The sequence below is a fragment of the Mesorhizobium sp. CNPSo 4661 genome (assembly GCF_057784215.1).
In genome coordinates, this window is sequence record NZ_JBWGIO010000012.1 from 106,249 (window position 1) to 216,765 (window position 110,517).

The 110,517-nt window shown below is 64.2% G+C and carries 112 protein-coding genes and 1 pseudogene (1 of these 113 only partly in view); 55 read left to right on the forward strand and 58 right to left on the reverse strand.

The annotated features are described in order from the left end of the window. Positions 1–16: 16 nt before the first annotated feature. Positions 17–1,900: a glycosyltransferase family 2 protein gene (locus AC0YKC_RS19335; protein WP_434721932.1), complete on the reverse strand. Its 1,884-nt coding sequence runs from the start codon at positions 1,898–1,900 to the stop codon at positions 17–19. 569 nt (positions 1,901–2,469) lie between these two features. Here AC0YKC_RS19335 and AC0YKC_RS19340 point away from each other — a divergent pair. The 3 genes from AC0YKC_RS19340 (at position 2,470) to AC0YKC_RS19350 (ending at position 5,280) form a co-directional block, all read left to right on the forward strand. Then, positions 2,470–3,381, forward strand: coding sequence for a glycoside hydrolase family 26 protein (locus AC0YKC_RS19340; protein ID WP_488512181.1), 912 nt, complete (start codon positions 2,470–2,472; stop codon positions 3,379–3,381). A gap of 129 nt (positions 3,382–3,510) precedes the next feature. After that, a complete protein-coding gene (locus tag AC0YKC_RS19345; protein WP_320296328.1) occupies positions 3,511–4,011 on the forward strand; it encodes a DUF995 domain-containing protein in 501 nt (166 codons plus the stop codon). 108 nt (positions 4,012–4,119) lie between these two features. Then, positions 4,120–5,280, forward strand: coding sequence for an ATP-grasp domain-containing protein (locus tag AC0YKC_RS19350; RefSeq protein ID WP_488512182.1), 1,161 nt, complete (start codon positions 4,120–4,122; stop codon positions 5,278–5,280). Between the two features lie 197 nt (positions 5,281–5,477). On the opposite strand, the gene AC0YKC_RS19355 is transcribed toward AC0YKC_RS19350, so the two are convergent. From AC0YKC_RS19355 to AC0YKC_RS19390, 8 genes are all read right to left on the reverse strand, one after another. Then, positions 5,478–5,759 (reverse strand): addiction module antidote protein, encoded by a 282-nt coding sequence (locus tag AC0YKC_RS19355; protein ID WP_320296330.1) that lies wholly within the window; start codon positions 5,757–5,759, stop codon positions 5,478–5,480. 36 nt (positions 5,760–5,795) lie between these two features. Beyond that, positions 5,796–6,791: a Rieske 2Fe-2S domain-containing protein gene (locus AC0YKC_RS19360; RefSeq protein ID WP_320296331.1), complete on the reverse strand. Its 996-nt coding sequence runs from the start codon at positions 6,789–6,791 to the stop codon at positions 5,796–5,798. Continuing rightward, the gene (locus AC0YKC_RS19365; protein WP_488512183.1) at positions 6,788–7,933 is read right to left on the reverse strand and encodes a GNAT family N-acetyltransferase; all 1,146 of its coding nucleotides are present in this window, start codon (positions 7,931–7,933) and stop codon (positions 6,788–6,790) included. Before AC0YKC_RS19365 ends, AC0YKC_RS19360 begins: the two co-directional genes overlap by 4 nt. Next, positions 7,930–9,186, reverse strand: a complete 1,257-nt coding sequence (locus AC0YKC_RS19370; protein ID WP_488512184.1) for a F390 synthetase-related protein — start codon at positions 9,184–9,186, stop codon at positions 7,930–7,932. Before AC0YKC_RS19370 ends, AC0YKC_RS19365 begins: the two co-directional genes overlap by 4 nt. After that, the gene (locus AC0YKC_RS19375) at positions 9,183–10,007 is read right to left on the reverse strand and encodes an MBL fold metallo-hydrolase (RefSeq protein WP_488512185.1); all 825 of its coding nucleotides are present in this window, start codon (positions 10,005–10,007) and stop codon (positions 9,183–9,185) included. The genes AC0YKC_RS19370 and AC0YKC_RS19375 overlap by 4 nt, the downstream gene beginning before the upstream one ends. Next, on the reverse strand, positions 10,004–10,987 hold the full coding sequence (locus AC0YKC_RS19380) for an NAD-dependent epimerase/dehydratase family protein (protein WP_488512186.1): 984 nt from the start codon (positions 10,985–10,987) through the stop codon (positions 10,004–10,006). The genes AC0YKC_RS19375 and AC0YKC_RS19380 overlap by 4 nt, the downstream gene beginning before the upstream one ends. A gap of 4 nt (positions 10,988–10,991) precedes the next feature. Then, on the reverse strand, positions 10,992–11,981 hold the full coding sequence (locus AC0YKC_RS19385; RefSeq protein ID WP_320296336.1) for a 3-oxoacyl-[acyl-carrier-protein] synthase III C-terminal domain-containing protein: 990 nt from the start codon (positions 11,979–11,981) through the stop codon (positions 10,992–10,994). An 86-nt stretch (positions 11,982–12,067) separates the two neighbouring features. Continuing rightward, positions 12,068–12,865 carry an alpha/beta fold hydrolase gene (locus AC0YKC_RS19390; protein ID WP_434721923.1) on the reverse strand — a complete coding sequence of 266 codons (798 nt, stop codon included), beginning with the start codon at positions 12,863–12,865 and terminating at the stop codon, positions 12,068–12,070. Between the two features lie 117 nt (positions 12,866–12,982). Between AC0YKC_RS19390 and AC0YKC_RS19395 the strand changes: the two genes are divergently transcribed. Next, the gene (locus AC0YKC_RS19395) at positions 12,983–13,861 is read left to right on the forward strand and encodes a LysR family transcriptional regulator (protein ID WP_488512187.1); all 879 of its coding nucleotides are present in this window, start codon (positions 12,983–12,985) and stop codon (positions 13,859–13,861) included. A 118-nt stretch (positions 13,862–13,979) separates the two neighbouring features. Here AC0YKC_RS19395 and AC0YKC_RS19400 read toward each other — a convergent pair whose 3' ends face one another. Together AC0YKC_RS19400 and AC0YKC_RS19405 are read right to left on the reverse strand one after the other, a co-directional pair. Beyond that, entirely contained in the window at positions 13,980–14,429 is a 450-nt protein-coding gene (locus AC0YKC_RS19400; RefSeq protein WP_095816062.1) for a DNA polymerase III subunit chi, read from the reverse strand. 3 nt (positions 14,430–14,432) lie between these two features. After that, positions 14,433–15,935 carry a leucyl aminopeptidase gene (locus AC0YKC_RS19405; RefSeq protein WP_488512188.1) on the reverse strand — a complete coding sequence of 501 codons (1,503 nt, stop codon included), beginning with the start codon at positions 15,933–15,935 and terminating at the stop codon, positions 14,433–14,435. Between the two features lie 378 nt (positions 15,936–16,313). On the opposite strand from AC0YKC_RS19405, the gene lptF reads away from it, so the two are divergent. The 7 genes from lptF (at position 16,314) to AC0YKC_RS19440 (ending at position 24,442) form a co-directional block, all read left to right on the forward strand. Then, complete coding sequence (gene lptF, locus AC0YKC_RS19410) at positions 16,314–17,510, forward strand: LPS export ABC transporter permease LptF (protein ID WP_488512189.1); 1,197 nt, start codon at positions 16,314–16,316, stop codon at positions 17,508–17,510. A gap of 2 nt (positions 17,511–17,512) precedes the next feature. Further along, positions 17,513–18,595 (forward strand): LPS export ABC transporter permease LptG, encoded by a 1,083-nt coding sequence (gene lptG / locus AC0YKC_RS19415; protein ID WP_320296342.1) that lies wholly within the window; start codon positions 17,513–17,515, stop codon positions 18,593–18,595. Next, positions 18,595–21,006: an LPS-assembly protein LptD gene (locus tag AC0YKC_RS19420; protein WP_488512190.1), complete on the forward strand. Its 2,412-nt coding sequence runs from the start codon at positions 18,595–18,597 to the stop codon at positions 21,004–21,006. Before lptG ends, AC0YKC_RS19420 begins: the two co-directional genes overlap by 1 nt. Positions 21,007–21,227: 221 nt before the next feature. Then, on the forward strand, positions 21,228–22,151 hold the full coding sequence (locus AC0YKC_RS19425) for a peptidylprolyl isomerase (protein ID WP_320296344.1): 924 nt from the start codon (positions 21,228–21,230) through the stop codon (positions 22,149–22,151). A 57-nt stretch (positions 22,152–22,208) separates the two neighbouring features. Further along, positions 22,209–23,243, forward strand: coding sequence for a 4-hydroxythreonine-4-phosphate dehydrogenase PdxA (pdxA, locus tag AC0YKC_RS19430; protein WP_488512191.1), 1,035 nt, complete (start codon positions 22,209–22,211; stop codon positions 23,241–23,243). A 7-nt stretch (positions 23,244–23,250) separates the two neighbouring features. Further along, the gene (gene rsmA, locus AC0YKC_RS19435; RefSeq protein ID WP_320296346.1) at positions 23,251–24,096 is read left to right on the forward strand and encodes a 16S rRNA (adenine(1518)-N(6)/adenine(1519)-N(6))-dimethyltransferase RsmA; all 846 of its coding nucleotides are present in this window, start codon (positions 23,251–23,253) and stop codon (positions 24,094–24,096) included. 52 nt (positions 24,097–24,148) lie between these two features. Next, complete coding sequence (locus tag AC0YKC_RS19440; RefSeq protein WP_488512192.1) at positions 24,149–24,442, forward strand: DUF1330 domain-containing protein; 294 nt, start codon at positions 24,149–24,151, stop codon at positions 24,440–24,442. Positions 24,443–24,502: 60 nt separating this feature from the next. On the opposite strand, the gene gmk is transcribed toward AC0YKC_RS19440, so the two are convergent. The 9 genes from gmk to fabD all read right to left on the reverse strand — a co-directional run bounded on the left by gmk (position 24,503) and on the right by fabD (position 31,677). Next, entirely contained in the window at positions 24,503–25,177 is a 675-nt protein-coding gene (gene gmk, locus AC0YKC_RS19445) for a guanylate kinase (RefSeq protein WP_434721914.1), read from the reverse strand. Positions 25,178–25,181: 4 nt separating this feature from the next. Next, a complete protein-coding gene (locus AC0YKC_RS19450; protein ID WP_488512193.1) occupies positions 25,182–26,072 on the reverse strand; it encodes a YicC/YloC family endoribonuclease in 891 nt (296 codons plus the stop codon). A gap of 167 nt (positions 26,073–26,239) precedes the next feature. Continuing rightward, the gene (mltG, locus tag AC0YKC_RS19455; RefSeq protein WP_320296351.1) at positions 26,240–27,514 is read right to left on the reverse strand and encodes an endolytic transglycosylase MltG; all 1,275 of its coding nucleotides are present in this window, start codon (positions 27,512–27,514) and stop codon (positions 26,240–26,242) included. 154 nt (positions 27,515–27,668) lie between these two features. Beyond that, a complete protein-coding gene (fabF, locus tag AC0YKC_RS19460) occupies positions 27,669–28,931 on the reverse strand; it encodes a beta-ketoacyl-ACP synthase II (protein WP_488512194.1) in 1,263 nt (420 codons plus the stop codon). Between the two features lie 34 nt (positions 28,932–28,965). Continuing rightward, positions 28,966–29,202, reverse strand: a complete 237-nt coding sequence (locus AC0YKC_RS19465) for an acyl carrier protein (protein ID WP_006203723.1) — start codon at positions 29,200–29,202, stop codon at positions 28,966–28,968. 220 nt (positions 29,203–29,422) lie between these two features. Next, complete coding sequence (gene fabG, locus AC0YKC_RS19470) at positions 29,423–30,160, reverse strand: 3-oxoacyl-[acyl-carrier-protein] reductase (RefSeq protein ID WP_112101164.1); 738 nt, start codon at positions 30,158–30,160, stop codon at positions 29,423–29,425. Positions 30,161–30,197: 37 nt separating this feature from the next. Then, positions 30,198–30,464 carry a type II toxin-antitoxin system RelE family toxin gene (locus AC0YKC_RS19475; protein WP_434721913.1) on the reverse strand — a complete coding sequence of 89 codons (267 nt, stop codon included), beginning with the start codon at positions 30,462–30,464 and terminating at the stop codon, positions 30,198–30,200. After that, complete coding sequence (relB, locus tag AC0YKC_RS19480) at positions 30,448–30,669, reverse strand: type II toxin-antitoxin system RelB family antitoxin (RefSeq protein ID WP_320296354.1); 222 nt, start codon at positions 30,667–30,669, stop codon at positions 30,448–30,450. Before relB ends, AC0YKC_RS19475 begins: the two co-directional genes overlap by 17 nt. 66 nt (positions 30,670–30,735) lie before the next feature. Beyond that, positions 30,736–31,677: an ACP S-malonyltransferase gene (gene fabD, locus AC0YKC_RS19485; protein WP_488512195.1), complete on the reverse strand. Its 942-nt coding sequence runs from the start codon at positions 31,675–31,677 to the stop codon at positions 30,736–30,738. A gap of 386 nt (positions 31,678–32,063) precedes the next feature. Here fabD and AC0YKC_RS19490 point away from each other — a divergent pair, with 386 nt between their 5' ends. The 3 genes from AC0YKC_RS19490 (at position 32,064) to AC0YKC_RS19500 (ending at position 35,577) form a co-directional block, all read left to right on the forward strand. Next, positions 32,064–32,489: a hypothetical protein gene (locus tag AC0YKC_RS19490; RefSeq protein ID WP_488512196.1), complete on the forward strand. Its 426-nt coding sequence runs from the start codon at positions 32,064–32,066 to the stop codon at positions 32,487–32,489. A gap of 13 nt (positions 32,490–32,502) precedes the next feature. Beyond that, entirely contained in the window at positions 32,503–33,459 is a 957-nt protein-coding gene (locus AC0YKC_RS19495; RefSeq protein ID WP_488512197.1) for an SEL1-like repeat protein, read from the forward strand. Between the two features lie 192 nt (positions 33,460–33,651). Beyond that, on the forward strand, positions 33,652–35,577 hold the full coding sequence (locus AC0YKC_RS19500) for an LTA synthase family protein (RefSeq protein ID WP_488512198.1): 1,926 nt from the start codon (positions 33,652–33,654) through the stop codon (positions 35,575–35,577). 109 nt (positions 35,578–35,686) lie between these two features. On the opposite strand, the gene AC0YKC_RS19505 is transcribed toward AC0YKC_RS19500, so the two are convergent. Continuing rightward, positions 35,687–37,315, reverse strand: a complete 1,629-nt coding sequence (locus AC0YKC_RS19505; RefSeq protein ID WP_488512199.1) for a pilus assembly protein — start codon at positions 37,313–37,315, stop codon at positions 35,687–35,689. Between the two features lie 465 nt (positions 37,316–37,780). Between AC0YKC_RS19505 and rpsF the strand changes: the two genes are divergently transcribed. The 13 genes from rpsF to AC0YKC_RS19570 all read left to right on the forward strand — a co-directional run bounded on the left by rpsF (position 37,781) and on the right by AC0YKC_RS19570 (position 50,301). Beyond that, positions 37,781–38,281: a 30S ribosomal protein S6 gene (gene rpsF / locus AC0YKC_RS19510; protein WP_320296358.1), complete on the forward strand. Its 501-nt coding sequence runs from the start codon at positions 37,781–37,783 to the stop codon at positions 38,279–38,281. Beyond that, positions 38,281–38,529: a 30S ribosomal protein S18 gene (rpsR, locus tag AC0YKC_RS19515; protein ID WP_006203718.1), complete on the forward strand. Its 249-nt coding sequence runs from the start codon at positions 38,281–38,283 to the stop codon at positions 38,527–38,529. Before rpsF ends, rpsR begins: the two co-directional genes overlap by 1 nt. A 220-nt stretch (positions 38,530–38,749) precedes the next feature. Further along, positions 38,750–39,334: a 50S ribosomal protein L9 gene (gene rplI / locus AC0YKC_RS19520; protein WP_217576822.1), complete on the forward strand. Its 585-nt coding sequence runs from the start codon at positions 38,750–38,752 to the stop codon at positions 39,332–39,334. A gap of 244 nt (positions 39,335–39,578) precedes the next feature. Next, positions 39,579–40,865: a cyclopropane fatty acid synthase gene (locus tag AC0YKC_RS19525; RefSeq protein WP_488512200.1), complete on the forward strand. Its 1,287-nt coding sequence runs from the start codon at positions 39,579–39,581 to the stop codon at positions 40,863–40,865. A 71-nt stretch (positions 40,866–40,936) separates the two neighbouring features. Continuing rightward, entirely contained in the window at positions 40,937–41,257 is a 321-nt protein-coding gene (locus AC0YKC_RS19530; protein WP_434721908.1) for a YnfA family protein, read from the forward strand. A gap of 69 nt (positions 41,258–41,326) precedes the next feature. Beyond that, the gene (locus tag AC0YKC_RS19535) at positions 41,327–42,292 is read left to right on the forward strand and encodes a small ribosomal subunit Rsm22 family protein (RefSeq protein WP_488512201.1); all 966 of its coding nucleotides are present in this window, start codon (positions 41,327–41,329) and stop codon (positions 42,290–42,292) included. Between the two features lie 583 nt (positions 42,293–42,875). After that, complete coding sequence (locus tag AC0YKC_RS19540) at positions 42,876–44,366, forward strand: replicative DNA helicase (RefSeq protein ID WP_320296363.1); 1,491 nt, start codon at positions 42,876–42,878, stop codon at positions 44,364–44,366. Positions 44,367–44,593: 227 nt separating this feature from the next. Continuing rightward, the gene (gene radA / locus AC0YKC_RS19545) at positions 44,594–46,012 is read left to right on the forward strand and encodes a DNA repair protein RadA (RefSeq protein ID WP_320296364.1); all 1,419 of its coding nucleotides are present in this window, start codon (positions 44,594–44,596) and stop codon (positions 46,010–46,012) included. 42 nt (positions 46,013–46,054) lie between these two features. After that, a complete protein-coding gene (locus AC0YKC_RS19550; protein WP_320296365.1) occupies positions 46,055–46,729 on the forward strand; it encodes a CvpA family protein in 675 nt (224 codons plus the stop codon). Positions 46,730–46,839: 110 nt separating this feature from the next. Next, positions 46,840–48,321: an amidophosphoribosyltransferase gene (gene purF / locus AC0YKC_RS19555; protein ID WP_488512202.1), complete on the forward strand. Its 1,482-nt coding sequence runs from the start codon at positions 46,840–46,842 to the stop codon at positions 48,319–48,321. Positions 48,322–48,466: 145 nt separating this feature from the next. Next, positions 48,467–49,210: an SDR family NAD(P)-dependent oxidoreductase gene (locus AC0YKC_RS19560; protein WP_488512203.1), complete on the forward strand. Its 744-nt coding sequence runs from the start codon at positions 48,467–48,469 to the stop codon at positions 49,208–49,210. An 87-nt stretch (positions 49,211–49,297) separates the two neighbouring features. After that, positions 49,298–49,939 carry a hypothetical protein gene (locus AC0YKC_RS19565; protein ID WP_488512204.1) on the forward strand — a complete coding sequence of 214 codons (642 nt, stop codon included), beginning with the start codon at positions 49,298–49,300 and terminating at the stop codon, positions 49,937–49,939. 137 nt (positions 49,940–50,076) lie between these two features. Next, entirely contained in the window at positions 50,077–50,301 is a 225-nt protein-coding gene (locus tag AC0YKC_RS19570) for a hypothetical protein (protein WP_027165524.1), read from the forward strand. Positions 50,302–50,583: 282 nt separating this feature from the next. On the opposite strand, the gene AC0YKC_RS19575 is transcribed toward AC0YKC_RS19570, so the two are convergent. Then, positions 50,584–51,090 (reverse strand): OsmC family protein, encoded by a 507-nt coding sequence (locus tag AC0YKC_RS19575; RefSeq protein WP_488512206.1) that lies wholly within the window; start codon positions 51,088–51,090, stop codon positions 50,584–50,586. A gap of 301 nt (positions 51,091–51,391) precedes the next feature. On the opposite strand from AC0YKC_RS19575, the gene aguA reads away from it, so the two are divergent. Beyond that, positions 51,392–52,498, forward strand: a complete 1,107-nt coding sequence (gene aguA / locus AC0YKC_RS19580; RefSeq protein WP_488512207.1) for an agmatine deiminase — start codon at positions 51,392–51,394, stop codon at positions 52,496–52,498. Positions 52,499–52,591: 93 nt separating this feature from the next. After that, positions 52,592–53,692: a polyamine ABC transporter substrate-binding protein gene (locus tag AC0YKC_RS19585; protein WP_320296371.1), complete on the forward strand. Its 1,101-nt coding sequence runs from the start codon at positions 52,592–52,594 to the stop codon at positions 53,690–53,692. 15 nt (positions 53,693–53,707) lie between these two features. On the opposite strand, the gene AC0YKC_RS19590 is transcribed toward AC0YKC_RS19585, so the two are convergent. Further along, positions 53,708–54,463, reverse strand: a complete 756-nt coding sequence (locus AC0YKC_RS19590; protein ID WP_320296372.1) for a helix-turn-helix transcriptional regulator — start codon at positions 54,461–54,463, stop codon at positions 53,708–53,710. Positions 54,464–54,686: 223 nt separating this feature from the next. Between AC0YKC_RS19590 and AC0YKC_RS19595 the strand changes: the two genes are divergently transcribed. The 3 genes from AC0YKC_RS19595 (at position 54,687) to AC0YKC_RS19605 (ending at position 58,179) form a co-directional block, all read left to right on the forward strand. Next, entirely contained in the window at positions 54,687–56,189 is a 1,503-nt protein-coding gene (locus AC0YKC_RS19595; protein ID WP_488512208.1) for a S10 family peptidase, read from the forward strand. A 141-nt stretch (positions 56,190–56,330) separates the two neighbouring features. Next, on the forward strand, positions 56,331–57,224 hold the full coding sequence (locus tag AC0YKC_RS19600; protein WP_488512209.1) for a DMT family transporter: 894 nt from the start codon (positions 56,331–56,333) through the stop codon (positions 57,222–57,224). Between the two features lie 40 nt (positions 57,225–57,264). After that, on the forward strand, positions 57,265–58,179 hold the full coding sequence (locus AC0YKC_RS19605; RefSeq protein WP_488512210.1) for a DMT family transporter: 915 nt from the start codon (positions 57,265–57,267) through the stop codon (positions 58,177–58,179). Between the two features lie 183 nt (positions 58,180–58,362). Here the strand turns inward: AC0YKC_RS19605 and AC0YKC_RS19610 are convergent, their stop codons facing one another. Then, positions 58,363–59,217 (reverse strand): LysR substrate-binding domain-containing protein, encoded by an 855-nt coding sequence (locus AC0YKC_RS19610; RefSeq protein WP_488512211.1) that lies wholly within the window; start codon positions 59,215–59,217, stop codon positions 58,363–58,365. A gap of 90 nt (positions 59,218–59,307) precedes the next feature. On the opposite strand from AC0YKC_RS19610, the gene AC0YKC_RS19615 reads away from it, so the two are divergent. Together AC0YKC_RS19615 and AC0YKC_RS19620 are read left to right on the forward strand one after the other, a co-directional pair. Next, positions 59,308–59,715: a tautomerase family protein gene (locus tag AC0YKC_RS19615; RefSeq protein ID WP_320296377.1), complete on the forward strand. Its 408-nt coding sequence runs from the start codon at positions 59,308–59,310 to the stop codon at positions 59,713–59,715. A gap of 108 nt (positions 59,716–59,823) precedes the next feature. Then, positions 59,824–62,046, forward strand: coding sequence for an AMP-binding protein (locus tag AC0YKC_RS19620; RefSeq protein ID WP_488512212.1), 2,223 nt, complete (start codon positions 59,824–59,826; stop codon positions 62,044–62,046). Positions 62,047–62,060: 14 nt separating this feature from the next. Here the strand turns inward: AC0YKC_RS19620 and AC0YKC_RS19625 are convergent, their stop codons facing one another. Beyond that, entirely contained in the window at positions 62,061–62,876 is an 816-nt protein-coding gene (locus AC0YKC_RS19625) for a CDP-alcohol phosphatidyltransferase family protein (protein WP_434721896.1), read from the reverse strand. A gap of 3 nt (positions 62,877–62,879) precedes the next feature. Continuing rightward, positions 62,880–63,617 (reverse strand): phosphatidylserine decarboxylase, encoded by a 738-nt coding sequence (locus AC0YKC_RS19630; protein WP_488512274.1) that lies wholly within the window; start codon positions 63,615–63,617, stop codon positions 62,880–62,882. 149 nt (positions 63,618–63,766) lie between these two features. On the opposite strand from AC0YKC_RS19630, the gene AC0YKC_RS19635 reads away from it, so the two are divergent. After that, a complete protein-coding gene (locus tag AC0YKC_RS19635; RefSeq protein WP_488512213.1) occupies positions 63,767–64,660 on the forward strand; it encodes an SMP-30/gluconolactonase/LRE family protein in 894 nt (297 codons plus the stop codon). Here the strand turns inward: AC0YKC_RS19635 and AC0YKC_RS19640 are convergent. From AC0YKC_RS19640 to AC0YKC_RS19650, 3 genes are all read right to left on the reverse strand, one after another. Next, on the reverse strand, positions 64,636–64,977 hold the full coding sequence (locus AC0YKC_RS19640; protein ID WP_488512214.1) for an antibiotic biosynthesis monooxygenase: 342 nt from the start codon (positions 64,975–64,977) through the stop codon (positions 64,636–64,638). The two genes, AC0YKC_RS19635 and AC0YKC_RS19640, sit on opposite strands and share 25 nt — an antisense overlap. A 260-nt stretch (positions 64,978–65,237) precedes the next feature. Then, complete coding sequence (locus tag AC0YKC_RS19645) at positions 65,238–67,121, reverse strand: ABCB family ABC transporter ATP-binding protein/permease (RefSeq protein WP_320296385.1); 1,884 nt, start codon at positions 67,119–67,121, stop codon at positions 65,238–65,240. Positions 67,122–67,196: 75 nt separating this feature from the next. After that, positions 67,197–67,532: an ArsR/SmtB family transcription factor gene (locus AC0YKC_RS19650; RefSeq protein WP_320296386.1), complete on the reverse strand. Its 336-nt coding sequence runs from the start codon at positions 67,530–67,532 to the stop codon at positions 67,197–67,199. Positions 67,533–67,901: 369 nt separating this feature from the next. Between AC0YKC_RS19650 and AC0YKC_RS19655 the strand changes: the two genes are divergently transcribed. Next, a complete protein-coding gene (locus tag AC0YKC_RS19655; protein ID WP_488512215.1) occupies positions 67,902–68,924 on the forward strand; it encodes an IS110 family RNA-guided transposase in 1,023 nt (340 codons plus the stop codon). A gap of 265 nt (positions 68,925–69,189) precedes the next feature. On the opposite strand, the gene AC0YKC_RS19660 is transcribed toward AC0YKC_RS19655, so the two are convergent. Then, complete coding sequence (locus tag AC0YKC_RS19660; RefSeq protein WP_488512216.1) at positions 69,190–70,524, reverse strand: LysM peptidoglycan-binding domain-containing protein; 1,335 nt, start codon at positions 70,522–70,524, stop codon at positions 69,190–69,192. Between AC0YKC_RS19660 and AC0YKC_RS19665 the strand changes: the two genes are divergently transcribed. Beyond that, complete coding sequence (locus AC0YKC_RS19665) at positions 70,511–70,735, forward strand: hypothetical protein (protein WP_488512217.1); 225 nt, start codon at positions 70,511–70,513, stop codon at positions 70,733–70,735. The genes AC0YKC_RS19660 and AC0YKC_RS19665 overlap by 14 nt on opposite strands. A gap of 212 nt (positions 70,736–70,947) precedes the next feature. Beyond that, the gene (locus AC0YKC_RS19670; protein WP_434721889.1) at positions 70,948–71,559 is read left to right on the forward strand and encodes an LOG family protein; all 612 of its coding nucleotides are present in this window, start codon (positions 70,948–70,950) and stop codon (positions 71,557–71,559) included. Positions 71,560–71,667: 108 nt separating this feature from the next. Here AC0YKC_RS19670 and AC0YKC_RS19675 read toward each other — a convergent pair whose 3' ends face one another. After that, positions 71,668–72,555, reverse strand: coding sequence for a LysR family transcriptional regulator (locus tag AC0YKC_RS19675; RefSeq protein ID WP_488512218.1), 888 nt, complete (start codon positions 72,553–72,555; stop codon positions 71,668–71,670). Between the two features lie 117 nt (positions 72,556–72,672). Between AC0YKC_RS19675 and AC0YKC_RS19680 the strand changes: the two genes are divergently transcribed. Further along, entirely contained in the window at positions 72,673–72,963 is a 291-nt protein-coding gene (locus AC0YKC_RS19680) for a muconolactone Delta-isomerase family protein (RefSeq protein WP_320295010.1), read from the forward strand. Positions 72,964–73,002: 39 nt separating this feature from the next. Here AC0YKC_RS19680 and AC0YKC_RS19685 read toward each other — a convergent pair whose 3' ends face one another. Beyond that, positions 73,003–73,377, reverse strand: a complete 375-nt coding sequence (locus AC0YKC_RS19685) for a hypothetical protein (RefSeq protein WP_488512219.1) — start codon at positions 73,375–73,377, stop codon at positions 73,003–73,005. A gap of 183 nt (positions 73,378–73,560) precedes the next feature. Here AC0YKC_RS19685 and AC0YKC_RS19690 point away from each other — a divergent pair, with 183 nt between their 5' ends. Further along, a complete protein-coding gene (locus tag AC0YKC_RS19690; protein WP_488512220.1) occupies positions 73,561–74,331 on the forward strand; it encodes a pyrroline-5-carboxylate reductase in 771 nt (256 codons plus the stop codon). A 312-nt stretch (positions 74,332–74,643) separates the two neighbouring features. Here AC0YKC_RS19690 and AC0YKC_RS19695 read toward each other — a convergent pair whose 3' ends face one another. Continuing rightward, a complete protein-coding gene (locus AC0YKC_RS19695; RefSeq protein ID WP_434721885.1) occupies positions 74,644–75,360 on the reverse strand; it encodes a FadR/GntR family transcriptional regulator in 717 nt (238 codons plus the stop codon). Between the two features lie 250 nt (positions 75,361–75,610). On the opposite strand from AC0YKC_RS19695, the pseudogene AC0YKC_RS19700 reads away from it, so the two are divergent. Beyond that, positions 75,611–75,784: pseudogene (locus tag AC0YKC_RS19700) on the forward strand (L-idonate 5-dehydrogenase); the annotation flags it as partial. Between the two features lie 128 nt (positions 75,785–75,912). Beyond that, positions 75,913–76,695 carry a glucose 1-dehydrogenase gene (locus tag AC0YKC_RS19705; RefSeq protein WP_488512221.1) on the forward strand — a complete coding sequence of 261 codons (783 nt, stop codon included), beginning with the start codon at positions 75,913–75,915 and terminating at the stop codon, positions 76,693–76,695. An 18-nt stretch (positions 76,696–76,713) separates the two neighbouring features. Here AC0YKC_RS19705 and AC0YKC_RS19710 read toward each other — a convergent pair whose 3' ends face one another. From AC0YKC_RS19710 to AC0YKC_RS19725, 4 genes are all read right to left on the reverse strand, one after another. Further along, positions 76,714–77,196: a DoxX family protein gene (locus tag AC0YKC_RS19710; protein WP_434721883.1), complete on the reverse strand. Its 483-nt coding sequence runs from the start codon at positions 77,194–77,196 to the stop codon at positions 76,714–76,716. Between the two features lie 251 nt (positions 77,197–77,447). Then, positions 77,448–77,909 carry a tetratricopeptide repeat protein gene (locus AC0YKC_RS19715; protein ID WP_434721882.1) on the reverse strand — a complete coding sequence of 154 codons (462 nt, stop codon included), beginning with the start codon at positions 77,907–77,909 and terminating at the stop codon, positions 77,448–77,450. Positions 77,910–77,945: 36 nt separating this feature from the next. Beyond that, positions 77,946–78,917, reverse strand: a complete 972-nt coding sequence (locus AC0YKC_RS19720; RefSeq protein ID WP_488512222.1) for an MBL fold metallo-hydrolase — start codon at positions 78,915–78,917, stop codon at positions 77,946–77,948. Between the two features lie 225 nt (positions 78,918–79,142). After that, positions 79,143–79,364 (reverse strand): DUF680 domain-containing protein, encoded by a 222-nt coding sequence (locus AC0YKC_RS19725; RefSeq protein ID WP_488512223.1) that lies wholly within the window; start codon positions 79,362–79,364, stop codon positions 79,143–79,145. Positions 79,365–79,724: 360 nt separating this feature from the next. On the opposite strand from AC0YKC_RS19725, the gene AC0YKC_RS19730 reads away from it, so the two are divergent. Next, on the forward strand, positions 79,725–80,720 hold the full coding sequence (locus AC0YKC_RS19730) for a transporter (RefSeq protein ID WP_488512224.1): 996 nt from the start codon (positions 79,725–79,727) through the stop codon (positions 80,718–80,720). A gap of 10 nt (positions 80,721–80,730) precedes the next feature. Here AC0YKC_RS19730 and rarD read toward each other — a convergent pair whose 3' ends face one another. The 9 genes from rarD to cysS all read right to left on the reverse strand — a co-directional run bounded on the left by rarD (position 80,731) and on the right by cysS (position 88,475). Continuing rightward, positions 80,731–81,660 carry an EamA family transporter RarD gene (gene rarD / locus AC0YKC_RS19735; RefSeq protein WP_320295001.1) on the reverse strand — a complete coding sequence of 310 codons (930 nt, stop codon included), beginning with the start codon at positions 81,658–81,660 and terminating at the stop codon, positions 80,731–80,733. A 311-nt stretch (positions 81,661–81,971) separates the two neighbouring features. Further along, positions 81,972–83,585, reverse strand: a complete 1,614-nt coding sequence (gene cimA, locus AC0YKC_RS19740) for a citramalate synthase (RefSeq protein WP_488512225.1) — start codon at positions 83,583–83,585, stop codon at positions 81,972–81,974. Continuing rightward, positions 83,582–84,058, reverse strand: a complete 477-nt coding sequence (locus AC0YKC_RS19745; RefSeq protein WP_320294999.1) for a GFA family protein — start codon at positions 84,056–84,058, stop codon at positions 83,582–83,584. The genes cimA and AC0YKC_RS19745 overlap by 4 nt, the downstream gene beginning before the upstream one ends. Before the next feature lie 21 nt (positions 84,059–84,079). Beyond that, positions 84,080–85,054 (reverse strand): prolyl aminopeptidase, encoded by a 975-nt coding sequence (gene pip, locus AC0YKC_RS19750; protein WP_488512226.1) that lies wholly within the window; start codon positions 85,052–85,054, stop codon positions 84,080–84,082. Continuing rightward, complete coding sequence (locus AC0YKC_RS19755; RefSeq protein WP_320294997.1) at positions 85,051–85,527, reverse strand: GFA family protein; 477 nt, start codon at positions 85,525–85,527, stop codon at positions 85,051–85,053. The genes pip and AC0YKC_RS19755 overlap by 4 nt, the downstream gene beginning before the upstream one ends. Further along, the gene (locus tag AC0YKC_RS19760) at positions 85,524–86,015 is read right to left on the reverse strand and encodes a GFA family protein (protein ID WP_320294996.1); all 492 of its coding nucleotides are present in this window, start codon (positions 86,013–86,015) and stop codon (positions 85,524–85,526) included. The genes AC0YKC_RS19755 and AC0YKC_RS19760 overlap by 4 nt, the downstream gene beginning before the upstream one ends. Before the next feature lie 33 nt (positions 86,016–86,048). Continuing rightward, positions 86,049–86,435 carry a VOC family protein gene (locus AC0YKC_RS19765; protein ID WP_320294995.1) on the reverse strand — a complete coding sequence of 129 codons (387 nt, stop codon included), beginning with the start codon at positions 86,433–86,435 and terminating at the stop codon, positions 86,049–86,051. Then, a complete protein-coding gene (locus AC0YKC_RS19770; protein WP_320294994.1) occupies positions 86,432–86,830 on the reverse strand; it encodes an endonuclease domain-containing protein in 399 nt (132 codons plus the stop codon). Before AC0YKC_RS19770 ends, AC0YKC_RS19765 begins: the two co-directional genes overlap by 4 nt. Positions 86,831–87,032: 202 nt before the next feature. After that, positions 87,033–88,475, reverse strand: a complete 1,443-nt coding sequence (gene cysS / locus AC0YKC_RS19775; RefSeq protein ID WP_488512227.1) for a cysteine--tRNA ligase — start codon at positions 88,473–88,475, stop codon at positions 87,033–87,035. 391 nt (positions 88,476–88,866) lie between these two features. On the opposite strand from cysS, the gene AC0YKC_RS19780 reads away from it, so the two are divergent. Then, positions 88,867–89,022, forward strand: coding sequence for a hypothetical protein (locus tag AC0YKC_RS19780; protein WP_488512229.1), 156 nt, complete (start codon positions 88,867–88,869; stop codon positions 89,020–89,022). Between the two features lie 113 nt (positions 89,023–89,135). On the opposite strand, the gene AC0YKC_RS19785 is transcribed toward AC0YKC_RS19780, so the two are convergent. Continuing rightward, on the reverse strand, positions 89,136–89,897 hold the full coding sequence (locus AC0YKC_RS19785; protein WP_488512230.1) for an SOS response-associated peptidase: 762 nt from the start codon (positions 89,895–89,897) through the stop codon (positions 89,136–89,138). A 117-nt stretch (positions 89,898–90,014) separates the two neighbouring features. On the opposite strand from AC0YKC_RS19785, the gene AC0YKC_RS19790 reads away from it, so the two are divergent. From AC0YKC_RS19790 to AC0YKC_RS19805, 4 genes are all read left to right on the forward strand, one after another. Continuing rightward, a complete protein-coding gene (locus tag AC0YKC_RS19790) occupies positions 90,015–90,437 on the forward strand; it encodes an NUDIX hydrolase (protein ID WP_488512231.1) in 423 nt (140 codons plus the stop codon). 74 nt (positions 90,438–90,511) lie between these two features. Beyond that, positions 90,512–90,889 carry a TIGR02301 family protein gene (locus tag AC0YKC_RS19795; protein WP_488512233.1) on the forward strand — a complete coding sequence of 126 codons (378 nt, stop codon included), beginning with the start codon at positions 90,512–90,514 and terminating at the stop codon, positions 90,887–90,889. A 355-nt stretch (positions 90,890–91,244) separates the two neighbouring features. Then, the gene (locus tag AC0YKC_RS19800) at positions 91,245–91,502 is read left to right on the forward strand and encodes a hypothetical protein (protein ID WP_040984202.1); all 258 of its coding nucleotides are present in this window, start codon (positions 91,245–91,247) and stop codon (positions 91,500–91,502) included. 131 nt (positions 91,503–91,633) lie between these two features. Beyond that, a complete protein-coding gene (locus AC0YKC_RS19805) occupies positions 91,634–92,419 on the forward strand; it encodes a hypothetical protein (RefSeq protein WP_320294989.1) in 786 nt (261 codons plus the stop codon). 9 nt (positions 92,420–92,428) lie between these two features. On the opposite strand, the gene AC0YKC_RS19810 is transcribed toward AC0YKC_RS19805, so the two are convergent. The 3 genes from AC0YKC_RS19810 to AC0YKC_RS19820 form a co-directional block, all read right to left on the reverse strand. Next, positions 92,429–93,142: a nucleotidyl transferase AbiEii/AbiGii toxin family protein gene (locus tag AC0YKC_RS19810; RefSeq protein ID WP_320294988.1), complete on the reverse strand. Its 714-nt coding sequence runs from the start codon at positions 93,140–93,142 to the stop codon at positions 92,429–92,431. A gap of 65 nt (positions 93,143–93,207) precedes the next feature. Next, entirely contained in the window at positions 93,208–93,432 is a 225-nt protein-coding gene (locus AC0YKC_RS19815) for a hypothetical protein (RefSeq protein WP_320294987.1), read from the reverse strand. A gap of 49 nt (positions 93,433–93,481) precedes the next feature. Further along, on the reverse strand, positions 93,482–94,813 hold the full coding sequence (locus AC0YKC_RS19820; protein ID WP_488512234.1) for a dihydroorotase: 1,332 nt from the start codon (positions 94,811–94,813) through the stop codon (positions 93,482–93,484). Positions 94,814–94,897: 84 nt separating this feature from the next. Here AC0YKC_RS19820 and ygfZ point away from each other — a divergent pair, with 84 nt between their 5' ends. From ygfZ to AC0YKC_RS19835, 3 genes are all read left to right on the forward strand, one after another. Next, positions 94,898–95,761 (forward strand): CAF17-like 4Fe-4S cluster assembly/insertion protein YgfZ, encoded by an 864-nt coding sequence (gene ygfZ, locus AC0YKC_RS19825; RefSeq protein WP_488512235.1) that lies wholly within the window; start codon positions 94,898–94,900, stop codon positions 95,759–95,761. Further along, complete coding sequence (locus AC0YKC_RS19830) at positions 95,761–96,399, forward strand: HD family hydrolase (RefSeq protein ID WP_320294984.1); 639 nt, start codon at positions 95,761–95,763, stop codon at positions 96,397–96,399. Before ygfZ ends, AC0YKC_RS19830 begins: the two co-directional genes overlap by 1 nt. Before the next feature lie 65 nt (positions 96,400–96,464). After that, complete coding sequence (locus tag AC0YKC_RS19835; protein ID WP_488512236.1) at positions 96,465–98,600, forward strand: putative bifunctional diguanylate cyclase/phosphodiesterase; 2,136 nt, start codon at positions 96,465–96,467, stop codon at positions 98,598–98,600. A 27-nt stretch (positions 98,601–98,627) separates the two neighbouring features. On the opposite strand, the gene AC0YKC_RS19840 is transcribed toward AC0YKC_RS19835, so the two are convergent. After that, complete coding sequence (locus AC0YKC_RS19840) at positions 98,628–99,518, reverse strand: fatty acid desaturase family protein (protein WP_434725686.1); 891 nt, start codon at positions 99,516–99,518, stop codon at positions 98,628–98,630. 111 nt (positions 99,519–99,629) lie between these two features. Here AC0YKC_RS19840 and AC0YKC_RS19845 point away from each other — a divergent pair, with 111 nt between their 5' ends. Continuing rightward, a complete protein-coding gene (locus tag AC0YKC_RS19845; protein WP_434721864.1) occupies positions 99,630–100,577 on the forward strand; it encodes a LysR substrate-binding domain-containing protein in 948 nt (315 codons plus the stop codon). Between the two features lie 17 nt (positions 100,578–100,594). Here the strand turns inward: AC0YKC_RS19845 and AC0YKC_RS19850 are convergent, their stop codons facing one another. Then, complete coding sequence (locus tag AC0YKC_RS19850) at positions 100,595–101,527, reverse strand: DMT family transporter (RefSeq protein ID WP_488512237.1); 933 nt, start codon at positions 101,525–101,527, stop codon at positions 100,595–100,597. Between the two features lie 103 nt (positions 101,528–101,630). Here AC0YKC_RS19850 and AC0YKC_RS19855 point away from each other — a divergent pair, with 103 nt between their 5' ends. After that, positions 101,631–102,542: a LysR family transcriptional regulator gene (locus AC0YKC_RS19855; RefSeq protein WP_488512238.1), complete on the forward strand. Its 912-nt coding sequence runs from the start codon at positions 101,631–101,633 to the stop codon at positions 102,540–102,542. 127 nt (positions 102,543–102,669) lie between these two features. Here the strand turns inward: AC0YKC_RS19855 and AC0YKC_RS19860 are convergent, their stop codons facing one another. From AC0YKC_RS19860 to AC0YKC_RS19880, 5 genes are all read right to left on the reverse strand, one after another. Beyond that, entirely contained in the window at positions 102,670–102,942 is a 273-nt protein-coding gene (locus AC0YKC_RS19860; protein ID WP_434721861.1) for a DUF3303 domain-containing protein, read from the reverse strand. Between the two features lie 150 nt (positions 102,943–103,092). Beyond that, positions 103,093–104,556 carry a RimK family ATP-grasp domain-containing protein gene (locus tag AC0YKC_RS19865; RefSeq protein WP_320294979.1) on the reverse strand — a complete coding sequence of 488 codons (1,464 nt, stop codon included), beginning with the start codon at positions 104,554–104,556 and terminating at the stop codon, positions 103,093–103,095. Positions 104,557–104,560: 4 nt separating this feature from the next. Then, positions 104,561–105,658 (reverse strand): peptidase C39 family protein, encoded by a 1,098-nt coding sequence (locus AC0YKC_RS19870; RefSeq protein WP_434721860.1) that lies wholly within the window; start codon positions 105,656–105,658, stop codon positions 104,561–104,563. A gap of 205 nt (positions 105,659–105,863) precedes the next feature. Continuing rightward, positions 105,864–106,658 (reverse strand): anti-sigma factor family protein, encoded by a 795-nt coding sequence (locus tag AC0YKC_RS19875; RefSeq protein ID WP_434721859.1) that lies wholly within the window; start codon positions 106,656–106,658, stop codon positions 105,864–105,866. Beyond that, positions 106,655–107,173 carry an RNA polymerase sigma factor gene (locus tag AC0YKC_RS19880; protein WP_320294976.1) on the reverse strand — a complete coding sequence of 173 codons (519 nt, stop codon included), beginning with the start codon at positions 107,171–107,173 and terminating at the stop codon, positions 106,655–106,657. The genes AC0YKC_RS19875 and AC0YKC_RS19880 overlap by 4 nt, the downstream gene beginning before the upstream one ends. 225 nt (positions 107,174–107,398) lie before the next feature. Here AC0YKC_RS19880 and AC0YKC_RS19885 point away from each other — a divergent pair, with 225 nt between their 5' ends. Together AC0YKC_RS19885 and AC0YKC_RS19890 are read left to right on the forward strand one after the other, a co-directional pair. Beyond that, the gene (locus AC0YKC_RS19885) at positions 107,399–107,647 is read left to right on the forward strand and encodes a type II toxin-antitoxin system prevent-host-death family antitoxin (protein WP_488512239.1); all 249 of its coding nucleotides are present in this window, start codon (positions 107,399–107,401) and stop codon (positions 107,645–107,647) included. Further along, complete coding sequence (locus AC0YKC_RS19890; RefSeq protein WP_488512240.1) at positions 107,640–108,035, forward strand: hypothetical protein; 396 nt, start codon at positions 107,640–107,642, stop codon at positions 108,033–108,035. The genes AC0YKC_RS19885 and AC0YKC_RS19890 overlap by 8 nt, the downstream gene beginning before the upstream one ends. Before the next feature lie 28 nt (positions 108,036–108,063). On the opposite strand, the gene AC0YKC_RS19895 is transcribed toward AC0YKC_RS19890, so the two are convergent. After that, a protein-coding gene (locus AC0YKC_RS19895; protein WP_488512241.1) for a DUF2339 domain-containing protein crosses the window boundary here: on the reverse strand, positions 108,064–110,517 show its 3' portion. 318 nt of this gene lie beyond the right edge of the window; only the last 2,454 of its 2,772 coding nucleotides appear in the window; its start codon lies off the right edge, out of view; the stop codon is at positions 108,064–108,066.

Here is a 110,517-nt window from a genome sequence, read left to right on the forward strand (position 1 = left end):
CCCTCGTGCCAACGAGCTACCTGGAGTTGTTGTCCCAGCCGGGGTCGAAATAGAAATTGCGCGAGCCGATGTCGCCCATGCCGGCGCCGGATATCACATAGGCGATCCTGACGATGCGAAAACCGCCGGCCCCCTGCTGCAACCCATAGATACCCTCAAGCCCGCGATCGTAGAAACCCGCGATCGGGACGCCGAGCGCGATCAGCGCGAGACAAGCATGCAGGGCGAGTTTCGCGGCGTTGGCGCGCAGCGAAATCCCGTTCTCACGAACATGCCTGGCAATGATCACCGTGACGAGCAGGCCATAGAGGAAGGCATTGAAGGCGGCGAACCAGTAGAAGCCGGTGGCATCGAAAGGATGTTTGACCAGCAGCACCGGCAGGGCCGCGCCAATCGCCAGCACGACATAGGGCGCGAAAGCGCGCGCGGGCAGCAGCTGCTTCGGGCCGCTGCCCTTCGGCGTGACGCGGAAATCGACGAAGGATCTGGTGATATAGTCGCGCACAGCCGACAGCGTGCCCCAGAGCACCCACGGCCAGCGGGCGAAGAACAGGAACAGCGTGCCTTCCCAACTCAGCGTCTTTGCCGTCGTCGGCCGCGACAGGCCGAAGGCCTTGAGCATGATCACCAGCCCGACCAGCGCCACCGAATTCGGCGCATAGTGGAAGACGAATTCGGCATACATGACGTTGGCGAAATTGCGCCCCGTGAACAGCGCATAGATCGGCATCACATACATCATCAGCGCAAAGACCGCGAACAGCGGATACCAGAGCTGGCAGAACAGGAACTGGAACTTCAGCCGCGGCGTCAGCTTGGCGAAGTATTTCGGCGTGTATTCGAGCAGGATCGTCACCAGGCTGCGCGACCACTGGAATTCCTGGGTGACGAGATCGGCGAAGGTCTGCGGGCCATCGCCGTTGGCGATGGCGTCGATGGCATGCACGCCGCGCCACCCGGCGGCGTTGATCAGCATCGAGGTGGAATGATCCTCGGCCAGTTCCGGGCCAAGGCCGCCCGCCTCGCGCAACGCCCGCGTCCTGACGGCGTAGTGCGAACCGATGCAGAGTGGCGCGCCGCCGCCTGTGTGGCCGGACTGCAAGGGGCCGTGGAACATGCCTTCCGGGAACAGTCGGCCACGGGCCGCCCAGCTTTCGTCGGCATTGTTGTCGCAGATGCTGGGCGCCGAGACATAGCCGACGCCGGGGTCGGCGAATGGATAGAGGATTTCCCTCAGATAGGTCGGCGTGGGCACGTGGTCGGCGTCCATCTGGGCGACGAAGTCGTAGCGCTCGTAACCGTAGTGATCATAGAAGAAAGCCAGATTGCCTTCCTTGCAGCGGGTCCGCCGCGGCCAGGTCTTGCGGTGGTAGTCCTCGCGGCCGCGGCGCGTCGAAATCAGCACGCCATGCGCGTCGCACCAGGCAATCGTTTCCTCGCCGGGATCCTCGTCGGCAAGCCAGGTGTCATGCGGATAGTCCTGCGCCAGCATCGCCTCCAGCGTACGCTGGACCACCGCAAAGGGCTCGGACGGCGCCTTGGTGACCACCATGGCGACGCGCGAACGCTTCGGGATCGCGTGCAGCTTCGACGACTTCCGCGAGGCATGAACGTTGAGCAGGAAATACATCGGCATCAGGGTGAGCCAGGCCAACACTATGGTGGCGAAGGCAAAGGGCCCGACATGGTCGATATGCGCGGGTCGCAGCCACCAGGACCAGAAGATGATCAGCGTGACGAACCAGAAACCGAGGCCCAGCCGCAAGAACAGTTCCTGGCGGGGGGTAAGAACAGGCACAAGGTAAGGACCCTTGGGGCCAAGTCCGGTCGAAACCTCGGCAGCCCGGTCCAATGACCTCGTTTTGCCGCCGACAACAACGGCATCCGCAGATACGCCCATACTACCCGCCGCCCTGCTCGCCCGACCAAGCCGGCCGAACGCATTTACCCCGCCATAGAATCAGTGAGCGCTAATGCAGAGTCAACAAAATTAGTCTTTCGTTAACCAAGCTTATTGTGAACTGGTTAACCTAACCCCTTGCCTCCACACCCTTTTGCCCTACCGGGCGATGCCGTGGCGGCCAACCTTTGCCGGCTTTGAACAAGCACCATCCCCACGCCGGGCGGCAGACTATCTCCGTTATTAACCATGCCGGCGGCGATAAGGTTAAGTAACGGTTAATTGCGCTTGACTCTGATCGAGCATAGGCTCTTATATGAGGAAGGGTTAATATCGTAACGTTGACGCGAATTTGTGAGTATCGCGGCGACATCGTCTCAAAGTCCAGGTATAGGGCTTGGGAGACCGCAATAGTGGACGGCACAGCGTGAAACGCGCCAGTCCCAGTCGCTCAGAAAACCCGCATTTCACGTCGGCAGACCGATATTTGGGTTTGCGTGCCGGTTTGGGTCGGCACGTCGTGGCAAGCTTCAAGGTCCGGCGGGATGTTGAAGCCATGGGAGGCGGATATGAAACTCTCCACAGCAACCGCGCTTGTGTCGGCGCTCATTCTCGGCGTGGCCTTACCGGCATCGGCCGGATCGCCGCCCGGGACGGACCCGATCAAGACGAGCTCGGCCGCGTCGGCGTTCGGCTCCTACGATCCTTACGGCGATTTCAGCAATGACAAGTCGGCCAGCATCGAGGAATTGTTCCTGCCTTGGGAAGACGTCGATTTGTCGACGCTGCCGCTGGCGGACGCCTATGCGCAGCAACGCGGCCGCTCGCTGCTGATCACCATCGAGCCGTGGACCTGGTCGAAGGACTGGCGCATCACACCGCCTGAATTGCGCAACGGCATATTGGGCGGCAAATACGACGCCAACATGCAGGCGATCTGCAACCTGGTCGGGCAGATGAAGAGCCCGGTCACCATCCGCTGGGCCCAGGAAATGGAAGACACCAATGGCCGCTTTACCTGGGCCAACTGGGCGCCGAAGGACTGGATCGCCGCCTACAAGCGCGAGGTTGATCTCTGCCGCAAGGCCGCGCCCGCAGCAAAATACATGTGGTCGCCCAAGGGTATCGAGGGCCTTGAAAAATACTATCCCGGCGACGACTACGTCGACGTCATCGGCCTGTCGGTGTTCGGCTTGCAGAAGAAGGACAATGACGAAGTCGGCCGCGACCGGACCTTCGAGGAAACGTTGAAGCCGGGCTACGACCGCGTGGCCAAGTTCAACAAGCCTGTGGTCGTGGCCGAGCTCGGCTATGTCGGCAAGCAGGACTATGTTTCGAAATGGGCGGATGATTCCCGCAAGTCCTACGCGGAGTTCCCGGCCCTGACCTCGGTCGTCTACTTCAACCAGAAAGAAGTGTGGCCGTGGCTGGGTGGCTATGGGCTGCCCGACTGGCGGGTGACGCAGCACGTCCTGCCATAGGGCATGGCAAGCATGCCCGTCCCGGTCAGGTGGGGACGGGCTCCAGCTAAAGGTGTTAAAGTGGGTTGCCGCCGAGCTGGCTCGGTGGTGGGTGAACAGTGTTGCGTAATCAGTCCGCGGAGTAAAATCGTGAAAAGTGCAGTGGGGAAGTTTGTCGGAGCGGCGCTCGCCTGCTCCGTTTTTGTTGTCGGCCTGCAGGGTGCGGCAATGGCCAAGGCCGCGAACAGGATCGACGACAAGGCGGCGAAGGCCGCCGCCGTTTCTGACGAAGGCGTCTATCAGCTCTACAAGAACCGTTCCTGGCGCTGGGGCAATCACGGCGCGGCATATTTTGCAGTGCAGAAACGGCAGTTCACGGCCTGGTCCACTCAAGGTGGCAAGAGCTACGGCGAGGGTATCTGGTTCATCCCCGGTAGCGGCAAGCTGTGTTTCCGGGCAACTTGGCACGGCTCATGGGGCGCCAAGACGTCCTTGAGCTGCTTCGAGCATCGCCAGGCCGGCAAGGTGATCTACCAGCGCAAATCTGCCAACGGAGATTGGTATGAGTTCAGGGACCGACACGGCAAATCAGACCTGCGCAATGGCGACTACGCCAGCAGGAAGGTGAAACGCTTCAAGGCGAAGTTCTAATCTCTCCCCACACGGAAACACGCATCTCTGTCGGCGCGAAATAGCGCAATTGCCGAGCACGGCGATTTCGCGCAACGGTCGTCGCGGCTGAAATGACCGTATGAGCTGATGCCGGGGGCTAACGAGACAGTGCTGATTACCGGGGCACGCGCGCCGGTGGCGCTGCATCTGGCGCGCCTTCTCCACGGCGCGGGTCATAGGGTTATCCTGGCCGACACGCCGGCACGGCCCATCGCGGCGGCGAGCAAGGCCTGCGCGCGCTATCATCGATTGCCGCCGCCGCGCTTCGAGCCGCGGAGCTATGCCGACGCGGTGGAGGCGCTGATACGGGCTGAGGGCATCGGCCTCGTCATCCCGACCTGCGAGGAAGTCTTTCACCTTGCGCTCGCCTGGCGCGGCAGGACCATGCCGACAAGAGTGTTCGCCCCCGATCTCGGGTTGCTGGCGCAGGTTCACAACAAGCACGGCTTCATCCGGTTGGCTGAACAGCTTGGCCTGGCGGTGCCGGAGACCACGCTTCTCAATTCCCGCGACGATCTGGAGGCGGTGCGTGGCCGCTCGCGCGACCTGGTGTTCAAGCCGGTCTGGTCGCGCTTCGCCAGCCACGTTCTGCTGCGTCCGACGCCGGATTTCCTCGATGCGATCGCGCCCTCGCCCGCCATGCCCTGGGTGGCGCAGCGTTTCGTCGAGGGCGAGGAGATCAGCGCCTATGCGGTGGCGCGCGACGGTCAGCTCAAGGCGCTGGCGCTCTACCGCTCACTCTATCGCGCCGGCAAGGGTGCCGGCATCTTCTTCGAGCGGGTCGAGGACGCGGCCGCGCGCGAGCTTGTCGAGCGCGTCGTCGCGGGCACCGCGTGGACCGGGCAGATCTCCTTCGACCTGATGCGCGAGGCGGATGGCCGCGTGCTGCCGCTCGAATGCAACCCGCGCGCCGTGAGCGGCCTGCATTTCTTCCGCGATCCGGCACGCTTCGTGGATGCCGCGCTCGGCGAGGGTCCGGAAGTCACGCCCGACGTCACCGCGCCGCAAACAGTGCAACTCGCGATGTGGATTTATGGATTGCCGGCGGCGCTGCGTTCAGGCGGCCTCGCCCACTTTCGCAAGGCGATGCGCGAGGGCGAGGAGTTGCTCGATTGGCCTGGCGATTCAGCGTCGGTCAGGGCGCAATGGGCGGCGCTAGCGGAGATCGCGGGCGTGGCGTTGCGCCAAGGGATCAGCCTGCAGTCGGCGTCGACGCGGGATATCGAGTGGAACGGGACGAATCGGTGACGTCGGCGGGACAGCACCCCCCTCTGGCCTGCCGGCCATCTCCCCCGCAAGGGGGGAGATCAGCAGCTCCGCCGACGGCGCCTTTCCTGCAACGTCGATGATTGGCGAAAGCGGTCGCGACATCCAATCTCCCCCCTTGCGGGGGAGATGTCCGGCAGGACAGAGGGGGTGTGAAGGAATGCAACGTTGCCGTCGTATCAACCCTGCTTCACATAAAGCTGTAGGCCTAACGCCTTGAGCACCGCCAGCAATGTACTGAGCGGTGGGTCGCTGTCGCTCAAAGCCTCGTCAAGCGCCTCCGGTGTCATTCCAGCTTTTCTTGCAACGGCATTCATGCCGATAGAGCGTGCCACACTGCTTAGGGTATGGGCGACACCGACGGACTCGCCATCCTCAAATGCCGTCTCGATAAAAGCCAGGCGGTCTTCGGGGGTCTTGAGATAATCAAGAATATCGAAGCGTGTCGTCTCAAGGGGCATCGCACTATCTCCAGCTCCTCGCACCTTAGCTTATATCTAAAGCTCGATCTCATACACCCTCGACTCGCTCGCCGCCCCCGGCATCTTCCCCTCCATGATCGCGGCGATATCGCGGCGCAGGAAATCGAGCGGGCCGATCACTGGCAAGGCCTGCGGCGGCAGCCGAGCGTTGTCGCTGGCCGATTTCAACACACGGCGGTCCTGATGCAGGGCGATGGTGAAGAGCGGCTTGAAGGCAAGCGCCTTCAGCTCGCCGAGCAGGCCCTGGCGCCGGCCGATCAGCCAGCCGATGCCCTCGACGGTGCGCTCGTCTGCCTGGCGAAGATGGAAGGTGGTGGCCAAAACCAGCCCGTCCTTGCCCCAATATTCGAGCTCGGCGATGCCGGGATGACGGAAGCGGCCGATGGTCTTCGCACGCTCGCCTTCCAGCAGCCGGCTGATCAGACCCTGCTGGCGGTCCTCGCCGGAATAGCTGGCCTCGACCCAGCCCTCGCCGCCGGTCACCTCGACCCGCACAAGGTGGCGCTTGGAGGTGAGGCCGCGCAGCAGGCCCTTATGGGTGAAGTGGGTGTGGGTGGCATCGAGGATGTTTTCCGCCGCGTCGATCACCGTCGACTGGGTCGATGAGCGCACCCGCCGCACGATGATGTCCCTGCCCTGCATGCAGTGCAGGTAAGGTTCGCCTTCGGGCGCGCCGGACGAGATGAAGACCACGCCGTCGCGCTCGATCGCCGCGTAGCGGCGGACGCGGTAATGCGGCATGGCGCCGACATGGCCTGGGATCGCGGTGCAACGGCCTTCGCCGTCATAACGCCAGCCATGGTAGGGGCATTCGATCTCGCCACCGACGATCTTGCCGGTCGACAGCTCGACCAGCCGGTGAGGACAGCGGTCGAACAACGCGGCGATGCCATGCGCCGAGCGGAACAGCACCACGGGCTGACCGTCGAACAGGATGCGCCTCGGCCGCCTGCCGATGTCGGCGGACAACGCCACCGCCTGCCAATGATCCTCCCCGCGGCGCTCGCTCACAGTTCGAACCTCCTGAGCAGGGGAATGCCGACCAGCGCCAGCACCGTCTCCATGACGCGGACCGCTATCCGCCGACGGCGTGGAAGATGTCCGGCATAGACGGCGTTGTACTCGATCGCGGCGACCGCGCCGCGCCGCCGTTTGAAACCAGCGGCACCGGCGCTCATATTGAAGAACAGGCCGCGTGCCGTGGCGTGGTCCTGCGCCACAGCCATCATCATGCGATAAAGCCCGTCGGCCACCGGCAGGCCCGTGTCGTAGCCGACGATGGGCTGGGTCAGCGTGCCGCCGTTTTCGAACAGGCCGGTAACGGCGACCAGCTCGCTGCCCGGCCTGCGCAACCCCGCCATGCTGATGATGCCGCGCCGGTGCATCTCGGCGATGTAGCGGGCGGTGTAGTGCGGATTGAGCGGCGTGTATTTGTCGAGGTAGAGCATATCGTAGAGCTGCTCGGCGCGGGCATAGTCGGCCTCGGCAAAATCGCCATTGCCAACCCACTCGAACGGTGTCGCGCGCAGGCGGGCGCGATCGCGCTTCATGTCGCGCGTCATCGCCGGCGCCGCGCTGCGGTCGGCGAAGATGTAGATCTGACGCGCCGCCAGCATGCGGAACCCCTCGGCCTTCAAGGCGGCAATGGTCGCCGGATCGGCGATATCGTTCAGCGAGCGGATGACGATAGCGCGATCGGGGAAACGCGCGGCCAGGGCCGCGCGCAGCGCCGCGACCGCCGGCCGGTCGAGCAGCGGAACCGGATTGGTCGAATAGAGCCAGTTGTTGAGCTGCGCCTGACGGTCGAGGCCGCTTGCTCTGATCAGCGGCGCGCAAGCGCCGATCAGCGCGTTGAGCGCGCGCCGCAGCAACGGATGGGCGGCGAAGTTGCGCGTCTCGTCCATCGCATAGTCGATATAGGCGCTGGTCGGGCAGCAGATGTAGCAGGTGGGCGCCTCACTTTCGTCGTTCAGCGTCAGCGGAAATGTGCGGCCGGCGACTTCGAGCGTCTCGACCTTCGTCTCCAGGTTGGCGACGAGATCGCGCACGGGTATCTCATTGAAAAGCCTCACAAAAGCCTCGACCGTCGCCGGCTTGTTCTCGACCCGGTCGGCCTGCTGGGTGGGCCTGTTCATCGTCGCCGTGGCGGTCATCGCGCCTGCTCCAGGCGGCATTCGACACGGCGCAGCTTACGGCCTGTCTCCAGCGGCAGCGGCGCGCGGACGAGCGTGACGGTGACGACCGCCTTTCGTGTGTCCAGTAATGTCTGCACCGCTTGACGAGCGGCAGCCGCCGCATCGTCCGCGAGCGTCGGCGGAAGCCCGAGCTCGACCCTGTCAGGCCCGATCTGGACGAGGCGAAAATCATCTATGCGGCGATCGGCCTTGAGCACGGCGTTGCGCAGCACATCCGGCGTGAGGAGGATCGGCCCGTCCGCCGAACCAAGCCGGAAGACATCGTCCATGCGGCCGACGATTTCGTCGACGCAACGCAGCGGCGAGCCACAACGGCAAGGCTGATCCGAGAGGCGCAGCAGGTCGTTCATCCGGTAGCGCGCCATGATCTGGGTTTGGCGTCGGAAGGCAGTGACCAAAGGCGTCACCAGCCCCTCGCCCGCCGGCTCGAATTCGAAGAAGACGGAGTCTTCGGCAAGATGCAGTCCACCCTGCCGGCAGGTCACGGCGAAAAGGCCCTCGGTCGCCATGTAGATCTGGTCGAGCGGCAGCTGGAAGAAATCCTCGATGACGGGGCGATCGACCGGGTCGAGCGTCTCGGCGGCGGAGAAGACGCGCTTCGGCCGAAGCCGAAAGTTCTCGGCCGCGAAATGCCGCAGGATCTTTGGCGGCGCGATGATGATCGTGGGGTCGAACATTTCGAGCGCGCCGCGCCAGCTTTCCGGTCCCAGCGTCAGATCGAAGAAGGCGAGCTTGATCAGCCGCGATTTGCGGGCGCTGTCGTAAAGCCCGGTGTTCTGCGGCAGGATGACGGCGACGCGGATGCCGCGCCACAGAAGATCGGGCGTCGCCTTGGCGAGGATCGCGCCCAGCCAGCGATATCTCTCGGCTTCCGAAATCACGAACAGGCCGCGATTGCCCGACGTGCCGGTGCTTGCGCCGACCGTGAGCGCGCCAGCCCGGCCATCGCGCGCCAGGGCTGCCCAGGCTAGCGAGGCGGTGAGGCCGTGGACGTTGAAATCCTCGAAGCGCGCCATCAGCAGCGCCTTGTCGATGACTGGCAGATCGGTGAGGCGCGCCGGCGCCTTGCCGTAGAAGGGCGCGCGCGGCAGGTCGCGGTCGAGGAAGCACCGCAAGGCGGCCGCCTGCCAGCGTTCGAAGCCGGGCCGGGTCTTGCGCGAGACCCAGCGTGTCAGGGCGAAGGAGCCCGCCGCTTCCGCCAGCCCGTTCATGCCACCTCCGGCGCGAGATCATAAGATGTCGGCGCGGGATCGTGGCAAAGCATCACCTCGCCACCGGTGGCGAGGAAGCGGCACAGCATAGCGCTGGTCGGCTCGATCGCCGCGACATCCTCGGCGATCAGAGTGGCCGGGAAGCCTGGCGTGCGGTTCTCGGTCAGGGCCGTGAGCAGCCATTGCGCGTCGACGGCGTAGAGTAGTGGGCGATCGAGCCCGGCAAACAGCAGGCCGAACTGGCCGTCGGCATGTCCAGGAAGATCGACCGCGATCACGCTGCCGTCGCCGAAGAGATCGGCGCCGCCGGGTACATCCTCGCGCGCCTCGACCCACTGCTTCGAGGACAGGCCCTCCAGCCGCGCCTCAAAATCCGCCGGGAACAGTTCGGTGAAGACGCCATGGCGCAGATTCTGCCTCGGGCCGCGCGCCTTGACCCGCGCCCAGGCGGCATCGCTGGCGATGAAGCGCGCGTTGCGGAACAGCGACAGGCCTGAAATGTGGTCGGCGTGAAAATGGGTGACGATGATTGTGCGGATGTCATCGGGCGACAGGCCGAAGCGCCGCAGCACCGGCAGGACCTGCTCCTCGGCGTTGAGCTGCGGTTTGAGCAACGCGCCGTAGAGCCGCAGCATCCGACCGCGCCGATCGTCGCTCAGCGCTTCCGGTGTGTAACCGGTGTCGATGAGCACCGGCCCGGCAGCCGGGTGAAAGATCAGTCCGTAGCGGACGCGCAGCCTGACACTTTGCCAGCCGCCGCCGCGCAGGATCAATCGCTCGGCGGCGCTCACCCAAGCGCTGTTGGCGAAGACGATCTTCATGACCCGGCCTCATCGGCGAACGTGCGGTCAAGCCCTTGTTCGAACGAGATTTTCGGTGCCCAGTCGAGCATCCGCTTCGCCTTGGAAAGATCGAGGCTTTGCGCATAGGCGAAGAGGCCAAGCCCATAGCGGGTGACCGGCGGCTCGGGCCGGCCGGGCAGCCGAAGCGCCACCGCTTCCATCACGCCCGCCGCCAGCATCGCCGGCATCAGCGGCGTCGGCCGCCAGCGCGCCTTGAGACCGGCGCGGCTGCAGGCCTCGTCGGCGATGCGGCGGACCGGCAGCATCTCGCCACCGGAAATGTTGAATATCTGGCACTCCGCCTCCCTGGGCGCCGCGAGCGCCGCCACCACCGCGTCGACGACATCGTCGACATGGGTGAGGTCGATGGCCGCCCGGCCTTCGCGAAACAGCGGCAAAGGCCGGCTCCTCGCGGCCTTGATCAGCCGCGGCAGCAGCGCCCGATCGCCCGCGCCGTAAATGCCGCGCGGCCGCAGCACCACCGGATGGATGGCGGGCTGGCCGAGCACGATTTTCTCCGCCTCGCGCTTGGTGCGGGCATAGTGATTGACGGGCTCCGGTAAAGCCGCGTCCTCGCTGAGCCCAAGCTGGTCGCGGAAGGCGAAGCAGACGGACGGGCTGGAGATGTGGACGAAGCGGCTGACGCCCTGCCGCCTGGCGAAATCGACGAGGTTTCGCGTCGCCGTCACATTCGCCGTCTCGAAATCCGCGAGGCGACCGAAGGGCGAAGAGAGCGCCGCGCAATGGATGATCCGCTCGACCCTGCTGAGCCTTGGATCGAGCGTGCCGTCGAGCGGCTCGGTCAGGTCGTGGCGGATGATGCGATGGCCGGCGGGCTCGAGCGCGGCGCAGCGTGCTTCATCGCGGCCGAGCCCGAGCGCCAGCGTGCCGGACGCGGCCAGCCGCTCGAGCACATGCGAGCCCAAGAAACCGCTGGCGCCGGTGACGAGCACGGCCATTGCCTCAGACCTCCAGCGCCATGCCGCCGAAGGAGACGCCGGCCGACGTGCCGAGGAAGAGCAGCTTCGTGCCCGGCGCGACACGGCCCTCGCGGCGCGCGACGTCCAGCGCGAAAGGTATGGAGGCCGCGATCTGGTTGCCGAAGCGGGCGGAGATGTCGACCAGTCTTTCCGCCGCAAAGCCTGTCTGGCGCGCCATGTGGGCAAGCGCGAAGGGGCTCGCCTGGTGCGGCACGACGAGGTCGACATCGTCATGCCGCCAGCCGGCGCGATCGAGCAGAGCATCGACGAAGCCGTTGAAGTGGCGCGCGGTGAGCCGGAACAATTCCTTGCCGTCCATGTGGAACAGGCTGTGCGCGGCGAACGCTTCCTGCTCCTTGCGGAAATCGAAGCGCGTGCCGCCTGAACCGATGCCGCAAGCCTCCCAGCCTGAAGGATAAGTGCGCATCAGGCTCGCCGCCACCTTGCCCTCACCTGGCTTGGCCTTGCGCAGCACGGCCGCCGCCGCGCCGTCGCCGAAGAGCGCGGCGATTTCCGGCGCGTCGCCCCACGGCAAGGCGCGCGAGGCGACTTCGGACGAAAAGACCAGCGCCGTCTCGCATTGCCCGGCCTCGATCATGCGGCCGGCGGTCTCGAAAGCGGTAAGGAAGCCAAGGCAGGTGCTGTTGACGTCGAAAGCCGCGGCCGAGCCGTCCGCCAGGCCGAGGCGCTGCATGACCAGGGGCGCGGTCGCCGGCAGCGGCTGGTAGGGCACGCCGCAGCCGCCGATGATCAGGTCGACGGCGCCGGACTCGATGCCGGCATCGGCAAGCGCAAATGTGGCCGCGGCGCAGGCGAGATCGATTTGCGATTCGGCATTGCAGACATACCGCTCGACGACGCCGGTGACGGTTTCCAGCACGCCCTCGCCGAGGCTCAGCTTCGCCTCCAGGGCGCGCGTGGTGAGGCGCTCAGCCGGTACCGCCCTGCCGGTTCCGACGATCCTGATCCGCATTCTCCCCCCGCCGCATGAGCTCGGCCCTATCTAGCGCAAAAAGCGATTTGAGGCGACGTTTCCCAAACTCATACCGCACTGCCGGATCATCGGCTCCGGAGGAATCCCACCACCGCCTCCATGAACTCTGCCGGACGCTCGACATTGAGCAGGTGGACGCCGGGCAGAAGCAGAAGCTCGGCGCCGGGGATCGTCGCCGCGATCGCCTCGCTGTGGCTTGCCAGCGTCACCTTGTCGTCCTCGCCGCCGATCACCAGCGTCGGCGCGGTGATCAAGGAAATCGGACGGCGCAGATCGGCGTCGCGGACCGCGGCGAAGCATCCCGCTAGCCCTTGTGGCGACATGGCCAGGATCGCGGCGTGGAACGGCTCGACCGTCCTGTTTTGAGCGGCCAGCATCGAAGCCGGGAACCAGTTGCGCATGAACATGTCCGCCGTGGCCGACAGGTCGCTTGCCGCAAGCACATTGCCTATCTGCTCGTCGAAATAGGACGCCGGACCGAGATGCGGCGAGGTGTTGGAGAGGATCAGGCGATCGATGCGTTCCGGCGCATGGATGCCCAGCCACTGGCCGACGAAACCGCCAAGCGACAGGCCGAGGAAATGCACGCGAGCAATGCCGAGAAAGTCGAGCAGTTCCAGCACGTCGCGGCCCAGGCGGTCGAGCGAATAGGCGCCGGCCGGCGCGTCGGAGCCGCCATGGCCGCGAAAATCATAGCGCAGCACGCGGAAGGATCTAGCGAGTTCCGGAACCTGGCCATCCCACATATGCAACGTCGTGGCGATGGAATTGGAGAGCATCAGCACCGGCCGATCCTCCGGACCGTCCAACCTGTAGGCGATGCGGGCGCCATCGCCCGCCGTGAAGTGAAGTGTGTCGGTCATTTGATCCTCATCGTGGTTGGCGGGTAGCTCCCGCAGCTTTCGATGGGGCAAAGCTAAGACTGGCGATTATCGAAAAAAATTACTATGATTTGACAATCTCTGTAGGACTTTTCGACTATGGACGGTTTGAAGCTTCACGATCTCAGATGTTTCGATGCCGTCGCGACAGGCGGCAGCTTCCAGGCCGCGGCCCAGACGCTGCACCGGACGCATCCCTCTATCTTCGCCGCGGCCGCGCGGCTGGAGGAGCAGCTTGGCCTGACCCTGCTCGACCGCGGCGGATACCGGGTGAACCTCACCGAAGAAGGCCGCCTGTTCCACCGCCGCGCGCAACTGGCGCTGCGCGAAGTCGAGCATCTGAAGGACTATGCCGGCCAGCTCGCGAGCGGCGAGGAAACCATTTTGCGCGTCGTCATCGGCGACGTCTGCCCGAGACCCGCAATACTCGGCCTGCTCAGCCGCTTCTTCGCCGGGCGGCCGCGCACGCGCCTGCATCTCGACTATGAAGCGATCAGCGGGCCGGTCGAGCGATTGATGGACGGCGAGGCCGATCTCGTCTTCCATCGCGCCAACCCGTCCGACCCGCACCTCGAGCGGATCGATCTGTGTGAAGTCGCCTTCATGCCGGTGGTGGCGCCCGGGTTCCTGCCGCTCGAAATCGGGCATGACGTCACGCCGGAAGCGATGCGGCCCTTTACCCAATGCGTGATCCGCGACACCGCGCGGCGTCCCTCATCGGAAAACTTCTTCGTCCTCGACGGGGCGCATTCCTGCTCCGTGCCCGATCATGCGATGAAGAAAGAACTGATCCTGCACGGGCTCGCCTGGGGTCATCTGCCGGGATGGCTGATCGAGGATGAGCTGCGCGACGGACGACTGCTCTCGATCGCCGGCCGGCATATCCCCGGCCGCACCGAGACAGTCGCCGCTGTCCGGCGGCGCTACAAACCGCACGGACCGGCGGCCGAGGCATTGTGGCAGCATCTGCAGGCATAGCGAACCGCCTCCGAGCTAAAGCGCGTCGCGCTGGAACGGATTCAGGCGACGCGCTTTAGGTCTTTTGTTTGATGCATGTCGTTGCCGCAAAACCGAGGTCACTTTTGCGCGACATGCATTAAGCCTTGCGCTCCCAGCGACGGTCGGGCGTCTGCTGCCAGTATGTCACGGCGTGGCCGGCTTCCTTCATCGTCTTCCAATGGCCACGCGCGGCTTCTAGCTGCGCGGCGTCATGGCCGTCGAACAGGAAGACGGCGCGTTCGTAGCCGGAAAGCTCGGGCGGACTGGCGCCGTCGACAAGGAAACGGATCTGGGCGGCGTTCTGGTTGCCCTCGCCCGTGGTCAGCAGGACCGGCTGTTCGGCAGGATAGGCCTCGCGGTCGGTGGCATGCGCCAGGAAGGAATCGTCGCGGAAGATCCACAGATGCTGGTCGAGCGCGTCGCGGCGCTCTTCCGTGCCCGTCTGCACCACCGCGCGCCAGCCGCGCTCGACGCTGCGCTCGAGCAGGCCCGGCAGCGCCTCCTCGAGCGTCGATTCAGTCAAGTGGTAGAACAGGATGTCGGCCACGCCCTACCCTTCGTAATGGTCGCGCACCAGCCGATCGAGCAGGCGCACGCCAAAACCTGAGCCCCAGGACTGGTTGATCTCGCTCGACGGCGCGCCCATCGCGGTGCCGGCAATGTCGAGATGCGCCCAGGGCGTGTCCTTGACGAAGCGTTGCAGGAACTGCGCGGCGATGATGGCGCCACCATAACGGCCGCCGATGTTCTTCATGTCGGCGTTCTTGGAATCGATCAGCTTGTCGTATTCGGGCCCGAGCGGCATGCGCCACAGCCGCTCCTGGCTGGCCTGGCCGGCGCCGAACAGCCTGCCGGCGAGCTCGTCATTGTTCGAGAACAAGCCTGCATAATGCTGGCCGAGCGCCACCATGATGGCGCCGGTGAGCGTCGCCAGGTTGATCATGAATTTCGGCTTGAAACGATCGTTGGCGTACCAGAGCGCGTCGGCGAGCACGAGGCGGCCTTCCGCGTCGGTGTTCAAGACTTCGATCGTCTGGCCCGACATCGACGTGACGATGTCGCCGGGGCGCTGGGCATGGCCGTCGACGGCGTTCTCGACCAGGCCGATGATGCCGACCACATTGGCCTTGGCCTTGCGCGCGGCCAGCGCATGCATCAGGCCGGTGACGGCGGCCGCGCCGCCCATGTCGCCCTTCATGTCCTCCATGCCGGAAGCCGGCTTCATCGAATTGCCGCCGGTGTCGAAGGTAACGCCCTTGCCGATGAAGGCGAGCGGTGCGTCCTTGGCCTTGCCGCCGTTCCAGCGCATCACCGCCACGCGGGCGCCGCGCGGCGAACCTTGCGCGACGCCGAGCAGCGAGCCCATGCCGAGCTTCTTCATCTCTTTTTCAGTGAGTATCTCGACCTCGACGCCGAGTTGCCCCAGCGCCTTGACGCGTTCGGCGAATTCGACAGGCCCAAGCGCATTGGCCGGCTCGTTGACGAGATCGCGCGCAAGCAGCACGCCGTCGACCACGGCCTCCTCGCCCGCAAACGCCTTCTTCGCGGCCGCGGGGTCGACGCAATGGATGGTTATCCTGGCTGGCTTGCCCGCCTTTGTGTCGGATTGCCCGTCTTCCTTGTCTTTCCTGGTCTTGTACTTGTCGAAGGAATAACTGCGCAGCAGGATGCCGGCGGCGAGGCTTGCCGCCTGACGGCCGTCGGGCTGCAGTTCCGGCAGATCGAGGATGACGGCCACCTCGGTCGCCTTGCGCAGCGAGGCGGCAACGGCGCCGCCGAGCTTCAGCCAGGCATTGTCGTCGAGGCTCGCGACCTTGCCGGCACCGATCGCCACCAGCCGGTCGACGGACGTTCCTTCCGGCGCCAGCACCTCGGCCGAGCTTGCGAACTTGCCGGAAAAATCGGCGACCGGAAAGGCGCGTGCCAGTGCGCCGGCCGGATCGCAGACCTTCGCCGCTTCGCCGAGCCCCCCGCCATCGGCCACGAAAACGAAGACACTGCCTTTTTTCGGCGCGGCAAACTTGGCGAAAGAAACGGAAGGTCTCGACGTCATCAGGTCCTGCTTTCGGGGATGGCCGGAAGGTGCCGGCAAAAGGTGTTATTGAGCGAGCGAGGGGTTTGGCAAGCGTGCGCGACATTTGGTCGTTTTCAGCCATTTGGCAAGACTTTGGCCGGAATCGCTGTCTATATCAGCGCCACCATAGACAAAGGATTCGCCTCGGCACGACCTTAGCTTGCTGCCGTAATGTGCTGTTAACCATCGATGTTTTGCATTTCTTATCCATTGGCGCGGAGACTCCGCCGCGCCAGGGCACGCGACGTGGGGCGAAGAACCGGAGCGAGCCACCTATGAGCCAGTTGTACGGGCGCCGCCGGATGACTACCTTGTCGGCGGGCATGATGCCGTTCGGCAAAATCGAGAAAAGCCTTCATGAAGGTCGTTGAACGCTACATCATGCGCCGCGCGCTGACGATGTTCCTCGCATCGCTGGTGTGGACGCTGGCAATCGTGTGGACGACGCAGGTTCTGGCCAAGATCGACCTCGTCACCGACAACGGCCAGTCGGCGCTGACCTTCTTCGAGGTCGCCGCGCTCATCATCCCCTCGATCATCCCGATCGTGGTGCCGTTCGCGCTGGTGGTGGCGGTGGCGCAGACACTGAGCGCGATGAACACCGATTCGGAGCTGGCGGTGCTCAGCGCCGCGGGCGCCTCGCGCTGGACGATCGCGCGGCCGATCCTGCTGCTGGCGGCTCTTGCGTGCGCCTTTTCCTTCATCGTCGACAACGCCATAGACCCCTATGCCAGGCAGAAGAACCGCCAACTGGTGGCGGCTTCGCGCGCCGACCTCGTGTCGCTGATCATCCAGGAAGGCACGTTCCGCAAGATCGACGAGGGCCTTTACCTGCAGGTCGGCGAACGGCTTCCCGGCAACCGGCTCGGCGGCATCTTCGTTGCCGATTCGCGCGAGGAAGGCGCAAGCCTGACCTATTACGCCAAGAGCGGCAGCATCGTCGAAAAGGGCGACGAGAAGGTGCTGATGATGAATGACGGCGTCATCAACCGTAAGTCGGTGACCGGCGACCTGTCCGTCATCCGCTTCACCTCCTACGCCTTCGACATGTCGGCCTTCATGTCGGCCGCGAACGACATCACGCTTTTGCCCAAGGACCGGACGACGGCGTATCTGCTCAACCCGGATCCCAACGACAAGATGTTCCAACGCGAACCGGGGAGCTATCGGGCGGAACTGAACCAGCGTTTCGCCGAATGGTCCTATTCGCTTGTGTTCGCGCTGATCGCGCTTGCGGTCGCGGGCGATGCGCGCTCGCACCGGGAGGCGCGCGTCAATCCGCTGATCACGGCGATCGCGATCGCGCTTTTCGTGCGATGGCTGGGCTTCTTCGCCGCGGGCAAGGCCGACAAGGTCGGGTACTATGTCTACCTGCTTTACGGCATACCAATCGTCGCCTCCGCGGTTTCGATCTGGTTCATCGTTTCGTCGCGCAGCATGGAATTGCCTGTCAGTTGGGCCGACTGGCTGACGGGCCTTGCCAAGCGCAGCAGCGACAATTGGACGGCATTCAAGCTCTGGCTCGCCCGGCGCACCTCCGGCCAGGGAGCCTGACCATGGGCTGGACGCTGGGCCGCTATTTCTTCTTCCGCTACGTCTCGATCACCTTCTGGTTCTTCCTGGGCCTGCTGGCGCTGGTGTTCCTGATCGATTTCACCGAGCTTTCCGGCCGCACGACCGGCCTGCCCGGCTTCACCTACGGCACAGCCTTCGCCATTTCGGCGCTCAGGATGCCGATGATCATGCTGCAGACGGTGCCGTTCGTCGGGCTGTTCTCGGCGATGGCGACGCTGGTGTCGCTCAACCGCCGCTATGAGCTCGTCATCGCCCGCTCGGCCGGCGTCTCGGCCTGGCAATTCCTGTTCCCCTGCTGCGTCGGCGCGCTGATGTTCGGCGTGCTGTCGGTCGCCATCATCAACCCGATCGCCGCGCATGGCTTTTCCTGGTCCGAGCAGATGGAGAACGACCTGCGGGCCGGCAAGTCGAATGCCGTCACCACCAATGTCACGCCGTGGCTCAGGCAAAAGACCGAATCAGGCGACACCATCATCGGCGCCCGCGCCATCCTCAATCAGGGGCTGGAGATGGCGGACGCGGTGTTTTTCGTCCTCGATCAGCATGGCAATATCGCCGAGCGCAAGGATGCCGCCAAGGCTTTCCTGCGCGACGGCTACTGGGAATTGCAGGACGTCAAGGTCTTCAAGGGCGGCAATATCCAGGCACTTGCGACCGACAAGGTGCCGACCAATCTCAAACCGGAATTCGTGCAGGAACGCCTGGCGCGCCCGGAAACCATCCCGTTCTACGAATTGCCACGCAAGATCGAGGTCGCCCGTTCCTTCGGACTGAAGGCAAACGCCTTCGCCATGCAATTTGATTCGCTGGTGGCGTTGCCGTTCCTGCTCGTGGCCATGACGCTGATTGCTGCAACGGTTTCAATGCGATTTGCGCGAATGGGGCAATCGGCAACGATGATTCTGGGTGGCGTCGTGGCCGGCTTTCTGCTTTATGTCGTCTCGGTACTGGTCAAGGCATTCGGTGTCGCCGGATTCGTGCCTACTGTGGTGGCTGCATGGGTTCCGGTTGTCGTGGCTATGTTCTTTGGGGTGACGTTTCTGCTATACAAGGAAGACGGCTAGTGAGGGAGGCGGTTTTGCGCAGCCATAGGCAGGCCGGTTTGGCACGCCTCTATGGGGCGACCGCCTTGGCATGTCTGTTCGCTTGCGCGGTGCCGATGGCACCCGCGCAGGCGCAGCAGGTTGTCGCCAAGCCCGTCCCGCCCGGCACGCAGATGCTGCTGGCTGCCGATACCCTCGTCTATGACAACGACAAGCATACGGTGACGGCCGTGGGCGGCGTGCAGATCGACTATGGCGGCAACAAGCTGGTCGCCCAGCGTGTGGTCTACAACCGCGACACCAAGCGCCTCGTCGCCAGCGGCGCCGTCGAGCTGATCAACAGCGACGGCACCAAGGTCAATTCCGACCATATCGACATCACCGACGACTTCGCCGACGGCTTTCTCAACGCGCTGCGCGTCGAGACGATCGACAAGGCTTATTTCGCCGCCGAAAGCGCCGAGCGCATGGGCGGCGTGCTCACCACCTTCCACAACGGCGTCTACACGGCCTGCGAACCTTGCGAGGACAAGCCGGACAAAGCGCCGACCTGGCGCGTCAAGGCGCGCAAGATCATCTGGAACGGCGAGAAGAAGACGGTCCGCTTCGAGAACTCGAATTTCGAGTTCTTCGGCTTCCCGCTCGCCTACCTGCCCGCCTTCGAGATTGCCGACCCGACGGTGAAGCGCAAGAGCGGCTTCCTGATCCCCGGCGTCACCTACAACAGCCATCTCGGCGTCGGCGTCAAAGTCCCCTATTACTTCGCGCTGTCTCCAACCTACGACCTGACCGTCACCGGCAGCGGCTATACCAAGCAGGGCTTCCTCGGTGAGGCCGAGTGGCGCCAGCGCTTCAACAACGGCCAGTACACGCTGAAGATCGCCGGCATCAACCAGCAGGATCCCGACGCGTTTATCGATTCCGCCGGCCATAATGTGAATTCGGGGTCTGCCGACGATCCGAACAAGTTCCGCGGCATGATGGGCACCAAGGGTCAGTTCGCCATCAACGAGCGCTGGAATTTCGGCTGGGACGTGCTGCTCCAGACCGACAAGGAATTCTCGCGCACTTACAACATCGAGGGCTACAACGACCTCGTCCACCAGTCGTCGATCTATCTGACCGGCCTGAGCGACCGCAACTATTTCGATGTCCGCGCCATGCGCTTCGAGGTGCAGGAAGATACGCTCTCCAGCGATCCGACGGCGCGCGCTGCCAAGCAGCCCTGGGTGCTGCCGTCCCTCGACTACGCCTATATTCCCGACACGTCGGTGGCCGGCGGCCAGTTGTCGTTCAACGTCAACGCACGCGTGATCAGCCGCAACCGGTTGGACGCCGTGCTCGCCGATGCCAGCGATGCGACTTCGATCAACAATGTGCGCGGCATCGAAGGCGAGTCGAGCCGGCTGACGGCGGAAGCCGAGTGGAAGCGCACCTTCACCACCGATGGCGGCCTGCAACTGACGCCGTTGCTCGCCTTCCGCGGCGATGCCGGCTATGTCAACGCCAATTCGGCCTCGCTCGATGCCGTCAACCAGATGGGATCGAATCTCGGCCAGGACGTCGACATGCGCTCGTCGCTTGCCCGCTACATGGCCACCCTCGGCCTCGAGGCGCGCTGGCCGCTCCTGTTCTCGATGACCAGCTCCAGCCACATCCTGGAGCCGACCGCGCAGGTCTTCGTGCGCCCGAGCGAACAATATGTCGGCGGACTGGCCATTCCCAACGAGGACGCGCAGAGCTTCGTCTTCGACGCCACCACGCTGTTCGAGCGCGATAAATTCTCCGGCTATGACCGCATAGAAGGCGGCACGCGCGCCAATGTCGGCTTCCGCTATTCAGGCGCCTATGACAATGGCTGGGCCACGAACGCTATCTTCGGCCAGTCGTATCAGCTCGCGGGCGTAAACTCTTTTGCCGCGCCCGATCTCGTCAATGTCGGAGCCGAATCCGGCCTGGACAAGCGGACCTCGGACTATGTCGGCCTGGTCGGGTTCAACAGCCCGAGCGGTTTCTCCGGCTCACTGAGCGGGCGTTTCGATGAACAGACCTTCGAGGTCAGGCGCGCCGAAGTGAAGGCGGCTTATTCCGGCCTGCCGATATCGCTCAGCGCCAAATATGCCTTCATCGAAGCGCAGCCGCTCTATGGTTTCACCACCGACCGCCACGAGCTCACGCTCGGGGCCTCGACGCATCTGGCGCAGAACTGGCGGCTGTTCGGCACCGGCACCTACGACATCGAGACGAATGTGCTGGTCAAGGACGGTGTCGGCTTCGCCTATAACGATTCCTGCTTCACCTACATCATGACGTATTCGCAGACGCGTGACACCGTCACCAAGGAAGTGTCGCAGAACATCGGTTTCAACCTGTCGTTCCGCACGCTCGGCGATTTCGGTTCGTCAACAAGCGCGGTCGATACCATCCAGTGACCAGGCGGCAGGCGCGCGGCCTCCGAGCCGTGCGTCGGCTGGGGGTGCGATGGGGTTTGGTCTTGATTTGAAGCGTGTTTCTTCGAAAATGGACCTGATTATCAAGGCCATGCGCCGGCGACATCGTTTCGCCGCATAGGACGAGCATGGGGTCGACTGCATCGCGCAGGCGTTTGGAGGACGCGCGGCGCCGTCGTAGTGGGGAAAATTGGGAAGGTAAGATGAGGAAATACCTGTTTTCAGCGGGATTGGCGCTTCTGGTGGCGGCGACCTCGGTTTCGGTCACGGCCCTCGTGCAGCCTGCTTTCGCCGCGGAGATCAAGTATGTCGTCAACGGCATCCCGATCACCTCCGGTGACATCGCCCATCGTGCCGCCTTCTTCAAGCTGCAGCACAAGAAGGGAGATGCCAAGGAGGAGATGATCGATCAGACGCTGCGGCTGGCCGAAGCCAAGCGGCTCGGCATCCGCATCAGCGACCAGCAAGTCGACGCCGCCTACCAGCGCTTCGCTTCAGGCAACAAAATGCCGCTGGCGAAACTCGACGCGATCATGACGCAGTCGGGCGTCACCAAGGAGCACTTCAAGGAATTCATCCGCGCCCAGATGGCCTGGAACCAGGCGCTCAGCGCGCGCTACCGCTCCGGCGAAGGCGGCTCGGTAACCGAGCAGGACGCCGTGCGGCGCATGCTCGACAAGGGCGGCGCCAAGCCGACCGCGACGGAATACATGCTGCAGCAGGTGATCTTCGTGGTGCCGGCCTCGGAGCGCGCCGCCACGCTCGCCAAACGCAAGCGCGAGGCCGACGCCATGCGCGCCCGCTTCAGCGGCTGCAACACCACGCGCGACTTCGCCAAGGGCCTGCTCGACGTCACCGTGCGCGATCTCGGCCGCGTTCTGGCGCCGCAATTGCCGTCCGACTGGGCCGAGCAGATCAAAGCGACCAAGGCCGGCGGCGCGACGCCGACCCGCGAGACCGAGCGCGGCGTCGAATTCATCGGCGTCTGCTCCTCGCGCGAGGTCTCCGACGACAAGGCCGCGCAGATGGTGTTCCAGGCCGAGGGCAGCAACGACAAGGATGCCGACGAGCTCAGCAAGAAATATGTCGCCGAGCTGCGTCAGAAGGCCAAGATCGTCGAGCGCTAGAGCGACAAGCGTGCCTCGACACAGCAACGAGTTCGCCCAACCGATGAGCGAGCTGGCATGAGCGCGCAGAGGACCGATGCGCCGCTGGCGCTCAGCGTCGGCGATCCCTCGGGCATCGGGCCCGAGATCGCCATCGCCGCCTGGCAGGCTGGCGACAGCGCCGGCGTGCCGCCTTTCTACCTGCTTGCAGACCCCGCTTTGATCGAAGCCCGCGCCCGCCTCGTCGGCGCAAATATCACGATTGCCGAGACGCTGCCGGGAGAGGCAGCGCATCATTTTTCCCGCGCGCTGCCCGTCGTGCCGCTCGATGCGCGCCATGTCGACAGCCCGGGAGAGCCGGACCCGGCCAATGCCGCCGGCACGATCGAAGCCATCGACCGCGCCGTCGCCGACTGTTTCGCCGGCCGCGCCGCGGCGATAGTCACCTGCCCGATCGCCAAGAAGCCGCTCTATGACGCCGGATTTGGCTTTCCCGGCCATACCGAATATCTGGCGCATCTGGCCTCGCGCCACACCGGCAGGGATGTGACGCCAGTGATGCTGCTGGCCGGACCGGACCTGCGCACCGTTCCGGTGACCATCCACATCGCCTTGGCTCAAGTGCCGAAGGTGCTCACGACGGAGCTGATCGTCGCCACCGCGCGCATCACCGCCGCCGATCTCGAAAGCCGCTTCGGCATAGCGCGGCCGAGGCTCGCGATAGCCGGGCTCAACCCGCATGCCGGTGAAGGCGGCGCGATGGGCCTGGAGGATGCCGCAATCGTCGCTCCCGCCGTCGGGATGTTGCTGGCGGAAGGCATCGACGCGATCGGACCGCTGCCGGCCGATACGATGTTTCATCCGCGCGCACGCGCTTCCTATGACGCGGCGCTCTGCATGTATCACGACCAGGCGCTGATCCCCGCCAAGACTTTAGCCTTCGACGAGGCGGTCAACGTTACGCTCGGCCTGCCCTTCATCCGCACTTCGCCCGACCACGGCACCGCCTTCGACATCGCCGGCAAGGGCATCGCACGCGCCGACAGCCTGATCGCCGCTCTGAGGCTGGCGCGCCGGCTGGCCGACAGCGGACGGCAGGCCGCCGCCGCGTGAGGATCCATTGAGCGGGCGCACCACAATCGACGGACTGCCGCCGCTGCGCGATGTGATCGAGCGGCACGGCCTGCAAGCCAAGAAGGCGCTCGGGCAGAATTTTCTGCTCGACCTCAACCTGACAGGCAAGATCGCGCGCGCCGCCGGCGATCTCGGCGAAGCGACGGTGATCGAGGTCGGCCCCGGTCCAGGCGGACTGACGCGGGCGCTGCTTTTCAACGGCGCGCGGCGCGTGATCGCCATCGAGCGCGACGAGCGCTGCCTCGAAGCGCTGGCCGAGGTTTCCAGTCATTATCCCGGCCGGCTCGAGGTCATTCCCGGCGATGCTCTGAAGACGGATTTTGCCGTACTCGCCGGGGCGGCGAACGGCGGGCCGGTCAAGATCGTCGCCAACCTGCCCTACAATATCGGCACGGAGCTTCTGATCCGCTGGCTGACGGTGGCGGACTGGCCGCCCTTCTACCAGTCGATGACGCTGATGTTCCAGCGTGAGGTGGCGGAGCGCATCACCGCGGCTCCGGACAGCGACGCCTATGGCCGGCTCGGCGTCCTGGCCGGCTGGCGCACCGAGGCGAGGATCGCTTTCGACGTGCCGCCGCAGGCGTTCACGCCGCCGCCGAAGGTGACCTCCTCCGTGGTGCATCTGGTGCCACGCGCATCCCCCCTGCCCGTCGATGCGAAAAAACTCGGCCGCGTCACCGAGGCCGCCTTCGGCCAGCGCCGCAAGATGCTCAGGCAAAGCGTGAAGAGCCTTGGCGGCGAAGCGCTGCTGGCGCGGGCCGGCATCGACCCGACCCGACGGGCGGAGACGCTGAGCGTCGAGGAATTCGTGCGGCTGACCAACGCGGTTTGATCGCGAGCGCCGGCGCCATAGATAGGCAAGGCGAAACCAGCCGGAGCGAGCAATGCCAGCCTATGTCATTTCCGACGTTACGATCCGCGACAGAGTGGCGTTCGAAACCTACCGAACCCGCGCCGCGGCCTCTATCGGGGCCTATGGTGGGCGCTACCTCGTCCGCGGCGGCGAAGTGGAAGCGCTGGAGGGGAGTTGGAAGCCCGGGCCGCTGATCGTCGTCGAATTCCCCGACATCGAGACCGCGCGACGCTGGTATCGCTCCGACGAATATGCGGCCGCGCTTGAGGTCCGTGATGCCGCGCTTGGCCGGAATCTAATCTTGGTGGATGGGGTCAAGCCATAAGGCCAATCGTCGGCGACAGCGCGCCGTCGTGACTGTGAAATCCTGCCAAACCTAGCCTGCCTACACCGTCTTCTCGTCCAGCAAGCCGGAAATGAAGTCGAACAGGCCCGGCCGCCTGTCGCGCCGAAGACGCTCCGCCGTGACGATGGCGCGGACCTCGGCGAAGGCGCGGTCGAGATCGTCGTTGACGATGACGAAGTCGTATTCCTTCCAATGCTCGATCTCGAGGCGAGCATTTTTCAGCCTGGTCTCGATGACGGATTCCTGGTCCTCGGCGCGGCGCTTCAGGCGCGCTTTCAACTCCTTCATCGACGGCGGCAGGATGAAGATCGAGACGATGTCGGCGCGCATCTTCTCCTTGAGCTGCTGGGCGCCCTGCCAGTCGATGTCGAACAGCATGTCGCGGCCCTCGGCCAGCGCGATCTCCGCCGGCTCGCGCGGCGTCGCATAGCAATTGCCGTGAACCTCCGCCCATTCGAGCAGCGCGTCGGAATCGCGCAGCCGCTCGAACTCGCGCATGGTGCGGAAATGATAATGGACGCCTTCGATCTCGGAGCCGCGGCGCGGCCTCGTCGTGACGGAGACCGACAGCTCGAGGCTTCCATCGCTTTCCAGCAGATTGCGCGCGATCGTCGACTTGCCGGCGCCCGACGGCGACGACAGCACCAGCATCAATCCGCGGCGGCGGATGCGGGACCCCAGATCCCTGGCGGCCGTCGGCTCCTTGGCAACCATCCCGTCACTCCAGATTCTGGACCTGTTCGCGAAACTGGTCGACCACCGCCTTGAGCTCCAGCCCGATCGCGGTAACCGCGGCAGCGTTCGACTTCGAGCACAACGTATTCGATTCGCGGTTAAATTCCTGTGCCAGAAAATCGAGCTTGCGGCCGACGGCGCCGCCGCTTTTGAGCAGCGCACGACTGGATGCCACATGCGTCTTCAGGCGGTCGATCTCCTCGCGTATGTCGGCCTTGGTGGCAAGGAAGGCCGCTTCCTGATGTAGCCTGGCGGGATCGAGATTGGCCGAGGCGTCCATCAACAGACGCACCTGCTCGGCGATACGCTCGCGGATCGCCGAGGGCTCGCGCGAGGGGTCGGCTTCTGCCTTCAGCGTCAGCGCCTCGATGGCATCGATGTGGCCGGCAAGCAGCGCGCCAAGTGCTGCGCCCTCACCGAGGCGCGCCTGTTCGAGGCCGGCGAGCGCTGCCTCGAGCGTCGACAGGATCGCGGCATCGAGGGCGGCGCGCTCCTCCTCCGTCTCGACGGCTTCGGGAATGTCGAGCACACCGCGCAGGGAGAGCAGGCCGTCGGCGGTGGCGGGCTCGGTGCCGAACTGCTCCTGCAAACGCTTGGCCAGCCCTGCCAGGTCCTTGAGGAACGCTTCGTTGACCACTGGCTGGATTTGCCTTGCGGCGGCGCGGCCGACCGTCAACGTCGCCTGGAAATTGCCGCGCGCGAAGCGTTTTTGAACGGTCTGGCGGACGGCGGTCTCAAGCCGGTCGAAACCCTGCGGCAGCCGCAGCCTGACCTCGACGCTCTTGCCGTTGACCGACTTCACCTCCCAGGCGATCGAGGTGCCATCGCTTTCGGCGACGGACCGTGCGAAACCGGTCATGCTTTGCAGGCTCATTGTGCATCCCCTGTCGCGGGCCCTGGCTTATCTTGCCCGGCGCCGCGCACCCCAAAAATCGCCGGCCCGATGGCGCGGCGGCGGATATCCCCTCAAAACATGAATAGCGGCTCGCGTCAAAGGACGCGAGCGGAAGGCTCAAGGCGGATTGGATTCAAGCGATGCGCTTATTGCGCGGCGTCGCCGCCGGCGTCGCCGTTCTCGCCGCTGCCGCCATTGGCTCCGGCATCGCCGCTGTCGGCGCCGCCATCGGGAGCGGCCGGCGCCGTCGTCTGGCCAGGAGCCTTGGCGGCTGCATCCGCCTGCTTCTTCTGCAGCGCCCGGTAGCGGGCGACGTTCTGGTTGTGCTCTTCCAGCGTGGTCGCGAAGACATGGCCGCCATTACCGTCGGCGACGAAATAGAGGTCGTCGGTCTTCGACGGATTGGCGACCGCTTCGAGCGCCGCGCGACCCGGATTGGCGATCGGCGTCGGCGGCAGGCCCTTGATCATGTAGGTGTTGTAGGGCGTCTGCTTGTCGAGATCCGACTGGTAGATCGGCCGGTCCGCCGGCTTCCCCTTGCCGCCGAACAGGCCATAGATGATGGTCGGGTCGGACTGCAGCCGCATGCCTTTGGCCAGGCGGTTGAGGAAGACGGCGGCGACGCGCGAGCGCTCGTCGCTCCTGCCCGTTTCCTTCTCGACGATCGAGGCGAGCGTGACGAAGTCGTCGATGTTGGCGATCGGCAGGTCGGGCGCGCGGTGCGACCAGACGTCTTCGACCAGCTTCTTCTGGTCAGCGATAAGCTTGTCGACCATCTGCTGCCTTGTGGCGCCGCGGGTGAAGCGCAGCGTGTCGGTGGCAATGCTGCCCTCCGGCGGCAGGGCCGGCGGCATATCGCCGGTCAGCGCTTCCTGATCGGCGACGCGCTGCAGCGCCTGCTCGACCGTCAGCCCTTCGGGAATGGTGAGCGAGTACATCACCGACTTGCCGCTCTTGAAGAGCTCCATGATGTCACGCATCGAGGCGCGCGGCTTGATGGCGTATTCGCCAGCCTTCAACGCCGATTCATTGCCCGTGGCGCGCACGCCGAGCCGGAAGATGCGGGCATCGCCGATCAGATTGCGGCGTTCCAGCTGGTCGGCGATCTCCTGCACGCCGGTGTTCGGCTTGATCAGGAAGGTGTCGCCATTGGCGGACGGGCCGGGCTCGACGAAAGCCTGCATGCCGAAATAGAGCGCGGCACCCGAGGCGAGCACGGCAAGGATGACCACGGAAAGGAAGAAATTCAGGAACACGACGACTTGGCTGCGCGAGGCGCGCGAGCGCTTCGACGGCGGCGGCGTGCCGGCTTCCGGGCGCAGCGCCTCGGCCGCGGTCTTCGGCACGATCGGCCCCTTTGTGCCTTGGCGTCCGAATTCCCCGTCGCCGCCCGGATTTGTGCTCCCAGGATTTGTGCTCATGGCGCGCCCTACCGTCTGATCTGCAACGAATCCCCCGGCCAAAAGCTAGGGGAGAATTTGGCAAAAATGACGGCAGGTGGCGGGACTGCCGGTTGGTTGTCTATCTCTGGGCAATCCCGGTCGGAAACGGCTATGCACGCTTCCCTGGGATCTTTTAGCCGTTGTAACGCTGGAACACGAGCGAGGCGTTGGTGCCGCCGAAGCCGAAGGAATTCGACAGCGCGACATCGATCTGGCGCTGGCGCGGCTTTTTCGGCACGAGATCGATCGCCGACTCGCGTTCCGGATTGTCGAGATTGATCGTCGCCGGCGCGATGTTGTCGCGGATGGCGAGGATCGAGAAGATCGCTTCCGCGGCGCCCGCGGCGCCGAGCAGATGGCCGATCGACGACTTGGTCGACGACATCGAAATCTTCGAGGCGGCATTGCCGACAAGGCGCTCAACCGCGCCGAGCTCGATCGTGTCGGCCATGGTCGAGGTGCCGTGCGCGTTGATGTAGTCGATGTCGGCCGGCGAGAGCTTCGCCCGGTTCAGCGCCGCCGTCATGCAGCGGAAGGCGCCATCCCCGTCTTCTGCCGGCGCGGTGATGTGATGGGCGTCGCCCGTCAGGCCATAGCCGGTAACCTCGGCATAGATCTTGGCGCCGCGCGCCTTGGCGTGCTCGAGCTCTTCCAGGACGACGACGCCGGCGCCCTCGCCCATGACGAAACCGTCGCGGTCACGGTCATAGGGACGCGAAGCCGTTTCCGGCGTATCGTTGCGGTCGGTGGAGAGCGCGCGGCAGGCGGCGAAGCCGGCAATCGACAGCCGGGTGATCGGCGCCTCGGCGCCGCCGGCCAGCATCACATCGGCATCGCCCCACATGATCAGCCGGGCCGCGTCGCCAATGGCGTGCGCGCCGGTCGAGCAGGCGGTGACCACCGCATGGTTCGGGCCTTTCAGGCCGTGGCGGATCGAAACCTGACCCGAGACCAGGTTGATGATCTGTCCTGGGATGAAGAAGGGGCTGATGCGGCGCGGCCCGCGCTCCTTCAGGATCATCGCGTTTTCGGCGATGCCGTCGATGCCGCCGATGCCGGAGCCGATCAGCACGCCCGTGGCGCACTGCTCCTCATGCGTCTGCGGCTTCCAGCCGGAATCGGCCAGCGCCTCGTCGGCGGCCGCGATGCCATAGAGGATGAACTCGCCGATCTTGCGCAGTTCCTTCGGCTCAAGCACGGCCTCTGGATTGAAGGTGCCGTTGGAGCCGTCGCCGCGCGGGATGATGTGGGCGATCTTGCAGGCAAGATCGTCCACCTCGAATTCGGTGACGCGGCGGCAAGCGCTGCGGCCGGAGAGCAATTCCCGCCAGCTGTGCTCGACGCCCATGCCAAACGGCGAAAGCAGACCAAGGCCCGTGACGACGACACGCCTCATCGCAGGTCCTCCCCGATAATGCCTGCGAAAGAATTCAGGCCGAGGCCTTGTCGATATACTTCACGGCATCGCCGACGGTCAGGATGGTCTCCGCGGCATCGTCCGGAATCTCGACGCCGAACTCTTCTTCGAACGCCATGACGAGTTCGACCGTGTCGAGGCTGTCCGCGCCCAGATCGTCGATGAAGCTCGCCTGCTCCGTCACCTTATCGGCATCGACGCCGAGATGCTCGATGACGATCTTCTTGACGCGCTCTGCGGTGTCACTCATTTGGGGCAATCCTCGTCTTATGTTGTCTATCTTCGTTAGCGGGCGGAATGCCGCTAATCAAGCTGAAAGATGGTCTTGCGGGCAACGCAACGCCACAGGACCGGTTTTTGCCCGAACCGCCGGGTTGCGGGCCGCATTACACGAAAAATAGCGGCCGTCCAAGCCGAAATGGCTGTTTTCACAGGCGCGGCCGACCTCGGTCGGTCAGCCCATCGCCCCGTCAGATCATCGCCATGCCGCCGTTGACGTGAATGGTCTGGCCGGTGACATAGGCCGCCTCGTTCGAGGCGAGATAAGCAACAGCGGACGCCACCTCGGCGCTGGTGCCCATGCGCCTTGTCGGGATCGCCGCCATGATCGTCTCTTTCTGCTTGTCGTTGAGCTTGTCGGTCATGGCCGATTCGATGAAGCCCGGGGCGACGCAGTTGACGGTAATGTTGCGGGTGGCGATCTCCTGCGCCAGCGACTTGGAGAAGCCGATCATGCCGGCCTTTGAGGCGCAGTAATTGGTCTGGCCGGGATTGCCGGTGACGCCGACCACCGAGGTGATGTTGATGATGCGGCCATGACGCCGGCGCATCATCGGATGGGTCAGCTCGCGGGTGAGCCGGAACACGGCGGTGAGGTTCACCTCGATCACGGAATCCCAGTCGGCGTCCGACATGCGCACGAACAGTCCGTCTTTGGTGATGCCGGCATTGTTGACCAGGATGTCGACGCCCTCGAGGTCGGCTTCAGCCTTCTGGCCGAGCGCCTTGACTGCGTCGCGGTTCGTCAGATCCGCTGGAAACAGTTTTACGCGGTCGCCCAACTCGCCCGCCAAGGCCTCCAGCTTCTCCACACGAGTACCGTGCAGGCCGACGATCGCGCCCTGGCTGTGCAGCACCCTGGCGATCGCCTCGCCGATGCCTCCCGATGCGCCGGTGACGAGCGCCTTGCGGCCGGTCAGTTCGAACATTTTACTTCCTTTCAAATCGGACAGGTCAGCTGCCGGGCTATCTGTAGACGTCGCCGCGATGGTCGATCGTCACGACAAGAATCACCAGCCGCGTGTCTTGCACATCGCAGACAATCCGGTAGTCCCCAACTCGGTACCTCCAGAATGTCGCCAACGGGCCTTTAAGTGGTTTGCCTAGCTCACGCGGATTGTCGAGATAGGCAAGTCGATTTTCGATGAATTCGCGGATACGGTTTCGTGTATGCGGATCTAGTGTTTCGACAAACTTGCGAGCCGAACGAGCATACTCAAGCGTCCAGGCCACGCCAGAAATCCTCGCTCTTTACGACATCCTCCTCACCTCGCCTGATGCGCTCAAGCACCTCGGCAGCGAGATAATAGTCTTCCAGGTCTTCGAGCCCACGTTCAATGAGTTCACGTAGATAATAGGCTTTACTGCGGCCGGTCTTGGCGGCCAGAAAGTCCAATCGTTCTTCAATCTCAGGCGCCAGACGGATGGATGTCGGCATGAGGGACCCCCGATGAATACATGTATTCATATATGGCATTGGGGTTGAAAATTCAAGCTTTGATGGTCATCCCAACGCCGCCAGCGCCGCCTCGACTTCCGCCGCCGTGCCGATGGCGCCGGTGGCGATGTCGCGATTGATGCGGCGCGCCAGGCCGGACAGCACCTTGCCTGCACCGACCTCGTAAAGCGTCGCGACGCCATTGGCGCCGAACCATTCCACCGTCTCGCGCCAGCGCACGCGGCCGGTCACCTGCTGGACCAGGCGGCGGGCGATCTCGCCCGGGTCGCTGGTCGGCGTCACCGTCACGTTCGAGACGACCGGCACTACCGGCGCGGATTTCGCGACATCCGCCAGCGCGTCCCGCATGATATCGGCGGCCGGCGCCATCAGCGCCGAGTGGAAAGGAGCGGAAACCTGCAGCATCAGCGCCCGCTTGGCGCCCTTTTCGGTGCACAGCTTCGCCGCCAGCTCGACCGCCGCCTTGGCGCCGGAAATCACCAGCTGGCCGCCGCCATTGTCGTTGGCGACCTGGCAAACGGAGCCTTTGGCCGCTTGCGCGCATGCCGCTTCGACATCGGCCTGTTCCAGTCCGATGATTGCGGCCATGGCGCCCTCGCCGGCCGGCACCGCCGCCTGCATGGCGTTGCCGCGGGTCCGAAGCAGCCGTGCCGCGTCGCCGACCGAAACGAAACCGGCCGCGGCAAGCGCCGAATATTCGCCCAGCGAATGACCGGCCACATAGGCCACCTTGTCTTTCAGCGAGAAGCCGCGCGCTTCGAGCGCCCGCATCGCCGCCAGCGACACCGCCATCAGTGCCGGCTGGGCATTGGCGGTCAGCGTCAAGGTCTCTTCCGGTCCTTCCCAGATGAGTTTCGACAGTTTTTCGCTGAGCGCGGCGTCCACTTCCTCGAAGACGCGGCGCGCTTCGGGGAATTGATCGGCCAGGTCCTTACCCATGCCGACGGCCTGGCTGCCCTGTCCCGGAAAGGTGAATGCGACGGCCATTTGAAGTCACTCCAGAGGCTGGTTTTCCTGCCTCTGGAGCAAGGCGGACGGGCCAAGTCAAGCCCGCGAGCACCTCTTCGGCGAGCATTTCAGCCGGAAAACCGTGCTGACTCCCTGTTCCGAAAGGCTTTTTGACGATCACACTCCATGAATCAATTAGCCACCACGGTTCCACCAATCATAAGGATTCACCTAGGCTGAAAGTGTTCCGATCAAAAAGCTCAACACAGGTCCACTGATTACCCACTTCCATGCTGCCCGGATTCCAAAGCTGTTGGGTTACCCGGTTTCCAGACATGGCGCATAACGCAAAGTTGATCTCCATCTTGGATTGACTTCAAAGCGTCGCAGCAAATTCCTTCTAATCACGAGGAATGGAGGAAGGAATGGCTGAAGAGGTCAGTCCAAATAACCCTACAGAGGCTGCGGCCGAAATTGCCAAGACCGATGGCATGACCCACAGACCCATTACTATCGATCAATTCTGGGATGAGAACCCGTTAATTATGCCCTGGATTGAGCAATACCTACCACGGAATCGCATGTGGAAAGACGCAGTCTTCGGCGTATATAACGCATTTTTCACGATTGTCATAATTGTGATGCTGTCAAAGGTATTCTTATTGCCTGATAAAGCGATTCTCGCTCCTGGCATTATTTTGATGGTCTGGAATTCATATCTTTTGGCAAAGCTTAATACAAGAATGGCCCGTGCACAGGGAAAATTCCTTAGAGCCAAGCTGAATGCGAGACCCTTTTCCGAAAGGGTTCGGGACGGAGTGCAGGGAATTAAAGAATGGTTGAACCCTTAAATCGGAGGCCAACATGCAGAGGTTGTCGAAGTTGCTTTGTTTCGTCTCCGGCATGCTGGTGGCCGGCGTCGCCCATGCGGGGCAAGGGGAACGGGCCTATAAAAGAGGAGACTACGCAGCGGCTGTCTTGGAGTGGAGCGTCCTGGCTAACACCGGTGATCCCAAAGCGCAGGACAATCTTGGAACTGCTTACGCCGAAGGGCACGGTGTCACACAGGATTACCTCCAAGCTGCCGCTTGGTACCGTAAGGCAGCGGACCAAGGTGACGCCCAGGCAGAGCAAAATCTCGCTTATCTTTACGACCGTGGGCTAGGCGTCAAGCAGGACTATGCCGAGGCCGTAATTTGGTATCGAAAAGCAGCCGACCAAGGATTGGCGGACGCTCAAACCAATCTCGGGTTGCTTTACAGAGATGGAACGGGCGTCCCGCAGGACTATAGAGAAGCCGCCACGTGGTTCCGTGAGGCAGCCGACCAAAGAACGGCCGTTGCCCAATACTTTCTGGGATTGGCCTACCTCAAAGGTCAAGGGGTCGCCCAGGATTATGCTGAAGCAATCGCATGGTATCGCAAAGGGGCCGAGCAGGGAAACGCCCTGGCGCAGCACGATCTTGGCGTAGTGTATGCGAAGGGACTAGGCGTTACGATTGACTACGCCCAGGCCGTTTCTTGGTTCCAGAAGGCTGCGAACCAAGGAAATGCGGCTGCTGAGTACGACCTTGGTGTTTCGTACTACAAGGGGCTAGGGCTTCCCTTAGACTATGTGCAGGCCGTCTCTTGGTTCCAGAAGGCTGCCGACCAGGGGAATGCGGGTGCTGAGTACAACCTTGGAGTGGCATACCTCGGTGGCTATGGCGTGAAGCAGGATACTGCCCACGCTCTCATTTTGATTCGCAAGGCTGCTGATCAAGGGGACCCTGCGGCCAAGGCCTATCTTATCAAGTTGGAGCCGCCCGCAAAAAAGGCCTAGGATTCGCTCTTTCTCAGAGACTCGGCGCTCTGACCAAGAGCCGGTGGTGTTGGATCACACCTGATGAAAACCGCTCACGTTTAGTTTGCTGGCTCTTCTTATTTCCGCCACAGGCGCTAGCTTTGCGTGACATTTCGATGACACAACCGTGACGCGTGTGGAAGGCGGGTTACGTGGGCCGGGGGAAGTAGAGTGGCAAGGATCAGGAAAGGCGCGGCCAAGCCCGCGCCACAGTTTTTGGAAGACGATCCGTCCACCGGCTATCTGCCGGGACGAGCCTGGCCGACCGTGCGCTACGGTCTGGCGACGCTTCTCGCCTCCGCCCTGCTGGTGTTCGCGATCGAATTGATCGTACGCGACGATTTCTTCGGCACGGTCGATTTCTTCCTGCAGCCGTTCAAGCCGGGCTGGACCACCATCATCGTCTTCGCCCTGGTGCTGGTGGGGCTCGACGCCGTACTCGGGCGCAGCCACCAGAGCCTGATGATCGTGGCGCCCCTGACGCTGGCGCTGGCCTTTGTCGGCCACCAGAAATCGCATTATCTCGGCGATCCGCTCTATCCGACGGATTTCCTGTTTGCCCGCCAGATCGTGGCGCTGCTGCCGCTTCTGGTGCGCGAGCGGCCGTGGACGGCCGTCATGCTGGCGGCCGGCATCGTCGGCGGCCTGACGCTGCTCGTCTATGGCTGGCGGAGCTGGCGCCGGCGGGTGCCGATCCTCAGCCGCAAGGGCCGCCTGGCGCGGCTGGCGCTTGCCGTACCGCTGCTCGCTTTCTTCGTCTCGATCATGGACTACGCCACCTTCTCGTGGACGCGCGACAGGCTGCAGATCATCCCGATCATGTGGGACCAGAAGGAAAATTACGCCTCCAACGGCTTCGCGCTCGCCTTCGCGATGAATGTGCCGATGGCGCATGTCTCGGCCCCGCCCGGCTATACCGACAAGGTGTTGGACGCGATCACGCGTCCCGGGGTCGCCGCCTCGGTGCCGGACCAGAAGCCCGACATCATCGTGGTGATGAGCGAATCCTTCTGGGATCCGACGCAGCTGCCCGGCGTCACCATCAAGCCCGATCCGATCCCGACGGTCAGGGCGCTGCGCTCCGGCTCGATGTTCTCCCCCGAGTTCGGCGGCATGACCGCCAATATCGAATTCGAGGCGCTGACCGGCTTTTCCAACGCCTTCCTGCCGGCCGGCTCTATCCCCTACCAGCAATATGTGCGCACCCCGACGCCGTCGCTGGCGACCTTCCTGAAGAGCGAGGGCTACCGGGCGCGCGCCATCCACCCCGGCACCAACTGGTTCTGGAACCGCGGCGCCGTTTATGCCGATTTCGGCTTCAACGACTTCCGCTCGGAAGAGACGCTGCCGCCGATGGAAAAGCGCGGGCCGCTGGCGTCCGACGCGGCGATGACCGACGAGATCATCCGCGAGGCCGACGCCAGCGACGATCCGGTGTTCCTGTTCGCCGTCAGCCTGCAGAACCACGGTCCTTACGAGCCCTATCGCTACTATAACCCGACGCATTCGGTCGACGCGCCGATCAGTTCCTGGGCGCGGGAATCGCTGCTTTCCTATGCCGAGGGCTCGGCCGACGCCGACCGCGGCCTGCAGCGGCTGATCGACTGGGCGAAGGCCCGCCAGCGACCGACCGTCATCGCCTTCTTCGGCGACCATCTGCCGCCGCTCGGACCCGTCTATGTCGAGACCGGCTTCCTCAAGGACAATGTCGCGCCGCGCAAGGAGCCGGCGAACGCCGCGCTCGAGCATCACGACACGCCTTTGGTCATCTGGTCGAACCGTTCCGGTCCGGTGCAGAACCTGGGCTCGGTAAGCCCGGCCTTCCTGCCCTACCATATCCTGACCACGGCGGGCATCACCCACCCCTATTACACCGGCTTCCTCGGCGCGCTGCGCGAACACTACCGCGTGGTCGACCGCAACCTGCTCCTGACGCCCGCGGGCGAAGCGACACCGGACTGGGCGCGGCAGAAGCAGATCGATCCGAAGATCAACGATTTCCGGCTCATCCAATACGACATGATGTTCGGCAAGCGGCGCTCGGCGCCCGACTTCTTCCCCGAGACGGTGGACAAGCTCGTCGCGCATACGAGTTGAGTAATCGGAGCTGGCAAGCGAACGCCCGTCGAGCGCCGATCGTCGCACAGATGACGAGAACGAAAACGGTCGTGGCGCGACCGTTCCCATGCCGCGGCGCCAACTCCCTTCAGTTGGTGAGCTGCAGCCTGGAGAACTTGTTGGCGATGCTCTGGAAGACGTTGGGCAGCTTGGCCGGGTCCTCGACGGCGTAATAGTCGCTCGGGTCGGAAGCGCAGGCGCTGTAGAGCGAGCGGTTGGCCGCCGTATCGGCCTGCAGCACCATGGTGTAGATCTGGACGCCCTGGCTCTTCAGCTGTGCGCAGACATTCTTCGTCCAGCCGTCGACGTTGCGCGCCGCCGTCGTCTGGTTGCTCGAACCGAAACGGCTGCTGGCGAGGTAGCCATAGGAGGTGTAGTCCGATTTCTGCGGCGTGTTGGAGGCGCCGTAGACGACGTTCTCGCCGTCGGTCAAAAGCATCACCACCTTGGTGACGCCCGCCGTCTTATAGGGGGCGGCGTCGGTATAGGGCGGCTGCGGCGACAGCACCCGCTGGCCCCAGCTCAAGCCTTCGGACACGTTGGTGCCGGAGCCGTTCCATTCGCTCATCTGGCTCGCCGCCAGGCGCAGCTTGTCGAAGTCGTCGGTCAGCGGAATGATCGGCGTCGGGCAGGCGCGGTTCGGGCCGATAGTGATCGTATTGCCGGCCTCGGTGATTATCTTCGTGGTCGAGGCGACATATTTTCCGATGACCTTCAAATCCGCGCTGAGAAGCGCGTTGACGAGGCCGGTCACGAGACCGCTAAGGTCGATGCCCAGTATGTTCTGGTTCAGCTTGCTGTTGTCTATCGTGTCGTCGAGATAGGAATTGTTGTAGCCGGTCGAAGAATTGCCGTAAGAGGCCGACGGCTTCCTGGCGACGTCCGGGTCGTCCGGCGCGAAATACGGCACGAACAGCGTATCGGGCTTCGACGGGTCCGGCGGCGTGTCGGCGATGTTCAAGGCGCCGGGCCGCGCCTCGACGCAACCCTTCCAGCCCGTGTTGTTCCAGCCGCCCTTCTGGCCGAGCTGTTTGAACAGCGCCATATGGTTCGGGCGCTTGCCGTCGATGACCGGGAAGTTGACGCCGTTGCTGGACGACTTGCCGTCCATGTCGATCCAGGACGGATCGAATTCGGGGCCGTTGACGTTGACGGCGGTGACGAAGGGCACCAGCGAGGCCCGCACGGACCGGGTCGGCGACTTGACCGCCTCGAGATAATCGAGCAGCGACTTGGACGCGGTTCGCAGCGCGGTGATACGCGCGCCGGCCATCGAACCGGTGTTGTCGAGCACCAGCACCACTTCGAGCTGGTTGTTGGATTCGACCGCCGAAGCGTCGACGCTGATGTGCTTTTCGGCGCCGAACAGGAACGCGAAGTTGAGATTGACGTCGGCCGAGGCGGTGGCCTTGGTCTTGACGAAGTTGACGCCTCTGTCGACGGTCAGCGTGGCCTTGGCGTTCGAGAGTTCGCTGTGGCTGGCCACATTGGCCTGGAAATAGCTGTCAAAAGCACCGGCGCGCGTCGTCTCGGCATCGCCGAGATGCGAGGAGGCGAGGTTCGCGGCGTCCAGCGCGTTCTGCAGGTTGCTTTTTGCTCGCATCAGAGTGGAGACATCGGTGGCAAAGGCCACCGCGCCCAGCATGGCAGGCACGCCCACCGCCAGCATCAACGAGAAATTGCCGCGCCTCGAGCGCCAAAACTGCCTGAGAAGCATCCCCTACCCCCTGGAATTGCTCGATTTCCTGCCGCCTTGCGGCTCGCGTGCCTCTCATGCGCTTTTCATGATAAACGGGTGGTTACAACCGGATACAACCTTATGGGGTGGTTAAAGCCCGATTACTGGAAAATCGATAAAAACATGCCTCGGCCGGCGTTGGCGTTTCTTCCGAAACTGCGACACATTGCAGTCCCGCCCGGCAGCTTGCCGGCCTTGCCTTCCTGGAGATTTGCTGTATAGACCCGCGCAATCTGCCGGTCCTTGCTGGGGGCTGAACGGAGGGCCGTGGCCTTTTCGAAGGCCGCGACACGAAGCGAGATACGCTTCCAGCCTCCCGTGTCTCCGCTCTCGACCGTCTCGTGATGCTCCTTTCTTCCCCGCTCCTTGCGACCGGGTCAGACAAGTTGCAGAGGCTTAGCCGCGAGGGCCGGTCAGAGAAACGAAGAAAGGCAGAAAGACATAATGGCTCTTTACGAACATGTGTTTCTTGCCCGGCAGGACCTGTCGCAGCAGCAGGTTGACGCGCTTGTCGAACAGTACAAGGGCGTCATCGCGGCGAATGGCGGATCGGTCGGCCGGATCGAGAACTGGGGACTGAAGTCCCTCACCTACCGGGTCAAGAAGAACCGGAAGGCTTACTACACGCTGATGGACATCACCTGCCCGCCGGCCGCGCTCAATGAAATGGAGCGTCAGATGGGCCTGTCGGAAGACGTCCTTCGCTTCCTGACCATCAAGGTCGAGGCGCATGAGGAAGGTGCTTCGGCGATGATGCAGAAGCGCGAAGAGCGCTCCGAGCGCGGCGGCTTCGGCGACCGCGACCGTGGCGATCGTGGCCCGCGCTCCTTCGGCGACCGCGACCGCGGTGACCGTCCGCCGCGCAGCTTCGGTGGCGACCGCGATGGCGGTGGCGATCGTGGTCCGCGCCGTCCGCGCGAAGGCTTTGAAGGGGGTGCAGAATAATGGTCGACATCAATCAGATCCCGACCCGGCGCCCGTTCCATCGCCGCCGCAAGACCTGCCCGTTCTCCGGCGCCAACGCTCCGAAGATCGACTACAAGGACGTGCGTCTTTTGCAGCGCTACATCTCCGAGCGCGGCAAGATCGTGCCGTCGCGCATCACCGCCGTCAGCCAGAAGAAGCAGCGCGAGCTCGCCAAGGCGATCAAGCGCGCCCGCTTCCTCGGCCTGCTGCCTTACGTGGTTCGCTAAGACCTGACATTGGATGCGGGCGCTTGCCGCCCGCATCCACCTCACGGCGACGGGCGCCGCGAAGGTTTGAAGCTAAATCCCGAGTTGGGGCCGATGGCCTCTAACTGCCCAGACAGGCAGGACAGCGACAAGAGCGGCGACGCCGCACCGAGCTTCCTGACCTGTTCCAATTCATTCAGCGCCGATCGAAAGGTCAGCGCACAGACGAAGGAACGAAACCATGGAAGTCATTCTCCTCGAGCGCATTTCCCGCCTCGGCCAGATGGGCGAGACCGTGAAGGTCAAGGACGGGTTCGCCCGCAATTTCCTGCTGCCGCAGGGCAAGGCGCTGCGCGCCAACGAAGCCAACAAGAAGAAGTTCGAGGGCCAGCGCGCCCAGCTCGAAGCCCGCAACCTGGAGCGCAAGTCGGAAGCCACGCAGGTCGCCGAGAAGCTCGACGGCAAGAGCTTCATCGTGGTGCGCTCGGCCGGCGAGACCGGCCAGCTCTACGGCTCGGTGTCGACCCGCGACATCGCCGATCTGCTCATCGCCGAAGGCTTCACCGTCAACCGCAACCAGATCGAGCTCAACCAGCCGATCAAGACCATCGGCCTCTCCAACGTGGCGATCGCGCTGCATCCGGAAGTCGAGGTCACCGTAACGCTCAACGTCGCCCGTTCGGCCGACGAGGCGGAGCGCCAGGCCAAGGGCGAGACGCTGACCACCGCCGAAGCCATCTATGGCGACGACATCAACGACAACGCCCGGCCGGAGAATTTCTTCGACCCGAACGCTGAGTTCGAAGGCGGCGAAGAGAACGCCTGACCGCTGGGCCTGACCGGCACATCCTCCGAAGCATCGCTTCGCTTAGCAGACGTCCAGGATTTCTGGACCAACGCCCGGGTCTCCGACCCGGGCTTTTTTGTGCCAAAAGGAACTTTTCGACACCCTATATCTTGTGCACATTACAGCGTGGCGCGTCGATTGGACGCGGGCGACGCGCTGTGGCACTTTCGTTCTGGCATTCCAGTCCGATTACCGGGTGATCCGACTGAGGGGACATTTGGTCATGAATATCCTGTTGAAACACGTTCTCGAGCGCCTGGTGCGGGCCGGCGACCTGAAGGTGACCGGGCCGAAGGGCACGACGCACAAGTTCGGCGACGGCAGCGGCGAACCGGTGCACATCCACATCAAGACCATGCATGCCGAGCGCGCCATCAGCTTCGACCCGATGCTGGCGGTGCCCGAAGCCTATATGGACGGCGAGCTGGATGTGCTCGAGGGTGGCGTTCTCGGGCTGATGCGCATCGCGTTCCAGAACATGGGCTCGAGCGGCATCGACGTGTCCTGGTCGAAGGCGATCGAGAATCTGCGACATGCCTTCCGCCGGCTGCAGCAGATCAACACCGCCGCCCGTTCGCGCCGCAATGTGCAGCGCCACTACGACCTGTCGGGCGAGCTCTACAAGCTCTTCCTCGACGAGGACATGCAGTATTCCTGCGCCTATTTCGAGCAACCCGACATGACGCTGGACGAAGCGCAGCTGGCCAAGAAGCGCCACATCGCCGCGAAGCTCAGGCTGAAGGCCGGCCAGACGGTGCTCGACATCGGCTCCGGCTGGGGCGGGCTCGGCCTTTATCTCGCCAAGGCCTTCGACGTCGACGTGCAGGGCGTGACGCTTTCGACCGAGCAGCATGGTGTCGCCACCGACCGCGCGCATGCGCAGGGGCTGCAGGACCGCGTGCATTTCGAGCTCAAGGACTATCGGCACATCAACGAGCGCTTCGACCGCATCGTCTCGGTCGGCATGTTCGAGCATGTCGGCGTCAACCACTACCGCACCTTCTTCGACAAGGCCGCGACGCTGCTTAAGCCGGACGGCGTGATGCTGCTCCACACGATCGGCCGTTCCGGCGTGCCGTGGGCGACCAGCGCCTTCGTACGCAAATACATTTTCCCGGGCGGCTACATCCCGGCCCTTTCCGAAGTGATGCCGGCGATCGAGAAGTCGGGCCTTGTCGTCACCGACATCGAGATCCTGCGGCTGCATTATGCCGATACGCTGAAGCACTGGGGCGCACGCTTCGCCGCCAACCGCGACAAGGCGAAAGCCATCTATGACGAGCGCTTCTGCCGCATGTGGGAGTTCTATCTCGCCGCCTCGGAAGCCGCCTTCCGCTGGCAGGACCTGGTGATCTTCCAGTTCCAGATCGCCAAGAAGAACGACACGCTGCCGATGACGCGCGACTACATGGCCAAATGCGAGAAGGCGCTGGAGCTGCGCGACATCGGGCACAAGGAGCCGGCCGCGCCAGCTCCCGCCAAGCCGACCCGCCGCAAGAAGGTTGAATAGACGCGGCATCGATTGCCGCTTGCCATTACGGCGTGACGCCACGAAAAGGTCTCGTTCGCGAGACCTTTTTCATGACCTACCTCATCTACATCGCAGCAGCGCTGGCCGAGATCGCCGGCTGCTTTTCGTTCTGGGCGTGGTGGCGGCTGGAGAAATCGCCGCTCTGGCTTCTCCCAGGTCTCGCCTCGCTGGCGCTGTTTGCCTTCCTGCTGTCGCTGGTCGACACGGATGCTGCGGGCCGCGCCTATGCCGCCTATGGCGGCATCTACATTGCCGCCTCGCTCGGCTGGCTGTGGCTGGTCGAAGGCGTGCGCCCCGACCGCTGGGACCTGGCGGGTGCGGCGCTCTGCATCGTCGGCGCCTCGGTCATCCTGCTTGCGCCGAGAGCATGATGCCGAAAAGTGTGAAGCGGTTTTCGGACGACATCCTGCTCTATCTCTCTAATTCCAGGGGAGCCTGAGATGGAACTGCCCGCCCGGCTCCGGCAAGGCGTCGACAGCCTCGTGGAGAAGGTGCCGTTGCCGGCGCTGAAACAGGCCGCGAAGACGCTCTCCGAGCGCTACCGCGCCGAGCTGCGCGACGGCCGCCTGCATATGGGCGAGGACATGGCGGTCAAGGCCTATCTGGCGACGCGGCTGCCCGCCACCTATGCCGCCGTGCGGGCCAGCCTCCAGACGCTGACCGATGCGCGACCGGATTTCCAGCCGAAGACCTTGCTCGACGTCGGCGCCGGACCTGGCACCATGCTTTGGGCCACGACTGACGTCTGGCCTGAACTGGAACGGGCGGTGCTGGTCGAGGCAAGCGCCGCCGTGCGCAAGGTCGGCCAGTCGCTCGTGGAAGGCGCGATCGCGGCCCGCGCCGACTGGATCGCCGGCGACGCGACGATAGATCTCGACGGCATCATGCCCGCCGACCTCGTCAGCGCCGCCTACGTGCTGGACGAAATCGCGCCTGCCTCGCTGCCAAAACTCATCGCCCGCCTCTGGGGGCTTACGGCCGACACGCTTCTCATCGTCGAGCCTGGCACGCCCGCCGGCTGGCAGCGCATCCTTGCCGCGCGCCAGCAACTGATCGCGGCGGGCGCGCATGTCCTGGCGCCCTGCCCGCATGCGGCGCCCTGCCCGCTCGCGCCGCCCGACTGGTGCCATTTCGCGCGCCGCGTCGCCCGTTCGCGCCTGCATCGCCTGGTCAAGGAAGCCGAGGTGCCGTGGGAGGACGAGAAGTTCATCTACCTGGCCGCCTCCCGGCAGCCGGCGCCGGCCCGCCCGGCACGGGTGATCGCGCCGCCGAAAGGCGGCTCGGGCAAGGTGGTGCTGAAACTCTGCCAACCGGACGGCAGCGCCGGCGAGCGCCTGTTCAGCAAGCGCGACGGCGAGGTGTTCAAGGCAGCGCGGCGGGCGAACTGGGGCGACACGCTCGGCTGAGCCGTACACGCCCAGAAGGTAGCGGCGTCGATGCGTTGGCGGAATCGCAACTTTGGAGATTGGCCGAAGCGCCCGAACTTCGTCATCCACGGGCGCAGCGACGCGCAGCGGCGCGCAGACCCGAGGATCCATGCCGCGACGTGGCGCGAAGAATGAAGGCGGTGCAGAAGGGAGGTCTCTTCTGCGCCGCTGCATCGCTTATAGGTAACGGCATGGATTCTATGGTCTGCGCCGCGTCGCTTCGCTCCTTGCTCCGCCATAGAATGACGACGAAACAAACGTTTCGGCCAATCGCAAAGGTTAGCGACGGCTAGGCGAACGGAACCGCCGGCCGCCCGGTAGGAGCACCTTCCATACCATCTTACCGAACAAATTGTTCTTGCTTCGTTCCGATCCTGCAACTAAGAATAGTCCCTTGCCGAGTCAACCGGAATCGGGCCACCGGAATACTGTCCTGTGGACGGTTTGCCGTTCCTGTGAACAACGTGAATCACGGTCGGTTGGCCGCATAGTGATGCAGAAAGGTCAGCACCGAATCTTCCCGTTCTGATATCGATAAGGCGGGATCGAAATCGGGGATATCATGGCAGAGGCGGCACTGAAATTCGGCGCGGCGGAAACGCCGCTTTATCGCGAGGCACCGAACAACATCGAAGCCGAGCAGGCGTTGCTCGGCGCAATCCTCGTCAACAACGACGCCTTCTACCGTGTCTCGGATTTCCTCAAGCCGGCGCATTTCTACGAGCCGCTGCACCGCCGCATCTTCGAGATTGCGGCCGAGCTCATCCGCATGGGCAAGATCGCAACGCCGATCACACTCAAGACCTTCCTGCCGGCCGACGAGAAGGTCGGCGACATGACTGTGGCGCAATATGTCGTGCGCCTTGCCGTCGAAGCCGTCACCGTCGTCAATGCGACCGACTATGGCCGCGCCATCTACGATCTCGCCACGCGCCGTGCGCTGATCACCGTCGGCGAGGACATGGTCAACATCGCCTATGACGCGCCGGTCGACATGTCGCCCTCCGACCAGATCGAGGACGCCGAGCGGCGGCTGTTCGAGCTCGCCGAAACCGGCCGTTATGACGGCGGCTTCGAAAGCTTCAACGATGCGGTCAAGACCGCCGTCGACATGGCCAATGCCGCTTATATGCGCGACGGCCATCTGTCCGGCATCTCGACCGGCCTGCGCGATCTCGACCGCCGCATGGGCGGCCTCCAGCCCTCCGATCTGATCGTGCTCGCCGGGCGCCCGGGCATGGGCAAGACGTCCCTGGCCACCAACATCGCCTTCAACATCGCCGAGGCCTATGTCCCGGCGCAGCAGGCCGATGGCAGCTTCAAGGCCGCCAATGGGGGCGTCGTCGGTTTCTTCTCGCTGGAAATGTCGTCGGAGCAGCTCGCCACCCGTATCATTTCCGAGCAGACCGAGATCTCGTCATCAAAGATCCGCCGCGGCGAAATCACAGAAATGGATTTCGAAAAGCTCGTCGCCTGCTCGCAGACCATGCAGAAGATCCCGCTGTTCATTGACCAGACCGGCGGCATCTCGATCGCGCAGTTGTCGGCTCGGGCGCGGCGTCTGAAGCGCCAGCGTGGCCTTGACCTCATTGTCATCGACTATATCCAGCTGATGCAGGGATCGAGCGCCAAGGCCTCGCAGAACCGCGTGCAGGAAATCACCGAGATCACCACGGGCTTGAAGGCTTTGGCGAAGGAACTCGGCGTGCCGATCATCGCGCTGTCACAGCTGTCGCGTCAGGTCGAAAGCCGCGACGACAAGCGCCCGCAGCTCTCGGACCTGCGTGAATCAGGCTCCATCGAGCAGGACGCCGACGTGGTGCTGTTCGTCTATCGCGAGGAATATTACCTCAAGAACCGCGAGCCGAAGCTCGGCACCGAAGAATACGTCAAGTGGGAAAACGAGATGAACGAGGCGCGCGGCAAGGCCGAGTGCATCGTGGCCAAGCAGCGCCACGGACCGACCGGCACCGTCAGCCTCGCCTTCCACGGCGAGTTCACGCGCTTCTCCGATCTGGCTGAAGAGCATCATCTGCCGGAGAGGTTTGAGTAGCGTTTTGGCCAACGTCTCACTCCGTCGCCCCCCTCTCTGTCCTGCCGGACATCTCCCCCTCGAGGGGGGAGATTGGATGTCGCGTCTGCTTTCGCCAATCACCAACGTTGCAGGATGGGCGCCGTCGGCGAAACTGCCGATCTCCCCCCTAGAGGGGGAGATGTCCGGCAGGACAGAGGGGGGCGCGAAGGATCGCGGCGTCCGCCCAGAGCCAAAAAGGTAACAGCGTGGCCAAATCGCGTGTTCAGTTCATCTGCCAGAATTGCGGCTCGGTGCATCAGCGCTGGGCCGGCAAATGCGATGCCTGCGGCGAGTGGAACACGCTGGTCGAGGAAGGCACGTCCGGCGGCATCGGCTCGGGGCCGGCGAACACGCGCAACGCGCGCAAGGGCCGCGCCGTGGTGCTGACCAGCCTGTCGGGCGACATCGAGGACGCGCCGCGCATCGTTTCCGGTATCGGCGAGCTCGACCGCGCCACCGGAGGTGGCTTCGTGCGCGGCTCGGCCCTGCTGGTCGGCGGCGATCCCGGCATCGGCAAGTCGACGCTGCTGACGCAGGCAGCCGCCGCGCTCGCCTCGAAGGGCCATCGCATCGTCTATGTCTCGGGTGAGGAAGCGGTGGCGCAGATCAGGCTCAGGGCACAGCGCCTCGGCGTCGCCTCGACGCCGGTCGAGCTCGCCGCCGAAACCAATGTCGAGGACATCCTGGCCACCATCGCCGACGGCAAGCGGCCAGACCTCGTCATCCTCGATTCCATCCAGACGCTGTGGACCGACCTTGCCGATTCGGCGCCGGGCACCGTCACCCAGGTGCGCGCGGCCGCTCAAGCCATGATCCGCTACGCGAAATCCACAGGCGCCGCGATCGTGCTCGTCGGGCATGTCACCAAGGAAGGCCAGATCGCGGGCCCTCGCGTCGTCGAGCACATGGTCGACGGCGTGCTCTACTTCGAAGGCGAAGGCAACCACCACTTCCGCATCCTGCGCACGGTGAAGAACCGCTTTGGCCCGACCGACGAGATCGGCGTGTTCGAAATGTCGGACAAGGGCCTGCGCGAGGTGTCCAATCCATCCGAGCTGTTTCTCGGCGAACGCCACGCGAAGTCGCCGGGAGCGGCGGTTTTCGCGGGCATGGAAGGCACAAGGCCGGTGCTGGTCGAGATCCAGGCGCTGGTCGCGCCCTCCTCGCTCGGCACGCCGCGCCGCGCCGTCGTCGGCTGGGACGGCGCGCGGCTGTCAATGGTGCTCGCCGTGCTCGAGGCGCATTGCGGCGTCCGTTTCGGCCAGCACGACGTCTATCTCAATGTCGCCGGCGGCTACCGGATCTCGGAGCCGGCGGCCGATCTCGCGGTCGCCGCCGCGCTGGTTTCGTCGCTCACCGGTCTTGCCCTTCCCGCCGATTGCGTCTATTTCGGCGAAATCAGCCTATCGGGCGCCGTGAGGCCGGTCGCGCACGCGCAGCAGCGCCTCAAGGAAGCCGAAAAGCTGGGCTTTGGAAGCGCGGTGCTGCCACTCGGCAGCGAGGAACTTGTCGGTGGTAATGGGGCCGGGGGGATCGGGGCCGGCGCTTTCCAGCCCACCGAGCTTGCCGACCTTGTGGCGCGCATAGCCGGCTCACGGCGCGGCCGTGCCGATGACGCGGAGTGACGCGGCTCCTCGGGCCGTAAGACAGGAAGTGGGGCGAGAACCATGCCGATTACGCTGCTTGACGGAATCCTCGTTGGCTTCACCCTGGTCTCTGCGATGCTCGCCATGGTGCGCGGCTTCTCCCGCGAAGTGCTCTCGGTGGTTTCCTGGGCGGCAGCGGCGGCGGCGGCATTCTTCTTCTACAAGCCGGTCCTGCCCTATGTTCAGCCCTATGTCGAGAATGACAAGATCGCGATGGCGGCTTCGGCGGGCGTCGTCTTCCTCATCGCGCTGATCGTCGTCTCCGTCATCACCATGAAGCTTGCCGACTGGATCATCGATTCGCGCATCGGCGCGCTCGACCGCACGCTCGGCTTCCTCTACGGCGCGGCGCGCGGCATCCTGGTGGTCGCGGTGGCGCTCATGTTCTTCAACTGGCTGGCCGGTGCCAAGGCGCCCGCCTGGGTCGCCAACGCCAAGTCGCGGCCATTGCTGGAGACGATCGGCGCCAAGCTCGAAAGCGTGCTGCCGGAAAACACCGAGGAACTGGTCAACAAATACACGCATAAGGGCACGCCGCAGGCCGGCGCGCCCGCGACCACCGACCAGCCCGCGGCCGAGCCGCCGGCAGGCGACGACAACGCGCCGGCGCCCGACGACAGCGAGAGCGATGCCCCGGCCGACAACGAGCCGGCTCCGGCGCCTGCCCCGGCTCCCGCTCCAGCGCCGGCAAACTGATTGCGGGCAAGCCCACGCGGCTTGTCCCTATTTGTGAATGCCTGACGGTGCGCGTTGCGTTCCGCAAGAGATCGCCCTATATGGCAGCTTTAGCGGAGCTTGAGCACCAGATGGCAGACTCAACGGCAGATGCAGGCAATGTCCTTTCCGCTGAGGCCGATGACCATTTCCACGATGAATGCGGCGTGTTCGGCATTTTTGGCCGGCAGGACGCGGCAGCCATCGTCACGCTCGGCCTGCACGCCTTGCAGCATCGCGGCCAGGAAGCGGCCGGCATCGTCTCGTATGACGGCACCCAGTTCCATGTCGAGCGCCATGTCGGCCTGATCGGCGATACCTTCACCAAACAGCGCGTCATCGACAGCCTGCAAGGCAACCGCGCCATCGGCCACACGCGCTACGCCACCACCGGCGGCGCCGGCGTCCGCAACATCCAGCCTTTCTTCGCCGAGCTCGCCGAAGGCGGTCTTGCCGTGGCTCACAATGGCAACCTGACCAACGCGCTCACCGTGCAGCGCGCATTGCAGAAGCAAGGCTCGATCTTCTCCTCGACCTCCGACACCGAGACGCTGCTGCACCTGGTCGCGACCAGCAAGGAGCGCGACCTGAATTCGCGTTTCATCGATGCGATCCGGCAGGTCGAGGGCGCCTTCTCGCTGGTGGCGATGACGGCCAAGAAGATGATCGGCTGCCGCGATCCGCTCGGCATCCGCCCGCTGGTACTTGGCGATCTCGACGGCGCCTGGATCCTCGCTTCCGAGACCTGCGCGCTCGACATCATCGGCGCCCGCTTCGTGCGCGACGTCAAGCCCGGCGAGATGGTGGTGGTCACCTCGAAGGGTATCGAGAGCCTGTTCCCGTTCGAGCCGCAGAAGACGCGCTTCTGCATCTTCGAATATGTCTATTTCGCGCGGCCAGATTCTTCGGTCGAAGGCCGCAACGTCTATGATGTGAGGAAGCGCATCGGCGCCGAACTCGCGCAGGAAAGCCCGGTCGAGGCCGACATCGTCGTGCCGGTGCCGGATTCCGGCACGCCGGCCGCGATCGGATTCAGCCAGGCCGCCGGCATTCCCTTCGAGCTCGGCATTATCCGCAACCACTATGTCGGGCGCACCTTCATCCAGCCGGGCGATTCCATCCGCCACATGGGCGTGAAGCTGAAGCACAATGCCAACCGCCGTATGATCGAGGGCAAGCGCGTGGTGCTGGTCGACGATTCGATCGTGCGCGGCACCACCAGCCAGAAGATCGTGCAGATGGTGCGCGAGGCCGGCGCCAGGGAAGTGCATATGCGCATCGCCTCGCCGCCAACCAGCGCGTCCTGCTTCTACGGCGTCGACACGCCGGAAAAGTCGAAACTGCTTGCCTCGCGCATGTCGGTCGAGGAGATGGCGGAGTTCATCCGCGTCGATTCACTCGGCTTCCTGTCTATCGACGGGCTCTACCGCGCCGTCGGCGAGGCACGCCGCGACAACGACCAGCCGCAATTCTGCGACGCATGCTTCACGGGACAGTACCCCACCCGCCTGCTCGACTTCGAAGGCCATGACAATGTGCGCACGCTGTCGCTGCTGGCGAGCGGCGGGGCGTAATCGCAGTATTTGTTTTGACGCAATTCCGGACGGAAAACCGCTGGACACTTTTCCTGGAATTGCAGTGTTTGTTTTTGACGCAATTCCGGACGGAAAACCGTTACACACTTTTCCTGGAATTGCTCCAGCTCACGGAAACTCCTGAATGACCCTCGACCTTTCCGGCCGCGTGGCGGTCGTAACCGGCGCCTCGCGCGGCATCGGCTATTTCATCGCCAAGGAACTGGCGGCGGCCGGCGCGCATGTGATCGCGGTCGCCCGCACCGTGGGCGGACTGGAAGAGCTCGACGACCAGATCAAGGCGGACGGCCGGGGCCAGGCGACGCTGGTGCCGCTCGATCTTTCCGACATGGCCGGAATCGACCGTCTCGGCGGTGCCATCCACGAGCGCTGGGGCAAACTCGATATCCTGGTTGCCAATGCCGGCGTCCTCGGCGTGATCTCGCCGATCGGCCATGTCGAGGCCAAGACATTCGAGAAGGTGATGACCATCAACGTCACCTCGACCTGGCGGCTGATCCGCTCGGTCGATCCGCTGCTGAGGCTCTCAGACGCCGGCCGCGCCATTATCCTGTCGTCCAACGCGGCCCATTCGGCGCGCGCCTTCTGGGCGCCCTATGCCGCTTCCAAGGCCGCGGTCGAAACGATGATGCGCTCCTGGGCGCATGAGACCGAGACCCTGCCGCTGCGGGTGAACGCCGCCGATCCGGGCGCGACCCGAACGGCAATGCGCGCGCAGGCTATGCCCGGCGAGGATCCGGAGACGCTGCCGCATCCGTCCGAGATCGCCAGGCGCATCGTGCCTCTGGCAAGCCCGGAGCTGAAAGAGACGGGCCTGATCTTCCAGGCCAAGCACAACCGCTTCGTCGCCTACCGCCAGCCCGAATAGGTTCGGACAAACCTGACCGCAACGCGGATGAAATAGGCCTCCGGCAACGTTCTTCGAATGTGGACATTCGAAAACCGGAGGACCGACATGCGTAGACCCACTCTGCTTGCCGCCACGGTCATTGCCGCGGCGCTTGCGGCCACAGCCGGCGTAGCCCTCTCGCAAGACAAGACCATGAGCTTCTTCGTCACCAGTGTCGGCTCCGGCAAGGGCGCCGATCTCGGCGGACTGAAAGGTGCCGATGCCCATTGCGCCTCCCTCGCGGAAGCGGCCGGCGTGACCGGCAAGACCTGGCACGCCTATCTTTCCTCCAGCACGGAAGACGCGCGCGACCGCATCGGCAAGGGTCCGTGGTTCAACGCCAAGGGCGAGAAGATCGCCGACGATATCGCCTCGCTGCACAGCGACGCCAACAGCATCACAAAGCAGACGGCGCTGACCGAAAAGGGCGAGGTGATCAACGGCCGCGGCGACACGCCGAACCGTCACGACATGCTGACCGGCTCCAAGCCCGACGGCACCAGGATCGCCGACCAGACCTGCGGCGACTGGACGATGAGCGGCACCGAGGGCGCTGCCATGATGGGCCATCACGACCGCACCGGGCTCGACGATTCGGCGGCGGCGAAGTCGTGGAATTCCTCGCATGCCTCGCGCGGCGGCTGCAGCCAGGAGGCGCTCAAAGGCACCGGCGGCGACGGCCTGTTCTACTGTTTCGCGGTCGAGTGAGCCCGAAGCCCGACCGACCCATTCACGGGTCTGTGAACGGGGCGGCGAAAGCGTGTGCCGCCGCCCTGCTTTCGCCGTGCCGAGGGAGTTGCTAGGATCAATCCGACTCCGACATTTCAGCAAAGCGAGGAATTCCCATGGCTGCTACTCCCAGCGTAGCGTTGGTCTGGTATCTGGTGATCGCCGGCCCGCAAGGCGGCATGGTGGTGCTGCCCAGCACCTTCGACACCCGCGAACAATGCACCAACGCCGTCACCGAATATCAGAAGCAGCCGACGCCGCAGGGCTGGGCCGTGCAATGCGTGCCGAGCGCCTCGCCGTTCACGGATGAAGGGGACGCGGAGACGCCCTCGGCGCAGTAGCGGGGGGCTGATCTCTCCTCTTTCGTTGAAGGGCGCGACTTCTGCTTCGTCATCCTAGGGCGAAGCAAGGAGCGAAGCGACGCGGCGCAGACCCTAGGATCCATGCCGTGAGGCTAAAGCGTTGCAGCGGTTACAGAATTCTGCACCGCGGCACTTCACGTCGAAGGTCACGGCATGGATCCTCGGGTCAAGCCCGAGGATGACGACCGGAGGGGCGTCGGCGCGCCCTCACACCCTCTGCCCTGCCGGGCATCTCCCCCACAAGGGGGGAGATCAGCAGTTTCAACGCCCCGCGCTCACGCTCAACGCCGGCTTGTTGTTGATTGTCTGGAACACCACGCAATAGCGCTCGGTGAGCTTCATGAGCGAATCGATGCGCTCCCGCGGCTCATCGGTGTCGAGGTCGAATTTCAACCTTATCTCGCGGAAGCCGACCGGCGCGTCGCGGGCAACGCCGAGCGTGCCGCGAAAATCGAGGTCGCCCTCGGCCTCGACCGTGGCGTTGCCGAGCTTGAACTCCAACGCCGTCGCCACCGCTTTCAACGTCACGCCGGCGCAAGCGACCAGCGCCTCCAGCAGCATGTCGCCCGAGCACAGTTCGAGGCCCGAGCCGCCGGTGGCCGGATGAAGGCCAGCCACGGCAAGCGCCCTGCCCGTTTCCACCTTGCAGGCGATCGACTGGTCGTCGAGCGAGCCTCTCGCCCTTAGCGTGATCAGTGCGCGCGCGGCGTCCTCGCGATAGGCTTCCTTCAGCGGCGCCTGCATGGCCTTGAGTGCGGTCGCGTCCATTGCCTGTCCTTTTCGTCCACTGCTTCGTGCTTCGGCATCCGCCGCCTGGCCGAGATTTGCCTCGATCGGGCAGGAAGGCAATCGCATTTATCCCTGCCGCCGTTCAGGCTCGGAGCGCTTCGTGGCTTCAAGGACGGTCAACCGGCCCATCTCTTTGTTTCGGCGCAATTTCCGGAAGCAAAACTGCCGGGACGACTTTCGCCGGCGGCGCGCCTCTATCCCAAATGGGACATTGACGGACGATGCGGCGAAAACGTCTGATCCGGGCAAATGTCATCTTCCATTTTCGGGTGATCCCGCAATGCCACGAACCCTGTCGACGAAGCCGAAACAGGACGGATTTCGCGCGCCCGGCGAGTTCGAGCCCAAATCGGGCTGCTGGCTGATCTGGCCCGAACGGCCCGACACATGGCGCCTTGGCGCCAAGCCGGCGCAGACGCTGTTTGCCAATGTCGCCGCGGCGATCGCGCAAAGCGAACCGGTGACGGTGGCGGCATCCGGCCGACAGTGGCAGAACGCCAGGGCCCGGTTGCCTGACCATGTGCGGGTGGTCGAGATGTCCACCAACGATTCCTGGCTGCGCGACAGCGGCCCGAATTTCGTCATCAACGATCAAGGCTCCGTGCGCGGCGTCGACTGGACCTTCAACGCCTATGGCGGGTTCGACGGCGGGCTCTACGCGCCCTGGGACCTGGACGACCTGGCGGCGCGAAAAGTGCTCGAAATCGAGCGGATGGATCGCTATCGCGCGCCGCTGATCGCCGAGGGCGGAGGCCTGCAGTGCGACGGCCAGGGCACGCTCATCACGACGGAGCAGTGCCTGCTCAATCGAAATCGCAACGCCCATCTCGGCAAGGCCGAGGTGGAACGGCAACTGGGCGACTATCTCGGCGTCGACACCATCATCTGGCTGCCGCGCGGCTTCGCCTTCGACGAGACGGACGGCCATGTCGACGATGTCTGCTGCTTCGTGCGGCCGGGCGTGGTCGTGCTGAGTTGGACCGACGATCGCGATGACCCGCAATACGAGATCGTGCGCGAGGCCGAGGAGGTGCTGCGCTCGGCCCGCGACGCGCGTGGCCGCGCGCTCGAGGTGCATCGCCTGCCGCATCCCTTGCCGATCGAGATGACGCCGGAAGAGAGCGAAAGCGTCGATCGGCTCGATTCGACCTGGGCGCGCCCGGCCGGCAACCGGATCGCTGCGAGCTACATCAACTACTATCCGGGCAACAGTGTCGTGGTCGTGCCGGAGTTCGGCTCCGATCTCGACGTGAAGGCGAAGGCGAAGCTGGCCGAGCTGTTCCCCGACCACAAAATCGTCGGCATCGAGAACTCGCGCGAGATCCTGCTGGGCGGCGGCAATGTCGCCTGCATCACCTTGCCGGTCTATGCGCCGCAACGACGTTGAGGGACCAAGCCCGCCGGCCGAACCGGGGGGCGAAAGCAGAACGAAGGCTGCGCAATCCGTCAGCGCCAGCCTGAAGCAAGAAGGAGGACAACCATGCGCGCCCTGATCCCGTCAATCCTGGTCGCCGGGCTTGCCTGCGGCATCGCCGGCACGGCCGCGGCGGATGAGGAAAAAGTCGTCAACGTCTACAACTGGTCGGACTATATCGCGCCGGACACGGCCGAGAAATTCGAGAAGGAGACGGGCATCAAGGTCCGCTACGATGTCTATGACGGCAACGAGGTGCTGGAGACAAAGCTGCTCACCGGCGGCTCGGGATATGACGTGGTCTATCCTTCGGCCTATCCGTTCCTGAAGAACCAGGTGAAGGCCGGGGCTTTCCTGGAGCTCGACGGGTCGAAACTCGCAAACCACGCAAAGATCGATCCGCAAGCCCTTTCGCTGATCGGGGGCGCCGACCCGCAAAACAAGCATGCCGTGCCCTACATGGCCGTCACCGACGGCATCGGCTACAACGTCGCCGCGGTCAAGCAGCGGCTGCCGGACGCGCCGACGAATTCCTTCGCCATGGTCTTCGATGTCGACGTGGTCAAGAAGCTCTCGGATTGCGGGGTGGCGATGATCGACGCGCCGGCCGAAGTCATCCCGATGGCGCTCAACTATCTGCATATCGACCCGAGATCGACCAGTCCCGACGACCTCGCCAAGGTCGAGGAATTGATGGGCAAGGTGCGTCCCTACATCCGCTATTTCCATTCGTCGAAATACATCAACGACCTGGCCAACGGCGACATCTGCGTCGTGCTGGGCTGGTCGGGCGACATCCTTCAGGCAAGGACCCGTGCCGCCGAATCCGCCAAGAAGCTGGAGATCGCCTATTCCATTCCGAAAGAAGGCACGCTCATCAACTACGACACGATGGCGGTGCCGAAGGATGCGCCGCATCCCGACAACGCCATGGCCTGGATCAACTTCAACCTGCGGCCCGACATCGCCGCGGCCAACTCCAGCTATGTCTCCTATGCCAACGCGATACCGGAGTCCCTGCCGCTGATGGACAAGGCGATCGCCGGCGATCCGGGCGTCTTTCCTCCCGACGACGTGAAGGCCAAGCTGTTCGTGGTCAACAACAGCGACGCAAAGCTGCTGCGGTCGCAAAACCGCATGTGGACGCGCGTGGTGACGGGTCAGTAGGGCCGGCGCGAAATATCAGTCGCGCGCGGCTTCGCGAATTGCCGCCAGCAACTCCACCTGGGAGTGCACGCCGAGCTTGCGGTAGACCTGCTTGATGTGGTTGCGGGCCGTGCCGGGTGAGATGGAGAGGCTTCGCGCAATGGTCTTGGCGTTGCCGCCCTCGATCAGGTGCCGCGCGATCTCGCGCTCGCGTGGGCTCAGCCCCGATCGCGCGACCTCGATTGCCCCGCCCTTGTCGCGAAGGCGACACAGGTGAAACAACTTTTCCAGGATGAGCCTGGTCGCGCCGCCCGCGGCGCAGGCGAGCGCCAGATCCCGCTCGCCGAAGGGCGGTTCCCCATTGCGCCGCAGAAAGGTGACATAGCCGGCCGTCAGCCTGTCGAGATTGAACACGCCGGTTATCTCGTCGAAGCTGTCGGAGGGGCCGTAGAACTCGCGGTAGTAGGGCGAAAGCTGGAAATCGCCGTCGCGGAGGGCAGATAGCGGCAGCAGGAAATCCTGCCGCGTGCTGGCGAAGCGCTGGAAGAAGGGATCCAGCCGATAGACCCGGGCATCATAGTCGCGGTTCCAGCGGTCGGGCCCGGCATCGTCGATCGTCACGGACGTGATGTCGCGGCGATAGAAGCCGACATAGACGCGATCGGAATCGAGCAGCACGCCAGCCGCCGCGGTGAAGCAAGCCGACAGTTCCTCGGGCGTCGCGGCGCCGGCCGCGGCGGCGACACCGCCGCTCCAGCGTGCAAACCGGTCGAGGGAGAAATTCGAGAGCATTCGCGCCTAGCCTATCGCATGCCGCCGCAAGTTCAACATGGCGAATGCCAGCAAAGCCAAGCGGTGGAGTGGCCGGAGAACAACTCCGTCAACGCCAACCGACACTGGCGGAAAGGGGCGCGGAATACGATTTGGCGACGCCGGACCGCCGACCACCCGTCATTCTCTTTGACTTCGGTCGCTCCGGCCATACTTTGGCGGGAGTCGTTCCCGCGGAGATGTCATGCGGCCCACTTTGAAACTCGCTCCCCTCGCCCTCCTGGCGCTCGCCGCCTTCGTCCAGCCGGCGTTCGCCGAGACACCCGAGCGCCCCGCCCCCCAAGGCGGCGTGCTGTCGCTCCTGCCGGAGCCGCAGGTGACCGAGCATTCGATCACGCTTGGTGGGCGCAAGCTGGATTACCAGGCCAAGGCCGGCACGCTGTCGCTCTTGTCCGGCAAGGGCGAGGTCACGGCCGAGATCTTCTATGTCGCCTATACGCAGCAATCGCCGGTACCGGCGAAGGACCGGCCGATCACCTTCGTCTTCAATGGCGGGCCGGGCGCGGCGTCGGCCTATCTGCATCTCGGCGCGATCGGGCCGCGCATCGTCGCGACCGCCGCCGACGGCGAGTTCCTGCGACCGCCGCAAAAGCTGATCGACAACCCCGACAGCTGGCTCGACATGAGCGATCTCGTCTTCGTCGATCCCGTCGGCACCGGCTACAGCCGCGAAGCGCCGGGGCATGAGCCCAAGGAATTCTGGAGCGTCGACGCCGACGCCAGCTCGGTCGGCGCCTTCATCCGCCTCTATCTGGCGCAAAACGGCCGCACCGGATCGCCGCTGTTCCTCGCCGGCGAGAGTTATGGCGGCTTTCGCGCCGCGCTGCTTGCCCGCACGCTGCAGGAGGATGTGGGCCTGAGCCCCAGCGGCGTCGTGCTGATCTCGCCGGCGCTGGAATTCATGCTCGTGCGCCCCGACCAGTTCGACCAGTTGCACTGGGCGCTGGAGCTGCCGTCGCTGGCGGCGACGCGGCTCAAGGGCGACGGCGTCAGTGGTGATGCGTTGCGCGACAGGCTGGCCGAGGTCGAGCGTTACGCGCTCGGCGATTATCTGGCCGCGCTGAACAGCGGGCTGGAGCAAGGCGGCAAGCTCGCCAGCGGACGCGTTTCAGAAATCACCGGCCTGCCGCTCGAGCTCGTCCAGCGCAATTTTGCCCGCATCCCCACCGGGCTTTTCGCCAAGGAATTCCAGCGCGCCACGGGCAAGGTGCTCAGCCCCTATGACGCCACCATCGGCACCGCCGACATCGTGCCGCAAAGCGCGCGCGACGAGACCCCCGACCCGGTTCTCGACCGCAGCGTTCCGGTGCTGACCTCCGCCTTCGTCGCCTATGCCCGCGACGAGCTCAACTACCGCACTGAGGTCAGCTACAGGCTGCTCAATGGCGAGATCAGCCGCAACTGGGATTACGGCATGTCGGGCCAAGGTTATGCCGGCGTGATGAACGACCTGCAGCGCGCCCGCTCACTCAACCCTGCGCTGAGCGTCGTCATCGTCAACGGCTACACCGACCTCGTCACGCCCTATCTCGCCTCGCGCTATCTGGTGAACCAGGTCCCCTCGCTGGCCGACGCCAAGCCGATCCGGCTCGACGTCGTCGAGGGCGGCCATATGATGTATCTGCGGCCGGACGGAAGGCGCGCGCTGAAGGACGCGGCATCGGAGCTTTATCAGGCGACGCAGTAGCTCCCGACCGGCCCGCGGCAAAGGACCTGCGCCAACGCAAGCGCCGCGCTGGAGCAGCGCAGCGCCTGTTTTCGCCCGTATAGCTGCGGGCGCGGCTCCGACTGGGGCGGAACCGCCTCACGCAAACACGCTGAAACCCGCATGGCCGATGTCGTCGTCCTCGAAAGCCGCGAAAGGGTGCTGGCCGGCATCCTGTTCACGGCCGCCGCTTATTTCCTGTTTTCGGCGCAGGACGCCTCGATCAAGCTCCTGGTCGTCGGCATGACGGTCTGGCAGATCATGTTCGTCCGCTCGATCACCGTGCTCGTCGCCTGCGGCGTAATCGGCGGCAAACGGCTGTTCGCCGATACGATCGACTCGCCGATCGTCAAGCCGATGCTGGTGCGCAGCGCCTTCACGCTGGCCGCCTGGCTTTGCTATTACAACGCCGCGCGTTCGCTGCAGCTCGCCGAGCTCACCACCATCTACTACGCCGCGCCGATCATCGTCACCGTGCTGTCCGTGCTTATCCTGGGCGAGACGGTGCCGCTCTTGCGCTGGCTCGCGGTGTTCATCGGTTTCATCGGCGTGTTCATCGCCTGCGATCCGACGCGGCTCGGCCTCTCCGTGCCGGTGCTCCTGGTGCTGGCCGCCGCTGTTCTATGGGGCATCGCGGTGGTGCTGCTGCGCAAGACTGCGCTGCAGGAGCGCACGACGATCCAGCTGGTGCTCAACAATTTCTATTTCCTGCTCTTCTCGGCCGTGCCGGCGCTGCTCTGGTGGCGCATGCCCGACGGAACGCAGTTCCTTTTGCTTGTCAGCGTCGGGGCGCTCGGCGGCGTGGCGCAATACGTGCTGTTCGAAGGCATGAAGCGCGCGCCGGTGTCGATCATCGCGCCGTTCGAATACACCTCGCTGGTCTGGGCCTTCGCGCTGGGCTACGCCATCTGGGGTGACCTGCCGCGTACGGAAGTGTTCATCGGCGCCGCGCTGATCGTCGGCGCCGGCCTGCTTATCGTCGGCAACGAGCGTTTCCGCAAACGGGAGCAGGCCTGATGACAGAAGGCTGTCAGGAGCAACCCAATAGTCTGGCGCCATGACGGATACGCTCGAATTGCCCGAAAAGCTTAGGCCCGCCGCCGACACCGCCGCCGAGCGCACGCTCGGCATCATCCTCGTGTCGGCCTCGGCGATCGCCTTCGCGCTCACCGGCGTGCTGACCAAGTCAATCCATGCCGATCCGCTGACCATCACCTGCTGGCGCGGTTTCTTCGGCTCGATCCTGATCAGCCTCTACGTGCTGTGGCGCCGGCGCCGCTCGGGCGGGCGCGAAAGCCTGAAACTCGGCTGGCGCGGCTGGCTGCTTGCGGTCGAGGGCGCTGCCGCCAGCATCGCCTTCATCTCGGCCTTCAAATTCACTTATGTCGCCAATGTCGCCGTCATCTATGCGACCTCGCCTTTCATCGCAGCGCTGCTCGCCTTCCTTCTGGTGCGGGAAAAATTCCGGCTGCAGACGATGGTTGCGGCCGCCGTATCGCTTTGCGGCGTCGCCATCATGGTGGGCGCCGGCCTCGGCAACGGGCACCTGTTCGGCGATGGGCTGGCGCTTTTGATGACCGCCGGGAGCGCGCTCTACATGATCATGGTGCGCGCTTTTCGCGATTCGCCTGTCGTCTGGGCCGGTGCTGTCTCGGCCTTCCTGCTTTTCGTGCTCGGCTGGTTCGTCACCGATCCGCTGGCCGTGTCCGCCCGCGACATGGCGCTGCTTGCCACCTTCGGCTGCTCCTTCGCGCTTGCCTCGATCCTGTGGACGGAAGGCTCACGGCTGATCCCGTCGGCGGAAGCCGGGCTGCTGGGTTCCGCCGAGGTGCCGTTCGCCATCCTGTTTGCCCTGCTGTTCCTCGGCGAAGTCCCGCCGATGGCCAGCATCATCGGCGGCGCCATCGTGCTTTGCGCGGTTTTCGCGCATGCCGGACGCGACTGGATGAAGGCGAAATCGGCGCGTTCGTAAAATATTTTCGCGGTCACGGAACCATCATCCGACTCAGGCATTGTTAGCTCGACGGGTCACCCCCCAAGTCCCCCCAAACCCCTCGACCCGTCCGACTAGAAGCCGACCCGCAAAAAGGTCGGCTTTTTCTTTGGGGCTTCATTTGTTTTGGGCAGTTCCCGGGAAATGGCGCCGCGATTCCGTTCAGGAGGACAAGGCCAGGCCGCTGCCCAGAAGCTGTGCCAAATCCCGCGCCGGGCGGGGGGCCTCGCGGCCTAGCCGAATGGCGAAATCGGCCATCGGCAGCGGCGGCAGGTCGAAATCGGCAGAGGCCTCCACAATACCCGAATGGGCGAAACGCCGGGTGCGCGGCGTCAGCGCGATGCCGGCATTGACCGCGCTGCGCAGGCCGGCAAGGCTGGCGCTGCCGGCGGCGATGCGGTAGCGGCGGCCGGCCGAGTCGAGCGCATTGAGCGCGGCCTCGCGGAAGCCGCAATAGGGATCGAGCAGCGCCAGCGGCACCGCTTCGGGCTGCGCCGCCAGTCCTTTTTCCGAGCAGAGCCACAGCATCGGTTCGCTGATCAGCGCCACCTCATCTGGCGATGCGGCATGGCGCATGGTGATCGCGAGGTCCAACTGGCCTGCCTGCAGCGCCGATCCGAGCTCCAGGGAGCGGCCGACGCGCAGCTCGATCCGCACACGTGGATGGCTGGTAGCGAAGGCGCGCAACAGGTCCGGCAGGCCTTGATCGGCGAAATCCTGCGTCGTGCCGATGGCGATGCGGCCGCCGGCGCGCGCACCTTTCAGCGCCAGCCACGCCTCGGTGTGGACGGCGAGGATGCGCCGGGCGTGGCCGACAAGGTCCTCGCCGGCCGGGCTCAGCCCGCGTCCCCTGCCCTGCGGGGTGAGCAGCGGCTCGCCGACGATCTCTTCCAGCCGCTGCATCTGTGCGGTTACCGCCGACGGCGTGCGGCCGACAGTGGACGCGGCCTTGGCGAGCGAGCCGCTATCGACGAAGGCAAGGAAGGTTTTCAAAAGATCCGGATCGAGCGTCTCCATACTTCGATAATATCGAAGCAATTATCAAAAACAATTCGATTTTATTGATGCTACGACGGTGACATGGTTCGCCAACCCGAAGGAGAGAAAATGCCTATCATCAATATCAGCGTCACCGGCAAGCCCGACGCCAAGCTGTCCGCCGCGATCGCCAGGGAAGCGACCGAAATCACGGCGACGCTGCTGCGCAAGGATCCGACCATTACAGCCGTCGCCGTCAACTACATCGATCCGCAGCACTGGTTCGCCGGCGGCAAGTCGCTCGCCGAGCACGGCACCAGCACGTTCTGGCTCGACATCAAGGTCGTCGACGGCACCAACACCAAGCTCGAGCTCGAAGCCTATCTGAAGGCGATATTCGAGACTTTCGGCCGGCTGCTCGGCGGCGTGCATGAGGAAAGCTATGCCTTCGTGCATGAGGTGCCGGCGGCGGCGTATGGCTATGGCGGCAAGAGCCAGGAGTTTCGGTTCATCAGCGGGAGACTGAAGGCGGCGTGAGCCGTCTTCCCCTTCTCCCACATTGACCTTCCCCCCACTTCCGTTACCCTCTGCCCCCGAAGCGGCCGTTCAAGAGCCGCGCCCTGGAGGAGACTGGGAGAGAGCGGCATGATCCTGACCCTGGCGCTGCTGGCGGGCCTTGTTCTTGCCTGGCTGCTGATCGCGATGATCGAGAGGTTCCGGCTCGACCTGCGCTTCACCCAGGCGCTGCTCTATGTGCCTTTCAAGCTCGCCTACCGCATCGCCGACAACCGCATCCGCATTGCCCGCAGCGCCAAGACGCCGGTGATCTACGTGGTCTCGCACCAGTCGCGCATCGAACCGGCGCTGATGCTGTCGCTGCTTCCCGACGACACGCTGCATATCCTGGACGAGGCCTCGGCGCGCTCGCCCTGGCTGGAGCCGTGGCGCGAGCTTGGGCGCACGATCGCCTTCAACGCCGAGCATGTCTACGTCAGCCGGCGGCTGGTGCGCGTGCTGAAGGGCAAGGGGCGGCTTGCCGTATACCTGCCCGACAATGTCGAGCCGGACGTCAAATCCTTCCGGCTGTTTCGCGCCATAACCCGCATCGCCATGCAGGCCGACGCGAGCATCGTGCCGATCTTCGTTGCCGGCACGCGCGACCTGCCGGTGTCGCTGACGCCGAAGGAGAAAGCGCCGCGCCACTGGTTCCCGCGGCTTTCGATGAGCGTGCTGGAGCCAATGACCATCGCCGAATTGGTGGCGCGCAATCCCGACATGGCCTCCAACACCAACGCGCTGTTCGACCGTTTCGCCGAGGCGCGGCTCTACGGCACCAATCTCGACCGTGGCCTCTTCCTTGCCATGCGCGACGCCGCCGATCGCGTCGGCCCTTCGCATCCGATCATCGAGGATGTGATTTCCGGCTCGCTCAGCTACCGCAAGCTGTTCATCGGCGCGCGCGTGCTCGGCCGCCATTTCGAGGCGGTGACGGCGCCGGGCGAAGCGGTCGGCGTGCTGTTGCCCAACGCCAATGGCGTGGTGCTATCCTTCGTCGGCCTGATCTCCGCGGGCCGCGTCGCGGCGATGATCAACTACACCGCCGGCCCGGCGAGCGTAACCGCGGCGATCCGCACCGCCGTCATCCGCACCGTGATCTCGTCCCGCGCCTTCATCGAAAAGGCCGCCATCGCCGACATCGTCGCCGCGGTCGAGGCGGGCGGCGCCAAGATGCTGTGGCTGGAGGATGTGCGCGCCAGCGTGACCACGCTGGACAAGATCGCGGCCGCACTTCTATGGCGCTTGCCGTTGCAGCGGCAGCAGGCGGGCAAACCGGCGGTGATCCTGTTTACCTCCGGCTCGGAAGGCACGCCGAAGGCGGTGGTGCTGTCGAACCGCAACCTGCTTGCCAATGTCATGCAGGCCGAGGCGCGCGTCTCCGTCTCGCCGGCCGATATCCTGCTCAACGTGCTGCCGGTGTTCCACTCCTTCGGGTTGACCGGCGGCACCATCCTGCCGCTGGTGCTGGGGATAAAGCTGTTCCTCTACCCCTCGCCGCTGCACTACAAGATCATCCCGGAGATCGCCCGCAAGGTGAAGCCGACCGTGATGTTCGGCACCGACACCTTCCTCGCCAATTACGCGCGCACCGCCAAGGACGGCGACTTTTCCAGCCTGCGCTTCGTCGTGGCCGGCGCGGAAGCGGTGAAGCCGGAAACACGGCGCACCTACCGTGACCGTTTCCAGGCCTCGATCGTCGAAGGTTTCGGGCTGACCGAGGCGGCTCCGGTAGTGGCCGTGAACACCGCCATCCATGGCCGCGACGGCACGGTCGGGCGGCCGCTGCCGGCCATCCGCATGAAGCTGGAGCCGGTCGAAGGCATCGCCGAGGGCGGCCGGCTGTGGCTCGACGGGCCGAACATGATGATGGGCTACATGACCGCCGACCGTCCCGGCGAATTGCAGCCGCTGGAAGGCTGGCACGACACCGGCGACATCGTTTCGATCGACCGCGAAGGCTTCATCACCATACGCGGGCGGGCCAAACGCTTCGCCAAGATCGCCGGCGAGATGGTGTCGCTGGGCGCCGTCGAGATGCTGGTGCAGTCGCTATGGCCGGAAGAGCGCCACGCGGCGGTTGCCGTGCCCGACAAGAGGCGTGGCGAGCGCATCGTGCTGGTCACCACCGCCGACGACGCCAGTGCCGAGGAACTGCGCCAGTTCGGCAAGAAAGCCGGCGCGGCCGAGCTGATGGTGCCCAACGACATCATCAAGGTGGAAGAAATCCCGGTGCTCGGCTCGGGCAAGACCGATTACATCTCGGCCCGCAAGCTGGCGATCGACCGGCTGGGGCTGGGCGTGGCGGCTTAGATAGAGCGCCGACGCTACCCGATATCCGAAGGCGGCACCTTTTCCCCTTCCAGCCGCGCCCGCTTCGAATAAGCGCGCACGCTGAACGGCAGGAACAGCAGATAGCCGCCGACCGAAGCGGTCAGCGTGTACCAGGGATAGGTCATCAGCAAGAGGATGTAGAGCACCACGCCGAGGATCACCGGCAGCACCCTGTCGCCCGGCACCTTGACGCTCTTGCCCGAATAGACCGGCAGGCGGCTGACCAGAAGGAAAGCGATGAGCACGGTGAAGCCGGTGGCGATGAAGGCGGCCGGCCGCGTCGGCTCCAGCCCCAGCCGCAGGAAATAGAGATAGAGCGGCAGCATGACCAGCACGGCACCCGCCGGGGCCGGCACGCCGACGAAATATTCGGTCTGCCATGCGGGTTGGTCGGTGTCGTCGGCCAGCACGTTGAAGCGGGCAAGCCGCATGCCGCAGGCGATGGTGAAGAGAAGTGCTGCGATCCAGCCCGGCGAGCCGGCGCGATCGAGCAGGAAGGCGTAGAGCACCAAAGCCGGCGCCACGCCGAAATTGACGATGTCGGCCAGCGAATCCATCTGCGCGCCGAATTTCGAGGTGGCCTTCAGCATGCGCGCCAGCCGCCCGTCGATGCCGTCGAGGAAGGCGGCGAGCAGCACCATGACCACGGCGATCTCGAAGCGGTTCTCGAAGGCGAAGCGGATGCCCGAAAGGCCGGCGCAGATGGCAAGCACCGTGACCAGATTGGGCAGCACCATGCGCATCGGGATCTCGCGGATGCGCGGACCGCCGCTGGCATGGGCCTCGAATTTTTTGAACGGCGCGCCCAACGCTCAGGAAATCCTGACCAGTGGCGTGACCGCCGTGCCGCCGAACTCGGCAAGCACGGTCTCACCGCCCACCGCCGTCTGGCCGACCGCGACGCGCGGCACGGCGCCTGACGGCAGGAAGACGTCGACGCGCGAGCCGAAGCGGATCAGGCCGAAACGCTCGCCGATCGCGATCGAGCCCTCGGCCTCGGCCCAGCAGACGATGCGGCGCGCAACGAACCCGGCGATCTGGACGGCGGCGATCGTGCCGTTGGGGCTGTCGATGACCAGCCCGTTGCGCTCGTTCTCCGCGCTTGCCTTGTCGAGCTCGGCATTGAGGAATTTGCCGGGCTTGTGCTCGATGCGGGTGATCCTGCCGCGCACCGGAGCGCGGTTGATGTGGCAGGAAAACACGTTCATGAACACCGAGATGCGGGTCATCTCGCCCGAGCCCAGGCCAAGCTCGCTCGGCGGCACGGCCGGTCCGACCGCCGAGATCACCCCATCTGCCGGGCTCACCACCAGCCGGTCGTCGACCGGCGTGACGCGCTCGGGATCGCGGTAGAAATAGACGCACCAAGCGGTGAGGATCAGCCCGATCCAGAACAGGATCGACGAGAAATAGCCGAGAAACAGCGTTGCCGCGGCGAAGGCGGCGATGAAGGGATAGCCTTCGCGATGGATCGGAACGAACGTATTCTTGACCGAGTCGAGAAGCGTCATGAGGCTTGGGGCGGTCCCTGTTTCAGGTTGCGCCTCAATAGCGGAAAGCCCCCCTCCCCGCAACGCAACAATGGGGAGGACTGACGGGACAGGTATCTTCGCTGACAGCCATGACTTTCAGCGCCGACTGTAGGAGCCTGGCCATCTCATCCGTCCTTGGTTGGACAACGCGCCCAGGGAGCCAGCCAATGTCGCCATCGAACAGCACCAGGAAGGCCAATATCGTCACTGAGGGCCTTGCCTTCGGCGAGTCACCGCGCTGGCATGACGGGCGGCTCTGGCTCTGCAACTGGGGCACCGGCGAGATTCTTGCCGTGGACGAAGGCGGCAAGAGCGAGGTCATGCTGACCGTACCGGCAGTCCTGCCCTATTCGATCGACTGGCTGCCGGATGGACGATTGCTTGTCGTTTCCGGCCGGGAAGGCCTTCTGCTCCGGCAGGAAGCGGACGGAGCGCTCGTCACCCATGCCGATCTGCGGGGACTGTCGAAAAGCCCCTGGAACGAAATCGTCGTCGACGGGCGCGGCAACTTCTATGTCAATGGCGGTGGGCCGGCGCCGGCGCCGGGCGAGCATTTCGGGCCAGGCACCATCGTGCTGATCATGCCGGACGGCACGGTTCGGCAGGTCGCCGAGGACATCGCCTTCGCCAACGGCATGGCGGTGACGCCGGACAACCGGACACTGATCGTCGCCGAATCCCACGCCAGGCGGCTGACTGCCTTCGACATCGGCGAAGACGGGGGCCTTTCCAAGCGGCGTGTCTGGGCCGATCTCGGCAACGACTATCCCGACGGCATCTGTATCGATGCCGAAGGCTGTGTCTGGTATGCCGACGTGCCGAACCGGCATTGTGTCAGGGTGCGCGAAGGCGGCGACAAAATCGACGGTGTCGAGGTCGATCGCGGCTGCTTTGCCTGCATGCTGGGTGGAACCGACGGCAGGACGCTGTTCGTCCTTGCCGCCGAATGGCGGGGTTTCGAAAACATGGTGAGCGACGCCCGCACCGGCCAGGTGCTGAGCATCGCTGTGTCCGCGCCGGGGGCCGGATGGCCTTCTTACACCTCCGGCACGCGCTGGTAGTTGGCGATGTCGGCCTTGACGCCAAGGCGCGCGATGGTTTCCTGCGCGCTGAACGCGATGCGCTCATGCGCCGCCTTGACGATCGGCACCACCTTGTCGACCGCCGCCTGGCTTTCCCATTCGACCACGGTGACGATGTTGAATTCGCCCGGGCCGGAGAATTGTTCGAGCAGGAAGTCCTGCACGAACCCTTCCTGCTGGCGCAGCAGTTCATGCGTCATCCTGGCCTTGCTGAGGATTTCGTCGCGCGCTTCCGCCGGCACGACGAATTTGTCGACCCGGAACACGCTGCCGGTGCTTAGATTTTTGGTGCTCATTTTTCATCCATCTCCGATTGGAAGGTTGCTTGGCAGGAGGCTCGGAGAGGTTTTGAAAGCTCAAGGTAGGTTTAGGTCAAGGGGATTTTTGCGCCGACTTCCCCTTCTCCCCCTGTGGGAGAAGGTGGCCGAGCGAAGCTCGGTCGGACGAGGGGTGCTCCAGCGGAGCGAGACGTTGGTGTTCCCTGGAACACCCCTCAACCGTCTCGGCGCTGCGCGCCGATCCACCTTCTCCCACAAGGGGAGAAGGAAGAGGCGCCTCAGCTCACCTCTGCCGTCCTTCTCCTCACAACCACCCCCAACTCGTCGCTCTCGCGCGCGATGCGCAGGCGCTCTTCGGCTTCGGTCGCTTCGCGCTGGCGGTCCCACATCGAGGCATAGAGGCCGTGTTTGGCGAGCAGCGCCGCGTGGGTGCCGCGCTCGGCGATCTGGCCGTCTTTCAGCACGATGATCTCGTCGGCCGAGATCACCGTCGACAGGCGGTGCGCGATCACGATGGTGGTGCGGCCCTTGCTGACGAGGTCGAGCGCGGCCTGGATCTCCTGCTCGGTGTGGCTGTCCAGCGCCGAGGTCGCCTCGTCCAGCATCAGGATCGGCGGCGCCTTGAGGATGGTGCGGGCGATGGCCACGCGCTGCTTCTCGCCGCCCGACAGTTTCAGCCCGCGTTCGCCGACCATCGAGCGGTAGCCTTCGGGCAGCTTGTCGATGAACGGGCCGATCTGGGCGAGCTCGGCCGCCTTGCGCACCTCCTCCTCGCTGGCGCCCACGCGACCGTAGCGGATGTTGTAGGCGATGGTGTCGTTGAAGAGCACGGTGTCCTGCGGCACCATGCCGAGCATGGCGCGCAGGCTCTCCTGCGTGACGTCGCGAATGTCCTGGCCGTCGATCAGCACCTGGCCGCCCTGCACGTCGTAGAAACGGAACAAAAGCCTGGAAATGGTCGACTTGCCGGCGCCGGACGGTCCGACGATCGCCACCGTCTTGCCGGCCGGCACCTCGAAGGAAACACCTTTCAGAATCTTGCGGTTCGGATCGTAGGAGAAGTGCACGTCACGGAACTCGACCTTGCCGGGGCCGACCTTGAGCGGCTTCGCATCCGGCTTGTCGACGATTTCCTGCGGCACGTCGAGCAGGTCGAACATGTGCTCGATGTCGGTCAACCCTTGCCGGATTTCGCGGTAGATGAAGCCGATGAAGTTGAGCGGCACCGAAAGCTGGATCAGCATGGCATTGATGAAGACGAAATCGCCGACCGTCTGTCTGCCGGCCTGCACCTCCAGCGCCGACATGCACATGACGATGACGGTGCCCAGGCCGAAGATGACGCCTTGGCCAAAATTCAGCCAGCCGAGCGAGGTCCAGGTTTTCGTCGCGGCGGTCTCGTAGCGCGCCATCGAGCGGTCGAAGCGCTCGGCTTCCATGCGCTCATTGGTGAAATATTTGACGGTCTCGAAGTTGAGTAGAGAGTCGATCGCCTTGGTGTTGGCGTCGGTGTCGCTGTCGTTCATGTCGCGGCGGATCGAGATACGCCAGTCGCTCGCCTTGACGGTGAACCAGACATAGAGGCTGACGGTGACGGCGACCACGGCGACGTATTTCCAGCCATAGGTGAAGGCGAATATGCCGGCCGTCAGCGCGAATTCGAGGATGGTCGGCGCCGTGTTCAGCATGATGAAGCGCACGATCGTCTCAATGCCCTTGGTGCCGCGCTCGATGATGCGCGACAGGCCGCCGGTGCGACGCTCGAGATGGAAGCGCAGCGACAGCTGATGCATGTGGACGAAGGTGCGGAAGGCGAGTTGGCGCACCGCATACTGGCCGACCCGTGCGAACAGCGCGTCGCGCAACTGGTTGAAGCCGAGCTGGATCAGGCGCAGCACGTTATAGGCGATGACCAGCGCCACCGGCGCCAGCAGGAAGGACGGCAGCGGCGGCGGCGTCTTCGAGGCATGGGCCAGCGCGTCGGTCGCCCATTTGAAGAAATACGGACCGGCGACCAAGGTGAGCTTGGCGACGACCAGAAGCAGCGTCGCCCAGGTGACGCGGGCTCTGAGATCGGCGCGGTCGGCCGGCCACATATAGGGCCACAGGTTGCGCAGGGTCGTGAGGGTGCCGGCTTCGGCGGATACGGTCTTTTCGGCCACTAGTCTTGCCTTTTGGGTGAGAGTGTCAGCGCCGGAGCATGATGCCGAAAGCGCAGAGCGACTTTTCGAACGGCATCATGCTCTTTCTCCTGGATTCGGAGCCGGGCAGCAGAAGTTGACGAGTTGGATGAGCGAGGCCGAGACACCCGCAAGCGCGGCACGGTCGACCGCGTAGCGCGAACGCTGCCGGTCGGCCTCGAAGCGGACCAGCCCCGCCTCTACCAGTATCTTCAGATGCTGCGAGACAGTCGACTGGGCGAGGTCGAGATGGTCGACCACCTCACGGCACGAGCAGCAGCGGCTGGCCGAGAGGCGCTTCAGGATTTCGATGCGCGCCGGATGCGACAGCGCCGCCATGCGGAGCGCCATAGCGTGGCTGTCGCTGCAGCGGGTTACGGGGGATTCGATCATCGTCCATCGGCGATAGACGATGGATAGTGAGAGGGCAAGCTAGGCGGATGGGTAGATTTGTCTGAAGGAGGTCGCAGCCCTCTCGTTCATCATTCTAGGGCGGAGCGACGCGAAGCGTCGCGTAGACCCTAGAATCCATGCCGGGACGTTCGCGCGAGATGCGGCGATCGAGAATGGGACTCCGTAGGATGCCCGAAAAAGATAGGTCTGCACCGTGGCATCGCCTTTATGTCACGGCATGGATTCTAGGGTCTGCGCGCGTCGCTTCGCTCCTTGCTCCGCCCTAGAATGATGGGTGGACGGCCCCTTGCGGCATCGAATGTGCCAAACTGGGCTGTGATTAACTCCAGCGGAAGGAGACCGTCCGTCATGCAAGCTATCAGATTTGGTATCGATTTGGCCAAGAATGTGTTTCAGGTGCACGGCGTGGATGCTGCCGGGCGCGTGGTGGTGCAGCGCCAGCTGCGCCGCGCGCAGGTAGAGAAGTTCTTCGCCACACAGCCGCCGGCGCTGATCGGCATGGAGGCCTGCGGCTCGGCCCATCATTGGGCCCGCACGCTGCAAGCGCTTGGCCATGAGGTCAAGCTGATGCCGCCGGCCTATGTGAAGCCCTATGTCCCGCGCAACAAGAACGATGCCCGCGACGCGCACGGCTGTTGCGAGGCGGTGAGCCGGCCCGACATGCGCTTCGTGCCGATCAAGACGGTCGAACAGCAATGGGCCAGGGGCCTGCACCGCACGCGCAACCTTCTGGTGCGCCAGCGCACGCAGTTGGCCAACGCCATGCGTGGCCTGCTCTATGAGATGGGCCAGACAAGCGCCCAGGGGGCTGCGGGCCTGGAAGCGCTGCTGCAGCGCATCGAGACCTCGGATGAGGCCATCCCCGCGGCGCTGCTGATCTGCCTGGCGCCGCTGGCCGGACAATGGCGGGCGCTGGATGGCGAGATCGGCAAGCTGGACAAGCAGATCCTGGCTCAGGTCAGGCAGCAGCAAGCGGCCTTGCGGCTGACGACGATCCCGAGCGTCGGCCCGATCATCGCACATGCAACCATCGCGGCCATTGGCGACGGCCGCCAGTTCGCCTCGGGCAGGGACTTCGCGGCGTGGCTCGGCCTGACCCGCAAGAGTCATGACACCGGCGGCAAGCACAAGTTGACGGGCCATATCAGTCGCGCCGGCGACAGAGACCTGCGAAGGCTGCTCATTCTCGGCGCCAGTTCCTGGCTGCGCCAGGTCAGGGCCAAGCCCGACAGAGGCTCGCCCTGGATACGCGGCCTGCTGGCCAGGCGCCCGGTCAAGGTCGCGGTCGTGGCGCAGGCAGCCAAGACCGCGCGCATCATCTGGGCAATGCTGAGCTCGGGACAACAATACAGGGCGCCGGCTGCGGCATAACCCGCAAAGCGAGGCCCTTAACAGCGTAAGGAGCAAATAGCAGCGCGGCAAAATGGTCAGGACCTGGGTCGAGACACTCCGCCTTCGTCATCGCGATTAAAAAGCGCGCTAGAATGATTGGAACTCGATCCGCGTAACCCCTGAGGGCCAGCGGTCATCAAATCGACCGCATCAAAGGCCGAATACATGACCGCTCCAGACTTGCGCCGTCGCCGCTATTTTGCCTCTTGCCCAAGAGGGGCCGTCCATACAAGACGAAGCGCCCCTACTCCGTCTTCGCCGGCGCGGCTGTCATCTGCTCGCCCATGGCCTTCATGTCGGCATCCTCGCCTTCCTTCGACTTGGACGGCACCTTGAACACCTGGCCCGGCCAGATGCGGTCGGGATTGCGGATCTGGTCCTGGTTGGCGAGATAGATGGTGGAATAGCGCACGCCGTGGCCGTAGACGCGGCGCGAGATGCGCCAGAGCGTGTCGTTGCGGCGGATGATGACGGCGGCGCCGTCGGCATGTTCGAGCTTTGGCGCGACCGTCTCTGGCACGTCTGTCGAAGGCGTCGCCTCGGCGACCTTGGCGGCGGCCTCGCCGGTCGCAGCCGGAGCTGTCGTCTCGGATGGCTTGGTTTCAGCGGTCGCAGCAGCGGCTGGCGCCTCGGCGGCCGTTGCCGGCTTGGCCTCCGCGGCCTGAGACCCGGCGCCCTGGACCTGTGCGAGCTTGGTCTCGGCAGGCTTGGCCTCGCCTGTCTTTGTTTCGGTCGGGGCGACGGCGGCGATTGACTCGCCGGGCTCGCGCTCGAACGGCACGGCGGCGCGGGCGACGACCTTGACGCCGTCGTCATCCAGCCCGTCGACATGGATGGTGTAGTTGCCGACCGGAATGTCGCGCGTCGCCTCGATCAGGAAATGGCCGTCGGGCGAGGTTTTCGCGTCGCCGAGCAGGATGGCGTCGGCATAGGCGCGCACCTTACGACCGGGATCAGCCGTCCCGGCGACGAAGATCTTGCTGCCGTCGATCTCGACCGCTTCGACGGCGATCTTGGGCTCCGCCGCAGCGGCCGGCGGAGCAGACGCCTGGTCGGTGGCGGCCGGCGCGGTCGCAGCCGGGGCTGTATCCGAGCTCGACGCAGCCGGTGCGGGCGTTGCCGGAGCCTGCTTCGCCGGCGCCGCAGCCTGATCGGTCGCGGCCGGCGCCGCCGGCTTGGTCTCGGCCTCAGGGACGGTGATCAGCTGGGACGCCTTGCCGGGTTCCTCGACCATCGCCAGCACCTGGCCCGTCGGGCTCTGCGGCACCGAGACGACCGCGGTCTGGGCCGAGGCGACAGCCGTGCCGCCAACCGTCTGGCGCAGCGTGATCGTATAGTCGCCAGGCTTCAACGGGTTGTCGAGCACGATGGCGAAGGCGCCGTCAGGACCGGAATCGGTCGATCCAAGCACGGTGCCGCCATTCAGGATCTCGACCTTGGCGTTGGGCGCGGCGCTACCGGCGACGACGAGCGAACCATTGCTCTCGACGCGCACGACATCGAAGGTCGGCAGTGTCGGACCAGCCGCGGCGGCGGGCGCCTGGGCGGCCGGAGCCGCCGCGTTGTTGGCCGATGCCATTGTGTTGGCCGGCGCCATGGCGTTATTCGCCGGCGCCATCTTATTGGCAGGCGCCATGGTGTTGGCTGGCGCCATCGTGTTGGCCGGAGCCATTGTGTTCGCCGGAGCCTGGGGCACGCGCCCCTCTGTGCTCGTGCTCGAGGATTCGGCCGGTTTCGCATTGGTTTGCGGCAGCGCCGCGACCTGCGCCGGTTTCTGGTTGTTGATGTAAGGGTCGAGCGCACCCGACCCGTAGGCGACCGCCGCGACGGCGACAACGCCGCCCGCCGCGAACAAAAACGCCTTAGAAGGATTGATAGCCATAATTCCGTATTGCCCCCTTAGCCACCTAACGCCCGGTCTAGCGTGTTTTCCCGAGTCCGACAAGAAAAAGCCCGTCCGCGGGCTTGACCGCGCCAACCGTCCCCATCACCAATCATCGCCATGAACACGATTCGATCCGTCTGCGTCTATTGCGGCTCGTCTCCGGGCCGCGACGAGGCCTATATCAAGGCCGGCCACACACTCGGCCGCTCGCTTGCCAAATCCGGACTGCGCTTGATCTATGGCGGCGGCACCAAGGGCATCATGGGCGCCGTCGCCGATGGCGCGCTCAAGGCCGGCGGCAAGGTCACCGGCATCATCCCGCGCTTCCTGATCAACAGGGAGGCGACCGAGACTGCGCTCGACAAGCTCGACGAATTGCTGATCACCGACAACATGCACGAGCGCAAGCACAGCATGTTCGAAAAATCCGACGCCTTTGTGGCGCTGCCCGGCGGCATCGGCACGGTGGAGGAGATCGTCGAGATCATGACCTGGGCGCAACTCGGCCATCACCGCAAGCCGATCGTTTTCGCCAACGTCAAGGGCTTCTGGGACCCGATGCTGGCGCTGCTGGAGCACATGTCGGCCGAAGGCTTCATCCACACCGCGCAGCGGGTGAAGCCGCTGGTGGTCAACGACCCGGAAGCGATCGTCGCCGCCATCATGGTGGCCGGATCGTCGGTCGACGCGCCGACGGAGGGCGTAAGGGCGGTGATCGATAAGATGTGAGTAGTAAGTGGTGAATAGTGAATGGTGAATGGTGAGGCTGCGCAACTTTGCGCCGCCGTCTACTGAAGGCCTTCTATTCACTATTCACTATTCACTATTCACTATTCACTATTCACTATTCACTGCCTCCCTCAAATCCCCAATCACCGCCCTTCGATCCTGCCGCCGCCAGGCGAGATGGATCGACACGCTGCGCTTGAACCATGGCAGGTCGCGGAAGATCACGCCGGTGGGTGCTGCGCTTCGCAAGCTTTCCTGGACCGTGGCGAGACCGAGGCCGGCGCTGACCAGGCCGAGCGAGGTCAAGGGATCTGCCGTCTCATAGGCGATATCGGGCATGAAGCCGGATTCGGCGCAGGCCGCCAGGAACTGGGCGCGGTTGGTGTCGCCAGGCTGGCGCACGACGGTGATCCAGACGCGGCCGTCGAGGTGGCCGGGCGCAATGTCGGCGACATCGGCGAGCGGATCGCCCTCCGGCAGCGCGAGCACCAGCGGCTCGCGCCGCACCAGCATGCTTTCAACATCCGGATCGCCCTCCGGCGCCGGCGAATAGACGAAGCCGAGATCGAGCACGCGCTGCCGCAGATCCTCGAATTGCGCGGCCGTCCGCCGGCTGCGCAATTGCAGATGGAAATCCGGCCGCGCGCGGCGGAAATCCCGCAGCATGGCGGCGACCAGTCCGGAATGCACCGCGCCCTCGACATAGCCGATGGCGAGGCTGCCTGTGGCGCCGCTGGCGAGGCTGCGGCCGAGCTCTTCCAGCCGCGCCGCGTTGGCAAGCAAGGCGCGGGCCTCGGCAAGGAAAGCCCTGCCCTCGGCGTTGAGATGGACGCGCTGTTTGGCCCGCTCGAACAGGGCGACGCCCAACTGCTCCTCGAGCTGGATGATCTGCCGGCTCAAGGGCGATTGCGAGATATGCAACTGCTCGGCGGCGCGACCGACATTGCCGGCCTCGGCGACGGCGACGAAATATCTGATCTGGCGCAGGTCGAGCATCTTTTTTGCTCTCCGGTTCAAGACCTCAAAGATCTCAACTATAGCCTAATCAGTCTTGGACAGTCTGGCTAGTCAGCGCGATATCTCCTGGCATCAACCACCACAAAGGAGACCGCCATGCAGTTCTTTGCCCTGCTTACGCGCAACACCCAGAAGTTCGGCGACGCCGATTTCGCGCCGCTGCTGCCGCCAGAGTCCGAGCAGCGCAAGACACTCTATGCGCAAGGCGCCGTGCGCCAGATCTGGAACCGCGGCGACATTCCCGGCAGCGGCATGATGTTCGAGGCTACCGACGAAAAGGAAGTACGCGGCCACCTTGCCACGCTGCCGTTGATCGAGGCCGGCATGATGGACATCGCGGCGATCGTGCCGCTCAACCCTTATCCCGGTTTCGGGCCGAAGCGGTGAGCCAAGCCTTATCCGCGAGGTTGCCGTAGATCGGCAGCCTCACGGCCAGGCTTCCTGCATTGCGTTCACCGACAGCCACGCCATCGCGGGCAGCGCGACGAGCAGCGCCAGCCGCATGCCAGCGGATCGCGCCTGGTCGGGGTCCTGGCGCTGAAGCCGGCGCCAGATCTGGAAGGCGGCGAAGAGAATGAGCAGCGCATAAAAGCCGGCAAGCACCCACAATGCCGTCTCACCGGATATCGCAATGCCGTTATTCTCCAGCACCTTGCCGACCAGCATAGCCGGCCCGGCGACGAAGAAGGCGATGGCGATGCCGAACAGGAAGCCGATCATGCCGCCGGGGAAAGGCGTGGCCGACAGTGCCACGAGCACCGCCAGCAGGATGAGCAGGGTGATGAACGCGCGCTGGCTCATGGCCACATTCCCCGATCGGACTCAGCGAATGTATCAGGCCGGCCTTAATCGCACGTAACGGCCATGGTCGGCGCTTTCCCGGTGCTATCCGGGCCACAGTTTGGCCGGGATCGATCCCGCCCTTGCCGGCAAGGGAACCGTCGCTATTGTCGGCCACGATCCGAACAATGGGGCGAAACATTCATGAAACTTGGCTTTGTCGGCACGGGCAGGTTGAGCTCGGCCATCGTCGCCGGGCTGAAATCGTTGCCGGGCGAGACGACGCCGGTGGTGGTCTCGCCACGCAACGAGGTGATCGCCGCCGAGCTTGCCGCCCGCTACCCGGACGTGCGCATCGCCGCCGACAACCAGGCCGTGCTCGACCAGTGCGACACGGTCATGCTGGCGGTGCGGCCGCAGATCGCGCGCGAGGTGCTCAAGGCACTGCGGTTCCGGCCGGACCATCACGTCGTCAGCCTCATCGCCACGATATCGCGCGAAGAGATCGCCGGCCTCGTGGCGCCGGCGGCGCATGTCGGCAAGGCGCTGCCGATGCCGATGATCGGCCACCTGCAGGGCGCGACGCTCATCTGTCCGCCGGACCCGATCGTGGCGCCGCTGTTCGGCAGGCTGGGCGATGTGATCGAGGTCGAGGATCAGGGCGAGTTCGACGCGCTCAGCGTCGTCACCGCCACCTATGCCAGCTATTTCAAATATCTCGACACGATCCATGCCTGGGTGCGCGGCCAAGGTGTGCCGGGCGACAAGGCTCGCGACTATATCACCAGCATCTACAAGGCGCTGGCCAACGCGCCCGACACGGCGCCTGGCCAAGACTTCATGCGCCTGTCGCAAGATTACGCGACGCGGGGCGGCATCAACGAGCAGGTGCTGCGCGAGTTGACCGAGCACGGCACGTTCGAGACTTTTGCGGAGATCCTCGGCCGCGTGCACCAGCGTATTACCCGCGAGTGATTGGGATTACTCCGGCGCTTTTAGACAAATGGCCACAAGGCCTTACGAGGCGATCGAGCGCGGGGCTGCTGAGCCGGACCGGGCCTTCCGCCATTCGCATTGGCGCACCAAAACATTGGCCGGGAACAAAGCCTATGCGTTAGCGTTGCCTCACATAACGACAATTTGGAGATCGTCATGCTGCGAGGCGGATTGCTTTGGCTTATCGGGATTCCTTTGCCCGTGATTCTCATTCTTTGGCTGCTGGGCTACCTGCACTAGCCACCGACACCAGGCAGGCCGGGACGATATGCGCGTTCCGGCCTGAACGATTCAACTGGCGCCAGTTAGCTCAACGGCGGTGCGCACGCGGGCGAGCACTTCGCTCAGCATGTCGTGCATGGCCTTGCGCGCCCGGGCGGCGTCGCCGGCCTCGATCGCCCTCAGCACCTTGCCATGCGCGTCGAGGTCGCCGACCGGGTGGCCGAACAGCGCGTTGGTGGTCGGCACGCTGTATTGCAACGCGGTGTGGATCAGCGCCGAGAGCGGCAGGAAGAAGCGGTTGCCGGTGGCGGCGAGCACCGCCTCATGGAAAGCCGCATCCGACGAGACCGGATCGCCCTGGCCAGAGGATGCCGCGCGCATCGCCTCGAAGGCCTCGCGGATAGCGGCGATCTCGTCCGCGTTGTTACGGCTCGCCGCAAGCGCCGCCGCCTCGCATTCGAAGGCAAGGCGCACTTCCAGAAGCTCGGTGATGAAATGGCGTGGCGTCGCGCTGGCGCGCAGCCAGCCCAGCACCGAAGGATCGAGGAAGTTCCAGTCCTTCAGCGGCCGGATGCGCGAGCCACGCCGGGGACGGGTGAGCAGCAGGCCCTTGGCCGAAAGGATCTTCACCGCTTCGCGGGCAGCGCTGCGGCTGGCGCCGAAGCGGGCGCAGATCTCTTCCTCGCCCAACAGTGTCGCGCCGGGCGGAAACAGTCCACCGAGAATCTCGCGGCCGAGAATATTGGTTATCTCATCGGTTACCGACGAGGTCTGGTTGCCTGCCATTTGTCCCGGCCCATGTTCTGTTTTGACGCAATTCCGGACACAAAACCGCTCTCACTTTTCCTGGAATTGCTTTGGCTCTTCACGCCACTGTTACACGTGTGGGATCGACACCGCATTGACTAATTATCAAGGCGCACAGCTCGGCCTATTAATCCGATTTATCAGATGAATTGGATTGAACGCAGCCGGGCTTTGCTGCTAGCTGTGGGAACAGAAATTTCGGAGAGCCGGTTTGTCGCCCACGTCCTCGATGCGCGCTGTGGTGCTGCGCCGGCCGCTCGACCTCCATGTGGAGGAGCGAGCCGCCCCCTCGCCCGGCCCGGGCGAAGTGCTGGTGCGCATCACGCGCGGCGGCATCTGCGGCTCGGACCTGCACTATTTCCGCCATGGCGGCTTCGGCACCGTGCGCATGAAGGAGCCGATGATCCGTCGACCTGATCGGCACGGGCCGCATCGACGTCGCGCCGCTGCTCAGCAACACGCTGCCGCTTGCCGAGGCGCGAAAAGCCTTCGAGCTGGCCAGCGACAAATCACAATCGATGAAGGTGCAAATTGCGTTCGACTGATTATCTCGGCCGTCTCTTCGGCCTCGAAGGCAGGCATGCCTTCGTCACCGGCGCCAGCCGCGGGCTGGGCCTCGCCTTCGCGGAGGCGCTGGCCGCCGCCGGCGCGCGCGTCACCATAGGCGGCCGCAAGGCCGACGAGCTCAAGGCCGCCGGCGACCGCCTGCGCGCCGAGGGCTATACCGCGGCGGAAGCCGTGATCGACGTCACCGATACGCAATCGGTCGACGCGGCGATCGCGGCGAGCGAAGTGGGCACCGGGCCGATCGACATCCTGGTCAACAATGCCGGCATCCAGCGCCGTGCGCCGCTCGAGACTTTTTCCGACGCCGACTGGGATGCACTGATGGCGACCAATCTCGACGGCGTGTTCAAGGTCAGCCGCGCCGCGGTGAAAGGCATGATCCAACGCCGCAAAGGCGTCATCATCAATGTCTCGTCGGTGCAGAGCGCCCTCGCCCGCCCCTCGATCGCGCCTTACGCGGCAAGCAAGGGGGCGATCACCATGCTGACCAAGTCGATGGCCGGCGAATGGGGCCAGCACGGCATACGCGTCAACGCCATCGCGCCCGGCTATTTCAAGACCGAGCTGAATGCTGCTCTGGTCGCCGACGAAAAATTCTCGATCTGGCTCACCGGCCGCACGCCGATGCGGCGCTGGGGCGATGTCGAGGAACTCGCCGGCGCCGCCGTGTTCCTTGCCTCCGACGCCGCGAGCTTCGTGACCGGGCAGACGCTGCTGGTGGATGGCGGGATCACGAGCGTGCTGTGACGCGCGGCCGACGTCTCGTCAAACCGGCAAGCTCGTCTCCCCCACCGACAGATGTTGCTCGACGGTCGGATCAATCTTGGCACCCTTGGCGAAACCCGCCAGCAACCGATCGACCGACAGCCGGCCCGAACCGGCCAGCGCCAGGATAAACATGCCGCCGGCAATGGCGAGGTCCTTCTCGAAATGCAGAAGCTCGTTCTGGCTGGCGAAATTGGTGTGGAAGAGGGTGGCCGTCATCAGGCAGAACAGGCCGAGCCCGATCGCGCCCAGCCGCGCCAGGATGCCGAGCGCCACCGACAGGCCGGCGCCAAGCTGCAGCAGGATGGTGGCGACAAGCAGCGGCGTGCCGACGCCGAGCGCGGCCATCGCCTTCTGGGCCCCCTCGAAATGCGTCGCCAGTTGCAGTCCCTCATGCACGAAGATCAGGGACAGGAGCAGGCGGCCGGCGAGCAGGACCGCGTCCCTGGCGTGAAGTTTTTCGGCAAGTTCGATCGGTGTCATGGTCGGCTCCAATCCTTGGAAACAGGCATCTTGGAATTGAGCGGGAGCGCCACCCCGTCCGCATGGACGCGCGCCTGCGCGCTCGGGTTGAAGGGTCGGAGCCGGCGCGAGGGAGAGGAACGCCGGCTCCGGTTTTCGGGCGCTACCGCCGTGGCGCCCAAAAAAGGTCGATGCTTATAGGTCCGCGCAAGGCCCTCTCCGGCCGCTTCGCGGCCACCTCTCCCCACTTTGTGAGCGAGGAAGCAGGCCGCCTACTTCGTCACCTTGGTATCGATGGCCTGCTTGAGATCGGAGAGCTCCTCGCAGCCCGCCGGGCAGAGTTTCTGCAACGAGGCGAGCTGCTCGTTGGCCTTGGCCATGTCGCCGGTCTCGACATAGAGCTCGCCCAGATATTCATGCGCCGCCTTGTGGTCGGGCTTAAGCTCCAGCGCCTTGGCGTAGTAGGTCAGCGAGGTCTGGTAGTCGCCGGTCTTGCGCAGCGTGAAGCCGAGCAGATTGTAGACGTCGGCCTGCTGGGTGTCCTGCGCGAGGTCACGTAGGTCGGCTAGCGCGCCCTTGTAGTCCTTGGCCTCGATCTTGGCTTTCACGGCCGTCAGGTCGGGCGCGTCGGCGCCTTCGATGTCGTCCACGGCATAGGCCGGAACGGCGATGGCGATGGGAGCCGCGGTCAAGACCGCAATGGCGCCGAGCACCGCGAAAAGTGCGTGTTTCATGGGAGTTGTCGCTTTCTGTTCAGGATCCGATTCCGATCAGATCTGGGTTGGGGTGAAGGCGTAGGCGTTGCCGTCCTTGACGAAGCTGCCTGTGCCGGGGAACGGGAAGTGCGAGCCGCAGATGCGGACATTGTCGGCGATCACCTGGTCAATGATCTTGTGGCGCGTGGCGATCGCCATCGGCCCGTCCTGGTCATAAGCGCCCTGCCATTCGGGATGCGGGGCGAGCAGCGCCGGCACGTACATGGTGTCGGCCGAGACGAGGAACTGCTCGGAGCCGGCATCGACATGGTAGACGGAATGGCCGGGCGTATGGCCGGGCGCCGCCATGAGGCGGATGCCGGGCACCACTTCGGTGCCGTCGTCGACCAGCTTCCAGTTCTTCCATTTCGGGAAGTTCTCGGCGATGCGCTTGCCGGCGGGCTTGCGGCCCTCGGGCAGCTTGGCCAGGCGGCTCGGATCCGTCCACCAATTGTACTCGGTGGCGTTGACGATGAGCTCGGCATTCGGGAACACCGGATCGTTGGTGCCCTTCTCCATCAGGCCCCAGACATGATCCGGGTGGAAATGCGAGATCATGATGGTGTCGATCGCCTTGTAGTCGATACCGGCGGCCTTCATGTTGGCCGGCAGATGCGTGGCGTTGGCCTGCCACTGGCCGACGCCGGAGCCGGCATCCATCATGATGGTGCGGCCGTTCATCTGGAGAACGACGACGGTGAGCGGGATCGGCATGAACTCGGTGGTCAGCCCCGCCTTGGCGAGCGCTGCCTTGGTGTCGTCGACCGACACGTCCTTGATGAAAGCCGGGTCGTGCGGCTTGCGCCAGATGCCGTCATAGACGGCGGTGACCTCGAGCGAGCCGACCTTGTATTTGTAGAAGCCGACCAGCGGCTCGACCGGGGTTTCGGCGTGAGCCGCGGGCGCGAATTCCAGCTTGCCGGCAATGCCGAAGGCGGCGGCGGCGGCGGCGGATCCGAGCACCATGCGGCGTGTCATATTAAACATCAGAAATCTCCTCTTATGGCTTGCGGGTTTGCTTCATGTTTCAGGCGGTATGAGAGAATGGCGGAGGGCCCGGTGCGACCCTCCGCCGACTGCGGAAGCCGGCGCCGGCCGGTCCGACTGAAGACCGGTCCGGCGCCGGGAGATCGGGGCTTCCGGATCGTGGAGCCCGGAGTGAGGCGTGCCTTCCTCACACAGGGATCAGGACCTTTGGCCCCTCACTCCAACTCAGTGACCCCAAATGCCCTGGCCAGGCTCTTCCGCAGCAATCCTGGCCGCCGGCTTCATGTCGTGGCGGGCCATTTCGGGCTTCGCGATGGAAGCGGTCGTGGTGATGTCGACGGCAACGGCCTGCTGGCCGGCATTCGTCGCGGAGAAGTGGTCGCTGCCGGCGAAGGCGCCGCTGGTGGCGACGAGAATGGCGGCTGCGGCAAAGACGATCTTGTTCATGTGCGTATTCCTTCCGGTTTGGTTGGTGCGTGCCTTGGGAGGATGGCCTCGCTACACAGCAAGACCCGGAAGGCCCGGGGTTTATTCCCGGGGCGCGGAAGAATTTTTTGGGTCGCACGAAATCAGGACTGAAGCCGCCTAGAGCATGACGCCGAAAAGTGTGAAGCGGTTTTCGGATGACATCATGCTCTATCTCTTTGATTTGGAGACGGATTCAGATTTCAGGTCGACGACCTGAAATCATCCGGCTCTGGCGTCAGCCGTCATCGAACTGTCACACCCAACCGGGTGGCGCATGCTAGAAACGCTGCCTGGCCGCCCCCCGCGACCCCGACCGCATCAAGAGCCGGCGAAGCCGTCATGAACGTCGCCCTCCCCGCCGAAGGCACAGACCTCTCGCCCTACCTGCCCGACGAGCACGGGCTGTTCTTCCTCTATCATTTCAAGGCCGACGGTTCCCGCACCAAGGATCCCGCCGAGGCGCACTGGAGCTGGCGCAGCTACCAGATCACCGACATGCGCGCCCGCCACGAGATCGGCGCCGAGCAGGCTTTGCCTACGCCGGTGCGCGATGCCTTCCTGTCGCCCAGCCATGGCTGCCAGATCGATTTCGAGGACGACTTCCTCTATGGCGACCTCCCCGACCTCAGGCACGATTTTGCCGAATCGCGCGGGCTCACCCACTTCCGCTTCGCCTTCAACGACAAGATGCTGGTCGGCGCCCGCAAGCAACCGCTGGAATCGGTCGACAAGGTCCGCAAGCTGGTGGAGAGCGGCACGCGAAAATTCCGCACGCCGGCCGAGCTGATCGAGGCGGTGATGGGCCAGTCGCTCGACGGCATGGCGGCCGAGCTCGACAAGATGGGCGACACGCTCGATGGCATCGAGGACCGCATCGTATGCGATGCATGGCATAATGAGCGCCAGGCGCTGGTCGACGCGCGCCGGCAACTGGTGCTGATCCACCGGCAGATGGCGACGCTCACCAACCTCTTCCGCCATCTCGACCATTCGCATCGCAATGAATTGCCGGACCCGATCAACGACATGGCGACCAGGCTCTCGCACCGGGCGCACACGCTGCACCATGATGGCGAGCAATTGCAGGCGCGCACGCGCCTGTTGCAGGACGAGCTGATGGCGAAACTCACCGAGCAGTCGAACCAGCTGCTCTATATCCTGTCGGTCATGACGGCGGTGCTGTTGCCGATGACCATCATCTCCGGCCTGTTCGGCATGAATGTCGGCGGGTTGCCGCTGGTCGACACGCCGCACGGCTTCTGGGTGGTGACGGCGATCTCGGTCGTCATCGCCGGCATTGTTTATAAGATCGTGCGGCGGCTGGGGCGGGTGTAGCGCGCCGATCCTATCTCGTTGCCGGCGCTGCCTGGCGGACCTCGCGGCCCCTGAACATCGACCAGCTATACATGGCCAGAGCCGCCCAGATCAGCGCGAAGGCGATAGCCTGTGTCGTGCCGAACGGCTCGCCGAAGATCAGCACGGCGATCAGGAACACCATGGTCGGCGCGATATATTGCATGATGCCGATCGTGGACAAGCGCAGCAGCCTGGCGCCGAAGGCAAACAGCAGCAGCGGCACCGCGGTGACCGGGCCGCAGCCGATCAGCAACGCGGCGTCGGCGCCGGTGCTGGAAATCAAATGATCCTGGCCGGTGGCGATCAGGTAGGCGAGGTAGCAGAGCGCCGGCACCGAGAGCAAAAGCACTTCGAGCAGGAAACCCTGGCTCGGGCCGATCGGCAGCGTCTTGCGGAAGAAGCCGTAGGCGGCGAAGGAAAAGGCGAGCGCCAACGAGACCCAGGGCAATTTGCCGGCCTCGACGGTGAGCACCGCCACCGCGATCGCGGCCAGCGCGACCGCTGCGATCTGCAGCCGGTCGAGCCGCTCGCCGAGCAGCACGGCGCCGACAACGACACTGACCAGCGGATTGATATAATAGCCGAGCGCGGTCTCGACGGTACGGTCGACAGCGATCGCCCAGACATAGATACCCCAGTTGATCGAGATCAGCACCGCCGTCAGCGCCGCCATGGCAAGGCTCTTCGGCGAGCGGATGGCCGCCTTGAAGTCGGCGGTGCGGCCGGCCCAGATCAGCACCGCCGCCGCGATCGGCACCGACCAGACGACGCGGTTGGCGATCACCTCGGCAAGCGGCAGATGCGCCACCGCCTTCATGTAGAAGGGCAGCAGCCCCCAGAGGAAATAGGCGCCAAGCGCCAGGAGGAAGCCGCGGCGACCCCTGGCGTCCTGATCGAGATCGGCTGTAGCAGTGATCATGGCCCAACGCTATGGCCCAGCGGACCGCCCAAGACCATCACAAAATTATGATGGATCAATGGACTTCTTGTGATGGTTCAAGCGAGCGCAAGTTCCTCGCCCCACGCAGTGGGGAGAGGTGGCCCGGCGAAGCCGGGACGGAGAGGGGTCGGCGCGGCGGCTGACAATTTGCCGCAAAGGACAAAGCTGGTTTGTGACCGGCCTCGCACCCCGTCTTGCATCGGCTCTGGCTTCGCGGAGGGCGCCCCCCTCTCCGTCCCGGCTTCGCCGGGCCACCTCTCCCCCGCCTTGCGGGGGCGAGGAAAGGAGCCCTACTCCGCTGCCACCAGCCCGGCCATTTCGCGGTTCTTCATCAGCTTGTAGACGATCGAATCCATCAGCGCCTGGAAGGAGGCGTCGATGATGTTTTCCGACACGCCCACCGTCCACCAGCGGGCGCCGGTGGAATCGTGCGATTCGACCAACACCCGGGTGATGGCCTCGGTGCCGCCGTTGAGGATACGCACCTTGAAGTCGGCAAGCTCGAGATCGACGATCTCGCTCTGATATTTGCCGAGGTCCTTACGCAGCGCGATGTCGAGCGCGTTGACCGGGCCATGGCCTTCGGCCACCGACATCTTCTCCTCGCCGTCGACTTCGACCTTCACGATCGCCTCGGAGACGGTCTTCAGATTGCCGTTTGCGTCGAAGCGGCGCTCGACCATGCAGCGGAAGGAGGTGACGTTGAAGAACTCCGGCAGGCCGTGCAGCATTTTTCGCGCAAGCAGCTCGAAGGAGGCGTCGGCGCCTTCATAGGCATAGCCTTCGGCCTCGCGCTCCTTGACCACTGCGATCAGCGCGTCGAGCCGGTGATCGTCCTTCGGTACATCGATGCCGCGCCGCTTCAGCTCGGCAAGGAAATTCGCCTTGCCGCCCTGATCGGAAACCATGACTCGGCGACGGTTGCCGACGGCTTCCGGCGGCACGTGCTCATAGGTCGCCGGTTCCTTGGCCAAAGCGGACGCATGGATGCCGGCCTTGGTGGCAAAGGCCGAGGAGCCGACATAGGGCGCCTGCGCTTCCGGCGCGCGGTTGAGCAATTCGTCGAACGCGCGGGAAAGCCTCGATATTCCGGTCAGCGCTTCGGCCGAGATGCCGGTTTCGAAGCGATCGGCGAAGGCGGGCTTCAGCGAGAGCGTCGGGATGATGGAGATCAGGTTGGCGTTGCCGCAGCGCTCGCCGATGCCGTTCAGCGTGCCCTGGATCTGGCGCACGCCGGCCTCGACGGCGGCCAGCGAATTCGCCACCGCCTGACCTGTATCGTCATGAGCATGGATGCCGAGATGATCGCCCGGGATGCCGCCGGCGATCACCTTGCCGACGATTTCGCGCACTTCCGAAGGCTGCGTGCCGCCATTGGTGTCGCACAGCACCACCCAGCGCGCGCCGGCCTCGTAGGCCGTCCTGGCGCAGGCCAGCGCGTAATCGGGATTGGCCTTGAAGCCGTCGAAGAAATGCTCGCAGTCGACCATCGCCTCCTTGCCGGCCGCGACCGCCGTTTCAACCGAGGTCTTGATCGACTCCAGGTTCTCCTCATTGGTGCAGCCGAGCGCGACACGCACGTGATAGTCCCAGCTCTTGGCGACGAAGCAGATGGCGTCGGATTTCGACTGCACCAGCGCTGCCAGCCCCGGATCGTTGGAAGCCGAGACCCCTGCCCGCTTGGTCATGCCGAAGGCGACGAATCTCGCGCTCTCCGTCCGCTTCTTCTGGAAGAAGGCGGTGTCGGTCGGATTGGCGCCGGGATAGCCGCCCTCGACATAGTCGATGCCGAACGCGTCGAGCAGTTTGGCGATGGCGATCTTGTCCTCGACGGAAAAGTCGATGCCCGGCGTCTGCTGGCCGTCGCGAAGGGTGGTGTCGAAGAGATAAAGGCGTTGCTTCATCGGAGATTTCCTGGGGTCGACCATTCGCTCGTGTCATGATCGGGATGCTGAAAGGGGCGGCGGCGTAGAATCTCTTCCGGAGAAGCTGAACTTTTCACCTCCGGCAAGCCGGCCAATCGATTGAACCATGGCATGCGAGCCCCAGCCCAATGTTGCCGAATTGGTTCCAAGCGCGTGGGGTCGTCGAGACTGCCTATTGAAAGGTCGATTGTTTCGACATTTACATGCCAGAAAGTCAGCGGGGTTCCGCATTCGGCGCAGAAGCCACGTTCTCCCACCTCCGAACTGCGGTAGAGGGCTGGCCGGCCACGAGTCCATTCGAGATCCGGAAGATGCACTTTGAAAAAGGGCCAAAACACCGAGCCGACAGCTTTCTGGCACATCCGGCAATGGCAGATTGCGGGATCGGCGGCGTTACGCGCGCTGTAGCGAATAGCGCCGCATTGACACCCGCCAGTGAGTATTTCGCCCATTTTTTTCAGCTTTCGACGTACCTAAGTTGCATTGCCGCCAGCGAACCGATCCGTCGCCCGGATCAGCCGATCCAGAATCCCGGGCTCCGAATAGGCGTGCCCTGCCCCCTCGATCAGATGAAAATCCGCTTTCGGCCAGGCCTTGTGCAGCGCCCAGGCATATTTTGCCGGGCACGGCATGTCGTAGCGGCCATGGACGATGGTGCCGGGGATGTCCTTCAGCCTCCAGGCGTCGCGCAGCAGCTGTCCCTCCTCCAGCCAGCCGGCATGGACGAAATAATGGTTCTCGATGCGGGCGAACGCGACCGCGTAGTCGTCCTGGCCGAACGGCGTGCTTGTCTCCGGCTCGGGCAACAGCGTGATCGTCTCGCCTTCCCACAGGCTCCAGGCAAGAGCCGCGTCGACCTGAGCCTTGCGGTCGGAGCCGACAAGCCGCTTGCGGTAAGCGGCCATCATGTCGCCGCGCTCGGCCTCGGGGATCGGCGCCAGGAAGCGTTCCCACTTGTCCGGGAACATCTCGGAGACGCCGAACTGATAGTACCATTCGAGCTCGGCGCGGGTGAGCGTGTAGATGCCGCGCACGACGAGCTCGCTGACGCGCTCCGGATGCGTCTCGGCATAGGCGAGCGCCAGGGTCGAGCCCCAGGAGCCGCCGAAGACAAGCCATTTGTCGAAGCCCGCCATCTCGCGCAGGCGCTCGATGTCGGCGACGAGATGCCAGGTGGTGTTGGCCTCCAGCGAAGCGTTGGGCGCCGACTTGCCGCAACCGCGCTGGTCAAACAGGACGACGTCGTAGAGTTTCGGGTCGAACAGGCGCCTGTGCTTCGGCGAGATGGTGCCGCCCGGACCGCCATGCAGGAACACGGCGGGCTTGGCGCCCTTGGTGCCGCAGCGCTCCCAATAGATGGTGTGGCCGTCGCCGACATCGAGCATGCCGGACTCGAACGGCTCGATCTCCGGATAGAGCGTGCGCAAGGAACTGTTGTGGATCGTCATAGTTTCAAGCCCTGCTGCGGCCAGTTGGCCGTCTCGTGGTCGGGATGCTGGAAGGAGATGATCTGCTCCTGACGTCGATAGAAATCGGGGTCGTCATGGACCGGCGCCTCGAAGATCTTCTCCACCCAGGGCAGGCGAACCGCGTAGTTGACCTGGATCTGGGGCGCGAGGTCGGAGCGGTCGTCGAAGGCGCCGATGGCGATCTCCAGCGCGCCCGGCTGGCGATAGGTCAGCGGCGTGCCGCAGCGCGCGCAGAAGCCGCGGTCGATGTTGACCGAGGACTGGAAATAGCTCGGCTCCTCATGGGTCCATTCGACGCCGTCCTTCGGCACCGTCACCAACGCGCCGAAGAAGGAGCCGAACTGCTTCTGGCACATGCGGCAATGGCAGATGGACGGGCGCCCGAGCTTGCCCTTGATGCGGAAGCGCACAGCGCCGCACTGGCAGCCGCCTGTTCGAACTTGATCGGTCATGGTCTTTCCTCCGGCGGCCATTGGTCGGTGTCGTGATCGGGATGCTGGTAGGAGACGAGTTCGGCGAGATAAGGCGCCGAGGCGATATCGGCCATCGTGTCCTCAGACGGCAGTTTCGGGATACCGTCGACGTAGGGAAGCTTTGCTTCGACGCCCCATTGGATGGTCGGCGCGATGCCCGTTGGATCGTCGAAGGCGGCGATCGCCAGCGCCATGCCGTCCGATGCCTCGAAGGTCAGCGGCGTGCCGCATTCGGCGCAGAAGCCGCGCCAGGCGGCATTCGACGAGCGGAAGCGTTTCGGTTCGCCGCGCGTCCAGTCGAGCGTGGCGCCGCGCACCGAAACCAGCGGCAGATAGAAATTGCCACTCGCCTTCTGGCACATGCGGCAATGGCAGACCGAGGCGTCGCCAAGCGCGCCCTCGACGCGGAAGCGCACGGCGCCGCATTGGCAGCCGCCGGTGTAGACCGGCCGGTTGTCGAGGCTCATGACACACTCCCGATCATGGGCTGCTTTTGGGGCTCACTCCGGATCATGGCAGACTGCCTCGACGTTGTTGCCGTCGGGATCGAAGACGAAGGCGCCGTAATAGTTGGGGTGATAGTGCGGGCGCAGGCCAGGTCCACCATTGTCCTTGCCGCCGGCGGCAAGTGCTGCCGCATGGAAGGCGTCGACCTCGGCGCGGCTGCGCGCGGTGAAGGCGACGTGTTGGGTCGATCTCGGCTTGTCCGTGCTGTCGCTCAGCCAGAACACCGGCCGGTCGCGGCCATAGCCGCCAACCTTGGCGCCGCCGGTATATTCCTGAGGCACCATGTAGAGCAGCGAAGCCCCCAGCGGCGCCATCGCCTTGTCGTAGAAAGCCTTCGAGGCGCCGAAATCGGAAACGGTGATGCCCAGATGATCGATCATAGGACGAGATCCTCCGTTGGTGGCGCGGGCGCATCGGCCAGGCCGGCCACGATGACGATATGCTGGCAGACATTGTCGATATCGCGGATCACGTCGTCGTTCCAGAAGCGCAGGATGGTCCAGCCTAACGTTTCGAGCTTCGTGGTTCGCACGACGTCGGAAGCCGAAACTTCTTCATGAGCGTGCTGCGAACCATCAATCTCGACGATCAGCTTTTTGTCAGGGCAAGCAAAGTCGACGATATAACCTGCGATAGGCATTTGCCGCCGAAAGGAAAGGCCCATCAGCCTGTGTGCCCGGACTTCGTTCCAGAGCTTCAGTTCGGCATCTGTCATTTCCTTGCGCATCTTGCGCGCATTGCCGCGATTGATCGGGGATACCCGATGATGGGTCATCGCGAGGCCCCCCTCTCTGCCCTGCCGGGCATCTCCCCCTCAAGGGGGGAGATCAGCAGCTTCGCCGACGGCGCCCGACCTTCAACGTCGGCGATTGGCGAAAGCCAAGGCGACGTCCAATCTCCCCCCTTGAGGGGGAGATGTCCGGCAGGACAGAGAGGGGGGCCTCGCTCAAACCTCTCCATCATGCGAGCATCCACCCTCACCGCTTGATCTCCCAGCTCGTCACGCGTTCGCCGGTGACCGGGTCCTTGGCGTCCTTCAGCTGCACGCCCTGCGCCAGCAGCTCGTCACGAACCCGATCAGCCTCCGGCCAGTTCTTCGCCGCGATCAGCGCCAGACGATCCGCGATCGCCTTGGCCACGGCAACCTCGTCCACCTTGGCCGCGCCCGTATCGAAGCCGAGGAAGGCCAGCGCCGCCTTCAGCGAAGCGGCGGCGTTCTCGCCTCCGGCATCGCTTGCCTCGCCGGCAAGCTGCGTCAGCCGCTGGAAGGCTGTGTAGGTGGCGAGATCGTCGGACAGCGCTTCCACCACCTCCGCCGGCAGGTCCTTCGCGACCGCGGGTGCCAGATCCGCCGCGCGCTTCCACTTGCGCAGCGTGTTTTCCGCCTCTTCCAGCTTGCGCACGGAGAAATCGATCGGCTCGCGATAGTGCGTCATCAGCATCGCCAGCCTGAGCACCTCGCCAGGCCATTTCCTGCCGCCGAAAGTCTCGGTCTCCAGCAGCTCATGGATGGAAAAAAAGTTGCCGAGGCTCTTCGACATCTTCTGGCCTTCGACCTGCAGGAAGCCATTGTGCATCCAGACATTGGCCATGACGTTGGTGCCGTGCGCGCAGCGCGACTGGGCGATCTCGTTCTCGTGGTGCGGGAAGATCAGGTCCAGCCCGCCGCCATGGATGTCGAAGACTTCGCCGAGATAGGCGGCCGACATGGCCGAGCATTCGATGTGCCAGCCGGGCCGGCCCCTGCCCCATGGGCTCTCCCAGCCGGGCTCTTCGGGCGAAGACAATTTCCACAGCACGAAATCGCCGGGGTTCTTCTTGTGCGCATCGACCGCGATGCGCACGCCCGCCTGCTGTTCGTCGAGATTGCGCTTCGACAATTCGCCATAGTCCGGCATCGAGCCGGTGTCGAACAGCACCTCGCCGCCGGCGACATAGGCGTGGCCGCGCTCGATCAGCTGCCGGATCAGCGACAGCATGTCGGCCTTGCCGTCGGCCCGGGGCGCGACGAACTCGGTCGCGCGCGGCTCGTAGGTCGGCTCAAGGCAGCCAAGCGCGGCGACATCCTTGTGGTACTGGTCGGCAGTCTTTTCGGTGACCTTGCGGATCGCATCGTTCAGCGACAGCTTTCCGGCCGCGATCTCACCGCCGAAGTCGCGCAGCGCCCTGGCGTTTATCTTGTCGTCGACATCCGTGATGTTGCGCACATACGTGACGTGGCTTTCGCCGTAGACTTGGCGCAACAGACGGAAAAGCACATCGAAAACGATCGCCGGGCGCGCATTGCCGATATGGGCAAAGTCGTAGACGGTCGGGCCGCAGACATACATGCGCACATTGTGCGGATCGATCGGAACGAAACGCTCCTTCGCCCGCGTCAGCGTGTTGTAGAGGCTGAGGCCCTTCGATGCGTCAGACATGCGGTCCCGGTCCTTGGTTTGGGTTCACTGAAACCAGCTCCGCGCCGAAGGCGCAAAGCAGGCTCCAGCCTGCTGGCCGGGGCGTTTTTCCGATCTGGGTAAAGATGAGGCGAAAACGTCCGGACCAGCGCGAGGCTAGCCAATAATGCAAATGCCACAAATGGCGAAAGACGTTTTCATGCGCGGCTTTATCGCGCCGGCGAGTGTTGCCGTCAAGTCGCTCCGCTCAGGAAAGACGTCGCTGAATCACAGGTAAAGACAGGCCGAAACATTTTATTAAACATGTCGGCACAGTGATGAAACATTCGCCGGCTAGACCGCCAGTTGTCACGATTTGGTCGGAATCGGCCGCCAAACGCTCAACACGAAACCGTTACCAGGGAAGAGAATCATGGCTCGCAACAAGCAGGAACAGATCCGACAAACGCAGCCCGCACTGGCCAGCCACTACCGCGCGATCGGCCCGGCGGCAATCGTCGCGGCCCTCCTCCACACCGCGAAGAAGAAGAAGCCCGCGCAGAAGATCGTTTCGCCGCGCGCTGCCTGAAAAGGCACGACCGGCACGGTCCCCGACAATGGGGATGCCGGCGATGAGGGCGCCAGAGTGCGCCCAGGAGATGAAGGCCTCCGGAAGCAGCCTCGCCAGGCTGGTAACCTTCGCTAGAATAAGCTCATCTGGTTTTCGTCCGCGCCAGGCATCTGGCGCCTGGGCTTTTCGGCTTGCGGCGAAACGATGCCGCGCTCCTGAATCTCCGGCCCGGTGTTGGCGACCTTGTTGACCAGGTCGGAAACCGGGACAGCCTCGAAGAAATCGGGTTCCGCCGGCTTCAGCAGATCGAGCACGTCGCGCGGCTCCTGCGTGCGGCAATCCAGCCAGCGGGCGAAGTCGCGTTCCTCGATCATCACCGGCATGCGGTCGTGGATATGGGCGATGCCGGCATTGGCTTCAGTCGTCAGTATAGCGCCGGTGTCCATCTCCGAGCCGCCCGGTTCGGCATAAGTCTCGATCAGGCCGGCGAAAGCGACCACGCCGCCGCGTCGCGGGCGGATCCAGTAGGGTTGCCCCTTGCAGCTGCCCGACTGCTGCCACTCATAGAAGCCCGATGCCGGCACAAGAGAGCGCCGGTGGCGCATGGCGGTCTTGAAGGACGCTTTTTGCAGCACCCCTTCGGAGCGGGCGTTGATGAGCAGCGGAAATGCCCTGGTGTCCTCGACCCAGGCCGGAATCAGCCCCCAGCGCACCAGCATCGCCTGGCGGTCCGGCAGGTTCGAGCCAGGTTCCCGCTGCGGCCCGGCAAGCGCCATCAGCACAGGCTGCGTCGGCGCGATGTTGTAGCGCGCCGGAAACTCCTCCAGCTCGGCAAGGCCGAGGAAGGCGGCGGTCTGGTCCGGCGTGGCGGTCAGGGCAAAGCGTCCGCACATGAATCTGGGCTCTTCGATTGACGTGCCATGAAAGTGGCGATGGAACCGCCGCGCCGCAACGGCTAAAGCTTGTTTCGCCCAATCGGTCCACAAAAGGCTGCAGAAAGATCGGCCCGCATGGAACAGCGCAGGATCATCATACCGGCCGTTTCCGTCGCCGTCGTGCGCGGCGGCACTGTGCTTCTGGTCAAGCGCGCGCGGGCGCCGTCGCAAGGGCTCTACGCCTATCCCGGCGGCAAGGTCGAGCCGGGCGAAACGTTGGCGCAAGCCGCGGCGCGCGAGCTTCAGGAAGAGACCGGGCTCGAAGCGACAGGTTACCGGCCGCTGCGCGACATCCATATCGACGGTCGTGCCGAGAACCACGCGGTCGACTATCTGCTGAGCGTGTTCGGCGCGGCCTATGCCGGCGGCGAGCCCGTGGCCAGCGACGATGCCGAGACGGCGGCGTTCTACACGCTGGCGGAAATGGCTGAGATGCCGCTTGCGGGCGACGTATTCTCGGTCGCCGAGGAATTGCTCGGGCCCGCCGCGGGCGCGTAGACACCGAAAAAATCGCCTTGCGGGCGACAAGATGTTTCGCCACAAAGCCTTAGCTCCCTCACGCCAAGGCTTTGATGACCCGCGCTTCTGCTCTTCTCGCCGCGTGCCTCGCCGTCAGCATGGCCGTTGCCGCGCGGCCGGCGATTGCCGCCGAGGCGCCGTTCGAGCCCGGGCTGATGCGGCTGGCGGAAGTGCTGGGATCGCTGCATTTCCTGCGCAATCTGTGCGGCGAGAAAGGCGACCAGTGGCGGACCGAGATGGAAAAGCTGCTCGAATCGGAAAACCCCGATCCCGACCGGCGCGCCCGCTTCATCGCCTCCTTCAACCGCGGCTACCGCTCCTTCAGCGGCATCTACACGCAATGCACGCCTTCGGCGACCGAGGCCATCGCCCGCTATATGAAGGAAGGCGAGACGTTGTCGCGCGACATCGCTTCGCGCTATGGGAATTGAGGCTGGATCTGCGGCCGCTGCGCGTTTTGCGCAGATTTTTTGCGACAATCGGCGCCAATGTGAGCTGCCTTATTGTCTCCTGTCCCACTCTGATGCAATCATGTGTTGCACTTGCGCAACAGCGTTAATGAAACGTTAGTGCGCGATTGTGGAATTAACTCAAACTGAAGGTTTTGATGCCCCAAGCCGGTCTAATCGGCTAAGCTCGAAACCGATTGAGCGCAATCTCACCCGAAATGTAGATTTCGACCGTAAAAATGTCGTATTTACAAAGACTTAAATGAGGCTGCGGACGAACTGACAGGTCAAGCTAGGTCCACTATCGGATCGCCGCTTGCGGAAGGTGGACATCGCAATGGAACATGGTGTCAGCGACATCGACGCGTTGGTCAGGGAAGAAAAGCGGCTGACCGCCGTGGAAAGCCACAGCGAAGCGTGGGCCGAGGGCCTGTCGGCCGGCATCGAACCTGAGATCATCGCCGAAGCGGCGCTTGAGACCGCTTTCGGCGAGATGTTGCGCGCCAATGGCGAGACCTCGGCGCTCGCGCTGCTCGACCGCATGCGGGAAAAGGTAATTGCCGGCGCGTTCGAGCCGGAACGGCTGAAGCACTAACCACCCGTTTCGACAACGACTTTTTGACCATGACTTTTTGACGGCGACACGCCATTTGGGCATCATGCCCATGCGCTCGGACATTCGGAGCGCCGGCCGGGCCGAACCCGGGTACCATGGAGAGGCAAGCGGTGAGATTTTCGATGTCGGGCCGGCCGCGCGGACTGACCCTCAGCATCCTGGTCGCCGCTTCCTGCCTGGCGCTGCCTCTGTGCCTCACCAGCACGCCTTCCTACGCGCTGAGCGAGATCCAGCGCGAGGACCTGCCTTCCCCGGTGACCCCGCCCGCCAATGGCGACGGCGCCACGCCCGGGGCTACCGTGCCGATGCCGGAGGCGCCCGGCACCAAGCCCTCGGACCAGCCTGCCGATGACACGGACAAATCGGAGCCGAAGACGCCGCCCGCCAATGGCGGCATCACCAGCCCGCGCGCCGATCCGGACGCACCGCCACCTGCGGTCGTCTATGACCTCAACACGCTTCCCGAACCGGTCAAGCGCATGCATGGGCTGATCATCGAAGCCTGTCGGACCGGCGACATCGAAAAGCTCAGAGCGCTGATCGGCAAGGGCGATTCCATGACGCAACTGTCGCTGGGCGACATCGACGGCGACCCGATCACCTTCCTGAAAAGCCTCTCGGGCGACGGCGACGGCCAGGAAATCCTCGCCATCCTGGAAGAGGTGCTTTCGGCCGGCTATGTCCATGTCGACACCGGAACGCCGCAGGAACTCTATGTCTGGCCGTATTTCTTCGCGCTGCCGCTCGACAAGCTCGATCCCAGGCAACGCGTCGAATTGTTCAAGCTGGTCACCGCAAGCGACTATGACGACATGAAGCAGTTCGGCGCCTACATCTTCTATCGCGTCGGCATCACCCCGACGGGCCAGTGGCTGTTCTTCGTCGCCGGGGATTAGGCCCGAAACCTATCGCTTACCGGCCTGCGGCCATATCCGAGCCGCTTCGTTTCGCAGGGCCGAAATGGCATCGGTTCCCAAGACGGGGTCCATTTGCAAGGCTTCGGCTGCGTCGCGCAATTCGCTCTGGTCCCGGAGTTTGGCCACGACCCAGGCGATTTTGCGTTCGATGTCGGAGCCATAGGCGGCTTGTGCCTTGTCGAGGGCCTTAGTCGGCATCTGCCCATACGCCTTGACCAGCATCCCAAGATCGAAGGCATCGCGATATGCGACGGCACGATCCTGGCATCGATCGGCATTCGCCAGCAGCTTCTCAGCAAACATGTCCGCAGGAACGAGCGCCGGTACCCCCAAATCCTCGTCGAAATGACCGCGCAAATCGATGCGGCCTTCCCGGACGACTTCGAACCGGATCGGTTGCCCTTTGAGCCTCACAACGGTCCTCAGGCCGTACTGGTCGATCTGGAAATCCCGGATGGCATCGACGGATTCAGGGAAAAAAGCCCGAACGCCGAGTTCCGATGCTTGTGTTCGCAGCTCGCGATAGCCGCCGGCGTCGGCGCAAAGGAAATCCAGATCCAGCGACCGACGATACTCGCCAAGCTTCATGACAATGGCTGTGCCTCCGCCAAACCAGCACTGATTGGCCGTCAGAAAGTCACGATCCATCAGTCCGAGGGCTTCGGCAATTATCCTGTGCTCCGGTTTTTCGAACGCCTTCATGATCTCTACCCGCAATATTCCGTCGGGCGCAGCGGTGCGCGCATCGAGGACAGAAAGATGGATTATCACGACGTGGTCAGAAGGATACCGTGGCCGAATTCGTCGGCTAGTTTCGCAATAAGCAGTTTCTCACGAGCCGTAAGGCGCTTTTGATCGACAAAGCGCCAGTTGCGCTCATAAAGCGCAAACACTTCTTCGGCCGGGATGGGGCGCGTGACATCGCGGTTCCAGGCGAGTGCCTGGAGCTCAGGAAACTCCGCAGGAATGATTGGCCCAATATTCGCGGTCATGGCGCTCAAGATAATGCAGAGCGCTTAACAAATCCAATTTTCGGCGGGATTAGGCCGGCAGCGCCTCGGAAAACTCCACCGCCCTGCCTTGGCCGGGCGTCACGATCTCGCCTTCCCACATGACGCGCGTGCCGCGCACGACGGTGCCGACCGGCCAGCCGGTGACCTCCCTGCCATCATAGGGTGTCCAGCCGGCCTTGGAGCCTGCCTGCACGTTGGTGATGGTCTCGCGCCGCTTCATGTCGACGATGGTGAAGTCGGCATCGTAGCCGGCGGCGATGCGGCCTTTCCTGGCCATGCCGAAAATGCGCTGCGGACCATGGCTGGAAAGGTCGACGAAGCGCTGCAGCGTGAGCCGGCCTGCGTTGACATGATCGAGCATGATCGGCACCAGCGTCTGCACGCCGGTCATGCCGGACGGCGAGGCCGGATAGGTCTTCGCCTTCTCGGCCAGCGTGTGCGGCGCGTGGTCGGAGCCAAGAACATCGACGATGCCCTGCGAAATGCCGTGCCAGACGCCGTCGCGGTGACGCGAGGCCCGCACCGGCGGGTTCATCTGGATCAGTGTGCCGAGCCTGGCATAGTCGTCGGCGCTAAGCGTCAGGTGATGGGGCGTCGCCTCGCAGGTCGCGACATCCTTGTGCTGTTGTAAGAAGACGATCTCCTCGGCCGTCGAGATGTGCAGCACATGGATGCGCGCGCGCGTCTGCCTCGCGATACGCACCAGCCGCTCCGTGCAGCGCAGCGCCGCGATCTCGTCGCGCCAGACGGGATGCGACGACGGATCGCCCTCGATGCGCTCGCCGAGCCGTTCGCGCAGGCGGAACTCGTCCTCGGAGTGGAAGGCGGAGCGGCGGCGGGTGTTACGCAGGATCGAGGCGACGCCTTCGTCGTCCTCGACCAGAAGGTCGCCGGTGGACGAGCCCATGAACACTTTTATGCCGGCGGCGCCCGGCAGCCGCTCCAGTTCGCCGACATCGCCGGCATTGTCGCGCGTGCCGCCGACCCAGAATGCGAAATCGCAATGCATGCGCCCGGTGGCGCGGCGCACCTTGTCGGCAAGTGCTGCCTCGCTGGTGGTCAAAGGGTTGGTGTTGGGCATTTCGAAGACGGCGGTGACGCCGCCCAGCACCGCGGCGCGGGATCCGGTCTCCAGATCCTCCTTGTGCTCCAGCCCCGGTTCGCGGAAATGCACCTGGCTGTCGACAACGCCCGGCAGGATGTGCAGGCCCGCGCAGTCGATGGTTTCGCCGGCTGAAGCCTGGCCGAGATCGCCGATCCGCGCGATGCGCCCATCCTTCACGCCGATGTCGCGCCGGCCCTCGCCGTCATGGTTGACCACGATGCCGCCTGTCAGGATGAGGTCGAAGGTGGTTGCCATGGCAGGTCCAATCTCTTGCGGGGGGAGTGTGGCCGGCTTACGTAATGGCCGAACGTTTTGCAAGATCAGGCCGATTTCACACCCATGCCCTTTGCCCAGCTCAAAGACCGCGCGCTCATTTCCGTTTCCGGCCCCGATGCCGAGCATTTCCTGCAGAACATCCTCACCACCGATCTCGACGCGCTCGGCCCCGACCAGGCAAAGCCGGGCGCGTTGCTTTCGCCGCAGGGCAAGATCCTGTTCGATTTTCTCATCTCCCGCGCCGGCGAGAATGGTTTTCGCCTCGAATGCCGAGCCGATATCGCCGACGATTTCATACGCCGGCTGATGCTTTACCGGCTAAGGGCGAAGGCCGATATTGCCAAGCAGGATCAGGCGCTTGTCACGGTCGCGTGGGGCGATGATTCAACCGCCTCATTTTCTGATTCAACGGCGCTCGCCGACACGCGCTTCCGCGACGTGGCGGTGAGGCGCGCTTATGGAGGCGAGGCAAAGGAGGGCTGCGATCGGAATGCCTGGCTGGCGCTGCGCATCGGCAACGGCATCGCCGAGAGCGGTTCCGACTACCAGCTCGGCGATGCCTTTCCGCATGACGTGCTGCTCGACGAGACGGGTGGCGTCGGCTTCAAGAAGGGCTGCTATGTCGGCCAGGAAGTGGTCTCGCGCATGCAGCATCGCGGCACCGCGCGGCGCCGTGTGCTGATCGCGTCGGCCGATAGCCCCCTGCCTGCGGCCGGGACCGAGCTCACCGTCGCTGGCCGACCGGTGGGCACACTTGGGTCTGTCGACGGCCGGACCGGTCTTGCCATCGCCCGCATCGACCGCGTCAAGGCGGCGATCGATGCCGGCGAGGCGGTCATGGCGGGCGAGGTTCCGGTAACGCTCGCCATTCCCGGCTGGGCGAAGTTCGCCTTCCCGCAGGATGCGATCAGCGCGGAGGAGGCCTGATGGCGGCCGACCGGGCCGGCGCGCCGCCGCGCGCCTGGCAACGCATGCTTTCGGGCCGTCGGCTCGACCTGCTCGACCCCTCGCCGCTCGACATCGAGATCGCCGATATCGCGCATGGGCTTGCCCGCGTCGCCCGCTGGAACGGCCAGACCAGCGGCGACCATGCTTTCTCCGTCGCGCAGCACTCGCTGCTGGTCGAGGCGCTCTATGGCGAGCTGTCGCCGGAGGCCACAGCAGAGGCGAGGCTCGCCGCGCTGCTGCACGACGCGCCCGAATATGTCATCGGCGATATGATCTCGCCGTTCAAGTCGGTGATGGGCGGTTCCTACAAGGATTGCGAGCTGCGCTTGCAGCGCGCCATCCATCTTCGTTTCTCGCTGCCGGCGGAACTCACCGCCTCCCTGCTCAAGGACATCAAGCGCGCCGACCAGATCGCCGCCTATTACGAGGCGACGCTGCTGGCCGGCTTTTCGACCGCGGAGGCGACCGAGTATTTCGGGCGACCGCGCGGCTTCTCCGCCGACCGCTTCGACTTCACGCCAAAATCCGTGACCTGGGCGCAAACGGCTTTTCTCAAGCGTTTCAAGACGCTGGAAGCCAGGCGCCAGTCTTCGCAAGCCGTGAATTCAACCACATAGAAGAACGCTAAATTAACCGGCGACCGCGACAGTATTGCGTTCGGTCACGGTCCGAAGGCGTGCTCATGCCCGGCGCACATGTCAAGACTGGTTCGGTCGCCGGCAGGCGAAAAACGGCCGGCATTGGTCCGGTGCGGCGGATCGCCGAAGAATTGCGGGCTCAGAACGAGCGCTTCGCGGCGGCTGTCGAGAACATGTCGCATGGCCTGTGCATGTTCGACGCCGATGAGCGGATGATCATCTGCAACCACAACTACCTCGACATCTTCAGCCTGGACGCCAAGGTGGTGAAGCCCGGCATTCCTTTCTTCGACATCCTGCAGCACAGCGTCGACATCGGCATCGCCTCGCAGAGCGCGAGCGAGCTTTATGCCATCCGCAAGCCGTATATCGACGGCGCCAAGGCTTCGACCTATGAGGAAGTCCTGTCGGACGGGCGCATCATCGTCATTTCGCACCGGCCGATCGCCGTCGGCGGCTGGGTGTCGATCTACGAGGATGTGACCGAGGAGCGGCGCGCCGAGGCGGAACTGAAGGAGCAGCACCGCCGCTTCGACGCCGCGTTGGCCAACATGTCGCAAGGCCTGCTGATGTACAGCGCCGCGGGCCGGCTCATCGTACGCAACCAGCGCTTTCTGGACCTGTGCAACGCCAAGGCGTCGGATTTCGCGCTCGGCATGACGCATCGCCAGATGCTGGACAAACTCATTCGCCTCGGCATCTTCGCGCCGGTCGAAATCGACGTCGAGGTCGGGAAGACGAAGGCCAGCCTGGATGCCGGCCAGTCGCACTCGAGCTACCGCGAGCTGGTCGACGGCCGAACGCTGTTCGTCTTGCGGCGGCCGCTGACCGACGGGGGCTGGGTTGCGACTTTCGAGGACGTCACCGAGCGCCGGCGCGCCGAGGAGCGCATGACGCATCTTGCGCATCACGACACGCTGACCAACCTGCCCAACCGCTCGATGTTTCGCGATCGGCTGGACCAGGCGCTTGGCGAGGCCAAGCCGCTGGCGATCCTCTCGCTCGATCTCGACCGCTTCAAGGCCGTCAACGACACGTTCGGCCACCCGGCCGGAGACTGGCTGCTGCAATGCGTCGCCAAGCGGCTGCAGCATTCCGTGCGCAGCAGCAAGGACGTGGTGGCACGCTTTGGCGGCGACGAGTTCGCCATCATCCAATTCGGCATCGGGAGCGTCGCCGACGCCGAAAAGCTCGCCAAGCGCATCGTCGAGATCGTCGGCAAGCCTTATCGCGACAAGGGGCGCGAAATGCATGTGGGCGTGAGCCTGGGCATCGCGCTCTATCCCGGCGACGGGCACGATGCCGACACGCTGCTCACCAACGCCGACATGGCGCTCTACCGGGGCAAGAGCGAAGGACGCAATGTCTATCGCTTCTTCGAGCCGGGCATGGATGCCCTGATGCGCGAGCGCCGGGCGCTTGAGGCCGAGCTCGAGGCAGCACTCTCCAGGCGCGAGTTCGAGCTCGATTTCCAGCCGATCCTCGACATCGGCTCCGGCAGAATTGTCGGCGCCGAAGCCCTGATGCGGTGGCGCTCGCCGTCGCGCGGCCTGGTGTCGCCGGAGAACTTCATAGCCGTCGCCGAGGAAACCGGATTGATCGTGCAGCTCGGCGACTGGGCGTTGCGCAAGGCCTGTAACGTGGCAGCGAACTGGCCGCCGGACATGCGCATGGCCGTCAATGTCTCGGCCGCGCAGATCAAGAACGGCGGCTTCGCCCGCAGCGTGATCGCGGCGCTTGCCTTTTCCGGCCTGCCGGCCAACCGCCTCGAGCTCGAAATCACCGAAACGGTGATGATGGACGAGAGCGACGCGGTGCTGAAGACGCTGAGCCAGTTGCGCGGTCTCGGCGTGCGCATCGCGCTCGACGATTTCGGCACCGGCTATTCCTCGCTCGGCTACCTCCGGCGTTTCCCCGTCGACAAGATCAAGATCGACCGCTCCTTCACCAGCGATCTCGACAAGCGCGACACGGCGGCGATCGTGCGCACCGTGATCGGGCTCGGCGCCGAGCTCGGCATCACCGTCACCGCCGAGGGTGTGGAGACCGAAGCGCAGCTCGACATGCTTCGCAAGGCCGGCTGCGGCGAAGCCCAAGGCTATCTGATCGGCATGCCGGCCAAGGCCGCCGAGGTGAACCGTCTGCTGCGCGCGCAGGCGCTGCTGCGCCAATCGGGCTGAAGCCGGATTTCCCGACATCAAGCGCGGTCAGTTGAGTGTCCCGATATACTTCTCATGGAAGCTGACATAGCCTGGCTCGACCACCTTGAGGTGCCGCTCGATCAGCCTGTGGAATTGCGGCAGTTGGTGGAAAGGCACGCCGGGATAGGCGTGGTGCTCGGCATGGTAGGGCATGTTCCAGGCAAGCTTGCGCACGAACCAGTTGGTCAACGTCGTGCGGGTGTTTTCCAGCATGTTGGCGACGAAGGGACAACGGCCGTGCTCGGCCAGCAGATAAAGCCGGAGGAACGGCTGGCCAAGCAGCGCCGGCACGATCCAGACATAGAGCAGCACCGATGCCTTGAACCAGACCGCAAGCGCGAACAGGACGACATAGAAGGCGATCATCGCCCGCGCCTCGGCCTTCACCTTCGGCAGGCCCTTTGGCGGCACATAGCTGTCGCGGCAGCGCCCCATTGCGTTGGCGTAGAGCGTCTTGAAATGGCCCCACCATACAGGGAGGCCAGAGACGTGGACGATGTATTGCCGCAATGTCTCGGGCTTCGGAAAGGCGAGCTCCGGATCGTTCTCGGGGTCCTGGGTGAAGCGATGATGGGCGAAGTGGAAGTAGCGGAACCAATCGGCCGGCAGCGCGATCGCCAGGCTGCAGAAGCGCGCGACGATATCGTTCAGCCTCTGCGTTTCGAACGCCGTCCTGTGCACCGTTTCGTGCAGCAGCGTGAACAGGAAGACGATCAGGACGCCTTGCGGCAGCATCAGCACCGGCCAGAACGGCACCTTGGCTGCGATCAGGGCGCCAAGGACGATGATCGCGCCGAGATGGAGCGCGAACTGGACAAGGCCTGGCCCGTCCGATTTGCCGGTCAGCCGGCTACGCTCCTCATTCGTCAGCGAGGCTATCACGGAGCGATGGTCGATGGCTGTGTCGTGGTCGATTGCGTTCATGAAACCACGATACCCAGAAAGAAACCTTTCGAAAAACGAGGATTTCTGCGAAATAGATAAGGTAACCTTATCTTTCGGATTGCCATGGTCGCTCTTCCCTCCTTGCGCGGACTTCAGGCCTTCGAAGCGGCGGCGCGCACAGGCAGCTTCGCGGCGGCGGCGGAGGAACTGTCGATTTCGGCTGCGGCCGTCAGCCAGCTTATCCGTACCGTCGAGGAGCAGATGGGACGAAAGCTGTTCCATCGGGTCAACCGGCGCACGGTGCTGACCGAGGCCGGGGTGGAGATGCTGCCGCGGCTCAGCATGGCCTTCCGCGAGATCGGCAGCGTCGCCCGCGATGTCGGCGGCGATGCGTTCCGGCCAAGGCTCGTCGTTTCGGTGCCACCCTCCATGGCGATGGGCTGGCTTTCCGAGCGCATCGCCCATTTTGTTGCTTCCCACGGCGCCGCCGACATATCGCTGAGAGGAGACGACGACCCGGTACCGTTCGATCATGAATTGATCGACATCCGCCTCTCCTACGGCCCGCACTATCGCGAGCATCCGACCGAGGAGATCGTCAGGGACGCCGTCTATCCCGTCTGCGCGCCGACGCTGGCCGGCGCGACCGGATCCGACGGCCTCGCCGGCCCGCCGCTCATTCACACCGACTGGGGACCGACGGGCGCGTCCTTCCCATCCTGGCGCAACTGGTTCGAGGCGGCGGGAAGCGAGCCCGGCCGCGCGGCACAGCGTGGCCTTTCGGCCAACTCGTCGCGGGCAGCGCTCGATCTTGCCATCTCAGGACTGGGCGTGGCGCTGGCGCAAGGCATCTATTGCGCCCGGGCGCTGGAGGATGGCAAGCTGGTGCGGGCTGCCCCGAAATCCTTGGAACTGCGCCAACCCTATTGCCTCACAATCCCCGAACGCAGCGCGAGGCGCGATATCGTGGCGGCGTTCCGCGAATGGCTGATCGCGGAATGCCGGCGCGCCGTCGGATCGCCGGCTCTCGGCACCCAGTGCTCCGAGGACCGATTTACGGAATTACGATGACAGCACCGCTTTTGTCCTCACTTCGCCTTGCGGCGCAGCACCAGCAATCCTGCCACTACAATCAAGACCATGCCTGAGACAGAAGTCACGCTGGGCGCTATCCCAAAGAACAAAATGTCCCAAACCGTGACAAATACCAAATAGCTGTACTCGAATGTTGAAACGACGGCAGGCGGTGCAGTCTGATAAACCCCTCCCAGCAACATACCATTGATAATCGCAAATCCGGCAAGCAGCGTCAGCACGAGCCAGTCGTTCAGACCGACTTTTGACCAGGCGCCAAAAATGTAGGGATGGGCGTCCGCAAATGTGCCTTGCGGTTGGAGCCAAAGCATCAACACGCTGACAACTGTCCCAGCCAGCAACATGACGATATTCTGTGACAGCGACAGAGCTGCAACGGGGACGTTCTGGCACCTCGCCCGTGTCGTGATATGCGCCAGGGCGTAGGAAGCAGCCCCAACAATTGGAAGCAGTGCCCATGGCGAAAAAGCGTCAGTTCCCGGCTGCAGCAAAACCACGACGCCCGCAAATCCGAGGCAAACCCCCAGCCATCCCAGCGGGCCAACCGGCTCTCTGATCGCATATGCGGACAGCAACGTTATAAAAATAGGAGCGATGTAGTTGGCTGCTCCGACGGTCGATAAGCTTAAGAATGGAAGCGCCGCATAGAAAGCCAACAAGCTGGCCGTAATAAACATAGACCGCAGAAGCGGCCATTTACCCAAGGCGGCCTCCAGGATGCCCCGATGCGCCCCATGCGCCCAAAGGGCTGCAAAGAGCATTGGGACAACCAAGACGCCACGCAGGGAGAATATTTGCCAGAGGGTTAGTTCACCGCTGAAGAGCTTGAAAATGACGTCTTGGACGGAGATTGTGAAGGCCGCTGCGATAATCAGCGAAATACCACGCGCGATGTTTTGTGGTCGGAGTTCAACCGCAGCTGTCAATTTTTCGCCCCTTGCTGAAATCACACGCCTCCAACAATTGCCGCATGGATGACGATTTGATTATGCCTTGCATATTGAACTCACAATTTAGTATTTTTAAATTATGGAGCGCGTACCGATCCACGGAATTGAAGTTTTTCTGGCTGTCGTCCGCGAAGGGTCGATGCGTGCAGCGGCAGATGCCCTCGGCGTGGGCCCGCCCGCCGTTACTCTGCAGCTGAAAGCGCTGGAAGACCGGCTGGGAATTGACTTGTTGGTCCGCACAACCCGCAGCATCGAACTGACGGAGGCCGGAAAGGTCTTGTTCGACGCCGCCGCCCCTGCCCTTCGCGACCTGACTTATGCGGTCAAAAAAGCCAAAGAAATGGCCCGGTCCACAACAGGGACTTTGCGGCTGAGCTTGTCATGGGAGGCCTACGTCACAGTCCTGGCGCCTGTGTTGGGAGATTTCCTCGATGAGCACCCCGGCATCAACCTGAACATTTCGTGGAATGACGAATTGGTGGATATTAATCGCCATGGAATTCATGGCGGTATCCGTTTGGGCGACATGCTCGTCCCAGACATGGTCGCCATCCGCGTCACCTCGCCGGTGAAGTCGGCATTCTTTGCCGCGCCGTCATACCTCCAAACCCAAGGCACCCCTAAACGCCCTCGTGAGCTTCTGCACCATCGATGCATCCGGCAAAGTCAACCTGCATCTGGAAACCTGCGCGAATGGCGGATTTCAGAGGATGGACAAGACAAAGGCATAGACCCAGCAGCGCGACTGATTTTCGATTCCGCTGCGGGCGTCATTCAAGCGGCGCGAGACGGACACGGAATTGGATGGTCCATGCGGGTGTCGGTGGAAGAACATCTCAAGGTCGGTAATCTGCAAACATTCCTTGAGCCATACGCCCAAGACCTGCCACCATTTTACATCTACTACCCTGAGCAAAACAAACGAGTTGAATGCCTCAAACTGCTCGTGGAATTTCTAAGGAAGCGGCTAAGGAAAAGGCTCGAAAGCTGACTTGTTATAGTCGCAGTGAACTGGCCCTGAAAACAGGCAGGCGCCGCATTGCACCCGCTAGCCCAGCCGATCATCGAAAAGATATACGATGACGGCGCACCGGTTTACTTCCGCTTGCCGATCTTTTTCAAAGATGTCCGGCCAGCGCGGCGACCATGTCCTTGCTGCTGGCCACGGGAACGATCTCGAACTCGACCAGATCCGCCCATTCGATGACCCAGCGCTGCAGCACCGTCGCGTCATCGGCTTCCACCAGCATGAAGCAGCGGCTCATGTCACCCGCGATCCAGCTGTGATGCACGACGAGTTCGTCGGGCTTCAGCCGGCCCTTGTCGCGGAAGCGGCGGTAGATTTCCTTGCGGTCCGCGCCGTGGAAGTCCTCGATCACGAAGAACAGCATTTCTTTTCCCTCAGTTCGAACAAACTAGAATTGGAGAGTTGAGGAACTGGGGAATTGAAGAATGGAGCGGCTATCGGAGCCATCCGTCTTCAGTTCATCAGTTCCTCAATTCTTCAATTCCCCAGTTCCTCAATTCCGCTTCTCCGGCCGCTACTTATCCGGCCTCTCCAGGCGTTCCAGGAACCACTGCGTCAGCCGCACCCAGAGCTCGTCCTTCTCGCCGGAATCCTCCCAGCCGTGGTCGAGATTGGGATTGTCGTTGACCTCGATGACGAAGACCCCGTCCTTGGTCTCCTTGAGGTCGACGCCGTAGAGCCCGTCGCCGATGCATTTTGCGGCCTTGACCGCCGTCTCGACGACATGCGGCGGCGTCTGCTTCAGCGTGAATGTCTTGATCCCGCCCTGGTCGGGCTTGCCGCTGGCCTTGTGGTTGACGATCTGCCAGTGCTTCTTCGCCATCAGATAGTGCACGGCAAAAAGCGGCTGGCCGCCGAGCACGCCGACGCGCCAGTCATATTCGGTCGGAATGAATTTCTGCGCGATCAGCAGATCGGAATCTTCCAGCCATTCGGTCGCAAGCTTGGTCAGCTCCGCCATGTTCTCGCATTTCTTGACGCCGCGCGAGAAGGACGAATCCGGAATCTTCAGCACCAGGGGAAAACCTAGCGTCTGCGCCGCCACTTCGAAGTCGGACGTGCCGGCGATCATCACTGTCGGCGGCACCGGCACCTTGTTGTAGGTCATCAGCTCGTTGAGATAGACCTTGTTGGTGCAGCGGATCATCGACAGCGGATCGTCGATCACCGGCATGCCCTCCTGCTGGGCGCGGCGCGCGAAGCGGTAGGTGTGATTGGAGATCGACGTGGTCTCGCGGATGAACAGCGCGTCGTAATTGGCGAGCTTGGCGAGGTCCTTCCTGGTGATCGGCTCGACTTCGACGCCCATCTTCTCGGCGATCCTCGCCCAGTAGCGCAGCGAGGAGATTTCCGACGGCGGCAGTTCCTCATGCGGGTCGACCAGCGTCGCGAATGTATAACGCGCCGGCGTGCGACCCTTGGTGTCGCGCCACTCGCGGTTGGTGTAGGTGTCCAGGCATTGCAGGAAGAACTCTTCCTCGCTCTCGGTCATGCGGGCAAGCGGCAGGAAGCCGATCTTGCGGATCGAGGCCCATTCGGCGCTGTCCTTGATATGGACCTCGAGCGCCGGCGCGCGGAACCAGTCGAACAACAGCTTGGCGAAACGGTCCCAGACTTTCGACGGGCCGATGCCGAAGAAGATCGCGACCTTGGCCGGGAAAGTCCCGCCGAGGTCCTTCCTGCATTTGTTCAAGGCCAGCTCGAGCTCCGGCAGCGCGTGCTCGTAGAGCTTGCGCTCCGACAGGTCGATCATGGTCTCGACGGTCGGGATCACCCTGTGGCCGCGCGAGCCGGCCAGCAGCGAGGCGTAGTAGCCGCGGCTCTGGTAGCCGTAATTGTTCGACAGGTTGATCACCTTCGGCCGCTGGCCGCGGAACAGTGCCGGATGCGCGAGATAGTCGCGGTTGGTGATGATCTTGTGGGGTGTGGCCACCTGATCGATGTCGTTCTGCCTGCCTGTCAGAATAACCCAGGTCATTGTCTCAGCGTTTTCCCAGAGTGATAGCTGCGCGCAGGCCGTCGCGGCCGAACTGCGCCATGTTCATGAAGATGTCGTAAGGCACCGGAATGTTTGCGGCATCGAGGATCGTTTCCTGTCTTTCATCCTCGACCCAGGGATCGTGGATCAGGATATGGTCGCCATCGTCGCCGATGGCCAGCACCCAATGCGGCACCTTCTTGCCGAACATAAGGAAGCCGCTGATCAGCACCACCACCAACTTGCCCTCGGCAAGGGCTTGGCGGATATCGTCGATGCCGAATGGACGGTAGTTGACGGGAATGCCGTAGAGCTCGGCGCGGCGACGGAAATCGACCTGGGCTAGTTCCATCACCCGGCGCTTGTCCTCGCTCCGCACCGACTGCAGGAACAACGCGCCGTAGAAGGAGACGAAGATCTCGGCGGCTAGCCCGCTCTCGTAGCCGGCGACCGCCAGGCCGAAAGGCTCGCAGCCGCCAGGGCCGGACATCATGAAGACCGTGGTCGCCTCGCGCCACAGGCGGATCTCCATGACCGGGTCCGGCACGAAGCCACTGTCGAAATTGGCCATCGCCATCATCAGACAGCACGGGCCGCAGGTGAACTCGCAGGTCTGCTGATAGAACGGCACCTTGGTCGCGGTCGGGGTGTCGCCGCGCAGCGTCTTTTCATAGCGCAGCGCCGTCGCGCCATCCTCGTAATAGTCGGGCTCGCGACCCAGTTTTCGATAGCCGGCCTGCTCGTAGACACGGATGGCGCGATCGTTGTCTTCGCGCACTTCGAGGCGAAGCAGCAGCCGGTCGTGCTCGAAGGCCGCTTCCTCGGCGGCAGCCAGCAGAAGGCGGCCGATGCCAAGCCGGGCGAAGAACGGACCGACGGCGATGGAATAGAGCCGCGCGACGCCGCTTCCCTTGCGAAACAGCACCACGGCATAGCCGGCGACACGGCCCTCATTCTCGGCCACCAGCATCTCGGCGGTTTCACGTTCGATGAATTGGCGGAAAGAGCGGCGCGAGAGCCTGTCGCCCGGAAAAACGGCCTTCTCGATGGCGGCGAGGTCATCGACGTCTGACGCGCGGGCCTTGCGAATCTCGGCAGGCATGCGGGCTTGGGAGAACCTCGATTGGGTTTAAGAAACGGCCCCGGTGGATGCGTTGCGAACACTGACCGAAGCGCCAGCATTCATCAAGCGCTATCGCTCCTTGATTAGGGCCGAATTGTGACTGTTTCCGCCACGGCAGGAAGGGCCAGGCGCTTGAACAGAACTGCCGTTCGAAGGACTGCCGGCGCCGAAAAACGCAGCCGGTTCAGCTCGATATGCCGGCTAGGAGCTGGCCATAGGCGCTCTTTGCGACATCCGACAGCCGCTCCGGCGGCAACGAGCCGACGACGGCGCAGGCATAGCCTTTGTCGAGCCAGTAGACCGCCTGCGGTCCACCCGCCTCGGCCGCATAGGTGCCCTTCGATGTTTGGGCCGATTCGGCGGTGACGAAGAGCGAGATGCGCTCGCCCTTGGCGTCCTCGTAGAGAAGCATCGCCGCCTTGCCTTGCTCACCGGCGGGCAGCAGCCGACCGCCGACCAGCTCGAACCCCTCGGCCGCCAGGTCGGGCGCAACCAGCTTCAGCCCGACACTGTTCGACAGCCAGGTCTGGAGATGGTCCTTGTCGCTCGCCGGGACCTCAACGGCATGGCGCTTCTCAGCGGCGTAGATGACATGGGCGGCGATCGCCTGCTCGGCGAGCTGGTCGTCGTCGCCACCACCACGGGCGATGCTGTCGACGCCGGCGACATAGCCGCCCAAGCCGCCGACAGCGAGCATCACGGCGGCAGCAGCCGACAGCCACCAGCGCGAACGCCAGGCCGGCGCCTTCATGGGCGCGTCGCCAAGCACTGCCTGCCGCAGCCTCGCCGGCACCGGCTCGTCCATCACGCCCGCGAGGGCGGCTCGCATTGCGGCGCGATCGGCGATGTAGCGCGCTGACCTCGCCTTCATCTCGGGATTGGCCTCGAGCCAGGCGTCATAAGCCATGCGCTCCTCACCCGGCAGCTCGCCGTCGAGGGCCATGTGGATATCGCGTTCGGAAAAATCGCGGCGGGTCATTTCTCGACGATCCTTATCGAGCGGCGCCGCGATGTGTCCTCGAGCAGGCCTCGCAATTCCTCGCGGCCGCGCGCGATGCGCGACATCAGCGTGCCGGCCGGCACGCCGAGGATGTTGGCGGCCTCGGCATAGGAAAAGCCCTCGATGGCGACCATCACCAAGGCCGCGCGGCGATCGGGGCTGATCGCCTGCAAGGCATCCAGGATCTCGCGCGAGGCGATGGTCTCGACCTGATCGGCGGGCGCGGACTGGGCCTCACCGGCTTCGAGAGGCAGCATCGCCGCCTCGCCGCGCCGGTTGACCTTGCGCATCTGGTCGATGAACAAGTGATGCATGATCGTAAACAGCCACCTCCGGGGGCTCTCTCCAGTCTGCCAGTTGTCGAGCCGCACAAGCGCCCGCTCCAGGCAATCCTGGACCAGATCGTCGGCGGAATCGCGGTCGCGCAGCAGCGAGCGCGCATAGCGCCGCAGCCGCGGTATTTCGCTCAGGATCGCTGCCTTCTTGTCGTCCATGACCGCTTTGTTTCGAGGTCGCTTTCCATCCCGATAGAACGCGCCTTCCCGGCGCGGTGCAAGCAGTCAGCGCGAAACGGCCGAACCGCTGCGATTACCCAAGCACGAGAATAACGCTGGCGAATGGCGATTTATTCCCGGCTCGAAATCGCGCGAGATTGATTGTTTGATTACGTAACATAGGTATAATAGGTATAATAGGTATGTTACGTATGAGGCACTCCCATGAAGCAATTCACCTTTTCAGACATGAACCGCGCATCGGGCGAGATCCTCGAAACGGCGATGATCGAGCCTGTCGCCCTGACAAAACGCGGCAAGGAGAAACTGGTCATACTTTCGGCCAGGCAATACCGGCAACTCGTTGGTTCGTCTCATGCCGCCTACACGCTCGAGAATGCGCCTGACGCGGTCCACGATGAACTGACGTCGGGATTGGAAGCCATCATAAGAGACGATGGACCGGATGTTTAAGCCCGGCGACCTGCTTCGTTATTACTATCTATGGGCGCGGCAGGCTGACGCCGGTGAAGAATCAGGCCGCAAAGCGCGACCCGTCTGCGTCGTAGTCCGAACGCCGACGACGCCCGCGGCGCTGTACCTGTTTCCACTCACCTCGCAGCAGCCCAGCCCGACCCGCACGTCTATTGCCATCAGTGAGATCGAGTGCCGCAGGGGCGGCCTCGATTTTCCGTCATGGCTGATCCTCGACGAGTACAACCGTGTGCGGACTGACGAAGCTTACGACCTCGTGACGACAAAGCCGATCGGTTCTTTCAGTCCGGCATTCGTTCGCAAGATTGCCGGCCTCATCAAAGAGGCAGCCGAACAGCGCCGCCTGCGCGGCGTTGCGCGGAAATAGCAACAGAGGTCCAGGAAGCCCAAGCCTCTCACCCCGCTTTCGCCGCTCTCGTCAGCAGTCGCTGGTAGAACAGGCCGATGCCGATCAGCACGGCGCCCAGGCCGATGAAGGAGAGCGCGCGCAGCACGCCTTCCAGTTCCGACATGTCGAAGAGGAAGACCTTCACCACCGCGACCGCGATCAGCACGGCGGAGGCGATGCGCAGCACCTGCGATTTCAGCAAGACGCCGGCGGTGAGCAGCGCCACGCCGATGACCAGCCAGAGCGCCGAGTAGGTGTAGGTCTCGAGCTGGCCGAGCCCGCTCCACAAGGCGATGAACTCGCCCTTGAACAGGCGGCGCACCGAGAGCGTGGCATAGGCGAAGGCAAGCAGCGCGGCGATCAGCGCCAGCATCGCCGCGTACCATCGCGGACGCTTGTCGCGGACATAGAGCGCGAGCGCGCCGGCGGCGATGGCAGGCAGCAGATAGGCGAGGAACAGGAGATTGAAGACCGGGATCTTGCCGGTCGACTCGTCCGTCAGCAGCGGGTTCAGCACCACGAAATGCTGAACCGCGATCAAGCCTGCCGACACCACGCCGGCGGCCATCGAGCCATAGCGCAGGACCGAGCTCGGCGAGCGCATGTCGATGGCGACAAGGATCGCGCCGGCGCCGAGCGCGATCAGCGTGTAGATCGCCTGCTCGGCAAGCGTCACCGTGCCGGTGTCGATGACGCCGCCATGCATGGCGTGGCGCACCAGCATGGCGATGGTGAGCAGCGCGAACAGCGCCGAGGCTGCCTCCATGGCAAGGCGCGGCCGGCCGTTGGTGGTGCGGGCAAGCTGCCAGGCGGCGAAGCCGAAGGCGAGCGCCGGCACGCCATAGCCAGGCAGCAGCCAGTTGAAGACCGGCGTGCTCGACAGAAGCGCCGCGCCGACGATGGTCGGATCGAAAGCGACGCGGCCGAGCACAGCGACCGCGGCGCCCACCCCGATCCAGCCCAGCACTGGGTAAGAGCGCCAGCGCGTGGCCAGCGCCGGAATGATCGCGGCGGCGCCGAGCAGCACTGTCGTCCAGCCGGAGCCGAAGGCCATGTGCAGCATCAGCAGGCCGGCGATGCCGGCGCCGGCAAGGGCGAAGGACACGGCCGGGCCGCCACTCAGCGGCGGCTCCTCGGCGCGCGCGATCCACTCGCCGCCGGCGGCGAAGACCAGTGTCAGCAACAGCGCCGGCATCGCGTAGCCGAAATCGCGGTCGATATCGCCGAAGGTGAGCCACAGCGCGGCGAGCACCACCAGCGGTGCAATGACGCCCCAGGCCGCCCAGCAGGCCGCGCGCACCGGAACAGTTGCCGCAAAGCGGCGTGCCGCCCAGAAGCCGGCCGCGAGGAAGATCAGGCCAAGCGCGATGCCGATGCGGAAAGTCAGCGTGTCGGACGACGCCAGGGGTTGAGCGTCCAACCCGACATCGAGCGCATCGGCGCCGATCGTGGCGGGTGGGATGATGCTGAGATAGATCAGCACGGTCGCAATGCCCGCCGCGAAGACCAGCGGAAGCGCGCGCGGCCGGTAGAGCGCCGCCGCGGCCAGCGCGGCCAGGAGGACCGCGCCGTGCAAGGCATCGCCGGCGCTGGCAAAGGCCGGATCGACGGACAGGCCGAGCGCGCTCAAGGCGATGAAGAAGCCGGGCACGATCGAGGGCCAGTCGAAGCCGCGTTCGGCGGCGTCGCGGCCAGTAACCAAGAAAAGGCCGAGCCAGACCAAGGCAAGCACGGCAAGCGTCGCCAGGCTGATGAACAGAACGGCGGCGAGGTTCACCTCCGGCGCGTCGACCATGTAGAGAATGGTCCAGATACCGGTGCCGGCGAAAGCCGCGGCGACCAACGCCTTCCAGTCACGGATGCGGGCGATTGCCGCCGTGGCGGCGAGCACGATCGCCAGATACACGAACAAGGCCCAGGGATTGGGTGCCTCCGAGGCGACCAGCGCCGGCGTGACCATGGCGCCGACGAGGCCGATGCCGGCCAGCGCCAGGCCATGCAGGAGCGAAGCGCCAATGGTCGCAACGCCGATAACGCCGAGCAACGCGAAGGCCGTCGCCGGGCCGATGAAGCCATAGATGCCGTGCGCCGCGTAGACCGTGCCGAACAGGATGAACGCGCCCGCCCCGGTCAGAATCGCGGGGATGTAGGCGCTGGCAGCGCCTTGCACCGGTACCTTGAAGCCGGTGCGGCGGATGAATTCGGCGCCGGCAATCAGCACCAGGCCGAGGATGCCGGCCATGGCGAGGCGCACGCCGGGGCCGAAGATACCGGTCTCGATGGTGTAGCGGATTAGGAACAGGCCGCCCAACGCCAGCGCGATGCCGCCGACCCATACCGCCCAGCGCGTGCCCAGCGCCGTCTCGACATCGCTCTGGCGCGCCGCCTTGGCGGGCGCGGGCGGCTCTGCTCCGGGCGTCTCGGTGGTGGAAACGGGTTGCGCCGGTTCGGACGGCCCGGC

Coding starts and splice junctions, on each gene's coding strand:
- AC0YKC_RS19375 (WP_488512185.1), bottom strand. CDS start 10,007: ATGAAGATCGTCTTCGCCAACAGCGCTTGGGTGAGCGCCGCCGAGCGA.
- AC0YKC_RS19550 (WP_320296365.1), top strand. CDS start 46,055: ATGCCGATTACGCTGCTTGACGGAATCCTCGTTGGCTTCACCCTGGTC.
- AC0YKC_RS19335 (WP_434721932.1), bottom strand. CDS start 1,900: ATGGGCGTATCTGCGGATGCCGTTGTTGTCGGCGGCAAAACGAGGTCA.
- AC0YKC_RS19465 (WP_006203723.1), bottom strand. CDS start 29,202: ATGAGTGACACCGCAGAGCGCGTCAAGAAGATCGTCATCGAGCATCTC.
- AC0YKC_RS19765 (WP_320294995.1), bottom strand. CDS start 86,435: ATGATCGATCATCTGGGCATCACCGTTTCCGATTTCGGCGCCTCGAAG.
- AC0YKC_RS19710 (WP_434721883.1), bottom strand. CDS start 77,196: ATGACACCGATCGAACTTGCCGAAAAACTTCACGCCAGGGACGCGGTC.
- AC0YKC_RS19340 (WP_488512181.1), top strand. CDS start 2,470: ATGAAACTCTCCACAGCAACCGCGCTTGTGTCGGCGCTCATTCTCGGC.
- AC0YKC_RS19730 (WP_488512224.1), top strand. CDS start 79,725: ATGAACGTCGCCCTCCCCGCCGAAGGCACAGACCTCTCGCCCTACCTG.
- AC0YKC_RS19635 (WP_488512213.1), top strand. CDS start 63,767: ATGTCGCCATCGAACAGCACCAGGAAGGCCAATATCGTCACTGAGGGC.
- purF (WP_488512202.1), top strand. CDS start 46,840: ATGGCAGACTCAACGGCAGATGCAGGCAATGTCCTTTCCGCTGAGGCC.
- AC0YKC_RS19670 (WP_434721889.1), top strand. CDS start 70,948: ATGAACACGATTCGATCCGTCTGCGTCTATTGCGGCTCGTCTCCGGGC.
- rarD (WP_320295001.1), bottom strand. CDS start 81,660: ATGATCACTGCTACAGCCGATCTCGATCAGGACGCCAGGGGTCGCCGC.
- AC0YKC_RS19590 (WP_320296372.1), bottom strand. CDS start 54,463: ATGCTCTCGAATTTCTCCCTCGACCGGTTTGCACGCTGGAGCGGCGGT.
- AC0YKC_RS19830 (WP_320294984.1), top strand. CDS start 95,761: ATGGCGGCCGACCGGGCCGGCGCGCCGCCGCGCGCCTGGCAACGCATG.
- AC0YKC_RS19755 (WP_320294997.1), bottom strand. CDS start 85,527: ATGACCGATCAAGTTCGAACAGGCGGCTGCCAGTGCGGCGCTGTGCGC.
- AC0YKC_RS19385 (WP_320296336.1), bottom strand. CDS start 11,981: ATGCGGATCAGGATCGTCGGAACCGGCAGGGCGGTACCGGCTGAGCGC.
- AC0YKC_RS19810 (WP_320294988.1), bottom strand. CDS start 93,142: ATGAAGGCGTTCGAAAAACCGGAGCACAGGATAATTGCCGAAGCCCTC.
- AC0YKC_RS19610 (WP_488512211.1), bottom strand. CDS start 59,217: ATGGAGACGCTCGATCCGGATCTTTTGAAAACCTTCCTTGCCTTCGTC.
- AC0YKC_RS19380 (WP_488512186.1), bottom strand. CDS start 10,987: ATGGCCGTGCTCGTCACCGGCGCCAGCGGTTTCTTGGGCTCGCATGTG.
- cysS (WP_488512227.1), bottom strand. CDS start 88,475: ATGTCTGACGCATCGAAGGGCCTCAGCCTCTACAACACGCTGACGCGG.
- AC0YKC_RS19440 (WP_488512192.1), top strand. CDS start 24,149: ATGCCAGCCTATGTCATTTCCGACGTTACGATCCGCGACAGAGTGGCG.
- AC0YKC_RS19870 (WP_434721860.1), bottom strand. CDS start 105,658: ATGCCTGCCGAGATTCGCAAGGCCCGCGCGTCAGACGTCGATGACCTC.
- rpsR (WP_006203718.1), top strand. CDS start 38,281: ATGGTCGACATCAATCAGATCCCGACCCGGCGCCCGTTCCATCGCCGC.
- AC0YKC_RS19530 (WP_434721908.1), top strand. CDS start 40,937: ATGACCTACCTCATCTACATCGCAGCAGCGCTGGCCGAGATCGCCGGC.
- AC0YKC_RS19390 (WP_434721923.1), bottom strand. CDS start 12,865: ATGACCGACACACTTCACTTCACGGCGGGCGATGGCGCCCGCATCGCC.
- AC0YKC_RS19770 (WP_320294994.1), bottom strand. CDS start 86,830: ATGACCCATCATCGGGTATCCCCGATCAATCGCGGCAATGCGCGCAAG.
- fabG (WP_112101164.1), bottom strand. CDS start 30,160: ATGTTCGAACTGACCGGCCGCAAGGCGCTCGTCACCGGCGCATCGGGA.
- AC0YKC_RS19780 (WP_488512229.1), top strand. CDS start 88,867: ATGGCTCGCAACAAGCAGGAACAGATCCGACAAACGCAGCCCGCACTG.
- AC0YKC_RS19595 (WP_488512208.1), top strand. CDS start 54,687: ATGCGGCCCACTTTGAAACTCGCTCCCCTCGCCCTCCTGGCGCTCGCC.
- AC0YKC_RS19695 (WP_434721885.1), bottom strand. CDS start 75,360: ATGGCAGGCAACCAGACCTCGTCGGTAACCGATGAGATAACCAATATT.
- fabF (WP_488512194.1), bottom strand. CDS start 28,931: ATGAGGCGTGTCGTCGTCACGGGCCTTGGTCTGCTTTCGCCGTTTGGC.
- AC0YKC_RS19760 (WP_320294996.1), bottom strand. CDS start 86,015: ATGAGCCTCGACAACCGGCCGGTCTACACCGGCGGCTGCCAATGCGGC.
- AC0YKC_RS19600 (WP_488512209.1), top strand. CDS start 56,331: ATGGCCGATGTCGTCGTCCTCGAAAGCCGCGAAAGGGTGCTGGCCGGC.
- AC0YKC_RS19685 (WP_488512219.1), bottom strand. CDS start 73,377: ATGAGCCAGCGCGCGTTCATCACCCTGCTCATCCTGCTGGCGGTGCTC.
- lptF (WP_488512189.1), top strand. CDS start 16,314: ATGAAGGTCGTTGAACGCTACATCATGCGCCGCGCGCTGACGATGTTC.
- AC0YKC_RS19350 (WP_488512182.1), top strand. CDS start 4,120: ATGCCGGGGGCTAACGAGACAGTGCTGATTACCGGGGCACGCGCGCCG.
- AC0YKC_RS19370 (WP_488512184.1), bottom strand. CDS start 9,186: ATGAACGGGCTGGCGGAAGCGGCGGGCTCCTTCGCCCTGACACGCTGG.
- AC0YKC_RS19585 (WP_320296371.1), top strand. CDS start 52,592: ATGCGCGCCCTGATCCCGTCAATCCTGGTCGCCGGGCTTGCCTGCGGC.
- AC0YKC_RS19570 (WP_027165524.1), top strand. CDS start 50,077: ATGGCTGCTACTCCCAGCGTAGCGTTGGTCTGGTATCTGGTGATCGCC.
- mltG (WP_320296351.1), bottom strand. CDS start 27,514: ATGAGCACAAATCCTGGGAGCACAAATCCGGGCGGCGACGGGGAATTC.
- AC0YKC_RS19535 (WP_488512201.1), top strand. CDS start 41,327: ATGGAACTGCCCGCCCGGCTCCGGCAAGGCGTCGACAGCCTCGTGGAG.
- AC0YKC_RS19885 (WP_488512239.1), top strand. CDS start 107,399: ATGAAGCAATTCACCTTTTCAGACATGAACCGCGCATCGGGCGAGATC.
- AC0YKC_RS19540 (WP_320296363.1), top strand. CDS start 42,876: ATGGCAGAGGCGGCACTGAAATTCGGCGCGGCGGAAACGCCGCTTTAT.
- AC0YKC_RS19720 (WP_488512222.1), bottom strand. CDS start 78,917: ATGTTTAATATGACACGCCGCATGGTGCTCGGATCCGCCGCCGCCGCC.
- AC0YKC_RS19395 (WP_488512187.1), top strand. CDS start 12,983: ATGGACGGTTTGAAGCTTCACGATCTCAGATGTTTCGATGCCGTCGCG.
- AC0YKC_RS19745 (WP_320294999.1), bottom strand. CDS start 84,058: ATGGGCGAAATACTCACTGGCGGGTGTCAATGCGGCGCTATTCGCTAC.
- aguA (WP_488512207.1), top strand. CDS start 51,392: ATGCCACGAACCCTGTCGACGAAGCCGAAACAGGACGGATTTCGCGCG.
- AC0YKC_RS19450 (WP_488512193.1), bottom strand. CDS start 26,072: ATGAGCCTGCAAAGCATGACCGGTTTCGCACGGTCCGTCGCCGAAAGC.
- AC0YKC_RS19860 (WP_434721861.1), bottom strand. CDS start 102,942: ATGCTGTTCTTCGTGATCGAGGACTTCCACGGCGCGGACCGCAAGGAA.
- AC0YKC_RS19560 (WP_488512203.1), top strand. CDS start 48,467: ATGACCCTCGACCTTTCCGGCCGCGTGGCGGTCGTAACCGGCGCCTCG.
- lptG (WP_320296342.1), top strand. CDS start 17,513: ATGGGCTGGACGCTGGGCCGCTATTTCTTCTTCCGCTACGTCTCGATC.
- AC0YKC_RS19880 (WP_320294976.1), bottom strand. CDS start 107,173: ATGGACGACAAGAAGGCAGCGATCCTGAGCGAAATACCGCGGCTGCGG.
- AC0YKC_RS19495 (WP_488512197.1), top strand. CDS start 32,503: ATGCAGAGGTTGTCGAAGTTGCTTTGTTTCGTCTCCGGCATGCTGGTG.
- AC0YKC_RS19820 (WP_488512234.1), bottom strand. CDS start 94,813: ATGGCAACCACCTTCGACCTCATCCTGACAGGCGGCATCGTGGTCAAC.
- pdxA (WP_488512191.1), top strand. CDS start 22,209: ATGAGCGCGCAGAGGACCGATGCGCCGCTGGCGCTCAGCGTCGGCGAT.
- AC0YKC_RS19845 (WP_434721864.1), top strand. CDS start 99,630: ATGGTCGCTCTTCCCTCCTTGCGCGGACTTCAGGCCTTCGAAGCGGCG.
- AC0YKC_RS19615 (WP_320296377.1), top strand. CDS start 59,308: ATGCCTATCATCAATATCAGCGTCACCGGCAAGCCCGACGCCAAGCTG.
- AC0YKC_RS19490 (WP_488512196.1), top strand. CDS start 32,064: ATGGCTGAAGAGGTCAGTCCAAATAACCCTACAGAGGCTGCGGCCGAA.
- AC0YKC_RS19795 (WP_488512233.1), top strand. CDS start 90,512: ATGACCCGCGCTTCTGCTCTTCTCGCCGCGTGCCTCGCCGTCAGCATG.
- AC0YKC_RS19785 (WP_488512230.1), bottom strand. CDS start 89,897: ATGTGCGGACGCTTTGCCCTGACCGCCACGCCGGACCAGACCGCCGCC.
- gmk (WP_434721914.1), bottom strand. CDS start 25,177: ATGGTTGCCAAGGAGCCGACGGCCGCCAGGGATCTGGGGTCCCGCATC.
- AC0YKC_RS19365 (WP_488512183.1), bottom strand. CDS start 7,933: ATGACCGCCACGGCGACGATGAACAGGCCCACCCAGCAGGCCGACCGG.
- AC0YKC_RS19725 (WP_488512223.1), bottom strand. CDS start 79,364: ATGAACAAGATCGTCTTTGCCGCAGCCGCCATTCTCGTCGCCACCAGC.
- AC0YKC_RS19620 (WP_488512212.1), top strand. CDS start 59,824: ATGATCCTGACCCTGGCGCTGCTGGCGGGCCTTGTTCTTGCCTGGCTG.
- AC0YKC_RS19715 (WP_434721882.1), bottom strand. CDS start 77,909: ATGAAACACGCACTTTTCGCGGTGCTCGGCGCCATTGCGGTCTTGACC.
- AC0YKC_RS19650 (WP_320296386.1), bottom strand. CDS start 67,532: ATGATCGAATCCCCCGTAACCCGCTGCAGCGACAGCCACGCTATGGCG.
- AC0YKC_RS19790 (WP_488512231.1), top strand. CDS start 90,015: ATGGAACAGCGCAGGATCATCATACCGGCCGTTTCCGTCGCCGTCGTG.
- cimA (WP_488512225.1), bottom strand. CDS start 83,585: ATGAAGCAACGCCTTTATCTCTTCGACACCACCCTTCGCGACGGCCAG.
- AC0YKC_RS19405 (WP_488512188.1), bottom strand. CDS start 15,935: ATGACGTCGAGACCTTCCGTTTCTTTCGCCAAGTTTGCCGCGCCGAAA.
- AC0YKC_RS19800 (WP_040984202.1), top strand. CDS start 91,245: ATGGAACATGGTGTCAGCGACATCGACGCGTTGGTCAGGGAAGAAAAG.
- AC0YKC_RS19855 (WP_488512238.1), top strand. CDS start 101,631: ATGGAGCGCGTACCGATCCACGGAATTGAAGTTTTTCTGGCTGTCGTC.
- AC0YKC_RS19660 (WP_488512216.1), bottom strand. CDS start 70,524: ATGGCATCGGCCAACAACGCGGCGGCTCCGGCCGCCCAGGCGCCCGCC.
- AC0YKC_RS19815 (WP_320294987.1), bottom strand. CDS start 93,432: ATGACCGCGAATATTGGGCCAATCATTCCTGCGGAGTTTCCTGAGCTC.
- AC0YKC_RS19505 (WP_488512199.1), bottom strand. CDS start 37,315: ATGCTTCTCAGGCAGTTTTGGCGCTCGAGGCGCGGCAATTTCTCGTTG.
- AC0YKC_RS19425 (WP_320296344.1), top strand. CDS start 21,228: ATGAGGAAATACCTGTTTTCAGCGGGATTGGCGCTTCTGGTGGCGGCG.
- rplI (WP_217576822.1), top strand. CDS start 38,750: ATGGAAGTCATTCTCCTCGAGCGCATTTCCCGCCTCGGCCAGATGGGC.
- AC0YKC_RS19675 (WP_488512218.1), bottom strand. CDS start 72,555: ATGCTCGACCTGCGCCAGATCAGATATTTCGTCGCCGTCGCCGAGGCC.
- AC0YKC_RS19875 (WP_434721859.1), bottom strand. CDS start 106,658: ATGACCCGCCGCGATTTTTCCGAACGCGATATCCACATGGCCCTCGAC.
- AC0YKC_RS19355 (WP_320296330.1), bottom strand. CDS start 5,759: ATGCCCCTTGAGACGACACGCTTCGATATTCTTGATTATCTCAAGACC.
- AC0YKC_RS19525 (WP_488512200.1), top strand. CDS start 39,579: ATGAATATCCTGTTGAAACACGTTCTCGAGCGCCTGGTGCGGGCCGGC.
- AC0YKC_RS19865 (WP_320294979.1), bottom strand. CDS start 104,556: ATGACCTGGGTTATTCTGACAGGCAGGCAGAACGACATCGATCAGGTG.
- relB (WP_320296354.1), bottom strand. CDS start 30,669: ATGCCGACATCCATCCGTCTGGCGCCTGAGATTGAAGAACGATTGGAC.
- AC0YKC_RS19655 (WP_488512215.1), top strand. CDS start 67,902: ATGCAAGCTATCAGATTTGGTATCGATTTGGCCAAGAATGTGTTTCAG.
- ygfZ (WP_488512235.1), top strand. CDS start 94,898: ATGCCCTTTGCCCAGCTCAAAGACCGCGCGCTCATTTCCGTTTCCGGC.
- AC0YKC_RS19565 (WP_488512204.1), top strand. CDS start 49,298: ATGCGTAGACCCACTCTGCTTGCCGCCACGGTCATTGCCGCGGCGCTT.
- AC0YKC_RS19575 (WP_488512206.1), bottom strand. CDS start 51,090: ATGGACGCGACCGCACTCAAGGCCATGCAGGCGCCGCTGAAGGAAGCC.
- rpsF (WP_320296358.1), top strand. CDS start 37,781: ATGGCTCTTTACGAACATGTGTTTCTTGCCCGGCAGGACCTGTCGCAG.
- pip (WP_488512226.1), bottom strand. CDS start 85,054: ATGACGATCCACAACAGTTCCTTGCGCACGCTCTATCCGGAGATCGAG.
- AC0YKC_RS19605 (WP_488512210.1), top strand. CDS start 57,265: ATGACGGATACGCTCGAATTGCCCGAAAAGCTTAGGCCCGCCGCCGAC.
- AC0YKC_RS19690 (WP_488512220.1), top strand. CDS start 73,561: ATGAAACTTGGCTTTGTCGGCACGGGCAGGTTGAGCTCGGCCATCGTC.
- AC0YKC_RS19890 (WP_488512240.1), top strand. CDS start 107,640: ATGTTTAAGCCCGGCGACCTGCTTCGTTATTACTATCTATGGGCGCGG.
- AC0YKC_RS19680 (WP_320295010.1), top strand. CDS start 72,673: ATGCAGTTCTTTGCCCTGCTTACGCGCAACACCCAGAAGTTCGGCGAC.
- fabD (WP_488512195.1), bottom strand. CDS start 31,677: ATGGCCGTCGCATTCACCTTTCCGGGACAGGGCAGCCAGGCCGTCGGC.
- AC0YKC_RS19640 (WP_488512214.1), bottom strand. CDS start 64,977: ATGAGCACCAAAAATCTAAGCACCGGCAGCGTGTTCCGGGTCGACAAA.
- AC0YKC_RS19835 (WP_488512236.1), top strand. CDS start 96,465: ATGCCCGGCGCACATGTCAAGACTGGTTCGGTCGCCGGCAGGCGAAAA.